Source organism: Streptomyces sp. R-74717, from assembly GCF_047305335.1.
In the GTDB taxonomy this organism is placed as follows: Bacteria; Actinomycetota; Actinomycetes; order Streptomycetales; family Streptomycetaceae; genus Streptomyces; species Streptomyces atratus.
Genome location: NZ_CP102361.1, coordinates 7,194,163 through 7,307,440, shown reverse-complemented (window position 1 = coordinate 7,307,440; position 113,278 = coordinate 7,194,163). Strand labels below are relative to the sequence as shown.

Below are 113,278 nucleotides of genomic sequence, written 5' to 3'. Positions count from 1 at the left end.
CGGCGACGATGCCCCCTCCGCCTCGCAGTCGGCGACCTCGGCCGGCGCCGCGCGCGGAAAGGCCTACATCGAGACCCGGTTGCTCTTCGGCACCGAACGTCCCGACGGCGGACCGGATGTGACCGACCGCCAGTTCCTGGCGTTCATCGACGAGGAGGTCACGCCCCGCTTCCCGAACGGGCTGACCATCCAGGACGGCCGGGGGCAGTGGCGGGATTCCCACGGGGTGATCGAACGGGAGCGCAGTTACGAACTGACCCTGCTCTACCCGGCGTCCGAGGCACGCGTACGCGACGTCCAGATCGAGCGGATCCGGAACGCCTACGAGAAGGCGTACGCCCAGGACTCGGTGGCCCGGATCGAGGAGCACACGACCGCCGACTTCTGACACCGCCCGCCGCCTGGCGCGCCGCTCCCCGATCACGTTGCCGCACGGGCCCCGCGCCCGTGCGGCCGATTGAGCCGGCGCGCCAGCCCGTGCACTCCCGTGACCGCCACCGGGAGGAGCGCCAGCGCCGCTGCCGCTGTGCCGACGCCGCCGCTCTCGATACCGGCCGCCTTCAGCCGCCGCACAGCCCAGAGCGAGTACGGGATGACAACGGCCGGCGCCGTGGCGACACCGGGTGTGTAGCCGCGGTACGCCAGCGACTGCACCATGTGGACGGCGCCGTGCAGCCCGAATCCGACCAGTACGGTCCGGAAGAACGGGCTGCGGCCACCCGTGCGCGCCCCGTCCGCCGACGCTGCCGCCACGACCCCGCCCATGAGGCCGATGGCGACATTGACATCCCGCTGCGAGAGTTCCATCCGCGCCCATACCCGCTCGGGCACTTTCGGGAATCGCTCCTGGAGCCGCGGTCGGGCGGACCGCGCCCAGCCGGCCATGGTGGCCAGCTCCTCCAGATCGTTGGCCGCCCAGGCGGCGAGCAGCCCCCAGGTCACCGCCTTGGAAACCGTTGTCTCCGCCATGCCTGGCCCCCATACGTCGCAGTACGATGACCGCACCATACAGTGCAACGCAACGTTGCGTTGCTTTTCTCTGGAGTGCTCATGCCCGATCCGACCGTGAGCCGCCGCCCGGGCAAGGGCCCTCGTGCCGCCGAAGCAATCTTCGACACCACGCTGCGCCATCTCGCGGAACGCGGCTACACCCGTCTCACCATCGAGGCCGTCGCCCAGGACTCCGGGGTCAACAAGACGACGATCTACCGCTGGTGGCCCTCGAAACCGGCGCTGTTGCGGGCGGCCATGCTCCATGCCCGGGTCCTCGACATCGACATCCCCGATACGGGCAGCCTCCGCGGTGACCTGATCGCCCTCACCGAACAGATCACCGGCCTGCTCACCGACGGGCGTACGGAACCGGTCGCCCGCGCCATGACCTCGGGTACCGGCCTGCCGGACGACGAACTCGCCGCCCTCACCCGCGACTTCTTCGCCGATCGGTTCGCCCGCGAGCAGCCGGTCTTCGCCCGCGCCACCGCCCGTGGTGAACTTCCCGAGAACGCCGACCCGATGCTGCTGCTGGACCTGATCGCGGGAGCGGTCTGGGTGCGGGTGCTGCTCCGCCGCGAACCGGTACCGCCGGACTTCGCCCGCGATGTCGTCGATGCCGTGTTGCCTCGCTGAGGGCGGCCCCGGGACGGTCGGGTACTGTGCCGCGGCCGGGTACCGAGACCAATCACATGCGCGGAACAGGGAGCGCGGCTGATCGTGCTGCCGATCGTCCTCGTGCTGCTGATCGGGCTCTTCGTCTATCTACAGAGTTGAGAGGCTGAGGGTCGGTCCGGGGTCGGCCGGGAGTCAGCCTCCGCTGAGTTCCATGAGCGCGCCCACCGGGTCGGAGTCCGGGGTGGCGCGGGGCCACCAGTCGTCCTCGCCCGGCTCGGATTCGTAGCCGTACCAACGGCCGTCGTGGCCGAAGCGGAGCTGGAGTGTCCCGCTGGGGTGCGTGAGGTGGTTGCGCCAGGGGTGGAAGCGGGGGAAGTCGGCGGCTGCGAGCGCGGGGCGGGCGCGGTCGAAGGGGCCGGCCGGAGGATCCCAGGGCGTTTCGAGGACGGCCAGTCCTTCGGCGCCGCCCTGGCGCCAGGCCGCGACGGCCCGGGCCAGGTCGGTGGGGGTGCGGCCGGTGGCGTACGCCAGTTCGCGGTAGAGGGCGCGGGTGGTTGCGGTGAGTCCGGCGGTGGGGCGGGACGCGGCCAGCCGTACCGCGTCCTGCCAGGAGGTGAGGCCGGCGAGCGGGTCGAGGCCGGTGGTGAGGAGCGTGTGCGCACGGGCCGCCGCATCCGTGGCGAGGTGGTCGAGTGCGAGCGGGTCGCGGGCGCCGGGCAGGCTCGGGTAAGAGGGTGGCTGCCCGGGATGCGGCAGGACCGGGAGCGGGGCAGGGAGCGGCGGGAGGTAGCGGTCGGCGAGGGCTTCTCGGGCCGGTACGGACGGGGTGGCAGGGGCCGTGGGGCGTTCCCGGGCGGAGTGTGCGGCGTTGCGACGGCCCAGCTCTTCGAGGAGTTCGCGCTCACCTCGGCCGCGCAGCAGCAGAAGGACGAACGGGTCGGCGTCCAGGAGACGGGCCATCTGGTAGCAGAGGGCGGCCACATGTTTGCAGGGCCAGCCGTGGTCGGGACAGGAACAGCCGGGGTCGAGATCGCCCGCGGCGGGCAGCAGTCCGACACCGGCCTCGGTCGCCGTGTCGACCAGCGAGTGCGGCATCTCCTTGGTGAGCAGCGCGGCAAGGTGACCGGGGCGGGCGGCGACCGCGTCCAGGAACATGTCCCAGTCGGCGTCGGTGAGCGACCGCAGACGCAGCTCGGCTCGGTAGGGGCGGGGGCGGCTGCCGTGAACGTAGGCGACGACCCGTCCGGGGGTGATGGTGATCGCTGCGACCTTGCCGCTGTCGGCGTACGTGCGGCCGCGGGAGAGCCGTCCCTCGTCCATCGACAGGGACTCCAGGGCGGCCACCCAGGCGCGGCCCCACCAGCTGTCCGCGAAGGGTTCGTCGCCGTCGGACGGGCGGGGCGGCACGGCCTCGAAGGTGCGCCGCAGATCGTCGGGGCCGGGGCGCGAGCGTGCGACAGGACGGGGCTCGGGGCGAGCGTACGCATGGGGCTGGGGACGGGGGCTCATGACGGCCTCCGGAGCGAGACGAGATCGGCCAGGTCACGATCGCTGAGCTCGGTCAGCGCGGTCTCACCGGCACCGAGGACCGCGTCGGCCAGGACCCGCTTGGCCCGCAGCAGCTCGGCGATCCGGTCCTCGACCGTGCCTTCCGCGATCAGCCGGTGGACCTGCACGGGTTGCGTCTGGCCGATGCGGTACGCCCGGTCCGTGGCCTGTTCCTCGACGGCCGGGTTCCACCAGCGGTCGTAGTGGATGACGTGGGCGGCCCTGGTGAGATTCAGTCCGGTGCCCGCCGCCTTGAGGGAGAGCAGGAAGACCGGGACCTCGCCGGACTGGAAGCGGTCCACCATCCGTTCCCGCTCGGCCACCGGCGTACCGCCGTGCAGGAGTTGGGAGGGGACGGCGCGCGAGGCGAGGTGGGCGCAGAGGAGCCGGGCCATCGTCACGTACTGGGTGAAGATGAGGACGGAGCCGTCCTCGGCGAGGATCGTGTCGAGGAGCTCGTCGAGCAGGGCGAGCTTTCCCGAACGGCCGACGAGGCGGGTCGGTTCTTCCTTCAGATACTGCGCGGGGTGGTTGCAGATCTGCTTGAGCGAGGCCAGCAGCTTCATGATCAGACCGCGGCGGGCGATGCCTTCCGAGGCTTCGATGAACGCCATCGTCTCGCGGACCGCCGCCTCGTAGAGCGTGGCCTGCTCACGGGTGAGGAAGACGGGGTGGTCGGTCTCCGTCTTGGGCGGCAGCTCGGGGGCGATGCCCGGGTCCGACTTCTTCCGGCGCAGGAGAAAGGGCCGGACCAGCCGGGAAAGCCGCTCGACCGCTTCGTCGTTGGCGAGCCCGGCAGCCGTCCCGGTGTTCTCGACGATACGGGCGTGCCGGGCCCGGAACGCCTTGAGGGGGCCCAGCAGTCCGGGGGTGGTCCAGTCGAGCAGGGCCCACAGCTCGGAGAGGTTGTTCTCCACGGGGGTGCCGGTGAGGGCGACTCTGGCCGGGGCCGGGATGGTGCGCAGCGCCTTCGCAGTGGAGGAGTACGGGTTCTTCACGTGCTGGGCCTCGTCGGCGACGATCAGTCCCCAGCTGTGGCCGGCGAGTTGCGCCGCGCTCGAACGCATCGTGCCGTATGTGGTCAGGACGAAGCCGCCGTCGGGTTCGGCGAGTGTGCGGTCGGTGCCGTGGAAGCGGCGCACGGGGACGCCGGGGGCGAAGCGGTTGATCTCCCGGTGCCAGTTGCCCAGGAGGGAGGCGGGGCAGATCACCAGGGTGGGTGCGGGGTGGGCACGGTGCAGATGGAGGGCGATGAGGGTGATCGTCTTGCCCAGGCCCATGTCGTCGGCGAGGCAGCCGCCGAGGCCGAGTGAGGTCATCCGGTCCAGCCAGGCGAGGCCGCGCAGTTGGTAGTCGCGGAGCGTGGCGTCCAGGCCGGGCGGCGGGGCGATGGTGGTGTCGTCGGCGGTGATGCGGGTACGGAGTGCGGCCAGCGCTCCGACGGGCACCGCTTCGACCTGTTCGCCGTCGACCTCGGCGCTGCCGGTCAGGGCGACGGCAAGGGCGTCGACCGGATCGAGCAGGCCGAGCTCCCGCTTGCGCGCCTTGCGTACGAGCGCCGGGTCGACGACGACCCACTGGTCCCGCAGGCGCACCACCGGCCGGTGAGCTTCCGCGAGAACGTCCATCTCCGCCTCGGTGAGCTGCTCGTCGCCGAGCGACAACTGCCAGTTGAAGGCGAAGAGCTGTTCGGCGTCGAAGAACGAGGTGCCGTCGGTGGCCGAGCCGGGGGCGGGTCGTACCACGGCGGCGGCCGTGAGGGAACGGACGAGCTCCCTGGGCCAGTGGACGCTCACCCCGGCCGCCGCCAGCCGGGCTCCGGCGTCGCTCAGCAGCTCGTACAGCTCGTCCTCTTCGAGTGCGAGCACATCGGGCACGGGCTGGTCCAGCAACCGCTCCAGCGGTGCCCAGACGCGGGCGGCGCGGCGCAGTGCGAGCACGGCGTCGATCCTGGCCCGCGGGCCGAACGGCTCCCCCACCCCGCCGTGCCACAGTGCGGCGGCGTCGACCACATAGGTCGGGTCGGCCAGGCTGTGCACCTGGGTGATGGCCGCGGCGGCGTGCCGCGCGGCGCCGGGACGGGCATCCGCGGCCGTACCGGAGGCCCCGTTGCAGTCGGGGGCGTCGCTGTCGTCGGGGCTGTCGTACGTATCGGCCGTGTCGAAGAGTTCGTACGCCGACAGGTCGAGACGCAGCGACACCCGTACACCCGCATCGAGACCGGCCGCGACCTCGACGGCCCAGTCACGGGCTCCTGGCAGATGCTGGGCCTCACGGGCTGCAAAGGCCGCACCCATCGCGTACGCCGCGGCGGGTGTACGGGGCAGGGCATCGGCAACCGCATCGAGGAACGCCCCGAGCAGCCACTCCGGGTCGGGGACTTGAAGCGGTGTGCGGTCCGCGAGCGGCACCGCGTGCCCCTCGACCGGCATGGCGGCTGCGATCGCCCGGAGATGGGCGATGTCCTCGGCGTCGCGCGGTCCGGCCCGCCAGGCGTCGTGGTCGTCGCCCGTCAGGCCGGGGAGCAGCCTGCCGCGCGCCACCAGGTTGAGCGCCTGGAGTGCGGCGGCACCCCAGCAGCGGGTGGCGGGGTGGGCGGACTGCTGGTGACGGGCGCGGGCCAGCAGCGGCAGGGCATCGGTCAGGGGCAGCAGGACGGCGGGCACCGTACGCCGACGGACGCCGTCCTGTTGTCCATGCCGACGGACGACGGTGATCTCAGCGGCGGTCGGACCGGGTGTCCGATCTTCAAAGTCCGCGGAGTCAACCGGCTCCGGGAGGGGGCCGCCGTCGGGATCCCAGAAGGCGACGCGCCCGTCCCTCGGCAGCGATGCGGGCAGGAAGACAGCGGCACAGCTCAGGAGGCGGGCCGCGGACGCGTCCAGCTGATGTTGTGCCGTGGTCATCGGTCCCCTCCCGTCCCGCCCTGATCCTCTTGATCGTCTTGATCCTTATGACTCCTGCGAGTCTAGGCGGGGGGTCTGACAACCGGTCGCGCACCTGCATTCCAGCAGGTCAGATGCAATACAGGCCTTGATACGGCCTTGCCGGCAGGCCGACCTGACCGGCCCAGGGCAGGGAACGGCGCGGTTCGGCTCAGTGCCTGGCGAACGGCTTCGGACGAGGGGGCCGCGCGGGCGCCGTGGCCGCAGAAACAGCGGGCGCGGAAGCGGGAGGGGGCGCGGGCGCCACGGACGGCTGCGGCTGTGCCTGTGCAGGGCGCTGTGTCTGTGCAGGGCTCTGTGCCTGTGCAGGGCTCTGTGCCTGTGCAGGGCGCTGTGCCTGTGCGGGCTGCTGCGGCGGCCGCACGGCCTGCTGCGACTGCATCACCTGCTGCTGCGCGGGCTGCTGCGCCCGCTCCAGGAAGCGGAGCAGCTCCACCGGGAACGGGAGCACCAGCGTGGAGTTCTTCTCGGCCGCGACCGCAACCACCGTCTGCAGCAGGCGCAGCTGGAGCGCGGCCGGCTGGGAGGACATCTCCTTCGCCGCCTCGGCGAGTTTCTTCGAGGCCTGAAGCTCGGCGTCCGCGTTGATGACGCGGGCTCGCCGCTCACGGTCGGCCTCGGCCTGACGGGCCATGGAGCGTTTCATCGTCTCCGGCAGCGAAACGTCCTTGATCTCCACCCGGTCGATCTGCACACCCCACCCGACCGCTGGGCTGTCGATCATCAGCTCAAGGCCCTGATTCAGCTTCTCGCGGTTGGACAGCAGATCGTCCAGATCGCTCTTGCCGATGATCGACCGCAGTGAGGTCTGTGCCATCTGCGACACCGCGAACCGGTAGTCCTCCACCTGGATCACGGCACTCGCCGCATCGACCACCTTGAAGTAGATGACCGCGTCCACCCGCACCGTCACGTTGTCCCGGGTGATTCCGTCCTGCGCGGGGACCGGCATCGTCACGATCTGCATATTGACCTTGCGCAGCCGCTCGACGCCGGGGATCACCATGGTGAATCCGGGCCCTCGCACATCGTTACGGAGCCTGCCGAGCCTCAGTACGACGCCCCGCTCGTACTGCTTGACGACCTTGGCCGCCGCCGCCAAGTACAGCGCACCCGCCGAGGCCGCCCCCACTATTGCGATTACGAGCTCCTGGACCATGACGGCCCCCTGAACGCCGGAAACAACTGAAACACGGAAATCAATCGCTGTTACCACGGTATGCCCAATATCAACCGATATGAACATTGGTCGAGGCTCGCCCGGTACGGCTGTCGCCCGGCCGGCCGCGCACCGGATGCCGGGCCACCGGGGAGCAGGCAAGGTGACCAGCGTCAGCACGTTCTCCGTGGCGCATGCGGTGCTGTGGCGTACGCCGTGCTGACGGATGAGCCGGACGAGACAGACGAGGACCCACCCATGCCCGTGATCGATCACCGGCGCCGCCGTCTCGGCATCGCAGCCGGCACCGCGCTCCTGACCCTCACCGTCGCAGGCTGTTCCGGCCTCGGCCGGACAGCGGTCGGGCCGATCATCTACACGACCGAGCGGGACGCCGTGATCATGGTGAACAGCCCTTCGGTGAAAGGCTGCCACCCGCTCGCTCCCGCTGGGGCCAAGGAAGTGAGCAATGGCACCCTGATCGACATCATTCTGTACCGCACACCCAACTGCACCGGTCCGGGTACGACGTACCTCGCGACCACGGTCAGCGACGTCAACGGGGCCGGCGCCCTGCCGTGGCGCAGTTTCAGCACGGTCCACTGACCGGTCACACGCAGAGCGGAAGGCCGCTGAAGGGTGCCCGCCGGCGCTCGCTGCCGAAGTTGATGGAGCCGATCTCGGCGGCCTGGATCACCGGGCCGCCGATGCTGGGCGTCCCGCTGATCGTGCTGTGCACCTCGCCCGCGCGCCCACCATCGCCCGCGGATGCCGCTCGGTGCCGGGCCGCCGACGTGGACGAGAGCCCGCTCCGTGGCCGCTATGCACGCCTGCGGACGAGCGCGACCAGATCCGCCGTACGACCCCGCCGCTCCCGGGCGATCAGGACGAGCAGCACGATGAGCAGCGCCGGCATGATCGCGTTCATCCGGTCGAGCAGCGTCAGTTGGACGATGGAGGCACCGGCCATCAGTCCGCAGAAGGCCATGGCCGCCACTCCTGCCAGGACCGGGATCAACAGGGCAATGGCCCCCGCCATCTCCAGCCCTCCGATGGTGTACATCGCGGCCTGGTTCCAGCCCATCCGGTCGAAGGACTCGATCGCCGTCTCATGGGCGATCAGCTTGGCGAACGCGCTGAACCCGAAGAACAGGGCAAGAACGACGCGTGCGGCGGTCAGTGCGACGGCCCCGCGGCTGCGACCCCCGGCTCGGGTCTCGGAAGAGGTGGCAAGGGCGGCAGTGGGGGTGCTCCGGACCGGTGTGCACTCGGACATCTGGGTCTCCTCGGGAAAACTTCGCGCGGTGTTGCCTACGAAGAGGTAGACCGGTCCGCGGTCCGGAACTCATCGCTTCCCGGACCGCGGATCCCCTTCGCTCCGAGGAGCTACTTCGGCAGGGCCCGCACCCAGATCCCGTCATCCGTGAGATACCGGTCGACGGTCAGACCCGCCGCCTCCAGGTATCCCTCGAACTGCTCCTTCGACAGCTCCCGCGACAGGAATGTCTGGGTCCACCGCGCATCGTCGAAAAGGTACTCGGCATGCACCGAGTCCACCCCGTCCCCCACGGGCTCGGCCGAGACGATCCGTACGGTGTAGCCGCCCGGATCGACCCGTTCCCGCGGCAGGTTGGTGTGGTAGTCGGCGCCCTCGCGCTGGATGAGTACGGCCCCGCCGTCCTTGACGTGGTTCCGGCAGACACGCAGCATCCCGTCACGCACCCGGTGCTCGCTCGTGTGCACCAGGAACGACGCCAGCATCACCACGTCGAACGTCTCGTCACCGAGGTCCAACGACTCGATGGGGCTCTGTACGGTGCGGGCGCCGCGGATGTGCTCCAGCATCTGTGCCGACTCGTCCACGGCGGTGACGTCGAAGCCTCGCTCGATCAGCGGATGGGTCACCCGGCCCGCCCCGCAGCCCAGTTCCAGAATGCTTGCCCCGGCGGGTACGGCCGCCGCGATCACCTCCGGTTCGTCGCCGACGGACAGCCGTCTGTACAGTTCGACCGCACAGCCGTCCGGCGTGATCGCGCCGGGGCCCGTCCCTGAATATCCCTCACGCACCAGTCGTCCGCTCATGTACAGCCGAACGAACGGCCGTTGATGGTCGTTCCTGCCACGCGGTCTTCCCGTCACACCGAGCGACAGGCGACCAGGGAGGCGGTGACGCACCGACAGGTCGTCGGCGCGCAAGGTACGGGTCGACCGTCAGTACACCGGGTAGCGGTCGGCCGGCCACACGACCGCGTGCTCGAACTCCACGCACAGATCGTCGGCCACCTCGGTGATCAGCGCTCGCCCTTCGGTCGCCACCAGCCAGGACGGCGGAAGGTGTACGTCTCCGTGGCGCGTGCCGAGCAGATTGCCGCAGATCGCACCGGTGGAGTCGCTGTCGCCCGAGTGGTTGACCGAGAGCAGCAGCGACTGGGCCACCTGATCGGCGCCCGGCAGCACGAGGGCGCAGTACACGGCGATGGCAAGGGCCTCCTCGGCGACCCAGCCCGCGCCGAGCTTCTCCACCTTCTCGGCGGTCGGCTCGCCCTCGGCGGCCAGGTCGACGGCCGCCCGCAGCGCCGCCGTCGTCTCCTCGTGCCCCGGGTGGCGGCCAAGCAGCTCCATGGCCCGCAGCACCGCACCCGCCATCGAGTCGCCCTCCAGAAGATGGGCGACGATCGCGGCGAACGCCCCGGCCGCGTACGCACCGGTCGGGTGGCCATGGGTGATCTGCGCGCACCAGTAGGCGAGCCGGAAGCCCACCTGGGCGTCCTCCCCCACCAGCCCGAAGGGGGCGGACCGCATCACCGTGCCGCACCCCTTGGACCCGGTGTTGACGGGACCGGGCTCACCGAGCCGCCCCGTCGGTTCGGGGACATGGCCGGTCGCGAGCCCCGTCAGACAGGCGTTGCCGGGGGCCCGGCGCGCGTACAGCCAGGGCTGCTGCCTGAGCCGGCCGGTCCGTACCGGATTGTCGGCTCCACCGGCCGGCGGAGTGGGGTGGTTCTGGGTGTCCAGCCAGCGCAGATAGGCGTTCCGCACGATCCCGACCTCGGCGCCGCCGATACCCTTCGACATCGCCCGGGAATGGGCCCTGATCAGTCCTTCGGCCGTGAACAGGGTCATCTGCGTATCGTCCGTGACACGTCCGACGACCCCCTCCTCGTCCGGGAGAAGGCCTTGCACACCGTGTTCACCGTGCGCGCGGCGGATACCGGCGAGCGAAAGGAACTCCACCGGGTTCCCCAGGGCGTCCCCGATCGCCCCGCCCAGCAGACAGCCCCGGACCCTCGCCCTGCGGCCGGTACGGTCCCCCCACGATGTGCCGTTCACGCACGATCCCCTCAATCCGATCCGACGTCGACATGTCCCAAAACACCGTCGCGGGTCCATCCTGGTAGGAGAGGCGATCGCCATGCGTACCGGTAATGAACCGACGACTGCACGCAGTCCTCTGCGGCTGCGGCTCTGCTTGAGTCTATGGGGGCTGGCCTGGGCCGTCTTCGGCCTGGCTGCGTTCACACTGACAGACCGCCCGGGCTGGGCCGCGGCCTGCGGTCTGCTGCTCCTGCTGGTCCTCGTGGACATCGCGGTGATCGTCCACCACATCCGCCAGGGCCCGCACTACCAGCCGGGCCGCAACATCCCGCCGTACGAACCCGACCACGGCGGACGCGGCAGGTACGGGCACTGACGCGGACACGCCGGGGCCGGGACGAGCAGCCGTGCACGGCGGGGCCCGGCACTGGGCGTCAGCCCTCCGTACGGAGCGGTCAACTCTCCGTACGGAAGCGGGCCGCCTTCAGATACTCCGGGTTCGGGTCGAGTGCGGCGGCCAGCCGGAAGTGGCGGGCGGCCCGGTCGGAGCGGCCGGAGCGCTCGAAGGTGCGGGCGAGCGCGAAGTGCGCGAAGGCGTTGTCCGGTTCGCGCTCCAGGACGAGTTCGAATTCGAGCTCGGCAGGGCGCAGTTGGGCGGCGGCGAAGAAGGCGCGGGCCCGCAGCAGCCGGGCGGCGGTGCTCTCCGGATGGGACGCGATCACCGAGTCCAGGAGCTTGACCGCGCCCCGGGGGTCGTGCGCCGCCAACAGGTGTTCGGCCGCGCGGAAGTCGATGACGTTGGTTTCCGGAGTCCTCTCGGGCACGATCGCATCCTTCCCTTCGCTACCGGGTTCTCAACGTCCGGCCGCTGTCCGGTATTCCGATACGGAAATCAGCCGGCCACGGCCCGCTGGGTCAGCTTCGACCAGACCTTGCGGACCTGCGGCTCCAGTTCCTCCATCGGTCCGTCGTTGTCCACGATCAGATCGGCCACGGCACGCCGCTGCTCCCGGGTCGCCTGCGCGGCCATGCGGGCGCGGGCCTCGGACTCGGTCATGCCGCGCAGCCGTACGAGCCGGTCGAGCTGGGTCTCGGGACTGGCGTCCACGACGACGACCAGGTCGTAGAGCGGGGCGAGGCCGTTCTCCGTGAGGAGGGGGACGTCATGGACGACGACCGAGTCGGGGCCCGCGGCCCGCTCCAGCTCGGCGGAGCGGGCGCCTACCAGCGGGTGGACGATCGCGTTGAGAGTGGCGAGCCGGTCGGCGTCGGAGAAGACGATCGAGCCGAGCTTCGGCCGGTCCAGGGCGCCTTCGGCGGTGAGGATGCCGGCACCGAACGCGTCGACGACGGCCGTGAGACCGGGGGTCCCCGGCTCGACGACCTCCCGGGCGATCCGGTCCGCGTCGATCAGCACCGCTCCGTATCCGACGAGCAGCCGTGACACTTCACTCTTGCCGGCGCCGATCCCACCGGTCAGGCCCACTTTCAGCATGCCGGGCAGCCTAGTACGAGGGGTGACGGGCGCGGCCGGTCAGGCGTCCCCCTCGCGCTCCGCGAGGAATCGCTCGAATTCGAGACCGATCTCGTCGGCGGACGGCAGGTCGACCGGCTCGGCGACCAGGTTGCCCCGGGTCTCGGAGCCCGCGACCGCGTCGTACTGGTGCTCAAGGCCCTCCACGAGCGAGACGAGCTCCTCGTCGCCCTGGCCGATCTGCCGGTCGATCTCCGTCTGGGTGCGGTGGGCCTCCGTGCGCAGCGCATGGGCGACGGTCGGCAGGACCAGGCCGGTCGCGGCCGTGATCGACTCCAGGGCGGTGAGCGCCGCGTCCGGGTAGGCGGAACGGGCGACGTAGTGCGGCACATGGGCGGCGACACCGAGGACGTCGTGTCCGGCCTCCATCAGCCGGTACTCCACCAGCGCCTCGGCGGAGCCGGGCACCTGCGCCTCGTCGAACGGATTGCGATGGCCGGGCATGAGGTCCGTGCGGTTGCCGTGCGCGGTGAGGCCGACGGGACGGGTGTGCGGGACGCCCATCGGGATGCCGTGGAAGTTCACCGCGAGGCGGACACCGAGGCGTTCGACGATCTGCTCGACAGCGGCGGCGAAGCGCTCCCACTCCACGTCCGGCTCGGGCCCGGAAAGCAGCAGGAAGGGTGCTCCGGTGGCGTCCTGGACGACCCGTACGTCAAGCGTCGGGGTCTCGTAGGCCGCCCAGCGGTCGCGCCGGAAGGTCAGCAGCGGGCGCCGTGCGCGGTAGTCGACGAGCCGGTCGTGGTCGAAGCTGGCAACGACCTGGTGCGGCAGCGTTTCGAGCAGGCCGTCGACGATCTGCTCACCGGTCTCACCCGCGTCGATGTATCCGTCGAAGTGATAGAGCATGACCAGGCCGGCCGACTCCTGGGCGAGCGCCATGTCGACGACGGCCAGTCCCTTCGGCTCCCATTCGTACAAACTCTGCGGATCAGGCACGATTACCGCTCCTCCTCGTGTTCCTGGAGAAGAACGCCCGGCGGGGCACGGGCATTCCCGGACCGTGCCCCTTCAGCCGGCGTTTCATGCCAGAACCTATGCGAGAACGTGGGTGTGCAGCGCCGTCACCGCCTTCCGCGCGGACGTGAACGCGCCGTGCTGCCCGGCGTCCGCGTAGCTCAGGTAGTCACCGGCGAAGTAGACGCATCCGGCGGCCCGGTTGAGCGGTGCGAAGGCCGGTGCGTCGGGGCCTCCCGACAGGGAGTGCCAGGAGGCCTCCGGATACGGGGTCTGCCGCCAGTGGTGGGAGAACGACGTGGCGAGCTCCGTCCGGTACTTGTCACCGTGGATCTTCATGCCTTGGGCGATGGCCCGTGCCTCCCTGTCGCGCGGGGTGAGAGCAGCGTGCGCGTCGGCGTTGGAGCCGGTGTTGTAGTGCCCGATGATGGTGCCGCGCTTGCCTTGGTGGCCGTAGGACGGGTACCAGATGTGGGACAGGTCCATGTCCGTCTCCGTGATGCCGCCATAGATCCGGTGGTCGCTCTCCCACCAACGGCTCTTGTACTCCAGCCCGATCTTGCCGGCCGAGGACGGCTTGCATGCCTCCAGGGCGCTCTGGACGGCCGGGCCGAGGTTGTGGGCGGTCTTGGCCAGAATGTTGGGCGGCAGTGCGGCGATGCAGTAGTCCGCTTCGATGCTGCGGGTGCGGCCCGACTGGGTGTAGGTGACGGTGACGCCGTGGGCCGAGTCGGTGATCTCGGTGACGGCCGCGCCGGTGCGGATCCTGCGCTCGCCTATCGCCCGGGTGAGCGCGGCGGGTATCCGGTCCATGCCGCCGACCGGCTGGAACATCAGCATCGCCTGGTCGTACTCGAACTCGAAGGCGAAGTACCGGCCGACGCCGCTCGCGAACACCTCGGAAGCGGAGGGCACGGAGCCGAGCTCCTCACCGGGGTGCCGGCGGCCGCTGGGTCGATGCGGTAGCCGCGCCGGGGACTGCCCGTGTAAGCGAGGGAGTCACCGATGTCACCGAAGTCCTTGAGGAACTCCAGGAGTCACTCCTGGTCCTCCGCGGTGATCTGACGGTCGAGCGCCCCCATGTCATTGGCCTTGGAGAGGAGTTCGGCAACATAGCCGTACACGCCGGCCTTGGCGGTGCGGTAGCGCACCGGGGCCTCCATGCCGACCTTCTCGTTGAAGATATAGGCATGGGCGTTCACGTTGGTGAACGCCTCGATGGGGACGTCGAGTTCGCGACAGTAGTCGAGGGTGACCATCCATTGCGGGATCCGCGCGGGTCCCGCGTTCATGTACCGCCCGTCGCTGAAGTGCGCGGCCTGCTGGTTGCCGTAGGTGTCGATGGCGGAATCGCCGCCGCGCACGGTGAAGTTGCGGCCACCCGTACGACTCCGGGCCTCCAGGATCGTACAGTCGTAGCCCGCCTTGCCCAGTTCGTACGCGGTGGTGGGTCCGGCGATTCCGCCGCCGACGATCACGACCTTGGCCGCAGCCTTCCCCTTCAGCGCGAAGTCACCTTTGCTGGGTGCGTGAAAGGCGGGTTCGCGGCTTGCCGCCTGGACCGTGGGGGCGAGGCCGAGGGCCCCCGTGGTCGCGAACATCGCGCCCGCGCCACCCGTGATCCCTACCTTGCGCAGAAACGTGCGGCGGCTCGTGCCCGGCACCACAGGCGAGTTGTGCGAAGTGTGCGTCATGTCCCGGCTCCCCTTCGGATCTCGAGGTTGCCGGGATCCCGGCAAGGGCGTGTTACAGGCCGTCAGTTACTCGTGTTCCCGCACGCTTCTCTCCGCTCACCCCGCTCGACGCCGCCACGAACAATGGTCCAGACCTTGACATGACCACGCCTCACCCCTACCGTCACTGGGCAGCATGTTCAGAGACTCGCCCCACGTTCATGTACGAGAACTCTCGAACTCCTTCGACGGGAAGACACCCCCATGCGTACCCGCACGCTGCTCCCCGCCCTGCTGGCCACCACGCTCGCCACCGGCGGCCTCGCCCTCACCTCCGCCACCACCGCGGATGCGGCGACGGTCATCGATGTGAGCACCACCGCCCAGCTCAAGTCCGCCCTCACCGCCGCGGCCCCCGGCGACACGATCCACCTGGCCGACGGCACCTACACCGGCAACTTCAAGGCGACCGCCCCCGGCACCGCCTCCGCCCGGATCACCCTCACCGGCTCCGCCAAGGCAGTCCTCACGGCCGGCGGCGGCTACGGACTCCACCTCGACGGCGCCTCCTACTGGACCGTCCAGGGCATCACCGTCACCGGCGGCCAGAAGGGCATCATGGCCGACACCGCCACCGGGGTCGTGATCGATTCGGTGACCGTGCACGATCTGGACATGGAGGGCGTCCACTTCCGCAAGTCCAGCAAGAACGGCGTCATCAAGAACTCGCGGATCTACGACACCGGGCACGACGGCCGCGGCATGGGCGAGGGCGTCTACGTCGGCACGGCGGGCGATCTCTCCGACAGGAGCGACCAGGTCCAGATCCTGAACAACACGATCGGACCGGGGGTCGGCGGCGAGAACGTCGACGTCAAGGAGGGCACCACCGGGGCGCAGATCATCGGCAACACCTTCGACGGCAGCGGGCTGACCGGCGCCAACTACGACGACTCCTGGGTCGATGTGAAGGGCAACGACGTCCTGGTCGAGGGCAACAAGGGCTCCCGCACGACCAACAGCGGCTACGAGACCCACACCCAGCAGAGCGGCTGGGGCTGCGGCACCGTCTTCCGCAACAACGCCTCGGACCTGACCGGCTCCACGGGCGACAGGCAGATCGCGTTCAACGTGACCAACTACAGCGCGAGCTGTCCGACCACCGTCTACAGCAGCAACACGGTGACCGGCGGCAAGGGCCTGACCAACATCACCGTCACTCCGTAACCGCGCCGCGGATACGAGTGAGGCCCGCTCCCCGAAGGGAGCGGGCCTCACTTTCAGCTACTGCAGCCGATCACCGGCCGGAGGGGCAGAGCGTCAGCTCTGGCCGCCCGCCAGCTTCTCGCGCAGGGCAGCCAGGGCCTCGTCCGACGCCAGGGCGCCGGAGTTGTCCGCGGACTCCGAGGAGTACGAGCCGCCACCGCTGCCGCCGGAGGCAGCCGGGGCGCCACCGGCCGGGGCAGCAGCGCCCTCGGCAGCAGCGGCCTCGTCGGCCTCGCGGGACTTGATGACCTGGGCCTGGTGCTGCTCGAAGCGCTGCTGCGCCTCGGCGTACTGCGTCTCCCACGCCTCGCGCTGGGTCTCGTAGCCCTCGAGCCAGTCGTTGGTCTCGGGGTCGAAGCCCTCGGGGTAGATGTAGTTGCCCTGGTCGTCGTAGGACGCGGCCATGCCGTACAGGGTCGGGTCGAACTCGACCGAGGCCGGGTCGGCACCGAAGGACTCGTTGGCCTGCTTCAGCGAGAGGCTGATGCGGCGACGCTCGAGGTCGATGTCGATGACCTTGACGAAGATCTCGTCGTTGACCTGGACGACCTGCTCCGGGATCTCCACGTGGCGCTCGGCCAGCTCGGAGATGTGGACCAGACCCTCGATGCCCTCGTCGACGCGCACGAACGCACCGAACGGAACGAGCTTGGTGACCTTACCGGGAACGACCTGCCCGATCTGGTGCGTACGGGCGAACTGCTGCCACGGGTCTTCCTGCGTCGCCTTGAGCGACAGCGAGACGCGCTCGCGGTCCATGTCGACGTCGAGGACCTCGACGGTGACTTCCTGACCGACCTCGACGACCTCGGAGGGGTGGTCGATGTGCTTCCAGGAGAGCTCGGAGACGTGCACGAGACCATCGACGCCACCGAGGTCCACGAACGCACCGAAGTTGACGATCGAGGAGACGACGCCGGAGCGGACCTGGCCCTTCTGCAGGGTCGTGAGGAAGGTCTGACGGACCTCGCTCTGGGTCTGCTCCAGCCAGGCACGGCGGGACAGGACCACGTTGTTGCGGTTCTTGTCCAGCTCGATGATCTTCGCCTCGAGCTCCTTGCCCACGTAGGGCTGGAGGTCGCGGACACGACGCATCTCGACGAGCGAAGCCGGCAGGAAGCCGCGGAGGCCGATGTCGAGGATGAGACCACCCTTGACGACCTCGATGACGGTACCGGTGACGATGCCGTCTTCTTCCTTGATCTTCTCGATGGTGCCCCAGGCACGCTCGTACTGAGCGCGCTTCTTCGAGAGGATCAGGCGGCCTTCCTTGTCCTCCTTCTGGAGAACCAGGGCCTCGATCTCGTCACCGACCTTGACGACCTCGTTCGGGTCGACGTCGTGCTTGATCGAGAGCTCGCGGCTCGGGATGACACCTTCGGTCTTGTAACCGATGTCGAGGAGAACCTCGTCCCGGTCAACCTTGACGATGACACCGTCAACGATGTCGCCGTCGTTGAAGTACTTGATCGTCTCGTCGATCGCCGCGAGGAACGCGTCCGCGTCGCCGATGTCGTTGACCGCAACCTGCGGGGTGGTGGCGGTGGTCTCGGTGCTGCTCGTCATGTGGGAAAGGGCTCCGGTACGGACAGTGAGTCGTAGGTACTGCTACGCCGGGAGCCCGTATCGCCTCTGCAGAAGCCGGACAGCCCGGGAAGCACCGAACCCGCTGGGCGGGAGGCGCCTCGTGAACCGAGGGGACATACGACAGACGCGAGCGCGGCCTGCTAGGTCTGAGGCGCGCAGGCTCGCAGCGCAACTTGTAGCATACGGGGGCAGCCGGGCACGGTCAATGCGCGAAGGCGCACACCGGGGGCACAGCGACCCATATCCGGCACAATTCGTGTTCCCCGAGGCCACATCGGCCCCGGGAGACAATCCGTGAGTGCGGAGCCGTACTCACGGGTACCCCTGGGTACGTACCGCGTGCGGCGGGGTGAAGGCAAACTACAACGACGGACACGATGAGCCAAGAGATCTACGCGGCCGAACCCGAAGCGACTCGCCGCAGCGCGTCGGAGACCGAGAGCAGCCGGGCAAGTCGCGGCTGGTGGGACCGGAACGCCGACGAGTACCAGAGCGACCACGGCGCCTTCCTCGGCGACGACCGTTTCGTCTGGGGTCCGGAGGGGCTCGACGAGGCCGAGGCCGGTCTGCTCGGCCCCGCCGAGTCGCTGAAGGGCCTCGACATCCTGGAGATCGGTGCGGGCGCGGCGCAGTGCTCGCGCTGGCTGGCCTCCAAGGGCGCCCGCCCGGTGGCCCTGGACCTCTCGCACCGGCAGCTGCAGCACGCGCTGCGGATCGGCGACGGGATCCCCCTGGTGGAGGCGGACGCCGGGGTGCTGCCGTTCCGGGACGGCTCCTTCGACCTGGCGTGCTCCGCCTACGGCGCGGTGCCGTTCGTCGCCGATCCCGTGCAGGTGTTCCGCGAGGTGCACCGGGTGCTGCGCCCCGGGGGCCGCTGGGTCTTCTCGGTGACGCATCCGGTCCGCTGGGCGTTCCCGGACGAGCCGGGTCCCGAGGGGCTCTCCGTCGCGGCCTCGTACTTCGACCGCACCCCCTATGTCGAGCAGGACGAGCAGGGCAATGCCGTGTACGTCGAGCACCACCGGACGCTGGGCGACCGGGTGCGGGACGTGGTGGCCGGCGGATTCCGGCTGGTCGATCTCGTCGAACCGGAGTGGCCCGCCTGGAACAACCAGGAGTGGGGCGGCTGGTCCCCGCTGCGCGGCAGCCTGATCCCAGGAACGGCGATCTTCGTCTGCGTGCGGGACTGATACGGGGGCCCTGGGACCGGTCTCGGGGTACGGGAGCCCCGGTGCCTCGTACGAGACTGGGAGCGTGATCCATACCGACGCCCTGGACCAGTTGCCCGTACGCACCGCTGTGCCCGCCCTGGAGCGGGCCCTCGACGACCGCGGCGTCGCGGTGCTGTGCGCGCCGCCCGGCACCGGCAAGACGACCCTCGTACCGCTGGTCCTGGCCGGTCTGACCGGGGGTGGCCCGGTGCGCAGGGTGGTGGTCGCCGAGCCGCGGCGCATCGCGGCTCGGGCGGCGGCGCGCCGGATGGCGTGGCTCATCGGTGAGCAGGCCGGCGGGCGGGTGGGCTTCACGGTCCGCGGGGAGCGGGTGGTGGGGCCCCACACCGTGGTGGAGGTGGTGACCACCGGGGTGCTGCTCCAGCGGCTGCAGCGCGACCAGGAGCTGGCCGGGGTCGATGCGGTGATCATCGACGAGTGCCATGAGCGGCATCTGGACGCGGACACGGTCGCCGCGTTCCTTCTCGATGTGCGGGAGGCGATCCGGCCCGATCTGCGGCTGGTCGCCGCGTCCGCGACGACGGACGCGGCGGGCTGGGCACGGCTGCTGGGGGACGCTCCGGTGGTGGAGGCGCAGGGTGTTTCGCATCCGGTGGAGGTGGTCTGGGCCCCGCCCGCCGGGCCGGTGCGGCCGCCGCACGGGATGCGGGTCGATCCGGCGCTGCTGACGCATGTCGCCTCGACGGTGCGCCGGGCGCTCGCCGAACGGGAGGGCGATGTGCTTTGTTTCCTGCCCGGTGTCGGCGAGATCGGACGGGTCGCGGCGCAGCTGGCGGGGGTGGCCGCCGAGGTGCTCCAGGTACACGGGCGGGCTCCGGCGGCGGTGCAGGACGCTGTGCTGGCCGGGTCGTCCGACAGTCGGCGGGTGGTGCTGGCGACCTCGGTGGCGGAGTCGTCTCTGACGGTGCCCGGGGTGCGGGTCGTGGTCGACTCGGGTCTGGCCAGGGAGCCGCGTACCGATCACGCGCGGGGGCTGAGCGCGCTGACGACGGTACGGGCGTCGCAGGCGGCGGGGAGGCAGCGGGCGGGCCGGGCCGGGCGTGAGGCGCCGGGGGCGGTGTACCGGTGCTGGGAGCAGGCCGGGGACGGGCGGCTGGCGCGGTTCCCGTCCCCGGAGATCAAGGTCGCGGATCTGGCGGCGTTCGCGTTGCAGGCAGCGTGCTGGGGCGATCCGGACGCGTCGGGGCTGGCGCTGCTCGATCCGCCGCCCGCGGGTGCGATGGGCGCGGCACGCGAGGTGCTGACGGCAGTCGGCGCGGTGGACGCTGACGGGCGGGTGACCGACCGGGGCGTACGGATGGCCCGGCTCGGCCTGCATCCGCGGCTGGCGCGGGCCCTGCTGGACGGCGCTGCCGAAGTGGGCGGCCGCCGGGCGGCCGAGGTGGTGGCGCTGCTGAGCGAGGAGCCGCCGCGAGAATACGGGGATGATCTGGCGGCGGCGCTGCGTAACGCCCGGCGGGGCGGGGACGGCTATGCGGCGCGCTGGCGGCAGGAGGTCCGACGGCTGTCCTTGTCGGTCAAGGACGTGGGTGGGGGTTCCGGTCCGGACGATGGAGCCGTCGGTCTGGTGGCCGCGCTGGCGTTCCCGGAGCGGGTGGCGCGGGCCCGGGGTGAGGGGGCGTTCCTGATGGTGTCGGGCACGGGTGCGGAGCTGCGGGACGGGTCGGGGCTGCGCAGCGCGCCGTGGCTGGCGGTCGCGGTCGCCGACCGGCCCGCGCACGCGGCGTCCGCGCGGGTGCGGCTCGCCGCCGTCATCGACGAGGACACGGCGCGGACGGCCGCCGGGCATCTGCGGTTCTCGGGCGAGGAGGTCCGCTGGTCCGGCGGCGATGTGGTGGCCCGCAGGGTGGAGCGGCTGGGTGCCGTCGAGCTGTCGGTGCGCCCGCTGAAAGATCCGGCGCCCGGGCTGGTGCGCGAGGCGCTGGTCGAGGGTCTGCGGCGCGAAGGCTTCGGGCTGCTGCGCCGGACGCGTGAGACCGAGCAACTGCGGGAGCGGCTCGCCTTTCTGCACCGGACGTTGGGTGCGCCCTGGCCGGACGTGTCGGACGGTGCGCTGCTGGACCGTACCGAGGAGTGGCTGGAGCCCGAGTTGTCACGGGCGCGGCGGCGCTCCGATCTCGCGCGGATCGACGCGGGGCAGGCGTTGCGGCGGCTGCTGCCGTGGGCGACCGGTGAGGCGGCCCGGCTGGACGAGCTGGCGCCGGAGCGGATCGAGGTGCCGAGCGGCTCCCGTATCAGGGTGGAATACGGCGGGGCGCAGCCCGTACTCGCGGTGAAGCTCCAGGAGCTGTTCGGCCTGCAGGAGACCCCGAGGGTGGCCGGGGTGCCGGTGCTGGTCCACCTCCTCTCCCCCGCCGGGCGTCCCGCGGCCGTCACCGCGGATCTGGCGTCGTTCTGGCGGGACGGCTACCGGGCCGTGCGGGCGGAGCTGCGCGGCCGGTATCCGAAGCATCCGTGGCCACAGGACCCCACGACGGTGGAGGCGACCCGGTTCACGAAGAGGGCCCGGCGGTAGGCAGCGCGGGTGAAGGAGCGGGGCTGGGGTGCGTGCATCGCAAGGCGGAGGATTGAATCAGATGGGGTCTCCCCTGCTCGAGCGCAGCCGAGAGCTTGGGGAAGGAGCGTTGGTGATTGACGACAACGCCGCGAGGTGCGTGCCCCAGCCCCGCGACGCCGCGAAGCCTACTGCCGGGCCCTCTGGGGCGCGGCTCAGGCGGGAGTAGGTTCCGGGTCCGGGGCGGGTGCCGGTGCCCCGTCGGGCAGTTCGCCGTCCGGGCGCCGGGAGCGCGCCTCCAGCCACAGGGCGAGCGCGAGCAGGACCGCGCCGAGGGCGAGGGAGCCCCAGGGCAGGTACGAGGTGAGCAGCAGGACCAGCAGGCGCTGGGACTTGACCAGGGCGACGATCGAATCGACGTAGTCCGCGCGCATCTTCACGTGCCCGGCGAACACGGTGAGGGTGTCCTGGGGAAGGCCCATCGCCTTGGCGTTGCGCAGCTCCTCCTTGTGGATCTCCTCGCCGTTGACGGGCGCTCCGGTGACCGGGTCCACCCAGAACATCCGCTTGGTGGTGTACCAGCGGGTCATGCCCGTCTTGGCGATCTGTTCCGGGGTGACGCCCTTGATGGGCATCTTCTTCGGCATCGGGACCTTGGTCCACGGGATGGTCTGCTCGAAGTAGTAGACGTCCATGCCGTGGAAGGTGCGGGTGCCCTTGTAGTGGATGGGCGAGCTGGTGCGGGCCTGCGCGTCGAAGTACTCGTAGTCGCGCTTCTCGGTGAGGAAGGGCCACTTGAACTCGATGCCCTCGCGCCTGACCGGATCGCCGTCGACCGATTCCCCTGTGGCGTGGACGGGGGCCTGGCTGTGGGCGTCGAAGATGTAGCGCTCGGGGATCTCGGAGACCATCTTGCCGTCCGGGCCGGCCACGTAGCTGAGGGCGTCCCAGACGACGACGTCGCGGCCGGCGCTGCGCTCGATCTTCTCGGACTCCTCCACGTTGCCTTTGAGGGTCTGCACGATGGTGACCTTGGGGACCCGCTTGACCTTCATGTTGTCGTTGTAGTCGAGGAGGGTGGCGGGCTTCGCCTCCAGCACCGTCTCCTGGTACTGACTGGGTGGGATCTTCGCGAGCCTGGGGAAGGCGTACCAGCGCAGCAGGGGCGACATGGCGGCGAAGAAGACGGCGAAGGCCAGGAGTACGAGGCTGGCTCGGCGGCGCATGGTGGTGGTGCCCTCCCTCAGCTTCTGTTGCTTCTTCCGGTGGCTAGTTCTTGGGGCCCGGGACGGTGGTCAGCAGGGGTTTGGGCGAGGTCTCTCCGGGCGGGGCGCCGATCGTGGTGATGGTGAAGACGAGCGCGAGGGCTGCGGCCAGCCCGATGGCGGCGGCGACGAGGGCACGCATGCCGGTCCTCCCGGAGAGCACGGATCTGATGGGTCGTCAGGGTTGGGGCACCGTAGCAACGCGGGCGCGAGATGAGAACACGTAGAACAGCCCCTCTGCCGGGTGGTGGCAAAGGGGCTGTCGTGAGTGACGTGCGGCCGGGCGGGTCAGGCTGCGGGGGTCTGCGGGGCCTCGACCTTGAGCTCGATGACGACCGTGGCGCCGCCCTCGGTGGTGAGGCGCAGCTTGTACGTGCCGGCGGTCTCGTCGGCGTAGATCTTCGGGAGCCTCAGGATGCCGTCGGTGTCGGTCCTGAGGTCCGTGAGGGTACGGACCGTCTTGCCGTCCGCGTCCTTGAAGTACGGGCCCTTGTCGTTCTCCACCGGCTCCGCGGCGTCGGTGATCATGGTTGCGGTGACGGCGACACCGGCGACGACCGCGCCCTTGTAGGTGGCCTTGACCTCGACGGTGTCGGCGAACTCGGCGCCGGGCGCGGCGGTCAGTGCCGTGCCGTCGGTCCTGGCGATCGCGTCGGCCCGTCGGGCGGTGACGGTCGCGGTGTAGGTGACGGCGGGCAGCGAGCGGCCGGTGGCGACGGCCCGCACCGTGAACTGCCCCGTCTTCTCGCCCGCCTGCAGCACCGGGGCGGTGACCGTGCCGTCGGCTCCGGTGAGAAGGGTGACCGCGTTCTTCCCGCCGGCGAAGGTGGCGTCCGTGTCACCGGCGATGGTGAAGGTCACGGACGCCTTGGCGAGCGAACTGCCGAGCTTGTTCGTGGCCCGCACCTTGATCCGCTCGGTGAACGCGTCGCCCGCAGTCGCGGTGAGCGTGCCGGTGCCGGCGTTCTCCACACGTGCGACGGTCTGGGACGGCGGGGGCGTGGGTGGGGTGGGCTTCGGACTGGTCGGAGTGGAGCCGCCCGGCTTCGGCGGCTTCGGCTTCGAGCTCGGAGGCGGGGTCGGGGACGGCGAGGCGCCAGGGGTGCCGGGGTGCGGGCTCGGGTCCGTACCGCCGCCGAGGCCGGGCGGGACCGCGCCGGCGCCGTCGGGGATCTCGTGGGTGCCGCGCTTGTAGTAGTCGAACCAGGAGCGGACCGTACGGAGGTAGGCGTCCGAGTGGTTGTAGCTCAGGACCGCCCGGTCGAGATCCGTGGCCATGGACAGATCGCGGGAGCCTGCGCAGAGATAGCGTCCGGCGGCGAGCGCCGCGTCGTAGATGTTGTTGGGGTCCTTGCGGCCGTCTCCGTTGCCGTCCTGGCCCCAGGTCGCCCAGGTGGACGGGATGAACTGCATCGGGCCGACGGCACGGTCGTGCGTCGCGTCCCCGTCGTACGCCCCGTTGTCGGTGTCCTTGATCATGGCGAAGCCCCGGCCGTCGAGGACCGGGCCGAGGATCGGGGAGAACGTGGTGCCGTTCGCGTCGACCCTGCCGCCGCGGGCCTGGCCGGACTCGACCTTGCCGATCGCGGCGAGCAGTTGCCACGGCAGCCGACAGGCGGCGTCGCTGTCGGCGACGGTTTGTTCGGCCTTCTTGTACGCGGCCAGGATCGAAGCCGGTATGCCGGATTCCGCACTGCCGGTGATGGGCAGATCGGTGGCGGTTCCCGGCTTGTTGGGCGTGTTCAGCGGCGGCAGGTCCGTGTAGTACGGCGAGTTGCCGGTGGCCGCGGTGTCGTCGGGCGAAGGTGTCGTTCCGGCGGACTGCTGATCGCCACTCCCGGTGGCCAGTGTTGCGCCAGGGGCTCCTGAGGCGGAGAGCGCCGCCACGGCGACTGCGGCCACAGCGGTCGTGGTCGCCCCCTTGCGAAGTCGGCGACCGAATTGCGCTGCCATACCTCTGGCCCCTCCCCTTCGACGGCTGTCCGCGCTCCCCAGCGCCAGGACTCAGGCGACCCTACGGCAACTTGTGCCGCCGGAACACCGTGCACTGACTGGTTCTTACCTGTTTTTCACGTTCCGGACAGCAAGATGTACGGCGGTCGTCGGGCAGGCGACGGCGGCTCACGCATACTTGCCGCCATGCCGTTCACACTCAGTCATGCCGCGGCAGTGCTGCCGGGGATGCGGCGGGACGGAACGGCGCGCGGGCCGCTCCTCGCCTCTGCCCTCGTCGCGGGTTCGTTCGCCCCCGACATGACGTACTACGCGGACACCGCGATCCCGGGCGCCATGGAATTCGGGCGGGTCACCCACTCGGTGTGGGGCGTGTTGACGGTCGATGTGCTGATCACCGCGGCCGTGGTGGCGCTGTGGCTGCTGCTGCGCGAACCGTCGGTGGCGCTGCTGCCGAGGGCCTGGCAGGGACGGGTGCATACGTTCGTGCGAGGGCAGCGGTGCGGATCCGACCGAGGGGCGTGGGATGTCCGGGACGGTGGGTGGTTCGTACTGTCGGCGGTCATCGGGTCCGCCACTCATGTCGTCTGGGACGCCTTCACCCATCACGACCGGTGGGGTGTGCGGTTGGTGCCGGTGCTCGACCAGAGCATCGGCGGGTTTCCCGTGTTCCAGCTTGTGCAGTACGGCAGTTCGGCGGTGGCACTGACCGTGCTCGCCTGGTTCACGGCTTCGGGGCTGCGGCGGACCGGGGTGCGCCCGGTCCCGCCGTCCGTGCCGGTGCTGGGCCGTCGGGGGCGGTGGTCGGCGGTGGCACTGCTGAGCGTCTGCGTCCTGCTCGGCGTCGTGCACCGGTGCGCGCGCTGGTATGCGTACTTCGGGCACATCGACACCCCGCTGGACATCATCCCGACCGCCTGCTTCGGTGCCGGGGCGGGACTGGCGGTGGGCCTGGTGCTGTACGGGGTGTGGATGCGGCTGCGGCGGTCGCGCGCTTCCGTACCCTCGGCCGCCGGACGGGCCTGACTCCTCCGGGGGGTGTCCGAACAAACCCCGGGGCCCGTCCGGCGCCGCCGCGTCAGTGCGCTGCGGACTCCCAGTCCGTACCGACACCCACCGATACATCCAGCGGGGCGCGCAACTGCACGGCCGTGGACATCTCGTGGCGGAGGATCTCCTCCACCTGTGCCCGCTCGCCCTCAGCGATCTCCAGGACGATTTCGTCGTGGACCTGGAGCAGCATCCGCGACTTCAGCTTCGCCTCGGTCAGCGCCCGGTCGACCTGGAGCATGGCGACCTTGACGATGTCCGCGGCCGTGCCCTGAATCGGTGCGTTGAGCGCCATGCGCTCGGCCATCTCGCGGCGCTGACGGTTGTCGCTGTTGAGGTCGGGGAGGTAGCGGCGACGGCCGAAGACCGTCTCCGTGTAGCCGGTGGCCCTGGCCTCCTCCACCACACGGTGCAGATAGTCACGCACTCCGCCGAACCGCTCGAAGTAGGTGTCCATCAGACCGCGCGCCTCACCCGCCTCGATGTTCAGCTGCTGGGAGAGGCCGAACGCGGAGAGCCCGTACGCGAGTCCGTAACTCATGGCCTTGATCTTGCGGCGCATCTCGGGGTCGACGGCCGACTTGTCGACGCCGAAGACCTGCGAGGCGACCGTCGTGTGCAGGTCCTCGCCGGAGGTGAACGCCTCGATCAGGCCCGCGTCCTCGGAGAGGTGGGCCATCACGCGCAGTTCGATCTGGCTGTAGTCGGCCGTCATCAGCGTTTCGAAGCCCTCGCCGACGACGAAGCCCCGGCGGATGGCCCGGCCCTCGTCCGTACGGACCGGGATGTTCTGCAGGTTGGGGTCGGTGGAGGAGAGCCGGCCGGTCGCCGCCACCGTCTGGTTGAACGTGGTGTGGATACGGCCGTCCGCCGCGATCGTCTTGATCAGGCCCTCGACGGTGACCCGCAGCTTCGCCTGCTCGCGGTGGCGCAGCATGATGACCGGCAGCTCGTGCTCGGTCTGTGCGGCGAGCCAGGCCAGGGCGTCGGCGTCCGTCGTGTACCCGGTCTTCGTCTTCTTCGTCTTCGGCAGGCCCAGCTCGCCGAAGAGGACTTCCTGGAGCTGCTTGGGCGAACCGAGGTTGAACTCGCGGCCGACCGCGGCGTGCGCCTCCTTCACCGCCTGCTGCACCGCACCGGCGAACTGCTGCTCCATGCCTTCCAGATGGGCCCGGTCGGCGGCGATGCCGTGCCGCTCCAGGCGGGCCAGCAGAGCGGACGTCGGCAGCTCCATGCCGTGCAGCAAATCGGTCGCGCCGACCTCTGCCAGCCGGGCGGTGAACGCATCGCCCAGATCCAGGACCGCGCGGGCCTGCGTCATCAGGGCGTCGGCCTCGGCCCGGTCGTCCGCGCCGAAGGCCAGCTGGCCGTCGGACGCCGCCGCGGGGGCCAGCTCCCGGCCCAGATACTCCACCGCCAGCGCGTCCAGCGCGAAGGAGCGGCGACCGGGCTTGACCAGATAGGCGGCCAGCGCGGTGTCCATCGTGACGCCGTCGACCTGCCAGCCGTGCTCGGGGAAGACCCGCATGGCGCTCTTCGCGTTGTGCATGACCTTCGGCCGCCGCGCGTCGGCGATCCACGCGGCGAACGCCTGCTCGTCGCCCTCGTCGAGCTCTGCGGGGTCGAACCAGGCCGCCGCCCCGTCGGCCGCGGCGAGCGCGATCTCGGTGACCGTGCCACTGCCCACCGCCCAGGTGTCGACGGTGGCGACGCCGAGCGGCTGTCCGCCGTGCTCGGCGAGCCAGGGCGCCAGCTCGCCCGCGCCCAGCACCGCGCCGTCCAGTTCAATGCCCGCGGCGGGCGCCGAAGTCTCGTCCTCGGCCGCGCCCGGGTCGACGGCCAGCAGCCGCTCGCGCAGGCTCGGGTTACGGATCTCCAGGACGTCCAGCACGCCCGTCACCGCGGTGCGGTCGTACGGTGCGCGCTCCAGGTCCTGCGGGGTCTTCGGCAGCTCCACGTCGCGGACCATCTCGGTCAGCCTGCGGTTGAGCCGCACCGCGTCCAGGTGGTCCCGGAAATTCTGCCCGGCCTTGCCCTTGACCTCCTCGGCGCGCGCCACCAGCTCATCGAACGAACCGAACTGGTTGATCCACTTCGCGGCGGTCTTCTCACCCACCCCGGGGATGCCCGGAAGGTTGTCCGACGGGTCACCGCGCAGCGCCGCGAAGTCCGGGTACTGCTGCGGCGTGAGCCCGTACTTCTCCTCGACCTTGGCCGGGGTGAAGCGCGTCAGCTCCGAGACGCCCTTCGTCGGGTACAGCACGGTGACGTTGTCCGTGATCAGCTGGAACGAATCCCGGTCACCGGTGACGATCAGCACCTCGAAGCCGGCCGCCTCGGCCTGCGTGGCCAGCGTGGCGATGACGTCGTCCGCCTCGAAGCCGTCGACCGCGAAACGGTCGGCGTGCATCGCGTCGAGCAGCTCGCCGATCAGCTCGACCTGGCCCCTGAACTCGTCCGGGGTCTTCGAGCGGTTCGCCTTGTACTCGGGGAACTCCTCCGAGCGCCACGTCTTGCGGGAGACGTCGAACGCCACCGCGAAATGCGTAGGCGCCTCGTCACGCAGCGTGTTCGCCAGCATCGACGCGAAGCCGTACACCGCGTTCGTCGGCTGCCCCGACCCTGTCGTGAAATTCTCCGCAGGCAGCGCAAAGAACGCCCGGTACGCCAGGGAGTGCCCGTCCATCAGGAGCAGGCGCGGTCGGTTGTCTGCCGTCTTCTTCGATGCCGTCTCAGCCACGCCCCCGATCCTGCCACGGACCACTGACAATCCCGACCGCACATGACTCGCCGGACGCTCTGTCGGTGCCCCGTGACAGGATCGCGGCAGGAACACGTACCGCATCACTGCGTACAGCGCACCGCGCAGGTTCGCAGTTGCTCAAAGGGGAGCACGAAATGGCCACGAAGCCGCCCACAGGTGACCCGGTCCAGGATGCGCCGCGGGTAGAGCCGGCGCAGCACGCCGCCGCCGGACTGCCGGCCGTCGCGCACAGCCTGCTCATCGCCCAGCAGCAGATGGGCGTGCGGCGCACCGCGCAGACCCTCCTCAAGGTCAACCAGAAGAACGGCTTCGACTGCCCCGGCTGCGCCTGGCCCGAGGGCGACAGGCGGCACACGGCGGAGTTCTGCGAGAACGGCGCCAAGGCCGTCGCCGAGGAGGCGACGCTGCGCCGTGTCACCCCCGACTTCTTCGCCGCGCACCCGGTCGCCGATCTCGCCTCGCGCAGCGGGTACTGGCTGGGCCAGCAGGGGCGGATCACCCAGCCGATGTACCTCCCCGAGGGCGCCGAGCGGTACGAGGCGGTGACCTGGGAGCGGGCCTTCGGCATCATCGCCGAGGAACTGGGCGCGCTCGCCTCGCCCGACGAGGCCCTCTTCTACACCTCGGGGCGCACCAGCAACGAGGCGGCGTTCCTGCTCCAGCTGTTCGCCCGCGAGTTCGGCACGAACAACCTCCCCGACTGCTCCAACATGTGCCACGAGTCCTCCGGCTCGGCGCTGACGGAGACCATCGGCATCGGCAAGGGCAGCGTCTCGCTGGAGGACCTCCACCAGGCGGACCTGATCATCGTCGCCGGGCAGAATCCCGGCACGAACCATCCCCGGATGCTCTCCGCCCTGGAGAAGGCCAAGTCCGCGGGCGCGAAGATCATTTCGGTGAATCCGCTGCCCGAGGCCGGACTGAAGCGGTTCAAGAACCCGCAGACCCCGCTCGGCATGATCAAGGGCGCCGCGCTCAACGAGCTCTTCCTGCAGATCCGTATCGGCGGCGACCAGGCCCTCTTCCGGCTCCTCAACAAGATGATCCTGGAGACCGAGGGCGCCGTCGACGAAGCCTTCGTACGGGACCACACCCATGGTTACGAGGAGTTCGTGGCCGCGGCCCGCGAAGCCGACTGGGAACAGACCCTCGTCGCCACCGGCCTCGACCGCAGCGACATCGAAGAGGCCCTCGCGATGGCCCTCGCCTCGAAGCGCACCATCGTGTGCTGGGCCATGGGCCTCACCCAGCACAAGCACTCCGTGCCGACCATCCGCGAAGTCGTCAACTTCCTTCTGCTGCGCGGCAACATCGGCCGCCCGGGCGCCGGAGTCTGTCCCGTCCGCGGCCACTCCAACGTCCAGGGCGACCGCACCATGGGCATCTTCGAACGGCCCGCACCCGAATTCCTCGACGCGCTCGACAAGGAATTCTCGATCACCTCACCGCGCCACCACGGCTACGACGTCGTCCGCTCCATCCAGGCCCTGCGCGACGGCGATGCCAAGGTCTTCTTCGCCATGGGCGGCAACTTCGTCGCGGCCACCCCCGACACGGAGGTCACCGAGGCCGCGATGCGCCGCGCCCGCCTCACCGTCCATGTCTCCACCAAGCTCAACCGCTCGCACGCCGTGACCGGCACCCACGCACTGATCCTGCCGACGCTGGGCCGTACCGACAAGGACGTCCAGGCGAGCGGCAAGCAGTTCGTCACGGTCGAGGACTCCATGAGCATGGTCCACGCCTCGCGCGGCAACCTCACCCCGGCGAGCCCGCATCTGCTGTCCGAGCCCGCCATCGTCGCCCGCCTCGCCCGCGCCGTCCTCGGCCCCGGATCAGCCACCCCCTGGGAGGAGTTCGAGAAGGACTACGCGACGATCCGCGACCGCATCTCCCGCGTCGTCCCCGGCTTCGAGAACTTCAACGCCCGCATCGCACACCCCGGCGGTTTCACCCTCCCGCACGCCCCGCGCGACGAGCGCCGCTTCCCCACCGCGACCGGCAGGGCCAACTTCACCGCCGCACCCGTCGAGTACCCCGAACTCCCCGAAGGCAGGCTGCTGCTGCAGACCCTGCGCTCGCACGACCAGTACAACACCACGATCTACGGCCTCGACGACCGCTACCGCGGCATCAAGGGCGGCCGCCGCATCGTCCTGGTCAACCCCGACGACGCCCGCACCCTCGGCCTGGCCGACGGCGCGTACACCGACCTCGTCAGCGAATGGAAGGACGGCGTGGAGCGCCGCGCCCCCGGCTTCCGCATCGTGCACTACCCGACCGCCCGGGGCTGCGCCGCCGCCTACTACCCGGAGACCAATGTGCTGGTCCCCCTCGGCTCCACCGCCGACACCAGCAACACCCCCGCCAGCAAGTCCGTCGTCGTGCGCTTCGAGAACGTCCAGGGGCGGACCGCCCAGAGGTAATCCGTACCACAACCCACTAAGCGTTCGCTCAGTCGTCTGATAAGAACGATGCACACAGCAATAAAGCTATGAACCACGCAGACGATCGGAGCCGGACCCCATGGGCGAGCACACCGCACCCAAGTTCCCCCAGGAGATCATCGACGAGTACGCCGCACTCGGCGTCGATCTGCCCGCACTCTTCTCCGCCGGCCACCTCGGCGAGCGGATGGGCGTCACCATCGTCGAAGCCTCCGCGGACCGCGTCGTCGGCACCATGCCCGTCGAGGGCAACACCCAGCCGTACGGACTGCTCCACGGCGGCGCCTCCGCCGTCCTCGCCGAGACCCTCGGCTCGGTCGGCTCCATGCTCCACGGCGGCACCACCAAGCTCGCCGTCGGTGTCGACCTGAACTGCACCCATCACCGAGGGGTACGGAGCGGACTCGTCACCGGCGTCGCCACCCCCGTACACCGCGGCCGCTCCACCGCCACGTACGAGATCGTCATCACCGACGAGCACGACAAGCGGGTCTGCACCGCCCGCCTCACCTGCATGCTCCGCGACGCACCGCAGGCCAGCGCCGCCTGACCGACCGAAACACACCGCGCGACACCCCCGACACCACTGCCCGGCCGGACCGCATTCCGGCCGGGCAGTGCCATTCCTGCCCACAACCACCCATGCACAAGGCGTTGTTGAGCAACCGATTCGGCCAACACCCTTGACCGTACGACTGGTTGCATGGCCAACTCAGCACCCCGGCCACACCCGACACACACCCCACGCACACAACACCGCGTCGACCACATCGACCCAGATGTAACACTGCGTAACAAGTGCGCAATGCGCAACGTCTCCGCGCAGCACTCCGAACCCGGCCCCACGGACGCCGGGCGGCTCACCGTGCCCTCATGACGCCCTCTTCGCCCCTCGACACGCGACAGCAGCAAGATCGCTCAAGCCCCTTAGCAGAGCTGCACGTTCTCACGATGCGGTCATTTCACCGACCGGTAAAAAGCCGTACATGTCCGCACAGCCACCTCAAGCCTTGCTCAAGGGCATAACAAGACAGTCACATCCTGCGGCGGACCCATCCCGGACCCCCACACCTGCGCCTAGAGTCACCGCCAGTCACCGCGCCGCCGGGCGCGTCTGCAGCACGGCCCTGTACCAACCAGTACGGCCCGGCGAACGACACGGCACCTCAAGCAGAGGAGGCCGCGCCAGGGAAAGGACCTATCGTGCGACACCGTTCTTTGCTCATCCTCACCACAGTGCTCACCACAGGAGCACTGACACTCACCGCCTGCGGGTCGCGCGACGACAGCAAGAAGAGCAGCAGCGGCGACACCCAGACCGTCGTCATCGGCGTCGACGCGCCCATCACCGGCGACCTGTCCGCCCTCGGCCTCGGCATCAAGAACTCCGCGGACCTCGCCGTCAAGACGGCGAACAAGGACAAGACCGTCCCTGGCATCAAGTTCGAGGTCAAGCCGCTCGACGACCAGGCACAGCCCTCCGTCGGCCAGCAGAACGCCCAGAAGTTCATCGACGACGAAACCGTCGTCGGCGTCGTCGGCCCGCTGAACTCCGGCGTCTCCCAGTCGATGCAGAAGCCGCTCAACGACGCCAGCCTCACCCAGGTCTCCCCCGCCAACACGGGCACCGAACTCACCCAGGGCGAGAACTGGAAGACCGGCGACAAGAAGCGCCCCTACAAGACCTACTTCCGCACCGCCACCACGGACCAGATCCAGGGCGCCTTCGCGGCGAAGTACCTCTTCAACGACGCGAAGATCAAGCAGGTCTACCTCATCGACGACCAGAAGCCGTACGGCGCCGGTCTCGCCGCCTCCTTCAAGGCGACCTTCACCACCCTCGGCGGCAAGATCGTCGGCTCCGACCACGTCAACCCTGACGACCGCGACTTCAACGCCGTCGTCACCAAGGTCAAGAAGTCCGGCGCCAAGGCCGTCTACTACGGCGGCGAGTACCCCGCCGGCGCACCCCTGAGCCAGCAGCTCAAGGACAGCGTCCAGATCCCCCTCATGGGCGGCGACGGCATGTACAGCGCCGACTTCATCAAGCTCAACAAGAAGGCCCAGGGCGACATCGCCACCTCCGTCGGCAAGCCCGTCGAGGAACTCGACTCCGCCAAGAAGTTCATCGCGGACTACAAGACGGCCGGATACAAGGACGCCTACGAGGCATACGGCGGCGGCACCTACGACGCCACCTGGGCAATCATCGAGGCCGTCAAGCTCGCCGTCGCCGAGAACAACGGCAAGCTCCCCGACGACGCCCGCGTCAAGGTCCTCGACGCCATGAGCAAGGTCAAGTTCGACGGCGTCACCGGCCCCGTCTCCTTCGACGAATACGGCGACACCACCAACACCATGATGACCGCCTACCAGGTCGACGGCGGCAAGTGGACCTCCAAGCTCAGCGAGGTCTACAAGCCCTGACCCGTGCCCTCCCGGACACGCACTGACTGACACCAGACCGCGCGGGAGCGCTACCAGCGCCCCCGCGCGGTGCCATATCCGAACCACTCCACGGAGGCCCTGCGGTGAACGAACTGCCGCAACAGCTGGCCAATGGACTCATCCTCGGCGCGATGTACGGTCTCATCGCGATCGGCTACACGATGGTCTACGGAATCATCCAGCTCATCAACTTCGCCCACGGCGAGATCTTCATGATCGGAGGCTTCGGAGCTCTCACCGTGTACCTCTGGATGCCGGCCGGCGTCTCCCTCCTCGCAATCATCCCACTCATGATCATCGGCGGCGTCATATGCTCCGTCGCCGTCAGCACAGCCGCCGAACGCTTCGCCTACCGGCCCCTGCGCAACGCCCCCCGACTGGCCCCGCTGATCACCGCGATCGGACTCTCCCTCGCACTCCAGCAGGCCATCTGGAAGTGGTACCCCGACGCCAAGAAGGACCGCTCCTTCCCCCAGTTCAAGGGCGAAGCGATCGACATCTTCGGCGCCCACATCCAGCGCGGTGACCTCTTCGTCCTCATCACGGCACCCATCTGCATGCTCGCCCTCGGGCTCTTCGTCTCCAAGACCCGCTCCGGCCGCGGCATGCAGGCCACCAGCCAGGACCCCGACACCGCAAAACTCATGGGCATCAACACCGACCGCATCATCGTCATGGCCTTCGCCATCGGTGCCGCGTTCGCCGCCGTCGCCGCCGTCGCCTACGGGCTCAAAAACGGCCAGATCGGCTTCAAAATGGGCTTCATCATGGGCCTCAAGGCCTTCACCGCAGCCGTACTCGGCGGCATCGGCAACATCTACGGCGCCATGCTCGGCGGCGTCGTACTCGGCATCGCCGAATCCCTCGCCACCGGCTACATGAGCAACGTCCCCGGCATGGAACTCTTCGGCGGCGGCGCCTGGAAGGACGTATGGGCCTTCGTCCTCCTCATCATCGTCCTGCTGCTCCGCCCCCAGGGCCTGCTCGGCGAACGCGTCGCGGATCGGGCGTGATACGGATGACCACCAACCACACCACCGCACCCGGGGCCGCCCCCTTCCTCGCAATCCCCACAGCCGCGGCCCGCATCGGCACCCTCACAGGCGCCGCCGTCGCACTCGCCGGCACCTTCCTCGCCTGGACCTGGACCAGCGAATTCCCCGGCGACCTCACCGTCACCGGCTACCCCGGCGGCCTCCAGGTCCTCACCCTCATCAGCGCCGCACTCACCCTGCTCTTCGCGCTGTCCGGATACGGCATCCGAGGCCTCGGCTGGCTCACCCCCGGCGGCACCAACAGCCCCGTCCGCCTCCTGGCGCTCGGCACCTTCGGCACCACCGGCTACACCATCGGCGCCATCGCGTACGACCTCGGCGGCGTCGTCAACCTGGAACCCGGCGCCTGGGTCAGCGGCATCGGCGCACTCATCGCCGCCGTCGCCGCACTCGGACTCCCCGGCGACCAGCCACACCCCAGCACCACAGCGGCCGGCGCCTGGCAGCGCTTCCGCAACAGCCTCGGCGCCCCGTCGGCCCGCCGCGCCAAAGCGCTCCCCGACTGGGCCGAGATCCTCATCATCGTCGTGTCGTTCGGCATCGGCCTCCAGGTCTTCGCCTACGGCATCGACACCGACTACACCGAACTCTTCATCGGCTTCCTCATCACCGTCGGCTTCGCCTTCACCGCACTCCACCGGGCCGGACTCGTCTCCCGCCTCACCGCGCTGACCACGAAGCACCGCAACATCACCCTCGCCGCCGCCCTCGTCGCAGCCGTCTGCTTCCCGTTCACACAGCAGAAAGAGGAATACGCGCTCATCGGCGCCAACATCCTCATCTTCGGCACCGTGGCACTCGGCCTCAACGTCGTCGTCGGCCTCGCCGGCCTCCTCGACCTCGGATACGTCGCCTTCCTCGGCGTCGGCGCCTACGCCGCAGCCCTGGTCTCCGGCTCCACCATGTCGGCCATCGGCGTCGAATTCCCCTTCTGGGCCGCCGTCCTCACCGGCGCCGGCGCCTCGCTCGTCTTCGGCGTCCTCATCGGCGCCCCGACCCTGCGACTACGCGGCGACTACCTGGCCATCGTCACCCTCGGCTTCGGTGAAATCTTCCGCCTCACCGTGAACAACCTCAACGGCAACAGCGGACCCGACCTCACCAACGGCTCCCAGGGCATCCCCAGCATCCCCGACCTCAACTTCTTCGGATTCGACTTCGGACTCAAGCACGACATCCTCGGCTTCACCCTCGGCAGGTCCGCCAACTACTACCTGCTGATGCTCGTCTTCACCGCCGTAGTCGTCCTCGTCTTCCGCCGCTCCGGAGAATCCCGCATCGGCCGCGCCTGGGTCGCCATCCGCGAGGACGAGACCGCAGCCACCGCCATGGGCATCAACGCCTTCCGCCTCAAGCTGCTGGCCTTCGCCCTCGGCGCCACCCTCGCCGGCCTCGCCGGAACCGTCCAGGCACACGTCAACTACACCGTGACACCCGAGCAATACCAGTTCGCCGGCTCCGTACCACCCAACTCCGCATTCCTCCTCGCCGCCGTCATCCTCGGCGGCATGGGAACCCTCAGCGGACCCCTCGTCGGCGCCGCACTGCTCTACCTCATCCCGGCCAAGCTCCAGTTCATGCAGGACTACCAGCTCTTCCTCTTCGGCGTCGCACTCATCCTCCTGATGCGCCTGCGCCCCGAAGGCCTGGTCGCCGACCGCAGGAAGCAGCTCGAATTCCACGAGAGCGACCAGCTCGACGTACCGGAGCCACGGCAGTCCGCAGAGACCGACGCCGGCATCGCCAAGGCGGGGGCGTGACCACCATGACCACCACCACGAAGACCGCCACCACCGTCCTCGACGCGAGCGGCGTCACCATGCGCTTCGGCGGCCTCACCGCCGTACGCAACGTCGACCTCACCGTCAACGCGGGCGAGATCGTCGGCCTCATCGGCCCCAACGGCGCCGGCAAGACCACCTTCTTCAACTGCCTCACCGGCCTCTACGTCCCCACCGAGGGCAAGGTCAGCTACAAAGGCACCGTCCTGCCGCCCAAGCCCCACCTCGTCACCCAGGCAGGCATCGCCCGCACCTTCCAGAACATCCGGCTCTTCGCCAACATGACCGTCCTGGAGAACGTCCTCGTCGGACGCCACACCAGGACCAAGGAAGGCCTCTGGTCCGCCCTCCTGCGGCTCCCCGGCTTCACCAAGGCCGAACACGCCAGCCGCGAACGAGCCATGGAACTCCTGGAGTTCATCGGCCTCCAGGACAAGGCCGACCACCTCGCGCGCAACCTCCCCTACGGAGACCAGCGCAAGCTGGAAATCGCCCGCGCACTGGCCAGCGACCCCGGACTCCTGCTCCTCGACGAGCCCACCGCCGGCATGAACCCGCAGGAAACCCGCGTCACCGAAGAACTCATCTTCGCCATCCGCGACCAGGGCATCGCCGTCCTCGTCATCGAGCACGACATGCGGTTCATCTTCAACCTCTGCGACCGCGTCGCCGTCCTCGTCCAGGGCGAGAAACTCGTCGAAGGCACCTCCGACGTCGTCCAGAGCGACGAACGCGTCGTCGCCGCCTACCTCGGCACCCCCTTCGAAGGCGCCCCCGGCGCCGAAGAAGTCGCCGAGGTCGAAGCCGCCGAAGCAGGCACCACCAAGACAGCCGACAGCACCGGCACCGGCACCGCCGACGCCACCGACACCACCAGCACCGAGGAGGAGGACACCCGATGACCGCACTGCTAGAGGTCGAGGACCTCCGCGTCGCCTACGGCAAGATCGAAGCCGTCAAGGGCATCTCCTTCACCGTCGAAGCCGGCCAGGTCGTCACCCTCATCGGCACCAACGGTGCGGGCAAGACCACCACCCTGCGCACCCTCTCCGGGCTCCTCAAGCCCGTCGGCGGCAACATCCTCTTCGACGGCAAACCGCTCAACGACATCCCGGCCCACAAGATCGTCTCCCTCGGCCTCGCCCACTCCCCCGAGGGACGCCACATCTTCCCCCGGCTGACAATCACCGAGAACCTCCAACTCGGCGCCTACCTCCGCAACGACAAGGCAGGCATCGAAAAGGACATCCAGCGCGCCTACGACCTCTTCCCCATCCTCGGGGAACGCCGCAAACAGGCCGCCGGAACCCTCTCGGGCGGCGAACAGCAGATGCTCGCCATGGGCCGCGCCCTGATGTGCCAGCCCAAGCTCCTGATGCTCGACGAACCCTCCATGGGCCTCTCCCCGATCATGATGCAGAAGATCATGGAGACCATCGTCGAACTCAAGGCACAGGGCACCACCATCCTGCTCGTCGAGCAGAACGCCCAGGCCGCACTCTCCCTCGCCGACCACGGCCACGTCATGGAGGTCGGCAAGATCGTCCTCTCCGGCACCGGCGCGGACCTCCTCCACGACGAGTCCGTCCGCAAGGCCTACCTCGGCGAGGACTGAACCCCGCCCGACCGTACGAGTAAGGCCCGCACCCCGATCGATCCGGGGTGCGGGCCTCTCTCACGTACGCGCGCCTACTGGTCCCCGTCCTTCGCCGCCCTCTTCTTCTCCTCGGCATCCTCGATCAACGCCTCGGCAAGCTGCTGCATCGACAGCCGACGGTCCATCGACGTCTTCTGGATCCAGCGGAACGCGGCAGGCTCCGACAGCCCGTAATCCGTCTGCAGAATGCTCTTCGCCCGATCCACCAGCTTCCGCGTCTCCAGCCGCTGCGCGAGATCGGCGACCTCGCCCTCCAGCGCCTTCAGCTCCGCGAACCGCGACACCGCCATCTCGATGGCCGGCACCACGTCGCTCTTGCTGAACGGCTTCACCAGATACGCCATCGCCCCGGCGTCCCGCGCCCGCTCGACGAGATCGCGCTGCGAGAACGCGGTGAGCATCAGGACCGGCGCGATGGACTCCTCGGCGATCTTCTCCGCGGCGGAGATCCCGTCGAGAATCGGCATCTTCACATCGAGGATGACCAGGTCCGGCCGGTGCTCCCGGGCGAGCTCGACAGCCTTCTGACCGTCCCCTGCCTCACCGACGACCGCGTAGCCCTCTTCCTCCAGCATCTCTTTGAGGTCGAGACGGATGAGCGCCTCGTCCTCGGCGATGACGACGCGGGTCGTCAGCGGCGGAACGTGCGACTTGTCGTCGTCGGCTGCGGGCTGGGGCGACTCGGGGGCGGTCACTGGGGGCTCCTTGTTCAAGACAGGGGTACTGCTGCCAAGAGCCTACCTAGCTGCGGTAAGGTGGACGCTCAGCGGGTCGAGAGAAACCTTCGATTCAGCGAGCCCCGGTAGTCCAATTGGTTAGAGACAATGGATTCAAAACCCATCCAGTGTCGGTTCGAGTCCGACTCGGGGCACTTTTCCTTCGATTCCAAGGCCGCCAAGGAATTGTAGAACTTCACATGAACGTGTGAATGCTGGCCTATTCCACCTGTGGGTCGTCGAGACCAGGACAGGCTCAGCCGTGTGTATGACCTTGATACGCGGAAGCGCGCTCTGGCACTCATCGCCCAAGGCTTCAGCCAGAACTCCGTAAGCAAGCAGACTGGCATTTCACGCGCCGCCATCCGTTCGTGGCAGACACGAATAGAACCCCTCGGCTGGAACGGTGCTGCGGACTGCCCGAGGTGCGGCGACATGCCGAGCGATCCTGAAGACCCCGCTGCTTACGCCTACTTACTGGGCCTCTATCTCGGCGACGGCTGCATCAGCTCCGGCAGAAGGGGAGTGTACTTCCTCCGTATCGCCTGCGCCGATGCCTGGCCCGGCCTCATCGACGCCTGCGCCGAAGCCATGCAGATCGTGCGTCCCGGAAACAAGGTGTCGCGGGTTCAGCGTCAGGGCTGCCAGAACGTGACGTGCCACAGCAAGCACTGGCCCTGCCTCTTCCCCCAGCACGGTCCCGGCAAGAAACACGACCGCCAGATCGCTCTCGAACCCTGGCAGCAGAGGATCGTGGATGCCCACCCATGGGAGTTCATCCGCGGCCTCATCCACTCCGACGGGTGCCGCATCATCAACTGGACCACGAAGCTCATCGGTGGCGAACGGAAGCGCTACGAGTACCCCCGGTACTTCTTCACCAACAAGTCGGACGACATCCGCAAGCTGTTCAGCGACACGCTCACCGTTGTCGGAGTCGAGTGGGCCCACTGCACCCGTGCAGGCACGGGGTACAACATCTCCGTCGCCCGACGGGCGTCCGTCGCGCTCATGGACGCCCACGTCGGGCCGAAGTACTGACGACCGGCCTACTTGGGGCTGTCGTCCTCGCCGATGTGGTGCACCCGGACCAGGTTCGTCGAGCCCGGGACTCCCGGCGGGGAGCCGGCCGTGATGACCACGATGTCGCCCTTCTCGCAGCGGCCGATCTTCAGCAGTTCCTCGTCGACCTGAGCCACCATCGCGTCCGTCGATTCCACGTGCGGGCCGAGGAAGGTCTCGACGCCCCAGGTCAGGTTCAGCTGGGAGCGGGTGGCCGGGTCCGGGGTGAAGGCCAGGAGCGGGATGGGTGAGCGGTAGCGGGAGAGGCGCCTGACCGTGTCGCCGCTCTGGGTGAAGGCGACCAGGAACTTGGCGCCCAGAAAGTCGCCCATCTCGGCCGCCGCGCGGGCCACCGCGCCGCCCTGGGTGCGGGGCTTGTTGCGGTCGGTCAGGGGCGAGAGGCCCTTGGCGAGGATGTCCTCCTCGGCGGCTTCGACGATGCGGGACATCGTGCGGACCGTCTCGATGGGGTACTTGCCCACGCTGGTCTCGCCGGAGAGCATCACCGCGTCCGTGCCGTCGATGACCGCGTTGGCGACGTCGGAGGCTTCGGCGCGGGTGGGGCGGGAGTTGTCGATCATCGAGTCGAGCATCTGGGTGGCGACGATGACCGGCTTGGCGTTGCGCTTGGCGAGTTTGATCGCGCGCTTCTGGACGATCGGCACCTGTTCCAGGGGCATTTCGACACCGAGGTCGCCGCGGGCGACCATGATGCCGTCGAAGGCGGCGACGATGCCGTCGATGTTCTCGACGGCCTGGGGCTTCTCCACCTTGGCGATGACGGGGAGGCGGCGGCCCTCCTCGTCCATGATGCGGTGGACTTCCTCGATGTCGCGTCCGCTGCGTACGAAGGAGAGGGCGATGATGTCGGCGCCGGTGCGCAGGGCCCAGCGGAGGTCTTCGATGTCCTTCTCGGAGAGTGCGGGGACGGAGACGGCGACGCCGGGGAGGTTGAGGCCCTTGTGGTCGGAGACCATGCCGCCCTCGATGACGGTGGTGTGGACGCGGGGGCCGTCGACCTCGGTGACTTCGAGGGTGACGCGGCCGTCGTCGACGAGGATGCGTTCGCCGGTGGTGACGTCGGTGGCGAGGCCGTCGTAGGTGGTGCCGCAGGTGTGGCGGTCGCCTTCCATGGGTTCGACGGTGATGGTGAAGCTGTCGCCGCGTTCGAGGAGTACGGGGCCTTCGCGGAAGCGTCCGAGGCGGATCTTCGGGCCTTGAAGGTCGGCGAGGATCCCGACGCTGTGTCCGCTCTCGTCGGAGGCCTTGCGTACGTGGTGGTATCGCTCTTCGTGTTCGGCGTAGGTGCCGTGGCTGAGGTTGAGGCGGGCGATGTCCATTCCCGCTTCGACCAATGCCTTGATCTGGTCATATGTGTCGGTGGCGGGGCCCAGGGTACAGACGATTTTTGCTCGGCGCATGGTTTGAGCCTAGACCTTACCTACGGGTAGATATTTGGCCCTGCATGACGACCCAACAACCTTTGGGTGAAGGGTTGTTGACAAGTGTTGAATTGTGCGGCGGGGTGCTCGGATGAGCATTCTCTTTACAGTTTTGGCGGTGACATGGTGAAGCGGGCGTTCACCTGGGCGTAGACCGTCTGGCGTTGCGGTTCGAGGTCGAGGGCCGGGGCGGGTTCGGCGGCTGCCCCGCCGTATGCCGCGCGGCTCCGGATGCCGCCGGGTGCGGCGGGCATGGCTATGGCCGGGGCGGCGTTCTCCGCGCCGAGGTCGGCGAGTTCGACCAGGGCGGTGAGGTGGGCGCCGAGGGCGTCGGCGTATTCGCGGGCGCGTTGGACGGCTTCGCGTACGGCTTGGCGGCGGGCGTTCGCGTGGGCGGGTGAGTCGGGGCGCAGGGCCCACCAGGGGCCGTTGACGCGGGTCATGTCGAGGTCGGCGACGCGGGTGGTGAATTCACCCAGTGCGGTGAAGTCGTTGAGGACGGCGGTGACATGGACGCGGCCGTGGTAGGCGCGGATTTTTTCGTCGCGGCCGCGTTGGGTGAGTTCGGGAGTGATGGAGAATGCGCCGGTTTCGAGTTTTTCGACCGCTTGTCCGTAGGACCGTGCGAGTTCGAGGACGTGGTTGTTGCGTCGGGTGAGGTCTTCGAGGGCGGCCCGGCGGTCTTTTCCGCGGGCGCTGACGGTGATGCCGATGTGGGCGGTCTCGGGGTCGACTTCGAGGCGGGCTTCGCCTCGGACGGCGACGCGGGGGTGGTCGGGGGTGCCGTAGGGCGGTGGGGTTTCGGTCATGGGTCCACTCTCGCATCCGGGTACGACAGCGGGTGGTCATCAGATCGAAACCCGCCAGGGGTGTTGCCGGGTGTGGCTCCTGGGTCATTATCTACGCGCGTTGTGCACTGCGAGAACTGAGCTGTACGAGTACTGAGCTGTACGAGAACTGAGATGTGGGAGACGAAATGCCGTTGAACCGTAGGACGTTCCTGGGCACATCGGCGGCCGCCGGTGCCGGTGTGGCGATCGTGGGTGGTTCCGCCGTTCCCGCCGCGGCCCACGGTCATGGCCATGGGCACGGCCACGGGCGTCCGCCGAAGCGGTACTCGTTCACCGTGATGGGCACCACCGATCTGCACGGGAACGTCTTCAACTGGGACTACTTCACCGACAAGGAGTTCGACGACAAGGCCCACAACGATGTCGGTCTGGCGAAGATCTCCACGCTGGTGGACCAGGTGCGCCGGGAGAAGGGCCGTCACAACACCCTGATGATCGATGCGGGTGACACGATCCAGGGCACCCAGTTGTCGTACTACTACGCCAAGGTCGATCCGATCACTGCGAAGCGCGGTCCGGTGCACCCGATGGCGCAGGCGATGAATGCGATCGGCTATGACGCTGCGGCGCTCGGCAATCACGAGTTCAACTACGGTATCCCGGTGCTGCGGAAGTTCGAGGAGCAGTGCGACTTCCCGCTGCTGGGTGCGAACGCGCTGGATGCGAAGACGTTGCGGCCGGCGTTCGCCCCGTACGTGATCAAGAGGATGCGTACTCCGCACGGTCCGGATGTGAAGGTCGCGATCCTGGGTCTGACCAACCCGGGTATCGCCATCTGGGACAAGGCGAATGTCAGCGGGAAGATGGTGTTTCCCGGTCTGGAGGAGCAGGCGGCGAAGTTCGTGCCGCGGCTGCGTTCCATGGGTGCGGATGTCGTGATCGTCTCGGCGCACTCGGGCCACAGTGGTACGTCGTCGTGGGGTGATCAGGTCCCGTATGTCGAGAACGCGGCGGGTCTGGTGGCTGAGCAGGTTCCGGGTATCGACGCGATCCTGGTCGGGCATGCGCATCTGGAGATCCCCGAGTATTTCGTGGAGAACAAGCAGACCGGCAAGAAGGTGGTGCTGTCCGAGCCATTGAAGTGGGGTCAGCGGTTGACGCTGTTCGACTTCGATCTGGTGTGGGAGAAGGGCCGCTGGGTGGTGGAGAGGGCGGGTTCGCGGGTGTTGAACTCCAACACCGTGGCCGAGGACCCGGAGATCACGAAGCTGCTCATGGACGAGCACGAGAAGGTCGTGGCGTACGTCAATCAGGTCATCGGTACGTCCACGGCGGCGATGACGACGGCGGAGGCGGCCTGGAAGGACGAGCCGATCATCGATCTGATCAATGTTGTCCAGGCGGAGACGGTGAAGGCGGCGCTGGCGGGTGGTGAGTACGCGGCGCTTCCCGTTCTCTCTCAGGCGTCCTGTTTCTCGCGTACGGCGCAGATCCCGGCGGGGAATGTGACGATCAAGGATGCGGCGGGTCTGTACCCGTTCGAGAACACCCTTGAGGCGCGGCTGCTGACCGGTGCGCAGATCAGGGATTATCTGGAGTTCTCTGCCCGGTACTACGTGCAGACGGCGGCCGGCGCTCCGGTGGACACGGCGAAGCTGACGAATGCGGACAATACTCCGGACTACAACTATGACTCGGTGTCGGGTCTGACGTATGAGATCGACATTGCGAAGCCGAGTGGTTCGCGGATCGTGAATCTGTCGTTCGAGGGCAAGCCGATCGATCCGGCGGCGCGGTTCGTGCTGGCGGTGAACAACTACCGGGCGAGCGGTGGCGGCAATTTCCCGCATGTGCCGGGTGCCAAGCAGTTGTGGGCGAACTCGGAGGAGATCCGTAACACGATCATTGCCTGGGTGCAGGCGAAGGGTTCGGTGGACGGTGCGCAGTTCGCTTCGGTGGACTGGCGTCTGACGCGGGACGGTACGCCGGTGTTCTAGGCGGTCGCCCCTGGGGGTGTACTGGTGTGGGTCGGCGGCCGTCTTCTCTTTCCGGAGTGGGCGGCCGCCTGCTGTCTGTGTGTGGGGGCGGGTTTCAGTTGCTTTGAGCGAGGGGGATGCGGTCGGGGTTCTGGGTGGGGATGGTTGGGGTGTGGGGGGTGAGGCCGAAGGTGGTGAAGGCGGTGCGTTCCGGGAGGGGGTAGGCGTTGGTGCCGGTGAGGTTGTTGAGGATGGTGGCGCTGCGCCAGGCGGCGAGTCCGAGGTCGGGGGCGCCGACGCCGTGGGTGTGGCGTTCGGCGTTCTGTACGTAGACGTTGCCGGTGACGGTGGGGTCGAGGACGAGGCGGAACCGGTCGTCGATGCGGGGGCGTGCGGAGGTGTCGCGGCGCATGTAGGGGTCGAGGCCGGTGAGGATGCGGTCGAGGGGGCGTTCGCGGTAGCCGGTGGCGAGGACGACGGCGTCGGTGGTGAGGCGGGAGCGGGTGTTCTGTTGGGTGTGTTCGAGGTGGAGTTCGATGCGGGTGTTGGCGACGCGTCCTGCGGTGCGTACGGAGACTCCGGGGGTGAGGGTGGCGTCGGGCCAGCCGCCGTGGAGGGTGCGGCGGTAGAGCTCGTCGTGGATGGCGGCGATGGTGTCGGTGTCGATGCCTTTGTGGAGTTGCCATTGGTGGGGGACGAGTTCGTCGCGTACGGATTCGGGCAGGGCGTGGAAGTAGCGGCTGTAGTCGGGGGTGAAGTGTTCCAGGCCGAGTTTGGAGTACTCCATGGGTGCGAAGGCCTGGGTGCGGGCGAGCCAGTGGAGCTTTTCTCGGCCTGCGGGGCGGGCGCGCAGGAGGTCGAGGAAGATTTCGGCGCCGGACTGTCCTGATCCGATGACGGTGATGTGTTCGGCGTCGAGGAGTGTTTTTCGGTGGTGGAGGTAGTCGGCGGAGTGGATGACGGGGAGTGATTCGGCTTCGGTGAGGGGTTTGAGTGGGTCGGGGATGTGGGGCTCGGTGCCGATTCCGAGGGCGATGTGGCGGGTGTGTGCGCGGCCGAGTGCTTCGGCTTCGCCGTCGGTGTCGAGTTGGGTGAAGTCGACTTCGAAGAGGCTTCGTTCGTTGTTCCAGCGGATGGCGTCGACCTGGTGGCTGAAGTGGAGGCCGGGGAGTTGGTCGGTGACCCAGCGGCAGTAGGCGTCGTATTCGGCGCGCTGGATGTGGAAGCGCTCGGCGAAGTAGAAGGGGAAGAGCCGGTCGCGGCTGCGCAGGTAGTTGAGGAAGGTCCAGGGGCTTGCGGGGTCGGCGAGGGTGACGAGGTCGGCGAGGAAGGGGACTTGGAGGCTGGCTCCGTCGATGAGGAGGCCGGGGTGCCAGTGGAAGGCGGGGCGCTGTTCGTAGAAGGCGGCGGCGAGGGGGTGGGGGTTGCCGGGGATGCCGTGGGCGAGGGCGGCGAGGGAGAGGTTGAAGGGGCCGATGCCGATGCCGACGAGGTCGTGTGGCTGGTCGGTCTCGGGGGTGGGCAGGTCGGTCATCGGGGGGTGCTGCCTTCTGTGAGGTCGTGGGCGAGGTGGTTGACGAGGTCGAGGAGTGTGTGGAGGTCGTCGGGGGTGGTGTGGGGGTTGAGGAGGGTGGCTTTGAGCCAGAGGCGGTTGTCTGTGTGGGCGCGGCCGAGTACGGCGTGGCCTCGGGTGAGGAGGGTGCGGCGGATGGTGGCGACGGTGTTGTCGTCGGCGTCGGTGGGGCGGAAGAGGACGGTGCTGATGGTGGGGCGGTCGTAGAGGTCGAGGGTGGGGGTTTTGGCGATGAGGTCGGCGAGGTGGTGGGCGGCGGCGATGGTGTGGTCGATGAGGTCGGCGAGTCCGGTGCGGCCGAGGGCCTTGAGGGTGACGGCGATCTTGAGGGCGTCGGGGCGGCGGGTGGTGCGCAGGGAGCGGCCGAGGAGGTCGGGGAGGCCGGCTTCGGTGTCGTCGTCGGCGCTGAGGTAGGGGGCGCGGTGGTGGAGTGCGTCGAGGTGGGTGCGGTCGGGGGTGGCGAGGATGCCTGCGGGTGCGGGTTGCCAGCCGAGTTTGTGCAGGTCGAGGGTGACGCTGTGGGCGCGGTCGAGGCCGTGGACCTTGCCTCGGTGGGTGGGGCTGAAGAGGAGGGGTCCGCCGTAGGCGGCGTCGATGTGGAGTTCGGCGCCGTGGGTGGTGCAGAGGTCGGCGATGTCGGCGAGCGGGTCGATCTGGCCGGTGTCGGTGGTGCCTGCGGTGGCGGTGACGAGCAGGGGGCGGTGGAGTTCGGTGAGGGCTTCGTCGAGTGCGGCGAGGTCTATGACGCCTGTGGGGGCGGGGATGACGACGGGTGCGGGGAGGCCGAGGAGCCAGGCGGCGCGGGTGATGCTGTGGTGGGCGTTTGTGGCGCAGATGGTCTGTACGGGGCCGTTGCGTTCGCGGGCGAGGAGCAGGGCGAGTTGGTTGGCTTCGGTGCCGCCGGTGGTGATGAGTGCGTCGGGTGAGGGCTGGTGGGGGTAGATCTCGGTGGCGAGTGCGGCGGTGATGTCGGCTTCGAGGGCGGAGGCTGCGGGGGCCTGGTCCCAGGAGTCCATGGAGGGGTTGAGGGCGCTGGCGGCGAGGTCTGCGGCGGCGGCGAGGGCGAGGGGCGGGGTGTGGAGGTGGGCTGCGCAGAGTGGGTCGGCGGGGTCTGCGGCGCCTTCGGCGAGGGCGCTGACGAGGGTGCGCAGTGCGTCGTGGGGGCCGGTGCCGTGGTCGGGGATGACGGGGTGGGTGGCGGTGCGCATCCGGGGGGTGACGGCGTCGGGTCCGCCTGCGGGGAGGGGGCCGTCGCGGCGGTGGGCGCCGTCGTGCAGTGCGGTGAGGACGGTGTCGATGAGGGGGCGAAGGTCGGTGGGGCCGGTGGTCGAGCCGGCGAGGGGCGGGGTGGGCATGGTGGCGGGGCCCTTCGGGTGCGCATGGGTGGACATGCCAGCTTGTCCGGGTTTTCGGGGGCGCCGCCGCAGAGCTTGGTGATCTGAACTCGAAAGGGGGATGTGGGAGGGGCGGGGGGGCCGTTGTAGGGGGTTCCGGTGGTATGGGTGTGGCGCCGGATATGGGTGTGCCCGGCGCTTCCCTGTGTGGTGGGAGAGTGGCGCCGGGCACGCGGGTGGTGCCGACCCTGAGGGTTGTGAGCTGCTGTCGGTTTACTGAGCCGAAGTGACTGGTGGCGTGTGGGAGTGAGTCCTGGTGGTGGGATGTGGGGTGGGCACGGGGGTTCTGGTGTCGAATGGGTGACCTTGGTGACTGTTGCTCGTTGGGCTGGGTGGCGGGTGTCCGGCATGGGGGCGGGGGTGTTGTGGTGGGTGGTTTGCGGGAGTTGGCGGCGCCGTTTGTGGTGCCCGGGCCTTGCGGGGTGGCGGTCAGGGACCGTCTCAAGCGCCTCACCCCCGAGGACGAGAGGGTGCTGCGTGCGGTCGGGGAGCGTCAGGGTGCGCTGGCTTCCCGTGATCTCAAGGTCCGTTGTGCGGAGGGTCTGGAAGCACGGCGCGGACACCTGGGCGTCGCGCAAGCGGGACCTGACGCCGCTGTCGTCGTCGCGGATCGCGGGGGCAATCACGAAGGCCACGCACGATCAGTGGGCGCTCGCGCGCCGTTGCCAGGCGGCGCATATCCGGAAGCTGGAAGCCGGGATCAGGACGTTGCGGCACCGCCTGTCCCTTCCGCTCGGGTCGAAGGGCACCAAGCGCGCGGCGGGTGGCTACCGCTCCAAGGGCGAGTGGTTCCGTAAGTCCCGCCGTCTCGCGGCGCTGGAAGACCGGCACACTGCTGCTGTCGCCGAGTGGCAGGCCGGACGGGTGCGGGTGGTCCGGGGCGGCAGACGTCTCCTGAACACCCGCCACCACCTCCCCCAGGCCCGGCTCACCGAGGAACAGTGGCGGGAACGGTGGGAGGCGGAACGCTGGTTCATCGCCGCGGACGGCGAGTCGGGGAAGCGGTTCGGGAACGAGACGATCCGCGTCACCCCGGACGGCGAAGTGAGCATCGGGCTGCCTGCCCCGCTCGCGCACCTGGCGAACACCCGGCACGGCCGGTACACCCTCACCTCGACCGTGGCGTTCGCGCACCGGGGTGCGGAGTGGGCCGACCGCATCACCGCGAACCGGGCCGTCGCCTACCGCATCCACCTCGACACATACCGCGGACGCTGGTACCTCACCGCGTCCTGGCAACGCCCCGTCGTGCAGACCATCCCGCTGGAGACCGCCCGCACCCGGGGCATGATCGGGGTCGACACCAACGCCGACCACTTCGCCGCCTACCACCTCGACCGGCACGGCAACCCCATCGGCGGGCCCCGGCGGTTCTTCTACAACCTGTCCGGGTCGGCCGGCCACCGAGACGCCCAGATCCGCCACGCCCTGACCCACCTCATCAACTGGGCCAAGCACGTCGGGGTCGCCGCGATCGGCATCGAGGACCTCGACTTCACCGCAGAGAAGACCCGCGAGAAGCACGGCCGCAAGAAGAGGTTCCGGCAGCTCATCTCCGGTATGCCGACCGGGAAGCTCAAGGCCCGGCTGGTGTCGATGGCAGCCGAACAGGGCCTGAGCATTGTCGCGGTCGACCCCGCCTACACCTCCCTCTGGGGTGCCCAGCACTGGCAGAAACCGCTGGCCACCCCGCACCGCAGAATGTCCCGTCATGATGCCGCCGGCATCGCGATCGGACGACGCACCCTCGGACACCCGATCCGGCGTCGGACGGCACCGCCCCCACACGACCGGAGAGATCGTGCGGGGCATCGGACCGCCCAGGCCGGACCAGGCACCCGAGGACGTGAGGGAACCCGCCCGCCCACAACGGACCGGCTCCCCGGAGGGCCGTCACCGAGCGGGAAGCGAACGCGGCAACCCAGTGCATCCAAAACCGTTCGGGATGCGCCCAGCACGCAACAGTGGGTCCAGGACTCACTTACGCACACTGGTTAGGAACGGTCAGTGGGTGTCGCGTACGGCGAGGGCGCGGCGCAGGTCGTCGATCTGGTCGATGAGCTTGCGGCGCAGGGCCGGGATGAGGTCTGTGTCGTTCAGGGCCTGTTCGCCGAGGTGGAGGCTGTCGGTGTCGACGGCGTACGCAGGGAAGGCGTAGCGGCCGGCGGCTTCGGCGATGGCGGGGCCGCGGCGGGCGGCGAGCCGGGTCGCCTCGGGGTAGTAGCGGGGCACGTAGTCCTGTACGAGGCCGGTCTGTTCGGGCTGCCAGAAGCCCTGGGCGGTGGCGGTGAAGAGGTAGTTGGAGAGGCTGTCGTCGTTGAACAGGGCGTGCCAGGCGGTGGCTTTGGCCTCGGGGGTGGGGAGGGCGGCCCGGCAGCGGGCGGCGCCTTCCTGGCCGGTGGCGCTGGGGTCCTGTTCGAGTTCGGCGGCGATGGCGGTTTCGTCGGTGGCGCCGAGGACGGCGAGGCGGGTGAGGATGCGCCAGCGCAGCTCGGGGTCGAGTTCGGGTCCGCCGGGGACGGTGCCGTTGGTGAGCCAGTCCTGGATGGTGTCGGGCTGGGTGGCGGCGTTGATGAGGTGGCGTACGGCGACGAGGCGCAGGCCTGGGTTGTGGCCGTCCTCGGTGCGGCGGATGAGGTCGCGGCACAGGGCGGTGAGGGTGGCGAGGGCGGCGGGGCGGTCGTCGGGGGCGAGGTAGCGGCCGGCGATCTGGGTGTCGGCGAAGGCGAGTACGCCTTGGGCGAGGGCGAGGTCGGTCTCGTGCGGGAGGTGTGCGCGGGCCGCTTCGAGGTAGGTGGTGGGGGCGAGTTCGCCGTCGCGGACCATGTCGCGGGCGGTGTTCCAGACGACGGCGCGGGTCAGCGGGTCGGGGATGCCGGACAGGTCGCGTACGACGGTGTCCCAGGACTTGGTGTCGAGGCGGATCTTGGCGTAGCTGAGGTCGCCGTCGTTGAGGACGACGAGGGCGGGGCGTCGGCCGGACAGCGCCTTGACGGTGTCGTTCTGGGGGACGTCGATCTCGAACCGGTCGCGCAGGACGAGGCGGTCGGGGCCGGGGTGGGCGTCCGGGGCGTGGTCGTATGCGCCGACGGCGATGCGGTGGGGGCGGGTGCCGTCGTGGTCGACGGTGAGGGACCACGTGCCGTCGGACTCCTCGACCCGGGGGGTGAGGGTGTCGACTCCGGTGGTGCGCAGCCAGGCGTCGGCCCAGGCGTGGACGTCGCGGTCGGTGGCCGATGCGAGGTTGTCGATGAAGTCGGCGAGGGTGGCGTTGGCGAACTTGTGGCGGGCGAAGTGGGTGTTGATGCCGGCCAGGAAGTCCTTTTCGCCGAGCCAGGCGACGAGTTGGCGCAGGGCGGATGCGCCCTTGGCGTAGGAGATGCCGTCGAAGTTGAGCATCGCGGACGCGGTGTCGGGGACGGCTGCCGGGTCGGGGGCGACGGGGTGGGTGGAGGGGCGCTGGTCGGCGTCGTATCCCCAGCCCTTGCGGGCGACGCCGAAGTCGACCCAGGTGTCCGTGAATCGGGTGGCCTCGGCGAGGGTCTGGTAGCCCATGTACTCGGCGAAGGACTCGTTGAGCCAGATGTCGTCCCACCAGGCGAGGGTGACGAGGTCGCCGAACCACATGTGGGCCATCTCGTGGGCGATGACCATGCCGCGGGTCTGGCGCTCGGTGTCGGTGACGGCGGAGCGGTAGATGAACTCGTCGCGGAAGGTGACGAGTCCGGGGTTCTCCATGGCGCCCGCGTTGAACTCGGGGACGAATGCCTGGTCGTAGGAGTCGAAGGGGTAGGGCTCGTCGAACTTCTCGTGGAAGCGGTCGAAGCAGGCGCGGGTGATGTCGAGGATCTCGTCGGCGTCCGAGTCGAGGTACGGGGCCAGCGAGCGGCGGCAGTGGATGCCGAAGGGCAGTCCGGCGTGTTCGGTGGTCACGGAGTGCCAGGGGCCTGCGGCGACGGCGACGAGGTAGGTGGAGATCAGCGGGGTGGCCGCCAGGGTCCACCGGCCGTCGCCGCGGTGCTCGGCGATGCCGTTGCCGAGGACGGTCCAGCCTTCGGGGGCGGTGACGGTGAGCTCGAAGACGGATTTGAGGTCGGGCTGGTCGAACGCGGCGAAGACGCGCTGGACGTCCTCCATGAACAGCTGGGTGTAGACGTATGTTTCGCCGTCGGTCGGGTCGGTGAAGCGGTGCATGCCTTCGCCGGTGCGGGAGTAGCGCATGGCGGCGTCGATGCGGAGTTCGTGTGTGCCGGCGGTGAGTGCGGTGAGCGGGAAGCGGTTCTCGGTGAGGTCGGCGGGGTCGAGGGGCTGTCCGTCGAGGCTGATCGAGCGCAGGGTGGCCGGCTTGAGCTCGACGAACGTGTCTCCGGCCGCGGCTGCGGTGAACTGGATGACGGTGCGGGAGTCGAAGGTCTCCTCCCCTCCGGTCAGATCGAGGTCGATCGTGTACCGGTGTACGTCGAGGAACTGGGCTCGGGTCTGCGCTTCGTCGCGCGTCAGTACGGACATGCACCCATGCTGCCGTACGGCCCGGGCGGGGCGCAGGCGGGTTCTCCCAGGGCTGATCGAAGGCTGGGTGGGAGGGCTGGGCGGGAGGGATCGGTGGGCCTTTCAGGGCTAAGATTCTTACCCATTGTGTTCCTGTACCAAGGAGTGCCCGGAATGGCGAAGAACGCGGCTTCCGCTTCCGCGACGCGGCAGGGCGCGGTGGCGTCGATCGTCGAGGACTGGCGGCGGGAGCGGCCGGATCTGGATACGGCTCCGCTGGAGGTTTTCGGCCGCCTGCACCGGGCTTTCCTGCGGTACAGCGCGGCGATCTCCCGGCCGGTGGAGCGCAAGGGCCTGTCGATGGCCGGGTTCGATGTGCTGACGGCGCTGCGCAGGGCGGGGGCGCCGTTCCGTCGTACGGCGGGTGAGCTGGCCGATTCCGGTTTGATCAGTTCGGCGGGGGTCACGCTGCGGATCGACCGTCTGGAGAAGGACGGGCTGATCCTGCGGGAGCGTGATCCTCAGGACCGTCGGGTGGTGCACTCACGGCTCACGGACGAGGGTCTGTCGACGATCGACGAGTTGTTCGCGGAACACTTGGACAACGAGCGGCGGATGCTGGCGGGGCTGACTCCCGCGGAGTGCCGGCAGTTGGCCCGGCTGCTGGAGAAGCTGGAGCGGTCGGTGCTGGCGGCGGAGGAGGACGCGTAGTCGTCCCTGATCGCCGGACGGGCGGGAAATCGAGCCCGTCCGGCGATGGAGGACATCTGTGCTGCCCGTCCGGCGGTCGAGGACGTCCCGGGTTCAGCCCGTCGCGCCGGCCTGCGCTTCCGCCTCCGTGCGGTACATGCGGCGTACGCGGACCACACCCAGATCGTGCTGGTACAGATTCTCCGCCTGGTCGGCATCGGTACGGAGCTCCTCCAGCATGACGCGGTCCTGTTCGAGAACCTCCCAGTGCCGGTCCTCCAGCACGGTCTTGTACAGGAACCGCCAGGTGTCGCGCTGCCAGTCGGTCACCCGTCGGTAGCGCCAGAAGAAGACGGCGCAGCGCTCCTCGTCGATGGGGGTGGCCATGCCCACGATGCCGAACGGGCCTCCTGGGCCCGCGGTGGGCGGGTACGGGATGGTGAGGTCGACCCAGTCGACGCCGGTGCGGCAGAGCTCGACCCAGTCGAAGTTGACGCCGCTCTGGTCGGTCTTCTCGAAGAAGAAGCCGCGTTCGGTCTCCCGGATGCGGAAGCGGGCGGTGGTCTGCCCCTCGGACATGCTGTGCGAGTCGCGGTGCAGGAACGACCCGTGCATCGGGTCGAGCAGGTTCTCCACGGCGTAGCGCCAGTTGACGTTCCACTCTGCGTAGCAGAGGAACGCCGTGGTGCCGGGGTCGGTGAGCTGCTCGGGCAGTTCGAGCGGCGCCGGTTCGGGGTGCCGGCCGTCGCCGAAGTAGGCGAGGACCGCGCCGCCGGTCTCGATGACGTGGGGTGCGGCGACGAGCTGTTTGCCTTCGAGGTTGCAGCCGGGCAGCCCGGGGACGGCGGTGACGGTGCCGGTGCCGTCGACCTGGACGCCGTGGTACCAGCAGGCGATGCGGTCGCCGAGGTGTTTGCCCAGGGAGAGGCGGGCGCCGCGGTGGGGGCAGCGGTCCTCCAGCATGTGCAGGGTGCCGTCGGCGCGGCGGAAGAGCAGCCATTGTTCGCCGAGGAGGGTGAGCCGCTTCATGCCGCCGGCGGGGACGAAGTCGGAGGGGCAGACGGCGTACCACTGGTTGCGGATGCCGGTGGCGAAGAGCCGGTCGGCGGTGCGGTTGCCGGGGCGGGCGACTTCGGAGGGCCGGGTGGCCTCGTCGGTGAGCGTCACGGTGGTGGTGTCGGTGGTCATGGTTGTCTCACGCTCCCAGTCGTCGCATCTCGCTGCGGAAGGTGTCCTCGGTCCACGGGCTGCCGTCGGGGGCGGGCAGGTCTCGGGCGTTGAGTCCGGCGACGAGGCCGGGCAGGTCGTGGGTGCCGGTGCCGAAGACCTCCTCGATCACTGCGGCGAGCTTCTTCTCGTACGGGGTCGGCTCGGCGCTGCGTGCCTGGTGGGGGTTGAGGTACTGCGGGGTTGTCATGTCGGCTCCCTTCGGGGGTGGTTCACAGATCGAGGACGAGACGCGGGGTGCGGGAGCGGGAGACGCAGAGCATCATCGAGGTGCCCGCCGCCTTCTCGCCCTCGGAGAGCAGGAAGTCCCGGTGGTCGGGGGTGCCTTCGAGGACCTTGGTCTCGCAGGTGCCGCAGATCCCGTCGCGGCAGGAGGACGGCACGGTGATCCCGGCGCCCTCCAGTGCGTCGAGTACGGAGCTGTCGGGGCCGACCTCGACGGTGCGCCCGGTGCGGGAGCAGATGACGTCGAAGCCGGTGTCCTCGCCGTCGCGCGGTGGTGCCGCGGGGGCGGCGAAGCGTTCCGTACGGGCGGCGGGGCAGCGTTCCTCGACGGCGGCGAGCAGGGGTTCGGGTCCGCAGCAGTAGACCTGGGTGCCTGCGGGGACGTCCCCGAGAAGGATGTCGAGGTCGATGTGTCCGTGCTCGTCCTGGGGTACGAACTCGACTGATCCGCCCGGGAGTTCGGCCAGCGCGGCGAGTTCCGCACCGAAGGCCATCGAGGTGCGGCTGCGGCCTCCGTGGACGAGCCGCCAGGGGGTCCGGGTGCGGGTCGCCTCGCGGACCATGGCGAGGATCGGGGTGATGCCGATGCCTCCCGCGATGAAGAGGTACGCCTCGGCGTCGTGGTCGGCGTCCAGCTCGAAGTGGTTGCGGGGGCCCTGGACCTGGAGGATCTGGCCGGGCCGCAGCTGGGTGTGGATGTGGGCGGAGCCGCCGCGGGATGCGGGTTCCCTGAGGATGCCGATGCGCCAGCGGGTGGTGTCGGCCGGGTCGGAGCACAGGGAGTACTGCCTGATGTGCCCGCCGACGTGTACGTCGATGTGGGCGCCGGGCTGCCAGGCAGGCAGCGGGCTGCCGTCCGGGTGGGTGAGTTCGACGCCGAGGACGCCGTCGGCCTCCCATGTCATCCGGTGGACGAGCAGGTCGAGGCGGGTTTCCTGGGTGCTGGTCATTGCGGGGTGCCTCCCTGTCCGGTGGCGGTCGGGGTCGCGGTGGCGGTCGCGGGGAGCTTGACGGGCGGGGTGAACGGGGTGTTCATCGGGCCGAGTGCGGCGAGGTCGATCTCGACGAGGACCGGCCCCTCGGAGGCGGTGGCTCCCTTGATGACGGGGCCCGCGTCGGCTTCGGAGGCGATCCGGGCGTACGGGAGACCGACGGCGGCGGCGAGCTGCTCGAAGTCGGGGGTGGTGAGGTCGACGCCGGAGCGGCGCGGGAAGTGGTTGTCCTGCATGTTGCGCAGGACGCCGTAGCCTCCGTCGTTGAAGACGAGGAGGGTGAGGTCGGGCTTCTCCTGGGCGAGGGTGAGGAGTTCGCCGAGGTGGACGGCGAGGCCGCCGTCGCCCGCGATGACGACGGTGGGAACGTCCGGTCGGCCGAGTGCGGCACCGATGCCCATGGCGAGGCCCTGTCCGATGCCGCCGCCGCGCGGGAAGACGTTGGTGGCCGGGTCGTTGATCTCCAGAAGCCGGTTTCCCCAGGTGGAGGAGGGGATGGTGACGTCGCGGGCGATCACGGACGTTGGCGGGCAGGCGTCGCGGATGGCGTCATTGATGGCGGCCTGCGGTCCGATGGCGTGGCGCTGTGCGCTGCGGGCGTCATTGCGGGCCTTGCGTACGCGGGCCGGCCAGCTCGTCTCCGTGCCACCGCTCGTCACGCGTCCCAGGAGTGCGGCGAGGACGGCCGCCGCGTCGCCGTGCAGGGCGCGGGTGGCCGGGTAGACGCGGCCCGGTGCGGCTGGGTCCAGGTCCAACTGGATGTGAACCGGGGGGAGTTCGAGGGTGTAGTCGGCGGTCTCGTTGGAGCGGAAGTGGGTGCCGATGGAGAGCAGCACGTCGGCTTCGGCGAGCAGCGCGCGGCCCGCGGGGGCGGTGGCGTAGTTGCCGAGGACCCGCTCGTCGGACTCGGGGACCGAGCCGCGGCCGGAGTTGGAGGTGACCAGTCCGGCGTTCAGCGCGTCGAGCAGTGCGGCGAGTTCGGGGCGGGCGCTGTTGGCTCCGCCGCCCGCCCAGACGAGGGGGCGGCGCGCGGCGGACAGCAGCGCGGCGGCCTCGTCGAGGAGTTCCGGGTCGGGCAGGGCGGGCGCAGGTGCGGTCCGCACGGGGGTGCCGGTGAGCTGCTGGGGGGCGAACTGCAGGTCGATGGGCCATTCGACGCTGACCGGGCCGTGCGGGGCGGTCAGCGCGCGGGCGGCCGCGTCGCGCAGGATGTCGCCCGCGCTCGCGGCGTCGGTGACGGTGACCGCATGGGTGGAGACCGCGCGGAGCATGCCGAGCTGGTCCTTGGTCTCGTGGATGAAGCCGCGGCCGGAGCCGAGGTACTCGCTGTCGATCTGTCCGGTGATGTGGAGGACGGGGGTGCCGGAGCTGAGGGATTCGATGAGGGAGCCTGCCGCGTTGCCCGCTCCCGTACCGGTGCTGGTCAGGGCGCAGCCGAGGCCGCCGGTGGCGCGGGCGTAGCCGTCGGCCGCGTTGACGGCGGCGGCTTCGTGGCGGACGGGGACGAAGCGCAGATCGCGGTCGACGGCTTCGACGAGCGGCAGGTTGTGCACGCTGACGATGCCGAACACCGTGTCGACGCCGAGTCCGCGCAGCGTCTCGACGAGCAGGTCGCCGCCGTTGGGTTGGGTCATGTCGTTGCGCTCCTGAGGGGGGTTCGGTGGGTTGGGGTCTGTCCGGCGGATCGAGGTCGGACAGGTCCTAGGCGACGGCCCGGTTGACGCCGCCGCAGACGTCGACGGTGGTGCCGGTGATGTACGAGGCCTTTGGCGAGAGCAACGCCGTTACGGCGTAGGCGACTTCGTCGGCGTTGCCGAGGCGGCCGAGTGCGATGCCTCGGTCGGCGGCGAGTTCGGCCTGCCAGGCGGCGTAGTCGAGGGGGCTGCCGGAGGCCGCGTGCCGGCGTTCCCACTGTCCGGTGTCGACGAGGCCGAGGCAGACGGAGTTGACGCGGATGCCGTCGGGGGCGAGTTCCTTCGACAGGGACGTGGAGAGGTTGAGGATGCCGGCGCGGGCCGCGCTGGTCGTCATCAGCCGGGTCTCGGGCTGCTTGGCGAGGACCGCGTTGATGTTGACGACGGAGGCGCTGCCGGATTTCCGCAGGTGGGGCAGGGCGGCATGGAGGGGGTTGAGGACGCCGAAGAACTTGAGTTCCAGTTCGTCGCGCCAGTCGTCGGCGGTGGTCTCGGCGAAGGGTTTCATCCGGGAGGCACCGGCGTTGTTGACGAGTCCGTCGAGGCCGCCGAATCGTTCGGCTGCGGCTTCGGTGAACGCCCGTACGGCGGCTTCGTCGCGTACGTCGCAGGGTGCGTGGTACAGCCTGTCCGGTCCGGCGAGACCGTCGAGGGCTGCGGTGAGGGCGTCGGCGCGGCGGCCGCAGGTGGCGACGCGGGCGCCTTCGGCGAGCAGCATCCGGACCGTGGCGAGGCCGACGCCGGAGCTGCCACCGGTGACGAGGATGCTGCGACCGGCGAGGCCGAGGTCCATGTCGTACTCCTTGGTTCGAAGAGAGTGTCCCCCGGGCGGGGGCCGCACCGGGGTCGGTCGAGGGGTGTCCGGTGCGGCGTGTCCGTCCGTGCGTGGAGGCTTCAGTGCATCGTGAAGCCGCCGTTGACGGCGAAGGTCTGGCCGGTGATGTAGCCGGACTCGTCGCCGACGAGGAAGGCGATCAGGCCGACCAGGTCCGCCGGCTGCTGCGGCCTGGAGATCGCCCGGCCCAGCCGGTACAGCTCGTGCCGTTCGGCGGGGATGTCCACGGAGGACTCCCCCTCGGTCAGCCCGGGGGCGACCGCGTTGACGGTGATGCCGAGGTCGCCGGTCTCGCGTGCCATGGCCCGGGTCAGGGAGATCACGGCGCCCTTGGAGGCGATGTAGTGGGCGAGTCGGGGCGATCCGTACAGGGCCGCGTCCGAGGCGAGGTTGACGATCCGGCCGCTGCCGCCTGCCACCATGAGCGGCAGGAGGGCTCGGGCGACGAGCCATGGACCACGGGCGTTGACCGTCATGATGCGGTCCCATGCCTCGATGTCGATCTCGTGGAACGGTTTGCCGCCGACCGCGTTGGCCAGACCGGCGTTGTTGACCAGTCCGTACAGCCGGGTGGAGTCGCCCGCGAGGGTCGCGGCGAGGGCGTCGACGGAGTCAGGGTCGGCGACGTCGAGCGGATGGAAGTCCGCGGTGATGCCTTCGGCGCGGAGCTCGTCGGCGGCCTGCCTGCCGGTGGCCTCGTCGAGTTCGGCGATGACGACGCGGTGGCCGTCGCGGCCGATCCGGCGGGCCGCGGCCAGTCCCAGGCCGCGGCCGGCGCCGGTGACGACGACCGTGCGAGAGGCGTCCGCCGTACGGGAGGTGCCCGGCGTACGGGAGGTGTCGTCGGTGGCCATCAGTCGCGGGTGATGCCGTGCATCGGGGAGTGCTCGGGGTAGGTCGGGACCTGCGGCTTCTGCGTACCGATGATCACGCAGAACAGGGCGTCGGTGTCGCCCTCGTTCTTCAGCGAGCGGGCCACTCCGGCGGGCACGACGATCATGTCGCGGTAGCCGAGGGTGCGGTACTCGACCTCGTCCGCGCCGCGGTGGATGCCGACCCTGACCCGGCCCTCCAGGACGAAGAAGGCTTCCTCCACGTCGTGGTGGGTGTGCTCGGGGCCCTCGGCGCCCGGCGGCAGCAGCATGTTGGAGAAGGTGAAGCCGCCGGACGGGAGGATCCGGTTGTCGTTCTCGTGGTTGCCGGTGGCGCCGGAGCCGACGTAGCGGATCTGTGCGCGCTTGTACTGGTCGCCCGCCTTCGCCTGGAAGGAGAGGGTGTTCCAGTCGGGCTCGCGGGAGTCCTTCGTGGCGATCAGCGAGTCGGTGTACTTCGCGAGGTCGCCGTCGGTCTCGTAGGGGGTGTTGTCGATGGGCACGGGATGCTCCTCGGATCGTTGCTGCGGGTGGGGGCGGGCCGTCGTCACGCGGGGATGCGGGCGACGACGTGGAGGTGGGCGCGGACCCAGGCGTTGAATGCCTCGGGCCGTTCCTGGTTGGAGAGGTGACCGGCGCCGGAGAGGGTCACGTAGACGGACCTGGTGAGGGCGCCGGCGATGGCCTGCGACTCCTCGGTTCCGGTGACGGTGTCCTCCTCGCCGCACAGGACGAGGGCCGGTGCGGTGATCGTCGGCAGGTCGTCGGTGAGGTCGGCCTCGGCCATCGCCTCGGCCGCGTACCCGTATCCGGGCGTACGGACGGAGGCGGCCATGGTCGCCACGATTTGTTCGACGAGTGCGGCGGGCGCGTCGCCGGAGACCAGGCGCGGGCCGCGGGCGGCGGCGAAGGCGTCCGGCCCCTCGGCGGCGAGCTGGGCCGAACGGCCGCGCATGGCCTCGGCCTTGTCGGGGTGGGTGCCCGAGCCGCGGCTGGAGTCGGCGATGATCAGCGAGTCGACGAGGCCCGGGTGGCGGGCGGCGAGGCGGAGTGCGATGACGCCGCCCCAGGAGACGCCCAGGACATGGGCTCGGCCGCCGCGTTCGCGGATGAGTGCGGCGGCGGTGTCGGCGTAGCCGTCGAGGCCGGGGGCGCGGTCGGGGTCGGCGGAGGCCGCGTAGCCGGGGGCGTCCCAGGCCACGACCCGTACCCGGTCGGAGAGTGCGGCGAGCTGCGGGGCGAAGGCGGCGGACGAGGAGCCGATGCCGTGCAGGCACAGGAGCAGCGGTGCGTCCGGGTCTCCGGCCTCCACGGTGTGGACGGTCCCGTCGGCCGGGGCGGCGGTCACAGGATCTGTCCCGCCCGGCCGACGACGGCGCCGAGGCTGCGGAGCACGGCGTGCGGCACGACCTGGCTGGTGGCGGGGTTGGCCGCGTCGGGCCGGTGGGCGACCTCGAAGCGGTATGTGCCGTGCGGCCCCGCGGCCTCGATGACATGCCGGGTGAGGGTGGCGGCGGGGTCGGCCACGACGACGACCTGGACGAGATCCGGGTCGCCGGTGGCGAGGGCGACGGACGCGGCGACATTGGTCGACTTGGGGAACTTCACCGGGACGTCGCGGGCCGTGCCGCGCATCACCTCGACCGGCTCGGTGGTGGTCCGCAGCCGCTCGGTCAACTCGTCGTCCATCCACGGCTGGTGGAGAGTGGCGGGCAGCTTGGTGGTGGTCAGGGTGACGGAGGTGAGGGCGCCCAGGCCCCGTACGGCCTGAAGGAGGTCGAGTCCGCCGACGGCGCCGCCGGTGAAGTAGACCCGGCCGGGTCCGGCCGTCCGCAGCCGCTCGACGAGTTCGGCGTCGACGAGCGCGCCGGTGGAGGCGATCAGCAGGTCGGCGCCGCTGTCGAGGACCCGCTCGGCCCACTCGCGCACCACTGCCTGGCCTGCGGCTTCGACGATCAGATCGCAGACGGCGAGGGCGTCCTCGAACGACAGTTGGGGTGCGGGGGCGTCGACGAGGGGCCGGTTGTCGACGATGCAGGCCAACTCGGCGCCGGGGACGCGCCCTTCGGCGAGTGCGGTGCCGACGACCCGGCCGATGGCGCCCCAGCCGACGAGGCCGATGCGGCGTACGGGGCGGGGCGAGAGGGTGGATGTGGCGGTGGTCATGAGGTCACCTGTTCGGGGGTGTCGGTGCGGGACAGCGGCCCGGGGTCGGGTTCGCCGGCCATGTGGCAGCGGATCTGTGACGACGGCGGTCCCGCGGTCCCCCACAGGTCGGAGAGTTCGGGGACCCGCCGCCAGACCTTGGCGATCCAGGCGTCCTCGACGATCTGGGCGACCTCGGAGGTGTATTCGCAGACGAGTCCGGCGGGGTCGGTGAAGTACGAGAAGGTGTTGTTGCCGGGACCGTGCCGGCCGGGCCCCCACTGGGGGTTGATGCCGTGGTGCCGGAGCCGTCCCAGGCCGCGCATGAAGTGGTCGACGGACGTCATCTCGTACGCGACATGGTTGAGGGAGGCCCACTCGGCCTGGTTGAACGCGATGCAGTGGTGGTCGGCGTTGCAGCGCAGGAAGGCCATCTGGTGCTCGGACCAGTCGGAGACCCGCAGCCCGAGGACCGCGGTGTAGAAGGCCACGGCGGCGTCGATGTCGGTGGTGTTGAGGACGGTGTGGGTGACACCGACGGGTACGGCGCTGTCGCGGCCGCGCGGGGCGACGGCGTGGGTCTGGGCGCTGAGCTCGATGAGCCGGCCTTCGGGGTCGGTGAAGCGGAGCCCGTAGCCGCCGCCGACCTGGTCGAGGGGGCCGGGGCCGGCGACGGGGACGATGCCGCGGGCGAGGAGCCGGTGGGCGGCCTCGTCGATCTCGGCAGGGGTGGCGACGGCGAAGGTGATGCGGCCGAGGCCGTTGCGTTCACCGCGGGTGAGGGCGAGGACGTGGTGTTCCTCGCCGGTGCCACGCAGCCAGGTGGCGTCGGTCTCCCGTTCGACGGGTTCCAGTCCCCAGACCTCGCTGTAGAAGTCGGCCGACTCGGTGAAGGCGGGGGTGTGCAGCTCGACGGAGCGCAGGGCGCGCAGCCGGGCGATCGGTCGGTGCTGTACGGCAATCGGTTCACGCTGCCCGGTGGGGCGGGCGCGGAGGTTCTCGTAAGCCATGACGTTTCCCAACTCCTCTCTCTGCGAAATCAGTTGAAGGCCCAGGGCAGCGGTGTGGTGTCGGTGCCCCAGTAGAGGGACTTCTGCCGCTGGTAGCCGCGGATCAGATCGCGGCCCTTCTCGGTGCCGATGCCGCTGTCCTTCAGCCCGCCGAACGGGGTGGAGATGCTGAACTGCTTGTACGTGTTGATCCAGACGGTTCCCGCGTCGATCCGGCGGGCCAGCCGCCAGGCCCTGGCGTGGTCCCGGGTCCAGATGCCGCAGGCGAGTCCGTAGACGCTGTCGTTGGCCTGGGCGACGAGGTCGTCCTCGTCGTCGAAGGGCAGGGCGACGACGACCGGGCCGAAGATCTCCTCCTGGCAGACGCGGGCGGTGTTGGGCAGGCCGTCCAGGACGGTGGGGAGGTAGTAGGCGCCGTCGCGGTAGAGGTCGCCGTCGGGTACCGCTCCCCCGCATCGCACGGTGCCGCCCTCCTCGCGGGCCAGGTCCACGTACGCGGCGACGCTGTCGCGGTGCTTGTGGTGGACGAGCGGGGCGACCTGGGTGTCCGGGTCGGCGCCGGGTCCTATGCGCAACTTCTGGGTACGGGCGACGAGTTCGCCGACGAACTCCTCGTAGCGTGCACGGGCGACGAAGAGCCGTGAACCTGCGATGCAGCTCTGCCCGCTGGACGAGAAGACGCCGTACATGACACCCGCCAGGGCCTGCTCCAGGTCGGCGTCCTCCAGGACGATCGTCGGGGACTTTCCGCCGAGTTCCAGCGACACGGGGATCAGCTTGTCGGCGGCGACGTGCGCGAGGGTTCGCCCGGTGTTCGTACCCCCGGTGAAGGTGATCTTCCCGACGGCCGGGTGGCGGACGATCGCGTCGCCGATGACGCTGCCACGGCCCGGCAGCACGGAGAGCAGCGCGGCCGGCAGACCTGCTTCGGTCAGGGCCCGGTGGACGAGACGGCCCAGGGCGAGGGCTACGAGCGGGGTCCATTCGGCGGGCTTGAGGAGCACTGCGTTGCCCGCGGCGAGTGCGGGGGCGAGCTTCTGGGCGTCGCTGGCGATGGGCGAGTTCCAGGGGGTGATCGCGCCGACGACGCCGATCGGCTCATGGACGCTCATCGTGACGTACGGGCCGCGGGACGGGGTGATCGCGTCCTCGGCGGTCTCCAGCGCGGCGGCGGTGTAGCGGAAGGTGCCGGCCGCGCTGAGCACGAGGGCGCGGGTCTCGGTGCGGCACTTGCCGGTGTCGGCGGTCTGGAGTGCGCAGAGCCGGTCGGCGTCCTGTTCGACGAGGTCGGCGATGCGGTGGAGCAGCCTGGCTCGGAGGTGGGCGGGCAGCTCGCGCCAGGCGGGGTCCTGGGCGGCGTGCGCGGCGGCGGTGGCGGCCTCCTCGACATCGGCGAGGGATGCGGCGTGCACGGTGGCGATGACCTGGCCTGTGGCCGGGTCGACGGTCTCGATGAGGGCACCGCGGCCCTGTCGCCACTGTCCCGCGACCAACGCCTCGTCCAACACCTCGTCGGCAAGCATCAGTTGGCCTCCTGCTGTCGAATCGGTTACCTCAGAGCTAAAAATCTAAGCGCTTAAGTAATCGACCGCAAGACCCCCAGGCAAAATCTCCTTTGCCCTGGAGGTCTTGACGGCGACCACCGGCGAGCCGGTAAAACTTAAGCACTAAGAAACTAGGCACTTACAGAGAACAGTGGCCGGAGAACGGCGACGGAGAACAGTGGGCGAGTTCACAAGCTCACGAGCCCCGCACGGGCGCCCACACCCGTACGCTCGGCTCACCCTCGTACCCCACTGAACTCTTCTACGCCTGGCTCCCCAACGGCTCCGCCCCCACACGGAGCAGGAGGAACCCCGGATGAGCACCGACATCTCGCAGGACGCCTCGCCCGAAGCCGCACGGGCCCGGGCCACCCGCGCGTCCATCGCCGCCCGCTTCGAACGGCTGCCGCTCTCCCGCTGGCATGTCACCGTCCGGCTCATCGTCGGCGTGGTCACCTTCTTCGAGGCCTTCGACCAGCTGCTGATCGCGTACGCCCTGCCGGAGCTCCGCCGGGAGTGGCACCTGACCACCGGTGACGCGACGGCGGTGCTCACGGTCGGCTCGGTCGGCATGCTCATCGGCGCCCTGCTGTCGGGCCGTCTGGCCGACCGGTTCGGCCGGGTCAGGGTGATCACGTACTGCGTGGCCGCCTCGGGCGCGGTCAGCCTGGCCCTCACCGCGTGCACCTCACCGACCCCGTTCCTGGCACTGCGCTTCGTGCAGGGTCTGGCGATCGGCGGCGAGGTGCCGGTGGCGGCGGCATTCATCAGTGAGATCACCCGGAGCTTCAAGCGTGGCCGCTTCGTCCTGCTGTACGAACTGGTCTTCCCGGCCGGTCTGACGATCGGCGCCCTGGCCGCGGCCTGGGTGGTTCCGGCGGCCGGCTGGCGCGCGATGTTCGCGATCGCCGCCGTGCCCGGGCTGCTCGCCTTCCTCGTCCAGCGCAAGGTCCCCGAGTCACCGCGCTGGCTGGCGGACCGGGGCCGGTTGACGGAGGCCGAGACGGTGATGGCCGGAATCGAGGCGAAGGTATCGGCGGCGACGGGCGAACCGTTGCCGCCCCTGGGCACCCCCGAGACCGTTCCGGCCCCCTCGATGTCGACGAATCCCGTCCCTTCAGGCATGCGCGGCCTGTTCACCGGCCGCTACCGCCGCCGCACAATCGTCGTCGGCGCGATCTGGTTCACCGGTTACTTCGTGAATTACGGCATCACGTCGTGGCTGCCCAGCATCTACGAGGACGAGTACGGCCTCACCCTCTCCGACGCCCTGCTGTACTCCACCGTCACCTCGGTCGCGGGCCTGCTCGGCTGCCTCGTGGTTGCCCTCACTGTGGACGTCCTGGGCCGCCGCAAGATCATCGCGATCTTCCTGGGCGGCGCGGCGGCACTCCTGCTCACCCTCGCCGCGCTGGGAGCCCACACGCCCGCCCAGGTCCTGATCTGGACCTCCCTGTCGGCGGTCGGCTTCTTCGGCGCCAACATCTGCCTGTACCTGTACACACCGGAGCTGTACCCGACGAGGATGCGCGCCCTGGGCTGCAGCGTGGGCGGCGCGGTCAACCGCCTGGGCGTGATCCTGGGCCCGATCCTTGTCGGCACGGTGTACGCGGCCGGGGACGGCGTCGCGCCGGTGTTCGTGATGCTGGGGGCGGTGGCACTGGTGGGCGCGGTGGTGGCGGGCGCGTTCGCGGAGGAGACGGCGAACCGCCCGCTGGAGGAGATCTCGCCGTGAGGGACGCTCCCCCCGTCACTCCCGGTCGCCGCGGAGCATCCGGTACTCGCCGTCGGGCGTGACGACATGCGGGTCGAGCTGGATGCAATGGATGACGTGAGTGGCGTTTCCCGTAGTCCCCTTGACAGTTCTGGCAGGATGCACGGCTGATGAGTGAGATTGCGGGCTGTGTCCTGTGCGGCGGAACGGTCGCTCCCGATGGGTACTGCTGGGACTGCGGTGCGGCCCAGCCGTCGTTTCGCTCGCGCGTGGAGATCACGGCCGACGGCGGTGCTGCGGGGATCAGCGACCGCGGCCGGCACCGCGGCATCAATGCGGACGCGATGGCACTGTCCACGGTCGGCAGTTGGACGGTCGGGGTCGTCTGCGACGGCGTGTCCATGTCGCCACGGTCGGAGCGAGCGGCCCAGGTCGCGGCCGAGGTCGGCGTGACGGTTCTGGCGGCGCGGCTGCGGGAAGGTGTTCTGCCGGAGATCGCGCTCGGTGACTCCGCCAGGCGCGCGGCGCGCGCTGTTGCCGGCCTGGCGGCGTCGGTGCATGCCGCACCCGCCTGCACGTATGTCGCCGGTATCGCGGGCCCGGAAGGCATCTGGAGTGCCTGGATCGGCGACAGCCGTGCCTACTGGCTGCCGGACGAAGGGCCAGGGATGGCGCTGACCGAGGACGACACGGGCCGGCACGAGGCACTCTCCGCGTGGCTGGGAGCCGACGCCGGCGAACCAGCACCGCACATCCGGAGCTACCGGCCCTCGGTGCCCGGTCGGCTGTTGCTGTGCACCGATGGGCTGTGGCGTTATCTGCCCGATGTCGCCGCACTGCGGGGCGTGCTCCCTCGTCGCCCGATCGCGCCGTCGGCCGGCAGCGACCTTCTGGAGGACACCCGGTCGCTGGTCCGGTACGCCCTTGACGCAGGCGGGCACGACAACATCACCGCGCTCCTCATCCCGGTCGCACCGGCCGCGCCCACTGCGACCGTGACCGGCCACCAGCGGCAGTCAGCGGCGGTGCTCCCGCCCAGAGGTCCGGTTCCGCTCCCTCGGGACAAGGGTTGACGCCTGCGGCTAATCACATTAGCTTTATGGCTATATTCATTAGCCTCGGAGGGTGGACATGCCCGAGTTCTTGACGATTGGCAGCGGACAGCTCGCGTACGAAGTGACCGGCGAGGGCCCGCTGATCGTGCTGGCCCACGGCATGGGCGACAACAGGGCGGCCTACCGAGATGTGGCTTCCCGGCTGGCGGCGGCCGGATTGCGGGTTGCCGTCATGGACCAGCGCGGCCACGGTGAGTCCAGTACCGACTGGGCGTCCTACACCCGCACCGACGCGGCGGCCGACGTCCTCGCCCTGATCAGGCGCCTGGGCGGCCCCGCCGTCGTCGTGGGCCACTCCTTCGCCGGCGGCGCCGCCACCATCGCCGCGGCCCGGGAGCCCGAACTGGTCAGCGCCATCGTCGAAATCAGCCCGTTCACCCGCGCACAGAAGATCAGCCCGAGTGCTCTGATGTCCCACGCCCGCTACCGCAAGGGCATGAGCCTGCTCATGGGCGCCGGCCTGCTGCGCAGCGTCGGGCTGTGGAAGCGCTACCTCGACCATGCCTACCCGGGAGTCAAGCCCGCCGGTCATGCCGGCCATGTCGCCGCCCTCGACGCCGACCTGCGCAGGCCCGGCCGGATGGCCGTCGTCAGCAAGATGGGCATGTCCGCGCCCACGGACGCCGGTGCCTGTCTCGACGCCATCCAGTGCCCCGCCCTGGTCATCGAGGGCACGCTCGACCCCGACTGGGCCGACCCCAGGGCCGAGGGAGAGGGCATCGTGGCCGACATGCCCGCAGGGCTCGGCCGGCTCGAGATGATCGAGGGAGCCGGTCACTACGCGCACGTCCAGTTCCCGGACGAAGTCGCCACTGCCATCCTGGCCTTCCTCAAGGTCGGCGCGCGTGGCTAGGGCAGCGCTCACCACGGATGCCGTCGTCGATTTCGCTCTGCTGATCATCGACGAGAGCGGCCCCGCCGCCCTGACCTTGTCGGCGGTGGCCGGCCGGGCAGGCGTCGCCACCCCGTCCCTCTACAAGCACGTGCGCAATCTGGCCGAGTTGCGCGACCTCATGTCGGCGCGGATCATGAACGAGATCGCGGACCAGGTCGGCGAGGCCGTGCTGGGCCGCTCCGCCGACGAGGCGATCCGCGCGCTCATGATGGCCTGGCGGCACTACGCACTGCGGCACCCGCACCGCTACTCGGCACTGATCCAGACGCCCGAGCCGCGCACGGTAGAGGCCGGGACGCGACTGATCAACATCATGCTCGCCACTTTCCGCGCGTACGGAATGGCAGACTCCGCAGCGATCCACGCAGCCCGCTGCCTGCGCGCGGCCGTCCACGGCTTCGCGGTCCTGGAGGCCGAGGGCGCGTTCGGGCTCCCGGAGAAGCTGGACGAGAGCTACGACCTGCTGATCCACATGATGATCACAGGCCTGCACGCACCTCGCTGATCAGGCCATGATGAGAGACCTCTGACCAAACGCATGACAGAGCCGCATCATCAACGACAGCCGAGCTCGGCGGGAGTATCGGGGCAGATGGACCATATGGGGCAGGCAGTGGCCGAAGTGGTGCGTGGGGCTACGGGGGCGGACGCGGACGTCGCACGGCGGCGGGCCGTGGGGGTCGTGCCATGGGGAGTGGCGGCGGGTGCGGCTGCCTGGTGTCTCGCGGGGAGCCGGCGCGCCGCGCACATGGAGAACTACGCCTGGAACGTCTGGACTCCGATCGGTTACGGCGCGGTCAAGGGTGTGTTCCTGGGGCTGCTGGCCGGCTGGTGCGCCGTGCTGAGCCTCCGGGCCGGCCGGGCGGCCTGCCGGAGGGAGGACAGCGGGGCAGCGCGTTTCGCGGGGCTGGTCTTCGGCGGCGGGCTGCTGGGCGGGCTGGTGCCCGGGTCGGTCCGGGACTTCATGGGTACGCCACAGCCGCGGACCCTGTACTACTTCGATGGACCGAGGCCCGAATCGGAGTGGTACTGGCGGCCGTTGCTGTCCGAATGGCTGACCTACACGGTGCTGCCGGCACTGGGCTGCGCGGTGCTTCTGACGGTGGGTGCTCTGGTGTCCGCCCGGTCCTCGCGCCGCGAAAGCGCCGGCTGGGCGGTGCCCGCCCTGGTGGGAGCGGGACTGCTGTTCCTCCCCCACTACGCGGCCGCCGGGCTGCCCACGCCACAGGGCAACGGCGACCATGTCAACGAGTCGGCCTCGGCCGGGCTCGTCGTCGTGGCCACGGGACTCGGTCTGCTGGTGAGTGCCTGGGTGGCGTGGTCGAGGCGCAAGCGGTCGGCCGCCCGGTCCGGCCCGTATCCGTCGCACCGGGCGGGCGAACCGCCCTCAGCTCAATGAGAAGAAGTGGAGAGCGATTACCGCCAGTCCCCGACTCCCCCGACCACCGGGAGCGCCCCCGGTGGTCACAGCCTCGGCTGTCGGCCCGCAGGGATCACCCCCCGGCCCCGTTCACGACCCGGCGCCGGTCTCCCCGTTCGTCGCCGACTCCTCCGCGATCCGTTCATGGTGGCGGATGACCTCCGCCACGATGAAGTTCAGCAGCTTCTCCGCGAAGGCCGGATCCAGATGCGCGCTCTCCGCCAGCTGCCTCAGCCGGGCGATCTGCCGGCTCTCGCGGGCCGGGTCGGCCGGGGGGAGCTGATGGGCGGCCTTGAGGTGGCCGACCTGCTGGGTGCACTTGAAGCGCTCGGCGAGCATATGGACAACAGCGGCGTCAATGTTGTCGATGCTCTCGCGCAGCCGGTTCAGTTCCGCGCTCACGGACTCGTCGATGTCCCTCGTGGTCATGGTCAGCGAGCTTAGACGGCCGGGCCCAGGGGGGTGATCCTCGGTGGGTGTTCCGGGTCCGGGACCTGGTCGCTCCAGCCGCCCGGGACGCTGCGACCCTGCTGATCACGGAACCGGACCGGGGCGGTGCCGACCCGGCGGGCGAAGAGGCGGGAGAAGTAGGCCGGGTCGTCGTAGCCGACGCGTCGGGCGACCGCGGCGACCGGCAGGTCGGTGGCGGCGAGGAGTTCCTTGGCGCGGCCGAGCCGGATGCCGAGGAGGTAGTCCTTCGGGCTGCAGCCCGCGCCCCGCCGTACCGCCGTACGCAGTTCGGCGGGTGTCATTCCGTGCCGGGCCGCATGCTCGGCGACGGAGAGCGGCTGGAAGGCGTCACGGGCGAGGGCCTGCAGGACCGGGTCGCCGTCGGGGCTGACATCGGCGCGGGCCCGGCGCAGGGCGACGAGGAGTTCATGCACGGCGGCGCCGGTCTCGACCTCCAGCAACGGGTTGCCGCGCCGTGCCGCGCGCACCATCCGCCCCACCGCGGCGCGGGGGCCCGCCGTGTCGGCGAGCGGGACGAGCGGGCGGTCCGGCTCGATGTAGCCGAGCTCGGTGTACGTGGCGGTGGCGGGGCCGGTGAAGTCGACGAAGCTCTCGTCCCAGCCGGTGCCGGGATCGGCGCCGTAGTGGTGCGGGGTGCCGGGGGTCAGCCAGATCAGGCTGGGTGCGATGACGGGCACCCGGCGGCCGTCGGCTCCGATGAACCAGCCACTGCCGGAGTTGATGACGACGGCCACATGGTGGTCCAGGGTGCGCGGGCCGACCGTCGGCAGGGCGCCGTGCTGCAGCCCCACGCCCAGACAGACGAGGCCCAGCCGGTGGTGGAGCGGGCTGGGAGTGAAGAAGCGCATCCAGGTGTGGTACATCGGCCTTCCTTCCTCCCCCTTCTTCTTTGGCGTGGGTCCGACAGTTTCTTTGGCGTTGGTCCCAACAGTTCACGTCCGAACAATTGTGTCCAAACAGCAGTGATCTTTGTCCATGGACCGGCCGCACGCCAGGGGGCAAAGGTTGGTTGCAACATTCCTCCCGGGTTCGCCCGCTCCGTGGTGCGTGCCGTCGTGCGATCCCTGGGCGGCGCGGCCCCGGGGGACCGCACGCACAGGAGAGTATGAGCACGATGGCTGACTTCACCGTGGGGGACGACCACTTCCGGCTCGACGGGAAGCCCGTACGGCTGCTGTCGGGGGCCCTGCACTATTTCCGGGTCCACGAGGCGCAGTGGGATCACCGGCTGTCGATGCTGCGCGCCATGGGTCTCAACTGTGTCGAGACATATGTGCCGTGGAATCTCCATGAGCCGGAGCCCGGCCGCTTCCGGGACGTGGAGTCGCTGGGCCGGTTCCTGGACGCGGCGCAGCGTGCCGGGCTGTGGGCGATCGTCCGCCCGGGACCGTACATCTGTGCCGAGTGGGAGAACGGTGGTCTGCCGGCCTGGGTGACAGGGCGGTTCGGGCGACGGGTGCGGACCCGTGACGAGGAGTACCTGGGTGCCGTGGAGCGGTGGTTCACGGCGCTGCTGCCGCAGGTGGTGCAGCGGCAGATCGGACGCGGCGGCCCGGTGATCATGGTTCAGGCGGAGAACGAGTACGGGAGCTACGGCACCGATCGGGTCTATCTGCAGCGGGTGGCCGGGATGCTGCGGGAGCGCGGGGTGACCGTGCCGCTGTTCACCTCCGACGGGCCGGAGGACCACATGCTCACCGGCGGCTCCGTGCCGGGGCTGCTCGCCACGGTGAACTTCGGGTCGGGTGCGCGGGAGGCGTTCGAGGTGCTGCGCCGCCATCAGCCGAAGGGGCCGCTGATGTGCATGGAGTTCTGGTGCGGGTGGTTCGAGCACTGGGGTGCTGCGCCGGCGGTACGGGATCCGGCGGAGGCCGCGGAGGCCCTGCGGGAGATTCTGGAGTGCGGGGCGTCGGTGAATGTCTACATGGCGCACGGGGGGACGAATTTTGCGGGCTGGGCGGGGGCGAACCGCTCGGGTCCGGTGCAGGACCAGGATCTTCAGCCGACGGTGACGTCGTACGACTACGATGCGCCGATCGACGAGTACGGGCGGCCGACGGAGAAGTTCTGGCTGTTCCGGAAGGTCCTGGCGGAGTTTGCGGACGGTCCGCTTCCGGAGCTGCCGCCGGAGCCGGTCGGGCCCCCGGCGCCGGTGCGGGCAGAGCTGACCGAGTGGGCGCCCCTGTCGGTGGCCCTGGAGGTTCTGGGCGACCCGGAACAGGCGGAATCCGGTGTTCCGCCGACGTTCGAGGAGCTGGGCGTGGACCGGGGCCTGGTGCGGTACGAGGTCACCGTTCCGGGTTTGCGACGCCCGTACGCGCTGGGTGTGTCCGGGCTCCGGGACCGTGCGGTGGTGTATGTGAACGGCGTCCGGCAAGGTGTGCTGAGCGGCGAGAGCGCCACCCTCGACGAGCCGGTGGCCGGGCCCGCGGAGGTCGAGCTGTGGGTGGAGTCGCTGGGCCGGGTCAATTACGGGCCGCGGCTGGGTGAGCCGAAGGGCATCACGGGCGGCGTCCGGCACGAGCGGCAGTATCTGCACGGGGTACGGGCGCGGGGGCTGCGACTGGCCGCCTTCGAGGAGCCGGGCGCGGTGGACGCGGTGCCTTTCGGAGGAGTCGCCGAGCGGGGCCGTGCCGGGCTGTACCGGGGTTCGTTCGAGTCGGCGGAGTCGGGACTCGCGGGTCTTCCGGATCACGCGGGGCTCGAACTGCCGGGCTGGACACGCGGGTTCGTGTGGGTGAACGGTTTCTGTCTGGGCCGGTACTGGTCGGCGGGTCCGCAGCGGACGCTGTATGTGCCGGGTCCGGTGCTGCGGGAGGGCGTCAACGAGGTGTGGGTTCTGGAGGTGGAGGGCGCCGGGGATCCGTGGGTGGAGCTGGGTCCGGGTGTGCCCGTCCGGACGGGCACACCCGGGGGTGCTCAAAGCTGATGCGGTGGGGCCGGCCGAGGCGTCAGAGTGCGGCCGCCGCGGAGGCGATGTTGGCGGCGAAAGTCGAGACCTCGCTGTACACACCCGGGTAGCCGGGCTCGGCGCAGCCCTGGCCCCAGCTGACGATGCCCACCTGGATCCAGGCTCCGGCGTTGTCCTTGCGGAACATGGGGCCGCCGGAGTCGCCCTGGCAGGTGTCCACGCCGCCCGTGTCGATCAGGCCGGCACAGATCTCGTCGCCGGGGACGAGGTCGCTGCCGTATGCGCCCTGGCAGTCGGCGTCGGAGACGAACGGCACGGTGGCCTTCAGCAGATACCGCTGCTGGCTTCCGCCCTCGGTGGCGGCGCCCCAGCCTGCGATGGTGAAGGTGCCGTTGTTGTACGTGGTGTTGGTGGCGATCTTCAGGGTGGGCAGGTCGATGGGCTTGGCGAGCTTGATCAGCGCCCAGTCCTTGCCCTGGCCGTTGTAGCCGGGGGCCTGGAGGACCTTGGTGGACTTGACCTTGATCGCGCTGGACGACTGGAGGTCGACGACGCCCGCGGTGGCGGTGATGGAGGTGTTGTTGCCCGAACCGTCCACACAGTGCGCGGCGGTGAGGACGATGTCCTTGGCGTAGAGAGCGCCGCCACAGCCCATCGACAGCCGGACCATGAACGGGAATTCACCCTGGGCGGCGCGGGTTCCGCCGACGACCGGGGTGGGGGCCGCGGACGCGCCGGCGGGCTGGAGGCTGACGGCCGCGAGGACCACCGCGGCTATGACGGAGCATCTCTTCACGGCACGCAGAAGCTGCTTCAACGGATTGCCTTCTCTCGTGGGGGGTTGCACATGGGGGTGCGTGCCCTCGCCCGGGGTCCTGGCCACGGGCAGCACAGCCCCGTTGGTCATGCCCCCGACAAAGACATGATTCGGATTATCGGGAAGTGATCACGGCCCCCACAAGGTTTACTTTTCGGCCAAGATCACTCACATCGCTGCGGCTACAGTGGAGGCCGGTCGATCGTCGCGGATGGGGGCGGGGACGTGGCGGACAGCAGCCGGGACAACAGCCAGGACCACGGCCGGGGCGGCAAAAGTCCGGTCGTCCGCGGCTTCCCTCATCTCGACACCGTCCGGTCCGCGATCACGGCGCTGTACCGGAGGCTGTCGTACGACGGTGTCCGCGGCTACGCCACGAGCCTCGCCCCCGCCGACGCCGCCTTCTCCGACCAGGACGATCTGTACCTCGGCGCCCAGCGGGTGGCGCGGGCCATGGTCCAGCATCTGCACCTGCCGGACGCCCGCATGATCGTCGGCTTCCGGGCGATGGAACACGCCGCCGGTGTCGAACTCGCCGCGGGGCCCGAGTACTTCATCGAACTCAACGACCGCTTCCGCACCCATCGCAGGGACATCGGCGCCGCGCTCTCGCACGAGGTCATGCATGTGCTGCTGCACCGCCTCGACCTGGAGTTCCCCGGTACGCGCGACAACGAGATCCTCACCGACACCGCGACGACGTATCTGGGCGCGGGCTGGCTGCTGCTGGACGCCTTCCGTGAGGACGCCGTCTCCAGCCAGAAGCTCGGCTATCTCACCCCGGAGGAGTTCGGATACGTCCTCGCCAAGCGGGCGTTCGCCTTCGATGAGGATCCCTCCCCGTGGTTCACGAGTCCGCAGGCGTACACGGCGTACACGAAGGGGCACGCCCAGGCCCTCCGCGACACCCGGCAGCCACCCCTCGCGGCGGCCGGCTGGGCGGGCCGGCACCGCTACGCCAAGGACCGGCGGTACGCCCAGGACCATCCGGGTGCGGGAGCGGCCCCGGGCCCCGACGCCCCATACACCTTCGAGAACGGCCCGCAAGGACTCCGGGTCTCCTTCGCCTGCCCCACCTGCCACCAGCGCATCCGCGTTCCGGTACGCGGCCGGGTACGGGCCCGGTGCGGGTTGTGCCGGACGGTCCTGGACTGCAGCACCTGAAGCAACCGGGGCTGCGGGAAGGGGCGGGCGGGAGAAAGCCCGCCGCAGGCGCCCGCCCCCGAACCCCCGCGCCTCGAACGCCGGAGAGAATGAAACGCCGGAGAGAATGAACAGTCAGCCTCACCGGCGGCTGGATTTCGCCCCGTACACCGGCTGCGCCGGCTCCGCCTCCGACAGCAGCTTCCGTGCCGCTTCCCCCGCCTCCGCCGGCACCCACCGCGCCCCCCGGTCCGCGGTGGGACCGGGGCGCCAGCCCTCCATGACCGTGATCCGGCCGGCCTCCGCCTCGAAGACCCGCCCGGTGACCCCGTCGCTCGCGGCCGAGCCGAGCCACACCACCAGCGGGGACACATTCTCGGGGGCCATCGCGTCGAACTCCCCCTCCCCCGGCGCCGCCATCGTCTCCGCGAACGTCTGCTCGGTCATCCGGGTCCGTGCCGCCGGGGCAATCGCGTTGACCTGGACCCCGTACCGTCCCATCTCCGCGGCCGCGACGAGCGTCAGGCCCACGATGCCTGCCTTCGCAGCGGAGTAATTGCCCTGTCCGACGCTCCCGAGCAGCCCCGCACCGGAGCTTGTATTGACCACCCGGGCCACCGGCGCGCGGCCCGCCTTCGCCTCGGCCCGCCAGTGCGCGGCGGCATGCTTCAGTGGCAGGAAATGGCCCCTCAGATGGACCCGCATCACCGCGTCCCAGTCGTCCTCGTCCAGATTCACCAGCATCCGGTCGCGCAGGAATCCGGCGTTGTTGACCAGCGTGTCCAGCCGCCCGAAAGTCTCCAGCGCGGCAGTGACCAGCGACGCCGCCCCCTCCGTCGTGGCGATGTCGCCCCCGTGGGCGACCGCTTCGCCGCCCGCCGCCACGATCTCGTCGACCACCTGCCGGGCCGGACCGGCCGAGCCCCCGTCGCCGTCCGGGCCGACACCGAGATCGTTGACCACGACCTTTGCCCCCTCGGCGGCGAAGGCGAGCGCGTGGGCGCGGCCGAGCCCGCGCCCGGCACCCGTCACGATGACGACGCGCCCGTCGCACAGCCCACCGACGCCTCCTCCGTCGTTTCCCCCGACGCCTCCCTCTTCGCTTCCCCTTTCACTTCCCCTGTCCCGTCCGTCGCTGCTTGCGGTCATCACACATCTCCTTGTTGGCGATGCGGGGGCAGGCTGCTACCTTCCACACCTAACAAATGTTTGGTGGAAAGGTAGCTGATTCGCCCATGGGTGTCTCCACCGCAAGTCCCGGCAAGGGCATCTGCCTCGTCACCGTCGACTACCCGCCCGTCAACGCGCTGCCCGTACAGGGCTGGTACGACCTCGCCGACGCCCTCCGTGCCGCGGGCCGCGATCCCGAGGTCCGCTGTGTCGTGCTGGCCGCCGCCGGGCGTGGATTCAACGCGGGCGTCGACATCAAGGAGATGCAGCGCGACACCGGTCACGCCGCCCTGATCGGCGCCAACCGCGGCTGCTACGAGGCGTTTTCGGCCGTGTACGAGTGCGAGGTCCCGGTCGTCGCCGCGGTGAACGGCTTCTGCCTCGGCGGCGGCATCGGCCTCATCGGCAACGCGGACGTGATCGTGGCGAGCGACGATGCGGCATTCGGCCTGCCCGAGCTGGACCGGGGCGCGCTCGGCGCCGCCACCCATCTCGCCCGGCTCGTGCCGCAGCACCTGATGCGCGCGCTGTACTACACCTCACGCACCGCCACCGCCGCAGAACTGCACGCCCACGGCTCGGTCTGGAAAGTCGTACCGCGCGATGAACTCCTGGATACAGCATTGGAGTTGGCGGGCGAGATCGCCCGTAAGGACGGATATCTGATCCGGCTGGCCAAGGCCGCCATCAACGGCATCGACCCGGTGGACGTACGCCGCAGCTACCGCTTCGAGCAGGGCTTCACCTTCGAGGCCAATCTCAGCGGTGTCGCCGACCGTGTCCGCGACACCTTCGGCAAGGAGGCATGACCGTGAGCGGAATCGGTACCGACATGAGGACCGACAAGACCATGACAGCGCAGGACGTCGTCTCCCGGCTCAGCAGCGGGATGACGATCGGCATCGGCGGCTGGGGCTCCCGCCGAAAGCCGATGGCACTGGTCCGGGCGCTGCTCCGCTCCGGGATCACCGATCTGACCGTGGTCTCGTACGGCGGCCCCGACGTCGGCCTGCTCGCCGCGGCCGGCAAGATCCGCAAACTGGTCGCGGCCTTCGCCACACTCGACTCGATCCCGCTCGAACCCCACTTCAGGGCGGCCCGCCAGCGCGGCGCGTTCGAGCTGATGGAGGTCGACGAGGCCATGTTCATGTGGGGGCTGCACGCCGCCGCGAACCGGCTGCCGTTCCTCCCCGTCCGCGCCGGTATCGGTTCGGACGTGATGCGGGTCAACCCGGGCCTGCGTACGGTCACTTCGCCGTACGCGGACGGCGAGGAGTTCGTCGCGATGCCCGCCCTGCGGATGGACGCGGCGCTGGTCCACATGAACCGCGCCGACCGGTTCGGCAACGGTCAGTACCTCGGTCCCGACCCGTACTTCGACGACCTGTTCTGCGAGGCCGCCGACAACGCGTACGTCTCCTGCGAACGCCTGGTGGAAACTGCCGAGTTGACCGAGAAGGCGGCCCCGCAGACCCTTCTCGTCAAGCGGCACTCCGTCACCGGCGTCGTCGAGACCCCGAACGGCGCGCACTTCACCTCCTGCGTCCCCGACCACCCGCGCGACGAGGCGTTCCAGAAGGCGTACGCGACCGCGGCCGCCGACCCCGACGCCTGGGCGGCCTTCAGCGACCGCTTCCTGCCCGCACAGGGCGACGAGAAGAGCTATCAGTCGGCCGTCCAGACCTGGCACGAGGAGCAGAAGTGAGCAACCGGAGCGTGACCCGGGCCGAGTACTGCGTGATCGCCTGCGCCGATGCCTGGCGCGACAACGGGGAGGTGCTCGCCAGCCCGATGGGACTCGTCCCGTCCGTCGGCGCCCGGCTCGCCAAGCGCACCTTCTCGCCCGATCTGCTGCTCACCGACGGCGAGGCGCTGATCGTCGGCCCGGACGGCACGACGGAGGGCTGGCTGCCGTACCGCCAACACCTCACCATGGTCACGGGCGGCAGGCGTCACGTGATGATGGGGGCGAGCCAGATCGACCGGTTCGGCAACCAGAACATCTCCTGCATCGGCGACTGGGAACAGCCCACCCGCCAACTCCTCGGCGTACGCGGCGCCCCGGTCAACACCCTGAACAACCCGGTCAGTTACTGGGTTCCCAAGCACTCCACCCGGGTCTTCGTCGAGCGCGTCGACATGATCTGCGGGGTCGGTCACGACAGTGCCGCGGCGGCCGGTCCGTCGGCGACCCGCTATCACCGCATCCCGCGCGTCGTCACCGATCTCGGCGTCCTCGACTTCGCGACCCCGGACCGTTCGATGCGCCTCGCCTCGCTGCACCCCGGCGTCACCGTCGGCGAGGTCCGCGAGGCCACCGGCTTCGTGCTCACGATCCCGGACGACGTCCCGTACACCCGGGAGCCGACCGCCGAGGAGCTGGGCCTGATCCGCGAGGTCATCGACCCGAAGGGCACCCGGAACCGCGAGGTCGGGGTCTGATGCGGACCGCGCTCACGGATCTCGTCGGCGTCCGCCACCCCGTGGTCCAGACCGGCATGGGCTGGGTCGCGGGCCCCCGCCTGGTCTCCGCCACGGCCCGCGCGGGCGCGCTCGGCATCCTGGCCTCCGCGACGATGACCGTGGAGCAGCTGCGGGCAGCGGTACGGGAGGTCAAGTCCCGTACGGACGAGCCGTTCGGCGTCAATCTGCGCGCCGACGCCGGTGATGCGCGCGAGCGGGTACGGATCATCGTCGACGAGGGCGTGAAGGTGGCGTCCTTCGCGCTGGCCCCTTCGAAGGAGCTCATCGCCGAGCTGAAGGACGCAGGTGTGGTCGTGATCCCGTCGATCGGTGCCCGGCGCCATGCCGAGAAGGTCGCGGCGTGGGGCGCGGACGCGGTGATCGTGCAGGGCGGCGAGGGCGGCGGCCACACCGGTGATGTGGCAACCACCGTGCTGCTGCCCCAGGTCGTCGACGCGGTGGACATCCCGGTGATCGCGGCGGGCGGCTTCCACGACGGCCGGGGCCTGGTCGCTGCGCTGGCGTACGGGGCGGCAGGCATCGCGATGGGTACGCGGTTCCTGCTGACATCGGACTCGACCGTGCCGGACGCGGTGAAGGCCCGCTATTTGACGGCGGGCGTCAAGGACGTAACGGTCACCACGGCGGTGGACGGGCTCCCGCACCGGATGCTGCGTACGGAGATGGTCGCCGCGCTGGAGAACGCGGGCCGGATCCGGGCGTTGGCCCAGGCGGTGCGCCGGGCGGCGGGATTCAAGCGGATCTCCGGAATCGGCTGGTCCCGGATGGTACGAGACGGTCTCGCGATGAAGCACGGCAAGGACCTGTCCTGGAGCCAGGTCCTGCTGGCCGCCAACACCCCGATGCTCCTGAAGGCGTCCATGGTCGACGGCCGCACGGATCTGGGCGTGATGGCATCGGGCCAGGTGGCGGGCCTGATCGAGGATCTGCCCAGCTGTGCGGAGCTGGTGGAGCGGGTGATGGAGGAGGCCTGCGCGGCGCTGGGAGCGGTGTCGGGTGCCATGAGCCCGTCCGGCGATTGAGGAGCCGGGTGCGGCGCAATTCAAGCCCGGGTCCGTCCGATTGCCGTCGTGTCCGCCATCTCACCCATAGCCCGAAGGGCATGGGAGGGACCCGCTCGACGGGCTTGAAAACGCCGGCGATCGAGGACGGGGCGGTGACCGGACGAATCCGGTCACCGCATGTCATCCGTACCGCTACGCGACCCTGCGGCCACGCCCCGCCGCCGCACCACCACGTCCGGCCCCGGACCCGGAACGCCCGGCCCCGGCTCCGCGTGCCTCGCCACGGCCACCAGCGGCACCGGAACCAGCGCCACGAGCCGAGCCGCCCGCACCGCCGCCACGGGCGGAGGACCCCCCCGTACCCCGGCCTTCACCGGCGCCGCCCTGCCCGGCACCACCGCGCCGGCCCCGGCCGCGGCTGCCCGAGCGGAAGCCCGTGCCACCGGCCGCGGCCCCGCCCGACCGCGTGCGCGGCTTCGGCGGGGTCGGCTGGGGGACCTCGATGACGATCGCGATGCCGGACGGCTCACGGGCCCCGGTGATCCGGGTGAGTTCCTCGTCGCTGGACTTGATCCGGGTGGTCCGCGGAGCGATGCCCGCATCGGCCATCAGCCGGGTCATCTCCCGCTTCTCCTCGGGCAGCACCAGGGTGACGACGCTGCCGGACTCCCCGGCACGCGCCGTGCGCCCGCCGCGGTGGAGGTAGTCCTTGTGGTCGGTCGGCGGGTCCACGTTCACGACCAGGTCGAGGTCGTCGACATGGATGCCGCGCGCCGCCACATTCGTCGCGACGAGCGCCGTGACCTGGCCGTTCTTGAACTGGTCCAGCGTCCGGTTGCGCTGCGGCTGTGAACGCCCGCCGTGCAGGGCGGCAGCCCGTACACCGCTGGCGAGCAGCCGCTTGGCGAAGCGGTCGGCGGCGCGCTTGGTGTCCACGAACATGATCACCCGGCCGTCGCGGGCGGCGATCCTGGTGGCGACGGCCTTCTTGTCGGTCTCGTCGGCCACGTGCAGCACGTGGTGCTCCATGGTGGTGACCGCGCCCGCGGACGGGTCGACCGAGTGCACGACCGGGTCGGTCAGGAACATCTTGACCAGCCGGTCGATGTTCTTGTCCAGGGTCGCGGAGAAGAGCATCCGCTGACCGTCCGGCTCGACCTGCTTGAGCAGCGCGACGACCTGCGGCATGAAGCCCATGTCCGCCATCTGGTCGGCCTCGTCGAGGACGGTGATGGCGACCTGGTCGAGGCGGCAGTCGCCGCGCTCGATGAGGTCCTTCAGCCGTCCGGGCGTGGCGACGAGCACCTCGGCGCCGCGGCGCAGCGTGCCGGACTGCTTGCTGATCGACATGCCGCCGACGACGGTGGCCAGGCGCAGGTTCACTGACGTCGCGTACGGCGTCAGCGCGTCGGTGACCTGCTGGGCGAGCTCACGGGTCGGGACGAGGACCAGTGCGAGCGGGGCGCGCGGCTCCGCGCGCCGTCCGCCGGTGCGGGCCAGCAGCGCGAGGCCGAAGGCGAGGGTCTTGCCGGACCCGGTGCGGCCGCGGCCGAGGATGTCCCGGCCGGCGAGCGAGTTCGGCAGGGTGGCGCCCTGGATCGGGAACGGATCGGTGACGCCCTGCGCGGCAAGGGTTTTCAGCAGGGCTGCGGGCATGTCCAGCTCGGCGAACGCCTCGACGGCGGGCAGTGCGGGGGTCATGGTTTCGGGCAGGGCGAATTCGCCCTGCGGCGGCGTGGCCCTGCGACGGGGCGACGCCTTGCCGGATCCCTTGCCGGAACCCTTAGCGGTTGCCTTTGCCGGGGCCGTGCCGCGCCCCCTCGACGGGCGGTTGCGGGCGGGTCGGTCCTGGCGTTCGGAGCGGGTCATACGGAATTGCCCTCCTGGGGGATTCCTGAGGATTCCTAGGGATTCCTGGGAACTGCGTGGGACTGCTGGGGAGCGCTGCGGGACGGCGCGCTTCTTCGCCATGTCCCGGGGACAGCACAAGCCGGGACCCGCACCTTCACGGTGCGGGCCCCGGCTGCGAGGTACGCGTCCGGCAATTAGGCCGGGACGATGTTCTCCGCCTGCGGGCCCTTCTGGCCCTGCGTGACGTCGAAGGAGACCTTCTGGCCCTCCTGGAGCTCACGGAAGCCCGAGGTGGCGATGTTGGAGTAGTGGGCGAAGACGTCGGCGCCGCCGCCGTCCTGCTCGATGAAGCCGAAGCCCTTTTCCGAGTTGAACCACTTCACGGTTCCAGTAGCCATGTCATTCTCCTAAAAGAGGTGCAGTGCCGGAAATCCGCACTTTACGAATTCCAAGTCGCCGCATTGAGCCCCATCCGGAGAAAGCCGGAAAACAATAATGCGCCTGAGGAAGCATTCCCGTCAGGCGCACATAAAGTTCATGGGTACCAAAACTGCAACTCGCCAACCGTAGCACGTTCTGCCGACCGGCGGTGGAACACGCCGCGCCGCCGGCCGGCGGATTTTTTGCCCGGGCCCTTGGGGTAACTGGCCCGGAGCGAGCTCGGCACTCTGCCGAAACTCGTTACCGGAGCCCTGTCGGAACGGTTCGGTGACCTGGTCAGTGGCCGGTCAGGGGCCGGGGCGGGGGTCAGAGCCGCTCGATGATCGTCACGTTCGCCTGGCCGCCGCCCTCGCACATGGTCTGCAGCCCGTAGCGGCCGCCGGTGCGCTCCAGCTCGTGCAGCAGCGTCGTCATCAATTTTGTACCGGTTGCGCCGAGCGGGTGACCCAGGGCGATCGCGCCGCCGTTGACGTTGACCTTGTCCGGGTCGGCTCCGGTTTCTTTCAGCCAGGCCAGGACGACCGGGGCGAAAGCCTCGTTGATCTCGACCAGGTCGATGTCGTCGATGGTCATTCCGGCCTTTTTGAGCGCGTGCGCGGTGGCCGGGATCGGCGCCGAAAGCATGCGGATCGGGTCCTCGCCGCGCACCGACAGGTGGTGGATGCGGGCGCGCGGGGTGAGGCCGTGCTCGGCCACGGCGCGCTCGGAGGCGATGAGCATGGCGGCGGCCCCGTCGGAGACCTGCGAGGAGCAGGCGGCGGTGATCGTGCCGCCCTCCAGGACCGGCTTGAGGCCCGCCATCTTCTCCAGGGTGGTGTCGCGGCGCGGCCCCTCGTCGGTGGTGACGTCGCCGTAGGCGACGGTCTCGCGCGCGAAGCGGCCCTCGTCGATGGCGCGGATCGCACGCCGGTGGGAGCGGAGGGCGAACTCCTCCATGTCCTGGCGGCTGATGCCCCACTTCTCGGCGATCAGCTGGGCGCCGTGGAACTGGTTGACCGGCGCGTCACCGTACCGGGCGCGCCAGCCCTCGCTGCCCGCGTACGGGCCGTCCGCCAGGCCGAGCGGTTCGGCGGCCTGACGGGAGGCGAAGGCGATCGGGATCTGCGTCATGTTCTGGGTGCCGCCCGCGACGACGAGGTCCTGGGTGCCGGAGAGGACACCCTGGGCGGCGAAGTGCACGGCCTGCTGGGAGGAGCCGCACTGGCGGTCGACGGTGACGCCGGGGACCTCCTCGGGCAGTCCGGCCGCCAGCCAGCAGGTGCGGGCGATGTCACCGGCCTGCGGTCCGACGGTGTCGAGGCAGCCGAAGACCACGTCCTCGACGGCCGCCGGGTCGATTCCGGTCCGCTCGACGAGGGCCTTGATGACATGGGCGCCGAGGTCGGCGGGGTGGACCGAGCCGAGTCCTCCCTTGCGCCGGCCGACCGGCGTGCGTACCGCTTCGACGATGTATGCCTCGGCCATGACTTCTGCTCCTCGGTGAGCTCGGGTGGGGTCAGGTGTCGAGGGCGATGCCGTCCAGAACCATCGAGAGGTACTGGCGGGCGATCTCCTCGGGGCTGTGCTGTCCGCCCGGCCGGTACCAGGACGCCGCGACCCAGACGGTGTCGCGGACGAAGCGGTAGGTGAGGCGGATGTCGAGGTCGGCGCGGAAGGTCTTGTCGGCGACGCCGCGTTCCAGCGTGCCGAGCCAGGCCTTCTCGAACTTCTGCTGGGAGTCGACGAGGTACTGGAAGCGCGGCTGGGTGGCCAGGTGCTTGGACTCCTTCTGGTAGATGGCGACGGCGGCGCGGTGCCGGTCGATCTCCCGGAAGGACTCGGTGACGAGTGCCTCGATGGTCTCCCGGGGGCCGAGTCCGGCGGCCAGCACCGCGTCGTACCCGTCCCAGAGTTCGGTGAGGAAGGTCGAGAGGATCTCGTCGATCATCGATTCCTTGGAATCGAAGTGGTAGTAGAGGCTGCCCGCGAGCATCCCGGCCGCGTCCGCGATCTTGCGGACGGTGGTGGCGTTGTATCCCTGCGAGGCGAACACCTCGGCGGCGGTGGCGAGCAGTTCGCGGCGACGCTCGGGCGAGGGGGTCACCTGGGGCTTCTTCTTGGTAGGCACCCGCCCATTCTCCGCCCGGCCGTCGTCCCGTCAGGCATGCCGGTTGCTGACGGAGACGACTTCGCCCGTCATGTATGAGGAGTAGCCGCTGGCGAGGAAGACGATGACGTTGGCGATCTCCCACGGCTCGGCATAGCGGCCGAACGCCTCCTTCTCGGTCAGTTCGTCGAGGAGTTCGGCGGAGGTGACCTTCACCAGGTGCGGGTGCATGGCGAGGCTGGGTGCGACGGCGTTGACGCGTACGCCGTACTCGGCGGCCTCGATCGCGGCGCACCTGGTGAGCGCCATGACGCCCGCCTTGGCGGCGGCGTAGTGGGCCTGGCCGCTCTGGGCGCGCCAGCCGATGACAGAGGCGTTGTTGACGACGATGCCGCCGCGGCCCGCCGCCTTGAGCGAGCGCAGGGCGGCCCGGGTACAGCGGAAGGTGCCGTTCAGGGTGACGTCGAGGACCTTGGTCCACTGTTCGTCGGTCATCTCGGTGAGTGCGGCGGTGCCGCCGAGGCCTGCGTTGTTGACGACGATGTCGAGGCCGCCGTGGGTCTGTTCGGCGAGCGCGAAGAGTGCCTGGACCTGGGTCTCGTCGGTGACGTCGCAGGGCAGTGACGCGACATGGTCCGCGCCGAACTCCTCGGCGAGCGCCTGCTCGGTCTCCTTCAGCCGGCGGGCGTGCGCGTCGCCGATGACGATGCGGGCGCCCTCCTCAAGGAATTTGCGGGCGGTGGCGCCGCCGATTCCGGCGCCCGCGGCTGCGGTGACGACGGCACTGCGGCCGGCCAGCAGGCCGTGTCCGGGTACGTACTGCGGTGCGCTCACGCCCGCGCCTCCTCGGTCTCGGCCCGCGGATCCTCGACGGTCCTCCTGCTCGTACGTTAACCTACCAAACACTTGTTAGGGAAGGATGAGCCGATGCTCGATGCCCACGACACTGCCGGTGACGCCGGTGACCTCCCGTCCGGTCCCGTGCTGTACGAGCGCCGGGGCCCGGTCGCGTACGTGACGCTGAACCGCCCGCGCTACCGCAACGCCCAGAACTCGGCGATGACCTACGCCCTGGACGCCGCGTTCTACCGGGCCGCCGAGGACTCCGGGGTCAAGGTGGTCGTGCTGGCGGGCGCCGGGGAGCACTTCTCGGCGGGCCATGACATCGGCACGCCCGGGCGCGATGCGCATCTGCCCTTCGAGCGCAGGGCCGGCCTGTGGTGGGACCACTCCGACAAGACCGGTGCGGAGAGCCGCTTCGCCCGTGAGTCGGAGGTCTATCTCGGCATGTGCAGGCGCTGGCGCGAGCTGCCGAAGCCGGTCGTCGCCTCCGTCCAGGGCGCGTGTGTGGCCGGCGGGCTGATGCTCGCCTGGATCTGCGATCTGATCGTGGCGAGCGAGGACGCCTTCTTCGCCGATCCGGTGGTGCGGATGGGCATCCCCGGCGTCGAGTACTTCGCACACCCCTGGGTGATGCCGCCCCGGATCGCGAAGGAGTTCCTGTTCACCGGCGACCGGATGAGCGCCCGCCGGGCGTACGAGGTCGGCATGGTGAACAAGGTGGTGGAGCGCGACGAACTCGCCGGACACACCCACGAATTGGCATTGCGGATCGCCAAGATGCCGCGTCTGGGGCTGGCCCTCACCAAGCGTGCGGTCAACCAGGCCGAGGACCTTCAGGGGCTGCACACCGGCATGGACTCGGTCTTCGGGCTGCACCATCTCGCCCATGCGCACAACGCGGAGACGGCGGCGGACCCGCTCGGCGGCATGGACATCGCCTCGATGAAGAAGGCGGGTGTGTGATGGATCTGTCGTACACGGCCGAGGAGGAGGCGTTCCGGGCCGAGGCGCGACAGTGGCTGCGGGCCAACGTACCCGCCGAGCCGCTGCCGTCCCTGGAGACCGCCGAGGGCTTCGCCGCGCACCGGGAGTGGGAGGCGCGGCTGTACGCGGACCACTGGTCGGTCGTCTCCTGGCCGGCCGAGTACGGCGGCCGGGGCGTCGACATCTTCCGGTGGCTGGCATTCGAGGAGGAGTACTACGCGGCGGGCGGCCCCGGCCGGGTCTCGCAGAACGGCATCAGCCTGCTCGCCCCGACGCTCTTCGACCACGCCACGGACGAGCAGCGGGCCCGGGTCCTGCCGTCGATGGCGAGCGGAGAGGTGATCTGGGCGCAGGCCTGGTCCGAGCCGGAGTCGGGCTCGGACCTGGCGTCACTGCGTTCGCGGGCGGTGCGCGCGGACGGCGGCTGGCTGCTCTCGGGGCAGAAGACCTGGTCCTCGCGGGCCGCGTTCGCGGACCGGGCGTTCGGCATCTTCCGCACGGATCCCGAGGCCGCGAAGCCGCACCACGGGCTGACGTATCTGATGTTCGACCTGTCGGCGCCCGGGGTTTCGGTCCGGCCGATCGGGCGGCTCGACGGCAAGCCCGCCTTCGCCGAGCTGTTCCTGGACGAGGTGTTCGTACCGGACGAGGACATCATCGGGGAGCCCGGACAGGGCTGGCGTATCGCCATGTCGACAACGGGCAACGAGCGCGGACTGACGCTCCGCTCCCCCGGCCGCTTCCTGGCCGCCGCGGACCGGCTGGCCGGGCTGTGGCGCACTCACGGCGACCCGTCCGACACGGCGCTGCGGGACCGGGTGGCGGACGCGGTGATCGGGGCGCGCGCGTACCGGCTCTTCACCTGCACCAACGCCTCACGCTTCGCGGCGGGGGCGGACATCGGCGCGGAGTCCAGCCTGAACAAGGTGTTCTGGTCCGAGTACGACATCGCTCTGCACGAGACGGCGCTCGATCTGCTGGGCCCGGACGCGGAGCTGGCGGAGTCCGAGTGGGCCGAGGGGTACGTCTTCTCCCTCGCGGGCCCCATCTACGCCGGTACGAACGAGATCCAGCGCGACATCATCGCCGAGCGGCTGCTCGGCCTGCCGAAGGGACGGCGCTGATGCGTTTCCTCCTCGACGACGAGCAGCGGGAGTTCGCCCGCTCGCTGGACGCGATGCTGACCGCCTCGGACACCCCTGCGGTGGTACGCGCCTGGGCTGCCGGGAACCACGGACCGGGCAGGGACCTGTGGGCACGGCTGGCACAGGCGGGGGTGTTCGCCCTGGCGATATCGGAGGCGTACGAGGGCGTCGGACCACTGCCGGTCGAACTCGCGGTCGCCTTCACCGAGTTGGGGCGGCACGCGGTGCCGGGGCCGGTTGTGGAGACGGTTGCGGCCGGGGTGCTGCTGGGGGGTTTGGGCGGCGCGGCGGCCAAGGAGTGGCTGCCGCGGCTGGCGTCCGGTGCGGCATCGGCGACGCTCCGGATGGACGGGTACGGGCCGTATGCGCTGGACGCGGATGCCGTGGACGCCGTGTTCACTGTGACCGGCGACGAGCTTCGGCTCGCACCCGGGCCCGGCACTCTCAGCGTGTCGTCCGACCCGGCCCGGCGGCTGTGGCGCCCCGGGCCGGGCGGGGAGCTGCTCGCATCCGGGCCCCGGGTGGCGCGGGCCGCGGGGCGGGCCGCTCGGTGGGCGGCGTTCGCCACGGCCGCGCAGTCGCTCGGCACGGGCGAGGCGCTGCTGCGGGCCACGGTCACGTATGTGAAGCAGCGCACCCAGTTCGGTACGGCGATCGGCTCCTTCCAGGCGGTCAAGCACCGGCTCGCGGACACGTTGATCGGGCTGGAGTTCGCCCGCCCGCTGCTGTACGGGGCGGCGCTCGCGCTCGCCGGGGAGACGCCGGACGCCGGTGCGGAGGTGGCGGCGGCCAAGGTGACGGCGGGCGAGGCGGGGTACGCGTCGGCGCGGGCGGCACTGCAGTTGCACGGTGCGGTGGGGTACACGCAGGAGCTGGATCTGTCGCTGTGGCTGCGGAAGGCGCGACCGCTGCGGGACGCGTGGGGGACGCCGGGGGCTTGCCGGGCGCGGGTGCTGGCCGACGGGCCGGCCGCGTCCGCCGCCCGGCCCCCTGTGTCAGGAGATCTCGCTCAGTGAGCCGTCGTCGTTGCCCCTTCGGAAGGTGCGCAGCGGGTGACCGGGGCGCCATACCTGGATGACCAGGGTGTCGCCGCCTTCGAGACCGGTGCGTACCACCTCGGTCAGCTCCACCCGGAAGAGGTGGAAGGGTTCCGGCGGCTTCACCTCCTCGATGAAGCGGGCCAGCACGGCGGGGTCGGTCACCTCCACCGCGCGGCCGGAGAGCCGGACGTCCCCGTCGGCCATCTCGGCGTCCGGTCCGGGGTTGGCCTGCACCGCGAACCGCGGATCGCGCAGCAGGTCCAGCGCCTTGCGTGAGTTCGGCATCATGCCGAGGAACGGCTCACCCAGCCGGAAATCCACTTCGAGGCCGGTCACGCGCGGCGATCCGTCCTTGCGCAGGGTCGCCAGGACGTGGTGCTTGTACTGCTGGAAGCGGGTCCGGACGGTGTCGGCGAAGGCCGGCTCCGCCGACTGGAACTCTTCCCAGGAACTCGATGTCATGCGTCCATGGAACCCTGGAATCCCGACATCTCCTGTCTGCTTTTCCCGGCCGCACCCGATCAGTCGCACAACGTCCGGGCTCCCTCCATCCGCCGGGTGCCCGTCATCCGTCCGACAGGGTGACCACCAGCGCCCACCCCTGCGTACGCAGCACCCCCGGTGATTCGCCCTGCGCCAACAACGCGTCGTAGCGGTCGAGTTCGATGTCCTGGCCGTCGACCACCGCACCGTCCTCCAGCGCGACGGCCAGAACCGTCCCGCCCTGAGGCACCGAAAGCCGGACGGTGCCGCGTACCACCGCGACCTCCGCGCTCGTACGCTCCCTGCGGTACATCACATTGAAGTTCACGACCGGGCCACCGAGCAGCCGGCCCTCCGTCTCCAGGTCACCGGGGAAGTCGTGCGGCCAGTACTGCTCGTCGACGATGTGGTGCTCGCCGCCCACCATGAGGTCCATCCCGGCGCCCTCGACCACGGTCAGTGTGCGGTCGACCCCGGGGAACGAGGAGAACGGCCCGTCCCGGGACACATCGGCGAGGCTGACCCGCCAGTCGAAGGCGTCCAGCGGCGCGCCCACGGGGGACGCCGCGATCTCGCGGGTGACTCCCCCGCCGTTCTTCCAGGGCGTGGCCGTGCGGTCGGCCGCCCGCAGCACCCGGGCCGTCACTTGACGATCCCCTGTGCCCGGGCCGCGGCCAGCCACCGCGGGAATTCGGCGACCAGCCGGTCGTACAGTTCGGCGTCCGGGACCTTGCGCGGGTCCAGTCCGGCGTGGAAGAAGCCGGCGTTGTCTATGGGGCGCTTGGCGGGTACGGCCAGTTCGTCGAGCTTGTGCAGGAAGTCGAACTGCGTACTGCGTTTGTTGCCGAAGCCGATGAACTGCCAGAACAGCGGCAGTTTCGCCGCCTTGCACAGATAGCGTTCCGCCGCGTGCTTGCTGATCGGGCCGCCGTCCGTCTGGAAGACGACGAGCGCGGGGGAGGTGGAGCCGCTGTCGATGTAGTGGTCGATGACGGCGTCCATGGCCAGGTGGTAGCTGGTCTTCCCCATGTGCCCCAGGCCCGCCACGATCGCGTCGACCCGGCCCTGGTGGGTGTCCAGGGTCATGTCGGTGACGGCGTCGACATCGGTGGAGAAGAAGACGACCGGTACGCGGCCGTCGTCGTCCAGATGTGCGGAAAGACCCAGCACCCGGTCCGCCAGGGCCTGGACGCTGCCGTCCTTGTAGTACTCCTTCATGGAGCCGGAGTAGTCGAGCACCAGATATACCGCTGCGCGCTCCCCGCCCAAGCCGTGCTTCGTCAGCGGGACGGAAGCACTCTTGTAGAGGCTGACCAGCGCGGGTGCGGTCTCCTCGATCTTGCGGAGGCTGATGGCCGGACCTGTTGCGGTGGACGAGCCGACCATGCGGATTCTCCGATCCTCGACGTGTCAGAGCCCTGAGCGTAAGGCACCCGGATATGCCCGGGGCGGCGGTGTTCGCTATCTTGATCGCCGCCGTCCCCACCGGCCGCTCGTGTCCGCCCACCCGTGAAGGAGCCTGCCGTGGAGGCCGCGGTCACCACTTGTTATCGCCATCCGTCGTACGAGACGTATGTGAGCTGCACCCGCTGTGAACGGTTCATCTGCCCCGACTGCATGCGTGAGGCCGCTGTCGGTCACCACTGCGTGGAGTGCGTGAAGGAGGGACAGCGTTCGGTCCGGCAGGCGCGCACGGTGTTCGGCGGTGCCGTGTCGAGGACCGCGGTGCCGCTCGTCACATACGTGCTGATGGGCCTGAACATCCTGGCGTATCTGGGCGAGCTGGTCCGTCCGGGGATCGTCGACCGGTTCGCGATGCTCGGTGCGGGGCTGAACGGCCCGGACGGAGGCCGGTACGTCTACGAGGCCGGGGGCTTCCCCGGCTTCGATGTGATCGGTGTGGTGGACGGCGAGTGGTACCGGCTGCTGACCGGGGCCTTCCTGCATCTCCCGCCGGACGGGTCGTCCTTCGGCTCGCTGCCGTTCGGGGTGCTGCACATCCTCTTCAACATGTACGCGCTGTGGAATCTGGGCCGGGTCGTCGAGGAGCAGCTGGGCCGGGCCCGCTACCTCGCGCTGTATCTGCTGTCCGCGCTGGGCAGTTCGGTCCTGGTGTATCTGATCGCGCCGTTCGACGACACGGTGGGTGCCTCGGGTGCGATCTTCGGTCTCGGCGCGGCGTTCTACGTCATCAACCGGCGCCTCGGACGCGACATGCAGGCGGTGAACCGGTTCATGGCCGGGTTCCTGCTCTGGATGCTGATCTCGGCCGGATTCACCTCGTGGCAGGGCCACTTGGGCGGGCTGCTGACGGGTGGCATCGTCACGGTCGCGTACGCGTACGCCCCGGCGAAGCGGCGTACGACGATCCAGGCCGCCGCGTGTGTGGTACTGCTCGCCGTGCTGGTGCTGCTGGTGGTGCTCAAGACGTCCGCGCTGACGGGCTGAGAGCCCGTCCCCGGAACGCGCCACGGCGCCTGCCGAGATCGTCCGGTCGGGGACGGGCAGGCGCCGCGTTCAGTTCCGTACGCCTTTGTACGGGACGTCTTTGTGTGCCGTGATCAGACCATCAGGGAACGGTCCGTCGGACGGATCGGGGCCGGCAGTGCGCTGGCTCCGGTCAGGAAGCGGTCCACACCGCGTGCCGCGGAGCGGCCCTCGGCGATGGCCCACACGATGAGGGACTGGCCGCGGCCGGCGTCACCGGCGACGAAGACTCCGTCGACGTTGGTGGCGAAGTCCGCGTCGCGCGCGACATTGCCGCGCTCGTCGAGCTCCAGGCCGAACTGCTGGACCAGACCGTTGGCCTGGTCGGTGCCGGTGAAGCCCATGGCGAGGGTGACCAGCTGCGCGGGGATCCGCCGCTCGGTGCCGGGCTTCTGCGCCGGCTTGCCGTCCTTGAACTCCACCTCGACGAGGTGCAGCGCCTGGACGTTGCCGTCCTCGTCGCCCTCGAAATGGGTGGTGGAGACGGAGTAGACCCGCTCGCCGCCCTCCTCGTGCGCGGAGGTGACCTTGTAGAGCATCGGGAAGGTCGGCCAGGGCTGGTTGGCGTTCCGGTCCTCGCCCGGCCGGGGCATGATCTCCAGCTGGGTGACGGAGAGCGCGCCCTGGCGGTGGGCGGTGCCGACGCAGTCGGCGCCGGTGTCGCCGCCGCCGATCACGACGACGTGCTTGCCCTCGGCGGTGATCGGGGAGACCGTCAGGTCGCCCTCCTGCACCTTGTTGGCCAGCGGCAGGTACTCCATGGCGAAGTGCACGCCGTTCAGCTCACGGCCCGGGACGGGCAGGTCGCGCGAGACGGTGGCACCGGCGGCGATGACGACCGCGTCGTACCGGCGGCGGAGCTTGGCGGCGTCGATGTCCCGGCCGACCTCCGTCTCGGTGCGGAACTTGGTGCCTTCCGCGCGCATCTGCTCGATACGGCGGTTGATGTGCGACTTCTCCATCTTGAACTCGGGGATGCCGTAACGGAGAAGTCCTCCGATGCGGTCCGCGCGCTCGTAGACGGCGACGGTGTGGCCGGCCCGGGTCAGCTGCTGGGCTGCGGCGAGTCCCGCCGGGCCCGAGCCGATGACCGCGACGGTCTTGCCCGAGAGCCGCTCGGGCGGCTGCGGGGTGACGTCGCCGCTGTCCCACGCCTTGTCGATGATGGAGACCTCGACGTTCTTGATGGTGACGGCCGGCTGGTTGATGCCGAGCACACACGCCGACTCGCACGGGGCCGGGCAGAGCCGCCCGGTGAACTCCGGGAAGTTGTTCGTGGCGTGCAGGCGCTCGGAGGCCGCAGTCCAGTCCTCGCGGTAGGCGTAGTCGTTCCACTCGGGGATGAGGTTTCCGAGCGGGCAGCCGTTGTGGCAGAACGGGATGCCGCAGTCCATGCAGCGGCCGGCCTGCTTGCTGATGATCGGGAGCAGCGAGCCCGGAACGTAGACCTCGTTCCAGTCCTTGACGCGCTCGCCCACGGGGCGGGTCTCGGCGACCTCGCGCCCGGTGGTCAGGAAGCCCTTGGGGTCAGCCATTGGTCGCCGCCTCCATCATCTTCTCGGTGGTCTCCTGTTCGGAGAGACCGGCGAGCTCAGCGGCGTCCTTGGCGGCGAGCACTGCCTTGTAGGTGGACGGGATGATCTTGCTGAAGCGGGTCACCGCGGTGTCCCACTCGGCAAGCAGCTTCTCGGCGACCGTGGATCCGGTCTCCTCCTGGTGGCGGCGCACCACGTCGTGCAGCCACTGCTTGTCGGTTTCGGAGGGGACCTCGATGGCCCCGAGGTTGCCGACGTTGACGTTGTCGCGGTTCAGGTCGATGACGTAGGCGACACCGCCCGACATGCCCGCGGCGAAGTTGCGTCCGGTCTCGCCGAGGACGACGGCGTGGCCGCCGGTCATGTACTCGCAGCCGTGGTCGCCCACGCCCTCCGAGACGACGGTGGCGCCGGAGTTGCGGACGCAGAACCGCTCGCCGGTGCGGCCTCGCAGGAACAGTTCGCCGCCGGTGGCGCCGTAGGCGATGGTGTTGCCCGCGATGGTGGAGTACTCGGCGAGGTGGTCGGCGCCGCGGTCGGGGCGGACGACGATCCGGCCGCCGGAGAGGCCCTTGCCGACGTAGTCGTTGGCGTCGCCCTCCAGGCGCAGCGTGACCCCGCTCGGTACGAACGCGCCGAAGGACTGGCCCGCGGAGCCGGTGAAGGTGATGTCGATGGTGTCCTGCGGCAGACCGGCGCCGCCGAACTTCTTCGTCACCTCGTGGCCGAGCATGGTGCCGACGGTCCGGTTGATGTTGCGGATCGCGATCTGGGCCCGGACCGGCTGGGCGGTCTCGGCGCTGTCCGCGTTCAGGGCGTCGGCGGCGAGCCTGATCAGCTCGTTGTCGAGCGCCTTGGCGAGGCCGTGGTCCTGCTCGATCCGCGCGTGGCGGACCGCGCCCTCGGGCAGCTCGGGGACGTGGAACAGCGGCTTCAGGTCGAGGCCCTGCGCCTTCCAGTGCGTGATCGCACGGTCGGTGTCGAGCAGCTCGGCGTGGCCGACGGCCTCCTCGATCGTACGGAAGCCGAGCTCGGCGAGGATCTCGCGGACTTCCTGGGCGATGAACTCGAAGAAGTTGACGACGTACTCGGCCTTGCCGGAGAACCGCTCGCGCAGGACGGGGTTCTGGGTGGCAATGCCGACCGGGCAGGTGTCCAGGTGGCAGACGCGCATCATGACGCAGCCGGAGACGACGAGCGGCGCGGTCGCGAAACCGAACTCCTCGGCGCCGAGCAGTGCGGCGATGACGACGTCGCGGCCGGTCTTCAGCTGACCGTCGGTCTGCACGACGATGCGGTCGCGCAGGCCGTTGAGCAGCAGGGTCTGCTGGGTCTCGGCGAGGCCGAGCTCCCAGGGGCCGCCCGCGTGCTTCAGGGAGGTGAGCGGGGAGGCGCCCGTTCCGCCGTCGTGGCCGGAGATCAGGACGACGTCCGCGTGCGCCTTGGAGACACCGGCGGCGACCGTGCCGACGCCGACCTCGGAGACCAGCTTCACGTGGATGCGGGCAGCCGGGTTGGCGTTCTTCAGGTCGTGGATCAGCTGGGCCAGGTCCTCGATGGAGTAGATGTCGTGGTGCGGCGGCGGGGAGATCAGACCGACACCCGGGGTGGAGTGCCGGGTCTTGGCGACCCACGGGTAGACCTTGTGGCCGGGCAGCTGGCCGCCCTCGCCGGGCTTGGCACCCTGCGCCATCTTGATCTGGATGTCGTCCGCGTTGACCAGGTACTCGCTGGTCACACCGAAGCGGCCGGAGGCGACCTGCTTGATCGACGAGCGGCGCGCCGGGTCGTACAGCCGGTCGGCGTCCTCGCCGCCCTCACCGGTGTTGGACTTGCCGCCCAGCTGGTTCATGGCGATGGCGAGGGTCTCGTGCGCCTCGCGGGAGATCGAGCCGTACGACATGGCGCCGGTGGAGAAGCGCTTGACGATGTCGGAGACGGACTCGACCTCGTCGACGGAGATCGCCTCGCGGTCCGACTTGAAGCCGAACAGACCACGCAGCGTCATCAGGCGCTCGGACTGCTCGTTCACCCGGTCCGTGTACTTCTTGAAGATGTCGTACCGCTTGTTGCGGGTGGCGTGCTGGAGGCGGAAGACCGTCTCCGGGTCGAACAGGTGCGGCTCGCCCTCGCGGCGCCACTGGTACTCGCCGCCGATCTCCAGCGCGCGGTGCGAGGCGGAGATGCCGGAGGCGGGGTAGCCCTTGGCGTGCCGGGCGGCGACCTCCTTGGCGACGACGTCGAGTCCGGCGCCGCCGATCTTGGTCGCGGTGCCGTTGAAGTACTTCGCGACGAAGTCCTCGTCCAGGCCGACGGCCTCGAAGACCTGGGCACCGCGGTAGGAGGCGACGGTCGAGATGCCCATCTTGGACATGACCTTCAGGACGCCCTTGCCGAGCGCGTAGATCAGGTTCCGGATGGCCTTCTCGGGCTCGATGCCCTCGATGAACGTGCCGGCGCGGACCAGGTCCTCGACGGACTCCATCGCCAGGTACGGGTTGACCGCGGCGGCGCCGTAGCCGATCAGCAGCGCGACGTGGTGGACCTCGCGGACGTCTCCGGCCTCGACCAGCAGACCCACCTGGGTGCGCTGCTTGGTGCGGATGAGGTGGTGGTGGACGGCCGAGGTGAGCAGCAGCGACGGGATCGGCGCGTGCTCGGCGTCGGAGTGCCGGTCGGACAGGACGACCAGACGGGCGCCGTCCTCTATGGCGGCGTCGACCTCGGTACAGATCTGCTCGATCCGCGCCGCGAGGGCATCGCCGCCACCGCCGACCCGGTAGAGACCGGAGAGCGTGGCGGCCTTCATGCCCGGCATGTCGCCGTCGGCATTGATGTGTATCAGCTTGGCCAGCTCGTCGTTGTCGATCACCGGGAACGGCAGCGTGACGCTGCGGCACGACGCGGCAGTCGGCTCCAGCAGGTTGCCCTGCGGGCCGAGCGAGGAGCGCAGCGAGGTGACGAGCTCCTCACGGATGGCGTCCAGCGGCGGGTTGGTGACCTGCGCGAACAGCTGGGTGAAGTAGTCGAAGAGCAGCCGCGGACGCTCGGAGAGGGCGGCGATCGGCGAGTCCGTACCCATGGAGCCGAGCGGCTCGCCGGCGGTGCGGGCCATCGGCGCGAGAATGACGCGGAGCTCTTCCTCGGTGTAGCCGAAGGTCTGCTGGCGGCGGGTGACGGAGGCGTGCGTGTGCACGATGTGCTCCCGCTCGGGAAGGTCCTCCAGCTCGATCTCGCCGGCCTCCAGCCACTCCTGGTACGGCTGCTCGGCGGCGAGGCCCGCCTTGATCTCGTCGTCCTCGATGATGCGGCCCTCGGCCGTGTCGACGAGGAACATCCTGCCGGGCTGGAGGCGGCCCTTGCGGACGACCTTCGCGGGGGCGATGTCCAGGACACCGACCTCGGAGGAGAGCACGACGAGGCCGTCGTCGGTGACCCAGTAGCGGCCGGGGCGCAGACCGTTTCGGTCGAGGACCGCGCCGACCTGGGTGCCGTCGGTGAAGGTGACGCAGGCCGGGCCGTCCCAGGGCTCCATCATCGTGGAGTGGTACTGGTAGAAGGCGCGCCGGGCTGTGTCCATCGCGTTCATCGATTCGGGGCTCTCCCACGCCTCGGGGACCATCATCAGCACCGAGTGCGGCAGCGAACGGCCGCCGAGGTGGAGCAGCTCCAGGACCTCGTCGAAGGAGGCGGAGTCGGAGGCGTCCGGGGTGCAGACGGGGAAGATCCGGTCCAGCTGCTCCGTACCGCCGTGTGCATTGTCGGCGGAGCCGAACGCGCTCGACGCGAGCTGGGACTCGCGGGCCTTCATCCAGTTGCGGTTGCCCTTGACCGTGTTGATCTCGCCGTTGTGCGCGACGAAGCGGTACGGGTGGGCGAGCGGCCAGCTCGGGAAGGTGTTCGTGGAGAAGCGCGAGTGAACCAGTGCGACGGCGGTGGCGAAGCGGCGGTCGGAGAGGTCCGGGAAGAACGGCTCCAGCTGCCCCGTGGTGAGCATGCCCTTGTAGACGATCGTGCGGGCGGACAGCGAGGGGAAGTACACCCCGGCCTCCCGCTCGGCGCGCTTGCGCAGTACGAAGGCCTTGCGGTCGAGCGCGATGCCGGTGCTCTCGCCGTCCGCGACGAAGAGCTGGCGGAACTCGGGCATGGTGGCGCGGGCGCCGTTGCCGAGAATGTCCGGGGTGACCGGGACCTCGCGCCAGCCGAGGACCTTGAGGCCCTCCTCGGCGGAGATCTTCTCCAGCTTCCGCACGGCCTCGGTGGAGTCGTCCGCGGGCAGGAAGGCGATTCCGACGGCGTAGGCACCGGCCTCGGGGAGGTCGAAGGCGACCTCGTCGCGGAGGAAGGCGTCCGGGACCTGGAGGAGGATTCCGGCGCCGTCGCCGGAGTCGGGCTCGGATCCGGTGGCACCGCGGTGTTCGAGGTTGCGCAGTACGGTCAGCGCCTGCTCGACCAGCTCATGGCTGGCCACACCGGTCAGAGTGGCCACGAACCCGACGCCACAGGCGTCGTGCTCGTTACGGGGGTCGTACATCCCCTGCTGGGCGGGGCGACCGTCCATGGGCGACCAGGCGTCGGTACGCATCGGCTCTCCCGTCGTCGTCGTGGCATATGCAGTGCCGAGGGACGACGTTGGCCCTCTGCGAAATTTCGTGCAGGTTACATGATGGGGCGCTTCTCAAGAAGCGGATAGTCCGTTCCAACATGCGGACACCGCGTGAGGCGGTGAGGGTGGGTCGCAGTCGGAGGATCGGCGCCCTGGGGGGACCGCAGAGAGCAGGCGTCGTTGCCTGCGGTGTCTACGGCTCATGCCCAGCGGCAAAGGAAACGAAACCGCCAGGTAACGGCTAATTATGCGCAGCCTTGTATAGAGACTCATTTTACGCCGGGTGAAGCCGTCCGCCCAGGGGCGGACGCCAAGACGTACGTCACACGGATGGCGGACGCGTTACGGAAATAGGACCGACCGGCACCTGGAGGACAAAGCCTTCAGCCGGACGGGCCCGATGTCACGCTCTTGCCGAGGAGCCCTAGCTTCCGACGGCCACACCGAACAGCGTGCCCAGACCGTAGGTGATCGCCGCCGCGGCCCCGCCCAGCACCAGCTGACGCAGCCCGCTGTACAGCCAGCTGCGCGCCGTCACCCTGGCCACCACCGCACCGCAGGCGAACAGCCCGATCAGCGCGAGCAGCACGGCCGGCCACAGCGCACTCGCACCGAGCAGATACGGCAGCACGGGCAGCAGGGCCCCCAGCGCGAACGCGCCGAACGACGACACGGCGGCGACGAGTGGCGAGGGCAGATCGCCCGGGTCGATGCCGAGCTCCTCCCGGGCGTGGATCTCCAGGGCCTGCTCCGGGTCGCGCGACAGCTGCCGTGCGACCTCGCGGGCAAGCCCGGGCTCGACGCCACGGGACTCGTAGAGCTCGGCGAGCTCCCGCTCCTCGTCCTTGGGATGCTTGCGCAACTCGCGTCGCTCGACTTCGAGTTCGGCCTCGACGAGCTCGCGCTGCGAGGCGACGGAGGTGTATTCGCCGGCCGCCATGGAGAACGCACCGGCGGCCAGGCCCGCCAGACCGGTGATCACAATCGTCTGCTGAGAGACGGCACCGCCCGCGACGCCGGTCATCAGCGCGAGGTTGGAGACCAGCCCGTCCATGGCACCGAACACCGCCGGGCGCAGCCAGCCGCCGTTCACATCGCGGTGGCTGTGGTTGTCGCGGTGCGCCTCGTGCAGTACGGCGTCGGTCTCGATGATGGACACAGCTCTCCCCTTCTCCGGCAGCGGGTTTCACGCGCTCCGCCCCCGCTCAACACCATCGAAAGTACGCACGAAAAAGGCCCCCCGCCAGCAAGGCAGGCCGTACTTACCTGCCCCTGTGACGAGGTAAGTACGGCCTGACTTACCGCCTCCGAGCTGTCATCCGACTGGCCCTTTTGTTGCGATTGTCGGCCTCTGTCGGGGCTCCGCGTGGCACAGATCGAGCAGGTACGAGAACTGGCTCGGTGTGAGCGAAGGGTCGACGCGATGGAGTTGATTGCAGGAAATCCGGCAGAGCCGCGGACGGGCGGTACGGAGGCGGCGGGACGGGGCGGCACGGACCGGGGCGAGGTGTCGCGGGGAGACCTGGGCGACCGGGCCCGGGGCTCCCTGCTCGGTCTCGCGGTCGGTGACGCGCTGGGCGCACCGGCGGAGAATCTGCGGCCGTCCGAGATCCGTCGCCGCTGGGGCCGGATCGAGGGCTTCGTGAGCGACGACCCCGCGGGTACGGACGACACGGAGTACGCGATCTTCTCCGGGCTGCTGCTCGCCCGGCACGGTTCGGCGCTGACCGTCACCCATGTGGAACGGGCCTGGCATCTGTGGATCGCCGACCTGGACGAGGGGCCGTTCCGCGGCGCCGGGTTCAGTGAGCGGGGCACGCTGGAGAATCTGCGCCGGGGCCTCGCCGCCCCGATCTCCGCCCAGCACCGGCACGCCTGGAGCGACGGCCTGGCGATGCGGGCGGCGCCGTTCGGCGTCTTCGCTGCGGGCCGGCCGGACGAAGCGGCGCGGCTGGTCGCGGTGGACGGGCGGGTCAGTCATGACGGGGAGGGCATCTACGGCGGCCAGGCGGTGGCGGCCGGGGTGGCCGCTGCGATGGGGGGTGCCGGGGTCGCGTCGGTGATCGCCGCCGCGCTGTCCGTCGTTCCCATGGACTCCTGGACAGCGCGCTCGCTGCGGCGCGCGGTGGCGGCCGCACAGCGCACGTACCCCGACCGGCTCACTGGGGAACGCGCGGTGCGCTCCGCGGTCGTCGTCGGCGGCTATCCGTGGACGGACCTGGCGCCCGAGGCGGTCGGTCTGGCCTTCGGCGCGTTCGCGGCGGCGCGCGGCGACTTCCGTACGGCGGTGCTGACCGCGGTCAACATGGGCCGCGACGCGGACACGACGGCCGCGGTGGCGGGGGCCCTGGCCGGCGCCCTGCACGGGGCGTCCGCGATTCCGCGGCACTGGGGGGAGGCGATCGGCCCGGTCCGGGGCAGCTGCCTGCCGTCGATGCGGGGCTACCACGTCCTGGACATCGCGGAGTTGCTCACCCCGGACGACGCGGACGAGGTGTACAGGGGCGCGCGGGACGACGCCGGTACGCCGGACTGCGACCCGGCACGGGACACCGGCACCGAGTACGCGCCGCCCGGCACCCCGTCCGCCGCCTCCCCCACCACGGGCGCAACGGTGGTGGAGTGATGACCACCGCGCGCGGCACTCAGGAGGACCCCCACCGGGACGCCCCGCACGACGCCTCCCGCATCCGTACCCGTCCCGCCCCCGGGCACAGGGCCCGGATCGAGGGGCTGTTGCTCGGGCTCGCCTCCGGGGACGCCGCCGGGTGGCCGGCCGCGCGGCACCGGGCGGCCCGGATGCCCGAGTGGACCCGGCGCCTCACCCGGGAGCTCGACACCTTCGCCGAGCAGAACGCCACGACCACGCTGCCCGTACCCATCGCGCTCAACCAGCCGCCCGAACCCCTGCGCCTCGGACCCTCCGACGACGCCGAATGGGCGGCGTTCGCCGCCGGGACCGTGCTCACCTCGGCGGCCGGTCCGCTGCACGGGCTGTCCCCCGAACGCCGGATGCGGGCCGCCGTCGACGTCGCCTGGAACGCTCTGGCGGCCGAGGTCGCCGCGGCTGCCGCCCGTGCCCCCGAGGTCGAGTCCGCGGTGCTCCCCCTGCGCGCCCGGATCTCGGTGCGGGCCGGGCTCGGCAATCTCGCCGCCGGGTTGCGCCCGCCCGCCACCGGGCACGACAATCCGCACTACTTCGACGACGCGGCCTGCGTACGGGCCGCCGTGCTCGCCGTCGTCCACCCCGCGGACCCCGCCGCAGCCGCCGACCTCGCCGAGTTCGACGCCCGCTACACCCAGGACGGCGACGGTGTGCACGGTGCCCGCGCGATGGCGGCCGCGATCGCCGAGGCCCTGGGTGGTGCGGATGTGGACACCGCGGTGAACGCCGCGCTCGCCCAGCTCCCCGACGGCACGGAGATCGCCCGCAACGCCGCCCACGCCGTACGGATCGCCCGCGACTTCGTCGGCGAGGCGGCCGGCGCGTTCGCCCTCGTACCGGTGCTGGAGCATCAGATCGTGGACCACGTCTACAGCTACGGGATCGCCGCCGCAGAGACCGTCCCGGTCGCCCTCGCCCTGGCCACCGCGGCCCGCGGCCAGATCGCCCAGGCCATTCCCGCGGCGGCGTGCCTGTCGCGTGTGGCCGACTCGGCGCCCGCGCTGGCCGGCGCTCTGACCGGCGCGCTCGGCGGCATCGGCGCCCTCCCGGACGGCTGGCGCGAGGCCTGCCGCACCCTGGCGGGGTGCGCGCTGCCCCGACTCGCGGGGACCGATCTCGTCGAACTCGCCGGGCTGCTGGCAGACACGGAACCGAAGCCCACGGGTGGACAATTCGGACATGACATCCACGACGCCCATGCGGTCCGAGGCGAAGACCACGGCACTCACACTTGATGAACGGATCACGGGAGCGCTCGTCGGCGCCGCGGTCGGCGACGCGCTCGGCGGTCCGGTCGAGGGCCGGCCCCCCGAGCAGATCGTGGCACGCCACGGCGGGCGGATCAGCGGCATCGTCGGCCCGTGGGACGGCGACGACTGGCGTACCGCCCGCCCCATCGCTCCGTACCACAAGGGCGACGGACACGTCACCGACGACACCTTGATGACCCATGCGCTGGTACGGGTGTACGGCGCCGTGCGCGACCATCTCGACGCGTACGCGGTCGCCGACCATCTCGTGCCGGAGCTGATCTCCACCCCCCGCTGGATCCCGGAGCTGGAGGCCGACGCGCTGCCGCTCCAGCGGATCTTCCTCGCCGAGAAGTGGATCGTCGCGCGGCTGCACTACGGGCATGTCGATCCGCGCGAGGCGGGCTCCGGAAACATCGTCAACTGCGGTGCGGCGATGTACATGGCACCGGTCGGGCTGGTCAACGCCGCCCACCCGCAGGCCGCGTACGCCGAGGCGCTGGATGTCGCCGGTGCCCATCAGTCCTCGTACGGCAGGGAGGCGGCCGGAGTCTTCGCGGCGGCCGTCGCCGCTGCCTGCGCCCCGGACGCGACGCCCGCCACCGTCGTCGACACCTGTCTGTCGCTCGCCAAGGACGGGACGCGTGCCGCCATCGAGGCGGTGTGCGAAGTGGCCGTACGGCACCGCGACTTCGAGTCGGCGCTGACCCCGCTGCGTACCGCCGTCGCACCCTTCGACACCGTCGGCCCCGACTACCGCACCCCGTCCCTCGGCGCCCGCCGGCCGTCCCGGCTGCACTCCATCGAGGAGCTCCCGATCGCGCTCGGGATGCTGCTGGTCGCCGACGGCGACTACCGGCACGCCGTCCTCGGCTCGGTCAACTACGGCCGGGACTGCGACTCGATCGCCACGATGAGCGGTGCGATCGCGGGCGCGCTCCACGGGGAGCGGGCGATCCCCGCCACCTGGGTGACAACGGTCGCCGAGGCCAGCCGACTCGATCTGCACGCCCCCGCGCGGACCCTGGCCGACGTCTCCCGCGACGTGTTCGTACGGGACACGGCCCGGCGCCGCGCGCACGAGTCGGCGTTCGCCGTGCTGGTGGGTACGCCATGAAGGTACGGGTGACGTGGGTGCAGCCCGAGGACCTGGTCGGGCACGAGCTGCGCCAGGCGGCCGAGGACGGACGGGACGCGAGGGCCATCGCGCGCCGGTGGTACGAGGCGGGCGGCGCCCCCGCCCCGGAGCGCGCGGGCGCCTCGACCCCTGCGGCACCCGAGCTGCGCGCGCTCGCCGAACGGCTGCTCGACGAATTGGCCCTGCTGGAATCACCGTTGGAGGCCGAAGAGCCGACGGAGCTGACCGCGATCCGAGCCGCCTGCCCGGACTGGCCGGTCCCCCGCACGGACCCGCCGCCGGTGAGCCAGGACCGCCTGCACGCCGCCTGGCTGGGCCGGGCCGCCGGCTGTCTGCTCGGCAAACCCGTCGAGAAACTGCCACTCGCCGGCATCCGCGCACTGGCGCGCGCCACCGGCAACTGGCCCCTGGCCACCTGGTTCACCGCCAAGGGACTGCCCGCCGAACTGGCCGCCACCTACCCCTGGAACCGACGCTCCGCACACACCTCCCTGGCCGAGAACATCGACGGCATGCCGGAGGATGACGACCTCAACCACCCTCTCCTCACTGTCCTGTTGCTCCAGCGGTACGGCCCGACCTTCACCACCTGCGATCTCGCCCGGCTCTGGCTCGACGAACTCCCGGCCGGCCGGACATTCACCGCCGAGCGGGTCGCGTACCGCAACCTGCTCGACGGGATCGAGCCCCCGCACACCGCCAGGTACCACAACCCGTTCCGGGAGTGGATCGGTGCCCAGATCCGGGCCGATGTGCACGGCTGGACGCATCCGGGCGACCCGTCGGCCGCGGCGGAGCAGGCACACCGGGATGCCGTCCTCACCCACACCGCCAACGGGGTGTACGGGGCGATGTTCACCGCCGCGGCGCTCGCCGAGGCGGCCGGCGGTGAGAGTGATGTGCACGGCGCTCTGGCCGCCGGGCTGCGTGTGGTCCCGCCGCGTTCACGGTTCGCGCACGCGGTGCGCTTCGGCGTCGGGGCGGCCCGTGGCGAGAGCGGCTTCGACGCGGTGGCCGACCGGCTGCACGCCGAGTACGGCGGCTACCACTGGGTCCATGTGCTGCCCAACGCCGCACTGCTCGCCGCCGCCCTCACGCACGCCGACGGCGACTTCTCCGACTCCATCTGCCGTGCCGTGTCGGGTGGTTGGGATACCGACTCGAACGGCGCGACTGCCGGTTCGCTCGCCGGTCTGCTGGCCGGGAGCCCCGACGCGCTGCCAGACCGCTGGACCACCCCGCTGAAGAACCGCCTCGCCACATCCGTCCCGGGTTTCGACGCCATCGGCTTCGACACCCTCGCCGATCTGACCTACCAGGAGGTACTGCGCCCATGACCGGCATCGCGGTGCTGCTCGGCAGCACCAATGTGACTCCTCCCCTCCCCAGAGGAAGCGGCTTCTCACTTGCGTCCGAAGACCCTCATGACGGCCAAGCCCTGACCGCTGCCGAAGCGGGTGCGCGGCGTACTACGCCGCTTCGCGGCTCCACAACCGGCGGTGCGGTGGGCGCCGACGAGCATTGCGCCCTGCTCGGGGCGAATCTGGAGAGCGCGGGCGTCGACACCGATCTGCTGCACATCGCGAAAGGCCCCAGCGGCACCGCGCACATCGTCGTCGACGACATGGGCTCCAACTCCATCGTGGTGATCCCCGGCGCCGACGGCACCGTCACCGCTCTCGGCCCCGGTGAATCGGCCGCCGTCGCCGGAGCCGATCTGCTGCTCCTCCAGTGGGAACTGCTGCTGCCCGCCGTGATGGAGGGCGCGCGGGTGGCCCACGCCCAGGGCGTACGGACCATCCTCACCCCGACCCCCGTACAGCCCCCGCCTTCCGAACTCCTCGACTGCATCGATCTGCTGATCCCCAACGAGCACGAGGCGGCCGAGCTCACCGGCTCCGCGGACCCCCGTGCGGCAGCACAGATCCTGCTCAGCCAGGTCCCGGCGGTCGTCGTCACACTCGGCTCGAAGGGCTGCCTCTACGCGGCCCGGGGCAGCGAACCCGTCCTCTTCCCCGCCCCCGAGGTCACCGCCGTCGACACCACCGGGGCCGGGGACACCTTCGTCGGCACGCTCGGCGTGGCGCTCGGCGAGCGACGGCCAGTACCGGAGTCCGTGGCCTGGGCGTCGTCCGCCGCCGCGCTCTGCGTACAGAGGCCGGGCGCCTCGACCTCCATGCCGTACCGCAGCGAGATCGACGCCGCATGAACGCGACTGCGCAGGCACCTCTGACCGGACTGCGGGTCATCGACCTCGCCACGCTCTTCGCAGGCCCCCTCTCCGCCACCATGCTCGGCGACTTCGGCGCCGAGGTGATCAAGGTCGAGCATCCGCGCAAGCCCGATCCGTCGCGCGGGCACGGCCCCACGAAGGACGGCGTCGGCCTGTGGTGGAAGCTGCTCGGCCGCAACAAGCGCAATCTGACACTTGATCTGTCCAGGCCCGGGGGGCGCGACATCCTGCTCCGGCTGGCCGCCGGGACCGATGTGATCATCGAGAACTTCCGGCCCGGGACGCTGGAGCGCTGGGGCCTCGGCTGGGCGGAGCTGCACGCCGTCAACCCGCGGCTGGTGCTGGCCAGGGTCACCGGCTTCGGCCAGTTCGGCCCGTACGCGCACCGCCCCGGTTTCGGCACACTGGCCGAGGCGATGAGCGGATTCGCCGCGATCACCGGGGAACCGGACGGGCCGCCCACGCTGCCGCCGTTCGGGCTCGCCGACTCGATCGCGGCGCTGGCCACCGCATACGCCGTGATGGCCGCACTCGCCGGACGCGACAGGAGCGGGGAGGGGCAGATCGTCGACATGGCGATCATCGAGCCGATCCTGACGGTGCTCGGCCCGCAGCCGGTCTGGTACGACCAGCTCGGCTACGTACAACCGCGCACCGGCAACCGCTCCCGGAACAACGCCCCGCGCAATACGTACCGCACATCGGACGGCCACTGGGTGGCCGTCTCCACCTCCGCGCAGTCGATCGCCGAACGCGTCATGCATCTGGTCGGCCGGGCCGAGCTGATCGACGAACCCTGGTTCGGCTCCGGCACCACCCGCGCCGAGCACTCCGACGAGCTCGACGAGGCGGTCGGCAACTGGATCGCCCGGCACACCCGTGATGACGCGGTCTCCGCGTTCGAGAAGGCGGAGGCGGCGATCGCGCCCATCCACGACATCCGGGACGTGATGGAGGACCCGCAGTACCGGGCCCTGGACTCCATCACCGAGGTCGACGACCCGGAGCTGGGGCCGCTGCGGATGCAGAACGTCCTGTTCCGTCTCTCGGGGACACCGGGCGCGATCCGCTGGGCGGGCCGGCCGCACGGTGCGGACACCGACGAGATTCTCACCGGGCTGGGTCTGTCGGGCCCGGAGATCGCCGCGCTGCGGGCGGAGCACGTCCTGTGACGGCGACGGTCCCCCTCACTTTGCTGTACGTCCCCGGGGACCGGCCCGAGGTGGTGCGCAAAGCGCGCGACTCGGGAGCGGACGCGGTGATCGTCGATCTGGAGGACGCGGTCGCGCCGGACCGCAAGGGGTACGCACGGTCCGCCACCGCCGAGCTCCTGTCCGAGGCGGTCGAGGAGACGGCAGTGCCGATCCATGTCCGGGTCCACACCGAAGCGGACGTCCTCGCCCTGGCCGGGCTGCCGGGCCTCGCCGAACTCCGGCTGCCGAAGATCACGCATGCGGCGTCCGTCCATCACATCGCGGCTGTGGCACCGGGGGTCGCGCTCTGTCCGCTGCTGGAATCGGCGCTCGGCATCGAGCACGCGTACACGGTCGCCGCCTCCCATCCCCAGGTCCGCTCCATCGCCCTGGGCGAGGCGGACCTCCGGGCCGATCTGGGGCTACCGGAGGACGCCGGGCTCGACTGGTCGCGCAGCCGGGTCGTGGTCGCCGCCCGGGCGGCCGGGCTCGCGCCGCCCACCCAGTCGGTGTTCCCGGACGTTCGGGACCTGGACGGCCTCCGGGCGTCCTGCGCGCATGGCCGGGCGCTGGGTTTCCTGGGCCGGGCGGCGATCCATCCCCGCCAGCTCCCGGTCATCGAGCGGGCGTTCCGCCCGACGGCGCAGGAGGTCGAGGCGGCAAAGGAGATCGTGGCGGCGGCCGTGACGGACGAGGGCGCGCTGGCTCTCCCCGACGGCCGGTTCGTCGACGCGGCGGTGGTGGCATCGGCCCGCCGCACGCTGGCGCTGGCACGGAGGCGGGGTAACAGGTGAGGTGCTGGACGGGTTCCGGCGCGGGCCCACCCGCCTGACAAGTCCGTCCTCGATCGCTGGACGGGCTCGATTTTGCCCACCTCGCGTTCGAGTACGGGCGCGGGTCTGATCCATCCGCCCTGCGACCGCGAACACCGACGGCGCCAGGCCGAAATCAAGCCCGTCGGGGCCCCGCCCATGCCCTTGAGGCCATGGGGAGATCGAGGACGCGCTCTCGGCCGCAGGCCGACGTAAAGCATGGGGCCCCGAACCAGACGGTTCAGGGCCCCACCTGCAAGCGCACACGGCTCAGCCGTTCTTCGCCGCCTCTGCGGTGCCGTTCTTCGCCGGCGCCTCCGCGGCACTGTCCTCGGCGTGCCCGGCGTCACCGTCAGCATCCGCGTCCGCGTCCGCGTCCGGGGCAGCGTTGGACACGGCGTCGCGGTCCGCGTCCGCGTCACCCGCGACGTCACCGCCCTCCGCGCCCTCGGCGTCCACCGCGTTCGGTTCCACGATCTCCTCGCGCCCCGGCCGTACCTTCGCCGAGATCACGATGTACGCCACCGCCAGCACGAACACGATTCCCGCGGTCCACACATTGAGCCGTACGCCCAGGATGTGGTGGGCCTCGTCGACCCGCATGTACTCGATCCAGCTCCGCCCCGCGCAGTACGCGGCGACGTACAGCGCGAACGCCCGGCCGTGTCCGAGCCTGAAGCGCCGGTCCGCCCAGATCACCAGCAGGGCGACGCCGATGCACCACAGCGACTCGTACAGGAACGTCGGGTGGTACGTACCGGCGACCCGGTTGGGGCCCTCGCTGATCTTCAGCGCCCACGGCACATCGGTCGGCTTGCCGTAGAGCTCCTGGTTGAACCAGTTGCCCCAGCGGCCGCATGCCTGGGCCAGGGCGATACCGGGGGCGAGCGCGTCGGCATAGGCCGGCAGCGGAATCCCGCGGCGGCGGCAGCCGATCCAGGCGCCGACGGCGCCGAGCGCGATCGCACCCCAGATGCCGAGGCCGCCCTGCCAGATCTTGAAGGCGTCGACCCAGTTCTCACCCTCGCCGAAGTACAGCTGGTAGTCGGTGATGACGTGGTAGAGCCGGCCGCCGACAAGGCCGAAGGGCACGGCCCAGACGGCGATGTCGGCAACGGTGCCGGCTCTGCCGCCCCGGGCGATCCAGCGCTTGTTGCTGAACCAGACGGCGACGAAGACACCGATGATGATGCAGAACGCGTAGCCGCGGAGCGGGATCGGGCCGAGCTCGATCACGCCGGTCGACGGGCTGGGAATGTAGGCAAGGTCCATGGCAGGGTCGACGCTACCTTGCCGGGTGGGGCGTACGGCAACCCACCCGACAACTTCTGGGTAACGGGCAGGTCATCTGTTCCCCCTGTCGGACACCGCTCAGGATCCCGACGGTGCCGGGGTGACCGTGCCCGGCTTCTTGCCCTTGTTGACCTTGTTGGCCTCGGCGACCCACTTCTTCAGGTTGGCCGCGGTGATCGGTTCGTTCCCCTTCTTCGGGAAGATCGACTCGCCGTTGAGCAGCGCGGTCGGCGTGCCCTCGAATCCGGCCTTCAGGAACGTCGTGTTGGACTTCTGGACCCAGCTGTCGTGCTTGCCGTCCTCCACACAGCTGCGGAAGGCGGCGGTGTCGAGTCCTGGGACCTTCCCGGAGAGCTTGATCAGCTCGGCGTTGTCGGCGAAGGCGTCGACGGACTCCTGCGGCTGGTTGCGGTAGAGGACGTCGTGGTACGCGGAGAACTTGCCGACGTCCTGTGCGCAGGCCGCGGCGTTGGCCGCCCGCAGCGAGCCGCTGCCGCCGAGATTGCCGTCGATGATCGTGGCGAGGCGGTACTCGACCTTGATCTGCCCGGCGCTCTCCAACTGGTGGATGGTGTCCCGGAACGCGTTCTCGAACTGGGCGCAGACCGGGCAGCGGAAGTCTTCCCAGATGGTGAGTGCGGACGGGGCGTCGTCCGCGCCGACCTGGATGACCAGGCTGTCCTTGCCGGTCGCATCGGACGGCGCGACGGCGGGGCCCGCCGTCTTGCTCTTGCTGCTGTTGTCGCCCGTGTTCGCGGCGATCACGCCGACGACGGCGGCCAGCGCCAGCACACCCACCAGGCCGGCGCCGACGATCAGCATGCGCCTGCGGCGCTCGCGCGCCTTCTGGCGCTCCCGCTGCTGGACGAGCCGGTCTCGCGCGGCCCTTTTTCCCTGTTCGTTCTTCTCGCTCACACCCGCGCAACGACCCGGGGAGGCACGTGCGTGCCTCCCCGGGTCCAGGTCCACCCATTTGGATTACACCTGTTTCAGCGCTTTCGAACGCCTTCGGCGAGTTCGCCCGCCAGGGAGCGGACCGCGGCCAGGCCCGCCTCCTCGTCGGGGGCGTCGAGCATGCCCTTGACGAAGGCCGAGCCGACGATCACCCCGTCGGCGAAGCCCGCGACCTCGGCGGCCTGTCGGGCGTTGGAGACGCCGAGTCCGACGCAGACCGGGAGGGACGTGGTGGCGCGGGTGCGCGCGACCAGGTCCTGGGCCTGCTCGCCGACGGACTCGCGGGTGCCCGTGACACCCATCAGCGAGGCCGCGTACACGAAGCCGGAGCCGACCGCGGTGATGGTGGCGAGGCGCTCGTCCTTGCTGCTCGGCGCGACGACGAAGACGGTCGCCAGACCGTGCTTGTCAGCGTGTTCGCGCCACAGTTCGGACTCCTGGACCGGCAGGTCGGGCAGGATGCACCCGGCGCCGCCCGCCTCGGCGAGCTCGGCCGTGAAGCGCTCGACGCCGTACCGGTCGATCGGATTCCAGTACGTCATGACGAGGATCGGGACACCGGTCGCCTCGTACGCCTCGCGGACCGTGCGCATCACGTCGGCGATCTTCACACCGCCGCGCAGGGCGATGTCGTCGGCGGTCTGGATGACCGGGCCGTCGAGCACCGGGTCGCTGTGCGGCAGCCCCACCTCGACAATGTCCGCCCCGCCCGCCACGACCGCCTTCACGGCGGCGATCGCACCGTCGACGGTCGGGAAGCCGGCCGGGAGGTACGCGATGAGTGCGGCCCTGCTCTCCGCCTTCGCCTGTGCGAGGGACGAACTCAGCAACTCCACATTGCCGCTCACTTGGTGACCTCCTCTTCCCCGTCGGCCACGTCGGCCTCGACGACCCCGTCGGTCGCGTTGTACAGCCCGAAGTAGCGGGCTGCCGTGTCCATGTCCTTGTCGCCGCGGCCGGACAGATTGACCACGAGAAGTCCGTCCTTGCCGAGCTCCTTCCCGACCTCCAGGGCTCCGGCCAGCGCGTGGGCGCTCTCGATGGCCGGAATGATCCCTTCGGTACGGGAGAGGAGGCGCAGCGACTGCATGGCGGCGTCGTCGGTGACCGCGCGGTACTCGCCGCGGCCGATGTCCTTGAGGTACGCGTGCTCCGGGCCGATGCCCGGGTAGTCGAGGCCGGCCGAGATGGAGTACGGCTCGGTGATCTGGCCCTCGTCGTCCTGGAGGACGTAACTGCGCGAGCCGTGCAGGATGCCGGGCTCGCCCGCGGTCAGGGTCGCCGCGTGCTCGCCGGTCTCCACACCGTGTCCGGCGGGCTCGCAGCCGATCAGCCGGACGTGCGCGTCCGGGATGAAGGCATGGAAGAGCCCGATGGCGTTGGAGCCGCCGCCGACACAGGCGATGGCGGCGTCCGGCAGCCGGCCGGTCCGCTCCAGGATCTGGCGGCGGGCCTCGACGCCGATGACGCGGTGGAAGTCGCGGACCATGACGGGGAAGGGGTGCGGTCCGGCGACGGTGCCGAAGAGGTAATGCGTGTGGTCCACATTGGCGACCCAGTCGCGGAACGCCTCGTTGATGGCGTCCTTCAGGGTTCTGGAGCCGGACCTCACGGCGATGACCTCGGCGCCGAGCATCCGCATCCGCGCCACGTTCAGCGCCTGCCGCTCGGTGTCGATCTCACCCATGTAGATGGTGCAGTCGAGGCCGAAGAGCGCGCAGGCGGTCGCGGTGGCGACGCCGTGCTGGCCGGCGCCGGTCTCGGCGATGACGCGGGTCTTGCCCATGCGCTTGGTGAGCAGCGCCTGACCCAGCACGTTGTTGATCTTGTGCGAGCCGGTGTGGTTCAGGTCCTCGCGTTTGAGGAAGATCCGGGCGCCGCCCGCGTGCTCGGCGAAGCGCGGGACCTCGGTCAGCGCGCTGGGGCGGCCGGTGTAGTTGACCATGAGCTCGTTGAGCTCGGCGGCGAAGGCCGGGTCGGCCTTCGCCTTGTCGTACTCGACGGCGACCTCGTCCACGGCGGCGACGAGCGCCTCCGGGATGAACTTGCCGCCGAACGCACCGAAGTACCCCTCGGCGCTGGGGACCAGACCCTCCGGGTCCGGAATGAAGAAGTCAGATGACATCCGACGTGCTCCTCGACATTGCAATGGGTGGGTTCACCGTATGCGCCGTGAGCGGAGCGCCGCCGCGACCGGGAGCGGTCGGGCGTGCGGTCGTACGTACGACAGGAGTGGTGCGGGTACGTCGGCCGGGGCTCGCTACAGCGCGGACCCCGTGCGCCATCGCATGCCGTTGACCTGGCCGGGCTCGTCGCCGATCACGTACCGCACGCGCCTGCCGTGCACGCGCCGGGCGGGGGCGCGGCAGCCGCGGGGGCGGCAGCCGCGCGCCAGCGGCGCGTGCGGTACCCGGGCCGTCATTCCGGCGGGGCGCACGCCCGGCCGGATACGGGGCCCGGGACGGTCGGCGGACATGGTTGCGGTCAGCTCCGTCCGTGCCGGAGCGCCGGGTGGGCGCCGGCGGCGACCAGGTCGGCGACGGCGGCCCGCGGGTCGCGGCCGGTGACCAGGGATTCGCCCACGAGCACCGCGTCGGCGCCCGCGTTGGCGTACGCGATCAGGTCGTGCGGGCCGCGGACGCCGGACTCGGCGACCTTGACGATGTGGTTCGGGATCTCGGGGGCGACGCGCTCGAAGGTGGAGCGGTCGACCTTGAGGTCCTTCAGGTTGCGCGCGTTGACACCGATGATCTTCGCTCCGGCGTCCACGGCTCGTTCCGCCTCCTCCTCGTCGTGCGCCTCGACCAGCGGCGTCAGGCCGATGGACTCGGCGCGCTCGATCAGGGAGACGAGGGCCTCCTGGTCGAGGGCGGCGACGATCAGCAGGGCGAGGTCGGCGCCGTAGGCGCGGGCCTCCCAGAGCTGGTACGAGGTGACGATGAAGTCCTTGCGCAGGATCGGGATGTCGACCTTGGCGCGAACGGCCTCCAGGTCGGCGAGCGAACCGCCGAAGCGGCGCTCCTCGGTGAGGACCGAGATGACGGACGCGCCGCCCGCCTCGTAGTCCGCGGCGAGCGCGGCCGGGTCGGCGATCGCGGCAAGTGCCCCCTTGGAGGGGCTTGAGCGCTTGACCTCGCAGATGACGGTGACGCCCTCGCCGCGCAGGGCGGCGATTCCGTCCTTGGCCGCAGGAGCGCGCGCCGCACGTTCCTTCAGCTCGTCGAGGCTGACACGCGCCTGCCGCTCTGCGAGGTCGGCGCGTACGCCATCGATGATCTCGTCGAGCACACTCACGCGAGCGGCCCCCTTCCGGGACGGTGATGAGGGAACAGGATCAGCCATGTCAATGCTATCCGCAGGAGGCCGAAGGGCCCGAATCCAGTCGCCGAATGTCCCACTACCTGGGCATTCAGGGCGCCAGCGCCGATCCGAACGGCAGATTCCGGACGATCGAGAAGATCAGCAGCACGGCCCCGGTCCCCCACCAGACGACGGGCTTCACGGCGACGCTCATGGGCCTGCCCCGCCAGGCGCGGGCCATCCAGACCACCCAGAGGACGGCGAAGATCCCGTAGCCGACGACGGCGAGCGCATTGGAGCCGAGGGCAGCGGCGATGTCGCCGTGCGCGACGGCGTGGGCACTGCGCAGCCCGCCGCAGCCCGGGCAGTACAGGCCGGTGAACCGCAGCAGTGGACAGACCGGGTAGTGGCCCGGCTGGTTGGGGTCGACGGCACCGACGTAGCCGAACGCCCCGATGACGGCGGCCATGACTCCCACCGGGGTGGCGAGCCGCCAAAAACGCGAGACGGGGACGGGGGCCGGAGGGAAGACCTGCGGGGACGGCTGCGGGTCGGACATCAGCGGATGTCCGGACATCGGCGGGTGGCAGGGGGCGGGCCGGGAGCCCGGCGACGACGGTGCGGCGGCTGGAGTAGGCGATGCGTCCACTCGGTGATTGTCCCCGCTGATGCGGAAAGGCGCAGCCCGGGCCGGGCTGCGCCTCGCATTCGTACGGGTGGTGCGTGCGTCAGGAGATCTGAGCCTGTCCGGCCCGCGCCCTGGCCGCGGCCATCTCGGCGGACTCCTTCGGCATGCCGAGGCCGGCGGCCTTCATCGCGAGGCCGACGATCCCGCCGAGGAAGATGACGGCGATACTGGCCCAGAAGCCGATCGGGTTGGCCGCGACCATGAAGACACCTCCGGCGCAGAAGCCGAAGAAGGAGATGATGACACCGGTCCAGGCGGCCGGGGTGTGTCCGTGGCTGCTGCCCGCCATGAGTTGCTCCTTGTTGGTGATGCGCTGTTGGTATCGCTGTACGCAAAGTTGGTGCCGCTGTTGGTGCCGCTGTGCAGAAAGCTCGACCTCATTGTCCCGTACGTGCGGGTAGGACGTGAGGTGGGGGGGTCATGCCTCGCGCGTCGGGTCCTCGCCGCGGTCCAGGGCCTTCCACAGGTCCTCGGGCCGGTCCGGGTCCGGGACGGTGCGGGCGGCTTTGCGGGGGCGGGGGGTGCCGTCCCGTTCGTACCGTCCCGACATGGTGGGCCAGAGCTTCCCGTACCGCAGGGCGAGCAGCCCGGCGAGCAGGATCAGCAGGCCGCCGGCTGCGGTGACGTAGGGCCACGCGGTGTGGCTGAGCGCCTCGATGGTCGCCGAGGCGTCGCCGGTGGTCTGCGCGGCCTTCTCGTCGAGCGCCGAGCTGTCAAAGGCGCCCAGGTAGGCGCTCAGTCCGGCACCGAGGCCGCTGAGGGCGAGGAGCCCGGCGACGATCAGCCGTGCGCCGCTGCGGACGGCGAAGACGGCGACGAGGGCGGCCAGGCCGACTACGGCGAGGGCCGCCGGGAGACCGGTGACGTCCTGGCCGTCGGCGGTCAGTGGCAGGGTGCCGCCACCGACGGCCGCCCGGCCCTCGGCCCACGTCTGGCCGGAGGCGAGCAGGACGACGGTGGCGCCGGCCGCCCCGAGGAGCAGACCGACGGCCAGGCTGCGGCGGCTTCCCGCGGCGTCGGACGCGGTGGCGGCTCGGGCACGGGGCTGGGGTACGGGGACAGCACTCACGTCCTCCACTATCCCTTACCGCCTCATGCTCCGTGGAGCCGGTTGGCCGTATGCACCGCGCGGAGCACCGCGGCGGCCTTGTTGCGGCACTCGGTGTCCTCGGCGACCGGGTCGGAGTCGGCGACGACACCTGCTCCGGCCTGGACATACGCCGTGCCGTCGCGGAGCAGGGCGGTCCGGATCGCGATGGCGGTGTCGGAGTCCCCGGCGAAGTCGAGGTAGCCGACGCAGCCTCCGTACAGTCCGCGGCGGGTCGGTTCGAGCTCCTCGATGATCTGCATCGCGCGGGGCTTGGGAGCGCCGGAGAGGGTGCCCGCGGGGAAGCACGCGGTGAGGACGTCGAAGGCGGTGCGGCCCTCGGCGACGCGGCCGGTGACGGTGGAGACGATGTGCATCACGTGCGAGTACCGCTCGATCGACATGAAGTCGACGACCTCGACGCTGCCGGGTTCGCAGACCCGCCCCAGGTCGTTGCGGCCGAGGTCGACGAGCATCAGATGCTCGGCGCGTTCCTTCGGGTCGGCGAGGAGTTCGTCGGCGAGCGCCTGGTCCTCCTGCGGGGTGGCGCCGCGGTGCCTGGTGCCGGCGATCGGGTGGACCATGGCGCGTCCGTCCTCGACCTTGACGAGGGCTTCCGGGCTGGAGCCCGCGACGTCGAAGCCGTCGAAGCGGAAGAGGTACATGTACGGCGACGGGTTGGTGGCGCGCAGCACCCGGTAGACGTCCAACGCGCTTGCCGTGCACGGGGTTTCGAAGCGCTGGGAGGGGACGACCTGGAAGGCCTCGCCGGCCCTGATGCGTTCCTTCACGTCCTCGACGGCGTCCTGGTACGCCTTGCCGCCCCACAGAGCGGTGTACGGGGGGAGCTCGGACGGCGGGAGAGCCGCGGGGGCGTTCTCGACGGGGCGCGAGAGGTCCCGCTCCATGGCGTCGAGACGGGCGACGGCGTCCGCGTACGCCTCGTCGACGCCGGTCGCGAGGTCGTTGTGGTTGATCGCGTTGGCGATCAGCAGGACGCTGCCGTCCCAGTGGTCGAGTACGGCCAGGTCCGAGGTGAGCAGCATGGTCAGCTCGGGAACGTGGAGGTCGTCCTCGACGCTGTCGCCGATCTTCTCCAGGCGGCGCACGATGTCGTAACCCAGGTAGCCGACCATGCCGCCGGTGAACGGGGGCAGCCCGTCGTCGACGACCAGGTCATGGGGGGTGTGCAGGGTCTCGATGGTGGCGCGCAGGGCCAGCAGCGGGTCCCCGTCGACGGGGACGCCGACGGGCGGGGTGCCCAGCCAGAGGGCCTGTCCGTCGCGTGCGGTGAGGGTGGCGGCGCTGCGTACCCCGATGAAGGAGTAGCGCGACCAGGTGCGGCCGTTCTCCGCGGATTCGAGGAGGAAGGTGCCGGTGCGCTCGCCCGCGAGTTTGCGGTAGAGCCCGACCGGGGTGTCGCCGTCTGCGAGGAGCCGGCGGCTGACGGGGATGACGCGCCGGTCGACGGCCAGCTTGCGGAAGGTATCGAGATCCATGACGGCTGACCCTACTGAGCGAGCGGGAGGACGTCTGCGTCGAAGCAGGTGCGGTCGCCGGTGTGGCAGGCGGCACCCGTCTGGTCGACCTTGACCAGGACGGT

99 protein-coding genes, 1 tRNA gene and 2 pseudogenes (2 of these 102 running past the window's edge) are annotated in these 113,278 nt (G+C 70.2%); 42 read left to right on the top strand and 60 right to left on the bottom strand.

Annotated elements, in window-relative coordinates; genetic code table 11:
* Positions 1-388, top strand: the 3' portion of a protein-coding gene (locus NRF20_RS33455) for a DUF3574 domain-containing protein (protein WP_398629530.1). The gene continues 128 nt to the left of window position 1, outside the view; only the last 388 of its 516 coding nucleotides appear in the window; the start codon falls outside the window, past its left edge; the stop codon is at positions 386-388.
* Positions 389-420: 32 nt separating this feature from the next.
* Here the strand turns inward: NRF20_RS33455 and NRF20_RS33450 are convergent, their stop codons facing one another.
* Complete coding sequence (locus tag NRF20_RS33450; protein WP_266362203.1) at positions 421-969, bottom strand: HXXEE domain-containing protein; 549 nt, start codon at positions 967-969, stop codon at positions 421-423.
* Between the two features lie 81 nt (positions 970-1,050).
* Between NRF20_RS33450 and NRF20_RS33445 the strand changes: the two genes are divergently transcribed.
* Positions 1,051-1,629, top strand: a complete 579-nt coding sequence (locus tag NRF20_RS33445) for a TetR/AcrR family transcriptional regulator (protein ID WP_266362201.1) — start codon at positions 1,051-1,053, stop codon at positions 1,627-1,629.
* A 174-nt stretch (positions 1,630-1,803) separates the two neighbouring features.
* Here NRF20_RS33445 and NRF20_RS33440 read toward each other — a convergent pair whose 3' ends face one another.
* The 3 genes from NRF20_RS33440 to NRF20_RS33430 form a co-directional block, all read right to left on the bottom strand.
* The gene (locus NRF20_RS33440) at positions 1,804-3,120 is read right to left on the bottom strand and encodes an SWIM zinc finger family protein (RefSeq protein WP_413753830.1); all 1,317 of its coding nucleotides are present in this window, start codon (positions 3,118-3,120) and stop codon (positions 1,804-1,806) included.
* The gene (locus NRF20_RS33435) at positions 3,117-6,065 is read right to left on the bottom strand and encodes a DEAD/DEAH box helicase (RefSeq protein WP_413753829.1); all 2,949 of its coding nucleotides are present in this window, start codon (positions 6,063-6,065) and stop codon (positions 3,117-3,119) included. Before NRF20_RS33435 ends, NRF20_RS33440 begins: the two co-directional genes overlap by 4 nt.
* Before the next feature lie 190 nt (positions 6,066-6,255).
* Positions 6,256-7,263, bottom strand: a complete 1,008-nt coding sequence (locus NRF20_RS33430) for a slipin family protein (RefSeq protein WP_413753828.1) — start codon at positions 7,261-7,263, stop codon at positions 6,256-6,258.
* Positions 7,264-7,521: 258 nt separating this feature from the next.
* Between NRF20_RS33430 and NRF20_RS33425 the strand changes: the two genes are divergently transcribed.
* Entirely contained in the window at positions 7,522-7,869 is a 348-nt protein-coding gene (locus tag NRF20_RS33425; RefSeq protein ID WP_398629534.1) for a hypothetical protein, read from the top strand.
* 4 nt (positions 7,870-7,873) lie between these two features.
* Here NRF20_RS33425 and NRF20_RS33420 read toward each other — a convergent pair whose 3' ends face one another.
* From NRF20_RS33420 to NRF20_RS33405, 4 genes are all read right to left on the bottom strand, one after another.
* On the bottom strand, positions 7,874-8,002 hold the full coding sequence (locus NRF20_RS33420; protein ID WP_398629535.1) for a hypothetical protein: 129 nt from the start codon (positions 8,000-8,002) through the stop codon (positions 7,874-7,876).
* Positions 8,003-8,083: 81 nt separating this feature from the next.
* A complete protein-coding gene (locus NRF20_RS33415) occupies positions 8,084-8,539 on the bottom strand; it encodes a DoxX family protein (RefSeq protein ID WP_266362189.1) in 456 nt (151 codons plus the stop codon).
* Between the two features lie 110 nt (positions 8,540-8,649).
* On the bottom strand, positions 8,650-9,345 hold the full coding sequence (locus NRF20_RS33410) for a class I SAM-dependent methyltransferase (RefSeq protein ID WP_329838810.1): 696 nt from the start codon (positions 9,343-9,345) through the stop codon (positions 8,650-8,652).
* Positions 9,346-9,474: 129 nt separating this feature from the next.
* A complete protein-coding gene (locus NRF20_RS33405; protein ID WP_413753827.1) occupies positions 9,475-10,593 on the bottom strand; it encodes an ADP-ribosylglycohydrolase family protein in 1,119 nt (372 codons plus the stop codon).
* Positions 10,594-10,732: 139 nt separating this feature from the next.
* On the opposite strand from NRF20_RS33405, the gene NRF20_RS33400 reads away from it, so the two are divergent.
* Positions 10,733-10,954, top strand: coding sequence for a DUF6343 family protein (locus tag NRF20_RS33400; protein WP_413753826.1), 222 nt, complete (start codon positions 10,733-10,735; stop codon positions 10,952-10,954).
* A 79-nt stretch (positions 10,955-11,033) separates the two neighbouring features.
* Here the strand turns inward: NRF20_RS33400 and NRF20_RS33395 are convergent, their stop codons facing one another.
* The 4 genes and pseudogenes from NRF20_RS33395 to NRF20_RS33380 all read right to left on the bottom strand — a co-directional run bounded on the left by NRF20_RS33395 (position 11,034) and on the right by NRF20_RS33380 (position 14,670).
* Positions 11,034-11,402, bottom strand: coding sequence for a tetratricopeptide repeat protein (locus tag NRF20_RS33395; protein WP_114243968.1), 369 nt, complete (start codon positions 11,400-11,402; stop codon positions 11,034-11,036).
* A 68-nt stretch (positions 11,403-11,470) separates the two neighbouring features.
* Entirely contained in the window at positions 11,471-12,073 is a 603-nt protein-coding gene (coaE, locus tag NRF20_RS33390; RefSeq protein ID WP_413753825.1) for a dephospho-CoA kinase, read from the bottom strand.
* A 39-nt stretch (positions 12,074-12,112) separates the two neighbouring features.
* Positions 12,113-13,051 (bottom strand): PAC2 family protein, encoded by a 939-nt coding sequence (locus tag NRF20_RS33385; protein WP_266362178.1) that lies wholly within the window; start codon positions 13,049-13,051, stop codon positions 12,113-12,115.
* Between the two features lie 96 nt (positions 13,052-13,147).
* Positions 13,148-14,670: pseudogene (locus NRF20_RS33380) on the bottom strand (flavin monoamine oxidase family protein).
* A 336-nt stretch (positions 14,671-15,006) separates the two neighbouring features.
* On the opposite strand from NRF20_RS33380, the gene NRF20_RS33375 reads away from it, so the two are divergent.
* Complete coding sequence (locus NRF20_RS33375; RefSeq protein ID WP_413753824.1) at positions 15,007-15,969, top strand: right-handed parallel beta-helix repeat-containing protein; 963 nt, start codon at positions 15,007-15,009, stop codon at positions 15,967-15,969.
* Positions 15,970-16,062: 93 nt separating this feature from the next.
* Here the strand turns inward: NRF20_RS33375 and rpsA are convergent, their stop codons facing one another.
* Positions 16,063-17,574 carry a 30S ribosomal protein S1 gene (gene rpsA / locus NRF20_RS33370; protein ID WP_266362176.1) on the bottom strand — a complete coding sequence of 504 codons (1,512 nt, stop codon included), beginning with the start codon at positions 17,572-17,574 and terminating at the stop codon, positions 16,063-16,065.
* 398 nt (positions 17,575-17,972) lie between these two features.
* Here rpsA and NRF20_RS33365 point away from each other — a divergent pair, with 398 nt between their 5' ends.
* The gene (locus NRF20_RS33365) at positions 17,973-18,785 is read left to right on the top strand and encodes a class I SAM-dependent methyltransferase (RefSeq protein WP_398629539.1); all 813 of its coding nucleotides are present in this window, start codon (positions 17,973-17,975) and stop codon (positions 18,783-18,785) included.
* 64 nt (positions 18,786-18,849) lie between these two features.
* Positions 18,850-21,342, top strand: a complete 2,493-nt coding sequence (gene hrpB, locus NRF20_RS33360; protein WP_398629540.1) for an ATP-dependent helicase HrpB — start codon at positions 18,850-18,852, stop codon at positions 21,340-21,342.
* A gap of 194 nt (positions 21,343-21,536) precedes the next feature.
* Here the strand turns inward: hrpB and NRF20_RS33355 are convergent, their stop codons facing one another.
* The 3 genes from NRF20_RS33355 to NRF20_RS33345 form a co-directional block, all read right to left on the bottom strand.
* Positions 21,537-22,547 (bottom strand): DUF3068 domain-containing protein, encoded by a 1,011-nt coding sequence (locus NRF20_RS33355; RefSeq protein WP_398629541.1) that lies wholly within the window; start codon positions 22,545-22,547, stop codon positions 21,537-21,539.
* A gap of 43 nt (positions 22,548-22,590) precedes the next feature.
* Positions 22,591-22,728, bottom strand: a complete 138-nt coding sequence (locus NRF20_RS33350) for an SPW_0924 family protein (protein WP_107451335.1) — start codon at positions 22,726-22,728, stop codon at positions 22,591-22,593.
* A gap of 146 nt (positions 22,729-22,874) precedes the next feature.
* A complete protein-coding gene (locus NRF20_RS33345) occupies positions 22,875-24,539 on the bottom strand; it encodes a lytic transglycosylase domain-containing protein (RefSeq protein ID WP_413753823.1) in 1,665 nt (554 codons plus the stop codon).
* Between the two features lie 186 nt (positions 24,540-24,725).
* On the opposite strand from NRF20_RS33345, the gene NRF20_RS33340 reads away from it, so the two are divergent.
* Positions 24,726-25,565, top strand: coding sequence for a DUF4184 family protein (locus NRF20_RS33340; RefSeq protein ID WP_413753822.1), 840 nt, complete (start codon positions 24,726-24,728; stop codon positions 25,563-25,565).
* Between the two features lie 52 nt (positions 25,566-25,617).
* On the opposite strand, the gene polA is transcribed toward NRF20_RS33340, so the two are convergent.
* On the bottom strand, positions 25,618-28,329 hold the full coding sequence (gene polA, locus NRF20_RS33335) for a DNA polymerase I (RefSeq protein ID WP_413753821.1): 2,712 nt from the start codon (positions 28,327-28,329) through the stop codon (positions 25,618-25,620).
* 158 nt (positions 28,330-28,487) lie between these two features.
* Here polA and NRF20_RS33330 point away from each other — a divergent pair, with 158 nt between their 5' ends.
* The 7 genes from NRF20_RS33330 (at position 28,488) to NRF20_RS33300 (ending at position 37,699) form a co-directional block, all read left to right on the top strand.
* A complete protein-coding gene (locus NRF20_RS33330; RefSeq protein ID WP_398629545.1) occupies positions 28,488-30,779 on the top strand; it encodes an FdhF/YdeP family oxidoreductase in 2,292 nt (763 codons plus the stop codon).
* A gap of 100 nt (positions 30,780-30,879) precedes the next feature.
* Entirely contained in the window at positions 30,880-31,350 is a 471-nt protein-coding gene (locus NRF20_RS33325; RefSeq protein WP_266362159.1) for a PaaI family thioesterase, read from the top strand.
* Positions 31,351-32,018: 668 nt separating this feature from the next.
* Entirely contained in the window at positions 32,019-33,227 is a 1,209-nt protein-coding gene (locus NRF20_RS33320) for a branched-chain amino acid ABC transporter substrate-binding protein (RefSeq protein WP_398629738.1), read from the top strand.
* Positions 33,228-33,331: 104 nt separating this feature from the next.
* A complete protein-coding gene (locus NRF20_RS33315; RefSeq protein WP_383979180.1) occupies positions 33,332-34,261 on the top strand; it encodes a branched-chain amino acid ABC transporter permease in 930 nt (309 codons plus the stop codon).
* 5 nt (positions 34,262-34,266) lie between these two features.
* Complete coding sequence (locus NRF20_RS33310; RefSeq protein ID WP_413753820.1) at positions 34,267-36,063, top strand: branched-chain amino acid ABC transporter permease; 1,797 nt, start codon at positions 34,267-34,269, stop codon at positions 36,061-36,063.
* A gap of 5 nt (positions 36,064-36,068) precedes the next feature.
* On the top strand, positions 36,069-36,986 hold the full coding sequence (locus tag NRF20_RS33305) for an ABC transporter ATP-binding protein (protein WP_398629739.1): 918 nt from the start codon (positions 36,069-36,071) through the stop codon (positions 36,984-36,986).
* Entirely contained in the window at positions 36,983-37,699 is a 717-nt protein-coding gene (locus NRF20_RS33300) for an ABC transporter ATP-binding protein (RefSeq protein WP_398629548.1), read from the top strand. The genes NRF20_RS33305 and NRF20_RS33300 overlap by 4 nt, the downstream gene beginning before the upstream one ends.
* A gap of 74 nt (positions 37,700-37,773) precedes the next feature.
* Here NRF20_RS33300 and NRF20_RS33295 read toward each other — a convergent pair whose 3' ends face one another.
* Positions 37,774-38,436, bottom strand: a complete 663-nt coding sequence (locus NRF20_RS33295; RefSeq protein ID WP_405688715.1) for an ANTAR domain-containing response regulator — start codon at positions 38,434-38,436, stop codon at positions 37,774-37,776.
* A gap of 101 nt (positions 38,437-38,537) precedes the next feature.
* Here NRF20_RS33295 and NRF20_RS33290 point away from each other — a divergent pair.
* Together NRF20_RS33290 and NRF20_RS33285 are read left to right on the top strand one after the other, a co-directional pair.
* Positions 38,538-38,612, top strand: a tRNA-Leu gene (locus NRF20_RS33290).
* 109 nt (positions 38,613-38,721) lie between these two features.
* The gene (locus tag NRF20_RS33285) at positions 38,722-39,498 is read left to right on the top strand and encodes a transcriptional regulator (RefSeq protein WP_413753819.1); all 777 of its coding nucleotides are present in this window, start codon (positions 38,722-38,724) and stop codon (positions 39,496-39,498) included.
* A gap of 8 nt (positions 39,499-39,506) precedes the next feature.
* Here the strand turns inward: NRF20_RS33285 and pyk are convergent, their stop codons facing one another.
* Positions 39,507-40,940 carry a pyruvate kinase gene (gene pyk, locus NRF20_RS33280; protein WP_413753818.1) on the bottom strand — a complete coding sequence of 478 codons (1,434 nt, stop codon included), beginning with the start codon at positions 40,938-40,940 and terminating at the stop codon, positions 39,507-39,509.
* A gap of 125 nt (positions 40,941-41,065) precedes the next feature.
* Positions 41,066-41,770, bottom strand: a complete 705-nt coding sequence (locus NRF20_RS33275; protein WP_413753817.1) for an SIMPL domain-containing protein — start codon at positions 41,768-41,770, stop codon at positions 41,066-41,068.
* Positions 41,771-41,937: 167 nt separating this feature from the next.
* On the opposite strand from NRF20_RS33275, the gene NRF20_RS33270 reads away from it, so the two are divergent.
* The gene (locus NRF20_RS33270; RefSeq protein ID WP_413753816.1) at positions 41,938-43,749 is read left to right on the top strand and encodes a bifunctional metallophosphatase/5'-nucleotidase; all 1,812 of its coding nucleotides are present in this window, start codon (positions 41,938-41,940) and stop codon (positions 43,747-43,749) included.
* Between the two features lie 94 nt (positions 43,750-43,843).
* Here the strand turns inward: NRF20_RS33270 and NRF20_RS33265 are convergent, their stop codons facing one another.
* Positions 43,844-45,262, bottom strand: coding sequence for a lysine N(6)-hydroxylase/L-ornithine N(5)-oxygenase family protein (locus NRF20_RS33265; RefSeq protein WP_413753815.1), 1,419 nt, complete (start codon positions 45,260-45,262; stop codon positions 43,844-43,846).
* The gene (locus NRF20_RS33260; protein ID WP_398629740.1) at positions 45,259-46,656 is read right to left on the bottom strand and encodes a pyridoxal phosphate-dependent decarboxylase family protein; all 1,398 of its coding nucleotides are present in this window, start codon (positions 46,654-46,656) and stop codon (positions 45,259-45,261) included. Before NRF20_RS33260 ends, NRF20_RS33265 begins: the two co-directional genes overlap by 4 nt.
* 407 nt (positions 46,657-47,063) lie before the next feature.
* Here NRF20_RS33260 and NRF20_RS33255 point away from each other — a divergent pair.
* Positions 47,064-48,693, top strand: a pseudogene (locus NRF20_RS33255) (IS200/IS605 family accessory protein TnpB-related protein).
* Between the two features lie 6 nt (positions 48,694-48,699).
* Here the strand turns inward: NRF20_RS33255 and pepN are convergent.
* Positions 48,700-51,204 carry an aminopeptidase N gene (pepN, locus tag NRF20_RS33250; protein ID WP_413753814.1) on the bottom strand — a complete coding sequence of 835 codons (2,505 nt, stop codon included), beginning with the start codon at positions 51,202-51,204 and terminating at the stop codon, positions 48,700-48,702.
* A gap of 153 nt (positions 51,205-51,357) precedes the next feature.
* Here pepN and NRF20_RS33245 point away from each other — a divergent pair, with 153 nt between their 5' ends.
* Positions 51,358-51,894, top strand: a complete 537-nt coding sequence (locus NRF20_RS33245) for a MarR family winged helix-turn-helix transcriptional regulator (protein WP_398629555.1) — start codon at positions 51,358-51,360, stop codon at positions 51,892-51,894.
* A gap of 93 nt (positions 51,895-51,987) precedes the next feature.
* Here NRF20_RS33245 and NRF20_RS33240 read toward each other — a convergent pair whose 3' ends face one another.
* The 11 genes from NRF20_RS33240 to NRF20_RS33190 all read right to left on the bottom strand — a co-directional run bounded on the left by NRF20_RS33240 (position 51,988) and on the right by NRF20_RS33190 (position 62,396).
* Positions 51,988-53,061, bottom strand: coding sequence for an aromatic ring-hydroxylating oxygenase subunit alpha (locus NRF20_RS33240; protein WP_266362135.1), 1,074 nt, complete (start codon positions 53,059-53,061; stop codon positions 51,988-51,990).
* Between the two features lie 7 nt (positions 53,062-53,068).
* Complete coding sequence (locus tag NRF20_RS33235; RefSeq protein ID WP_266362133.1) at positions 53,069-53,290, bottom strand: recombinase-like helix-turn-helix domain-containing protein; 222 nt, start codon at positions 53,288-53,290, stop codon at positions 53,069-53,071.
* A 22-nt stretch (positions 53,291-53,312) separates the two neighbouring features.
* Positions 53,313-54,275, bottom strand: coding sequence for a PDR/VanB family oxidoreductase (locus NRF20_RS33230; RefSeq protein ID WP_413753813.1), 963 nt, complete (start codon positions 54,273-54,275; stop codon positions 53,313-53,315).
* Positions 54,272-55,951, bottom strand: coding sequence for a thiamine pyrophosphate-binding protein (locus tag NRF20_RS33225; protein WP_398629557.1), 1,680 nt, complete (start codon positions 55,949-55,951; stop codon positions 54,272-54,274). Before NRF20_RS33225 ends, NRF20_RS33230 begins: the two co-directional genes overlap by 4 nt.
* Positions 55,952-56,018: 67 nt before the next feature.
* Positions 56,019-56,804, bottom strand: a complete 786-nt coding sequence (locus NRF20_RS33220; RefSeq protein WP_398629558.1) for an SDR family oxidoreductase — start codon at positions 56,802-56,804, stop codon at positions 56,019-56,021.
* A 101-nt stretch (positions 56,805-56,905) separates the two neighbouring features.
* On the bottom strand, positions 56,906-57,700 hold the full coding sequence (locus NRF20_RS33215; protein WP_398629559.1) for an SDR family oxidoreductase: 795 nt from the start codon (positions 57,698-57,700) through the stop codon (positions 56,906-56,908).
* Positions 57,700-58,221: a cupin domain-containing protein gene (locus tag NRF20_RS33210; protein ID WP_398629560.1), complete on the bottom strand. Its 522-nt coding sequence runs from the start codon at positions 58,219-58,221 to the stop codon at positions 57,700-57,702. The genes NRF20_RS33215 and NRF20_RS33210 overlap by 1 nt, the downstream gene beginning before the upstream one ends.
* Before the next feature lie 44 nt (positions 58,222-58,265).
* Positions 58,266-59,066 carry an alpha/beta fold hydrolase gene (locus NRF20_RS33205; protein WP_398629561.1) on the bottom strand — a complete coding sequence of 267 codons (801 nt, stop codon included), beginning with the start codon at positions 59,064-59,066 and terminating at the stop codon, positions 58,266-58,268.
* On the bottom strand, positions 59,063-59,884 hold the full coding sequence (locus NRF20_RS33200; RefSeq protein ID WP_413753812.1) for an aspartate dehydrogenase domain-containing protein: 822 nt from the start codon (positions 59,882-59,884) through the stop codon (positions 59,063-59,065). The genes NRF20_RS33205 and NRF20_RS33200 overlap by 4 nt, the downstream gene beginning before the upstream one ends.
* Entirely contained in the window at positions 59,881-60,873 is a 993-nt protein-coding gene (locus NRF20_RS33195) for a VOC family protein (protein ID WP_413753811.1), read from the bottom strand. Before NRF20_RS33195 ends, NRF20_RS33200 begins: the two co-directional genes overlap by 4 nt.
* 29 nt (positions 60,874-60,902) lie before the next feature.
* On the bottom strand, positions 60,903-62,396 hold the full coding sequence (locus tag NRF20_RS33190; RefSeq protein ID WP_398629564.1) for an aldehyde dehydrogenase: 1,494 nt from the start codon (positions 62,394-62,396) through the stop codon (positions 60,903-60,905).
* Between the two features lie 337 nt (positions 62,397-62,733).
* On the opposite strand from NRF20_RS33190, the gene NRF20_RS33185 reads away from it, so the two are divergent.
* The 5 genes from NRF20_RS33185 (at position 62,734) to NRF20_RS33165 (ending at position 67,540) form a co-directional block, all read left to right on the top strand.
* The gene (locus NRF20_RS33185; RefSeq protein ID WP_413753810.1) at positions 62,734-64,152 is read left to right on the top strand and encodes an MFS transporter; all 1,419 of its coding nucleotides are present in this window, start codon (positions 62,734-62,736) and stop codon (positions 64,150-64,152) included.
* A 149-nt stretch (positions 64,153-64,301) separates the two neighbouring features.
* A complete protein-coding gene (locus NRF20_RS33180) occupies positions 64,302-65,204 on the top strand; it encodes a PP2C family protein-serine/threonine phosphatase (RefSeq protein ID WP_413753809.1) in 903 nt (300 codons plus the stop codon).
* Between the two features lie 58 nt (positions 65,205-65,262).
* A complete protein-coding gene (locus NRF20_RS33175) occupies positions 65,263-66,099 on the top strand; it encodes an alpha/beta fold hydrolase (RefSeq protein WP_413753808.1) in 837 nt (278 codons plus the stop codon).
* Positions 66,092-66,646 (top strand): TetR/AcrR family transcriptional regulator, encoded by a 555-nt coding sequence (locus NRF20_RS33170; RefSeq protein ID WP_398629568.1) that lies wholly within the window; start codon positions 66,092-66,094, stop codon positions 66,644-66,646. The genes NRF20_RS33175 and NRF20_RS33170 overlap by 8 nt, the downstream gene beginning before the upstream one ends.
* 87 nt (positions 66,647-66,733) lie before the next feature.
* Positions 66,734-67,540, top strand: coding sequence for a hypothetical protein (locus NRF20_RS33165; RefSeq protein WP_413753807.1), 807 nt, complete (start codon positions 66,734-66,736; stop codon positions 67,538-67,540).
* A gap of 111 nt (positions 67,541-67,651) precedes the next feature.
* On the opposite strand, the gene NRF20_RS33160 is transcribed toward NRF20_RS33165, so the two are convergent.
* Positions 67,652-67,990, bottom strand: coding sequence for a chorismate mutase (locus NRF20_RS33160; protein ID WP_114243997.1), 339 nt, complete (start codon positions 67,988-67,990; stop codon positions 67,652-67,654).
* A gap of 11 nt (positions 67,991-68,001) precedes the next feature.
* Positions 68,002-68,895: a helix-turn-helix domain-containing protein gene (locus NRF20_RS33155; RefSeq protein WP_266362107.1), complete on the bottom strand. Its 894-nt coding sequence runs from the start codon at positions 68,893-68,895 to the stop codon at positions 68,002-68,004.
* 251 nt (positions 68,896-69,146) lie between these two features.
* On the opposite strand from NRF20_RS33155, the gene NRF20_RS33150 reads away from it, so the two are divergent.
* The gene (locus NRF20_RS33150) at positions 69,147-70,961 is read left to right on the top strand and encodes a glycoside hydrolase family 35 protein (RefSeq protein WP_413754635.1); all 1,815 of its coding nucleotides are present in this window, start codon (positions 69,147-69,149) and stop codon (positions 70,959-70,961) included.
* Positions 70,962-70,983: 22 nt separating this feature from the next.
* Here the strand turns inward: NRF20_RS33150 and NRF20_RS33145 are convergent, their stop codons facing one another.
* Positions 70,984-71,760 carry a S1 family peptidase gene (locus tag NRF20_RS33145; RefSeq protein WP_398629571.1) on the bottom strand — a complete coding sequence of 259 codons (777 nt, stop codon included), beginning with the start codon at positions 71,758-71,760 and terminating at the stop codon, positions 70,984-70,986.
* A gap of 225 nt (positions 71,761-71,985) precedes the next feature.
* Here NRF20_RS33145 and NRF20_RS33140 point away from each other — a divergent pair, with 225 nt between their 5' ends.
* Complete coding sequence (locus NRF20_RS33140; protein ID WP_398629572.1) at positions 71,986-72,924, top strand: hypothetical protein; 939 nt, start codon at positions 71,986-71,988, stop codon at positions 72,922-72,924.
* 120 nt (positions 72,925-73,044) lie between these two features.
* Here the strand turns inward: NRF20_RS33140 and NRF20_RS33135 are convergent, their stop codons facing one another.
* On the bottom strand, positions 73,045-74,052 hold the full coding sequence (locus NRF20_RS33135) for an SDR family oxidoreductase (protein WP_398629573.1): 1,008 nt from the start codon (positions 74,050-74,052) through the stop codon (positions 73,045-73,047).
* An 86-nt stretch (positions 74,053-74,138) separates the two neighbouring features.
* Between NRF20_RS33135 and NRF20_RS33130 the strand changes: the two genes are divergently transcribed.
* Genes NRF20_RS33130 through NRF20_RS33115 form a run of 4 tightly spaced genes read left to right on the top strand, consistent with a single transcriptional unit; the run spans position 74,139 to position 77,579 of the window.
* A complete protein-coding gene (locus NRF20_RS33130; RefSeq protein ID WP_398629574.1) occupies positions 74,139-74,882 on the top strand; it encodes an enoyl-CoA hydratase family protein in 744 nt (247 codons plus the stop codon).
* Positions 74,883-74,905: 23 nt separating this feature from the next.
* Entirely contained in the window at positions 74,906-75,778 is an 873-nt protein-coding gene (locus NRF20_RS33125; RefSeq protein WP_114248930.1) for a CoA transferase subunit A, read from the top strand.
* On the top strand, positions 75,775-76,515 hold the full coding sequence (locus NRF20_RS33120; RefSeq protein ID WP_398629575.1) for a CoA-transferase subunit beta: 741 nt from the start codon (positions 75,775-75,777) through the stop codon (positions 76,513-76,515). The genes NRF20_RS33125 and NRF20_RS33120 overlap by 4 nt, the downstream gene beginning before the upstream one ends.
* On the top strand, positions 76,515-77,579 hold the full coding sequence (locus NRF20_RS33115; RefSeq protein WP_398629576.1) for an NAD(P)H-dependent flavin oxidoreductase: 1,065 nt from the start codon (positions 76,515-76,517) through the stop codon (positions 77,577-77,579). Before NRF20_RS33120 ends, NRF20_RS33115 begins: the two co-directional genes overlap by 1 nt.
* 174 nt (positions 77,580-77,753) lie before the next feature.
* Here the strand turns inward: NRF20_RS33115 and NRF20_RS33110 are convergent, their stop codons facing one another.
* The 5 genes from NRF20_RS33110 to NRF20_RS33090 all read right to left on the bottom strand — a co-directional run bounded on the left by NRF20_RS33110 (position 77,754) and on the right by NRF20_RS33090 (position 82,773).
* The gene (locus NRF20_RS33110) at positions 77,754-79,430 is read right to left on the bottom strand and encodes a DEAD/DEAH box helicase (protein WP_398629577.1); all 1,677 of its coding nucleotides are present in this window, start codon (positions 79,428-79,430) and stop codon (positions 77,754-77,756) included.
* A gap of 176 nt (positions 79,431-79,606) precedes the next feature.
* A complete protein-coding gene (locus NRF20_RS33105; RefSeq protein WP_003969786.1) occupies positions 79,607-79,810 on the bottom strand; it encodes a cold-shock protein in 204 nt (67 codons plus the stop codon).
* Between the two features lie 349 nt (positions 79,811-80,159).
* Entirely contained in the window at positions 80,160-81,317 is a 1,158-nt protein-coding gene (locus tag NRF20_RS33100) for an acetyl-CoA C-acetyltransferase (protein ID WP_398629578.1), read from the bottom strand.
* A 31-nt stretch (positions 81,318-81,348) separates the two neighbouring features.
* A complete protein-coding gene (locus tag NRF20_RS33095) occupies positions 81,349-81,960 on the bottom strand; it encodes a TetR/AcrR family transcriptional regulator (RefSeq protein WP_398629579.1) in 612 nt (203 codons plus the stop codon).
* Between the two features lie 30 nt (positions 81,961-81,990).
* Positions 81,991-82,773, bottom strand: a complete 783-nt coding sequence (locus tag NRF20_RS33090) for an SDR family oxidoreductase (protein ID WP_413753806.1) — start codon at positions 82,771-82,773, stop codon at positions 81,991-81,993.
* 93 nt (positions 82,774-82,866) lie between these two features.
* Between NRF20_RS33090 and NRF20_RS33085 the strand changes: the two genes are divergently transcribed.
* From NRF20_RS33085 to NRF20_RS33075, 3 genes are read left to right on the top strand one after another with little or no spacing between them, the layout of a single operon-like run.
* Positions 82,867-83,745 (top strand): enoyl-CoA hydratase, encoded by an 879-nt coding sequence (locus tag NRF20_RS33085; RefSeq protein WP_398629581.1) that lies wholly within the window; start codon positions 82,867-82,869, stop codon positions 83,743-83,745.
* Positions 83,745-84,890, top strand: a complete 1,146-nt coding sequence (locus NRF20_RS33080) for an acyl-CoA dehydrogenase family protein (protein WP_398629582.1) — start codon at positions 83,745-83,747, stop codon at positions 84,888-84,890. Before NRF20_RS33085 ends, NRF20_RS33080 begins: the two co-directional genes overlap by 1 nt.
* Positions 84,890-85,927 carry an acyl-CoA dehydrogenase family protein gene (locus NRF20_RS33075; protein WP_413753805.1) on the top strand — a complete coding sequence of 346 codons (1,038 nt, stop codon included), beginning with the start codon at positions 84,890-84,892 and terminating at the stop codon, positions 85,925-85,927. Before NRF20_RS33080 ends, NRF20_RS33075 begins: the two co-directional genes overlap by 1 nt.
* Here the strand turns inward: NRF20_RS33075 and NRF20_RS33070 are convergent.
* The 3 genes from NRF20_RS33070 to NRF20_RS33060 all read right to left on the bottom strand — a co-directional run bounded on the left by NRF20_RS33070 (position 85,907) and on the right by NRF20_RS33060 (position 87,820).
* Positions 85,907-86,413, bottom strand: coding sequence for a pyridoxamine 5'-phosphate oxidase family protein (locus tag NRF20_RS33070; protein ID WP_413753804.1), 507 nt, complete (start codon positions 86,411-86,413; stop codon positions 85,907-85,909). The genes NRF20_RS33075 and NRF20_RS33070 overlap by 21 nt on opposite strands.
* A 103-nt stretch (positions 86,414-86,516) precedes the next feature.
* The gene (locus NRF20_RS33065) at positions 86,517-87,080 is read right to left on the bottom strand and encodes a HutD family protein (RefSeq protein ID WP_398629585.1); all 564 of its coding nucleotides are present in this window, start codon (positions 87,078-87,080) and stop codon (positions 86,517-86,519) included.
* Entirely contained in the window at positions 87,077-87,820 is a 744-nt protein-coding gene (locus NRF20_RS33060; RefSeq protein ID WP_398629586.1) for a vWA domain-containing protein, read from the bottom strand. Before NRF20_RS33060 ends, NRF20_RS33065 begins: the two co-directional genes overlap by 4 nt.
* A gap of 138 nt (positions 87,821-87,958) precedes the next feature.
* Here NRF20_RS33060 and NRF20_RS33055 point away from each other — a divergent pair, with 138 nt between their 5' ends.
* Positions 87,959-88,882: a rhomboid family intramembrane serine protease gene (locus NRF20_RS33055; protein WP_398629587.1), complete on the top strand. Its 924-nt coding sequence runs from the start codon at positions 87,959-87,961 to the stop codon at positions 88,880-88,882.
* Between the two features lie 113 nt (positions 88,883-88,995).
* On the opposite strand, the gene NRF20_RS33050 is transcribed toward NRF20_RS33055, so the two are convergent.
* The 3 genes from NRF20_RS33050 to NRF20_RS33040 form a co-directional block, all read right to left on the bottom strand.
* Positions 88,996-90,456 carry a glutamate synthase subunit beta gene (locus NRF20_RS33050; protein WP_398629588.1) on the bottom strand — a complete coding sequence of 487 codons (1,461 nt, stop codon included), beginning with the start codon at positions 90,454-90,456 and terminating at the stop codon, positions 88,996-88,998.
* Complete coding sequence (gltB, locus tag NRF20_RS33045; RefSeq protein ID WP_398629589.1) at positions 90,449-95,041, bottom strand: glutamate synthase large subunit; 4,593 nt, start codon at positions 95,039-95,041, stop codon at positions 90,449-90,451. Before gltB ends, NRF20_RS33050 begins: the two co-directional genes overlap by 8 nt.
* A gap of 445 nt (positions 95,042-95,486) precedes the next feature.
* The gene (locus tag NRF20_RS33040) at positions 95,487-96,221 is read right to left on the bottom strand and encodes a VIT1/CCC1 transporter family protein (RefSeq protein ID WP_398629590.1); all 735 of its coding nucleotides are present in this window, start codon (positions 96,219-96,221) and stop codon (positions 95,487-95,489) included.
* 264 nt (positions 96,222-96,485) lie between these two features.
* On the opposite strand from NRF20_RS33040, the gene NRF20_RS33035 reads away from it, so the two are divergent.
* From NRF20_RS33035 to NRF20_RS33005, 7 genes are read left to right on the top strand one after another with little or no spacing between them, the layout of a single operon-like run.
* Positions 96,486-97,688, top strand: coding sequence for an ADP-ribosylglycohydrolase family protein (locus NRF20_RS33035; protein ID WP_398629591.1), 1,203 nt, complete (start codon positions 96,486-96,488; stop codon positions 97,686-97,688).
* Positions 97,688-98,962 (top strand): ADP-ribosylglycohydrolase family protein, encoded by a 1,275-nt coding sequence (locus tag NRF20_RS33030; protein WP_398629592.1) that lies wholly within the window; start codon positions 97,688-97,690, stop codon positions 98,960-98,962. The genes NRF20_RS33035 and NRF20_RS33030 overlap by 1 nt, the downstream gene beginning before the upstream one ends.
* Positions 98,907-100,094, top strand: coding sequence for an ADP-ribosylglycohydrolase family protein (locus NRF20_RS33025; RefSeq protein ID WP_398629593.1), 1,188 nt, complete (start codon positions 98,907-98,909; stop codon positions 100,092-100,094). Before NRF20_RS33030 ends, NRF20_RS33025 begins: the two co-directional genes overlap by 56 nt.
* Entirely contained in the window at positions 100,091-101,452 is a 1,362-nt protein-coding gene (locus NRF20_RS33020; RefSeq protein WP_398629594.1) for an ADP-ribosylglycohydrolase family protein, read from the top strand. Before NRF20_RS33025 ends, NRF20_RS33020 begins: the two co-directional genes overlap by 4 nt.
* Positions 101,449-102,324 (top strand): PfkB family carbohydrate kinase, encoded by an 876-nt coding sequence (locus tag NRF20_RS33015; RefSeq protein WP_413753803.1) that lies wholly within the window; start codon positions 101,449-101,451, stop codon positions 102,322-102,324. The genes NRF20_RS33020 and NRF20_RS33015 overlap by 4 nt, the downstream gene beginning before the upstream one ends.
* Entirely contained in the window at positions 102,321-103,520 is a 1,200-nt protein-coding gene (locus NRF20_RS33010) for a CaiB/BaiF CoA transferase family protein (RefSeq protein ID WP_398629596.1), read from the top strand. The genes NRF20_RS33015 and NRF20_RS33010 overlap by 4 nt, the downstream gene beginning before the upstream one ends.
* Positions 103,517-104,335 carry an HpcH/HpaI aldolase/citrate lyase family protein gene (locus tag NRF20_RS33005; RefSeq protein ID WP_398629597.1) on the top strand — a complete coding sequence of 273 codons (819 nt, stop codon included), beginning with the start codon at positions 103,517-103,519 and terminating at the stop codon, positions 104,333-104,335. The genes NRF20_RS33010 and NRF20_RS33005 overlap by 4 nt, the downstream gene beginning before the upstream one ends.
* A gap of 288 nt (positions 104,336-104,623) precedes the next feature.
* Here the strand turns inward: NRF20_RS33005 and lgt are convergent, their stop codons facing one another.
* The 11 genes from lgt to hisI all read right to left on the bottom strand — a co-directional run.
* Positions 104,624-105,625, bottom strand: coding sequence for a prolipoprotein diacylglyceryl transferase (gene lgt / locus NRF20_RS33000; protein ID WP_413753802.1), 1,002 nt, complete (start codon positions 105,623-105,625; stop codon positions 104,624-104,626).
* Between the two features lie 99 nt (positions 105,626-105,724).
* Complete coding sequence (locus tag NRF20_RS32995) at positions 105,725-106,561, bottom strand: DsbA family protein (protein ID WP_398629599.1); 837 nt, start codon at positions 106,559-106,561, stop codon at positions 105,725-105,727.
* 74 nt (positions 106,562-106,635) lie between these two features.
* Positions 106,636-107,448: a tryptophan synthase subunit alpha gene (trpA, locus tag NRF20_RS32990; RefSeq protein ID WP_398629600.1), complete on the bottom strand. Its 813-nt coding sequence runs from the start codon at positions 107,446-107,448 to the stop codon at positions 106,636-106,638.
* Positions 107,445-108,725 (bottom strand): tryptophan synthase subunit beta, encoded by a 1,281-nt coding sequence (gene trpB, locus NRF20_RS32985; RefSeq protein ID WP_398629601.1) that lies wholly within the window; start codon positions 108,723-108,725, stop codon positions 107,445-107,447. The genes trpA and trpB overlap by 4 nt, the downstream gene beginning before the upstream one ends.
* A 135-nt stretch (positions 108,726-108,860) precedes the next feature.
* Positions 108,861-109,076, bottom strand: a complete 216-nt coding sequence (trpM, locus tag NRF20_RS32980) for a tryptophan biosynthesis modulator TrpM (RefSeq protein ID WP_398629602.1) — start codon at positions 109,074-109,076, stop codon at positions 108,861-108,863.
* Positions 109,077-109,084: 8 nt separating this feature from the next.
* Positions 109,085-109,894 carry an indole-3-glycerol phosphate synthase TrpC gene (trpC, locus tag NRF20_RS32975; RefSeq protein WP_266362044.1) on the bottom strand — a complete coding sequence of 270 codons (810 nt, stop codon included), beginning with the start codon at positions 109,892-109,894 and terminating at the stop codon, positions 109,085-109,087.
* 115 nt (positions 109,895-110,009) lie between these two features.
* Complete coding sequence (locus NRF20_RS32970; RefSeq protein WP_398629603.1) at positions 110,010-110,549, bottom strand: DUF2752 domain-containing protein; 540 nt, start codon at positions 110,547-110,549, stop codon at positions 110,010-110,012.
* 79 nt (positions 110,550-110,628) lie between these two features.
* On the bottom strand, positions 110,629-110,877 hold the full coding sequence (locus NRF20_RS32965) for an HGxxPAAW family protein (protein WP_398629604.1): 249 nt from the start codon (positions 110,875-110,877) through the stop codon (positions 110,629-110,631).
* A 129-nt stretch (positions 110,878-111,006) separates the two neighbouring features.
* On the bottom strand, positions 111,007-111,666 hold the full coding sequence (locus tag NRF20_RS32960) for a TIGR02234 family membrane protein (RefSeq protein WP_398629605.1): 660 nt from the start codon (positions 111,664-111,666) through the stop codon (positions 111,007-111,009).
* Between the two features lie 14 nt (positions 111,667-111,680).
* Positions 111,681-113,174, bottom strand: coding sequence for an anthranilate synthase component I (locus NRF20_RS32955; protein ID WP_398629606.1), 1,494 nt, complete (start codon positions 113,172-113,174; stop codon positions 111,681-111,683).
* 11 nt (positions 113,175-113,185) lie between these two features.
* Positions 113,186-113,278 carry the end of a phosphoribosyl-AMP cyclohydrolase gene (gene hisI / locus NRF20_RS32950; protein WP_398629607.1) on the bottom strand. Its footprint extends 291 nt past the window's final position, so 93 of the gene's 384 nt are visible here — the last part of the coding sequence; the start codon falls outside the window, past its right edge; its stop codon occupies positions 113,186-113,188.

Excerpts from the sequence above, each read along its gene's own strand:
- NRF20_RS33445 (WP_266362201.1), top strand. The coding sequence starts at position 1,051 with ATGCCCGATCCGACCGTGAGCCGCCGCCCGGGCAAGGGCCCTCGTGCC.
- NRF20_RS33330 (WP_398629545.1), top strand. The coding sequence starts at position 28,488 with ATGGCCACGAAGCCGCCCACAGGTGACCCGGTCCAGGATGCGCCGCGG.
- NRF20_RS33305 (WP_398629739.1), top strand. The coding sequence starts at position 36,069 with ATGACCACCACCACGAAGACCGCCACCACCGTCCTCGACGCGAGCGGC.
- NRF20_RS33195 (WP_413753811.1), bottom strand. The coding sequence starts at position 60,873 with ATGGCTTACGAGAACCTCCGCGCCCGCCCCACCGGGCAGCGTGAACCG.
- NRF20_RS33365 (WP_398629539.1), top strand. The coding sequence starts at position 17,973 with ATGAGCCAAGAGATCTACGCGGCCGAACCCGAAGCGACTCGCCGCAGC.
- NRF20_RS33260 (WP_398629740.1), bottom strand. The coding sequence starts at position 46,656 with ATGCCCACCCCGCCCCTCGCCGGCTCGACCACCGGCCCCACCGACCTT.
- NRF20_RS33430 (WP_413753828.1), bottom strand. The coding sequence starts at position 7,263 with ATGGTCCAGGAGCTCGTAATCGCAATAGTGGGGGCGGCCTCGGCGGGT.
- rpsA (WP_266362176.1), bottom strand. The coding sequence starts at position 17,574 with ATGACGAGCAGCACCGAGACCACCGCCACCACCCCGCAGGTTGCGGTC.
- NRF20_RS33345 (WP_413753823.1), bottom strand. The coding sequence starts at position 24,539 with ATGGCAGCGCAATTCGGTCGCCGACTTCGCAAGGGGGCGACCACGACC.
- NRF20_RS33410 (WP_329838810.1), bottom strand. The coding sequence starts at position 9,345 with ATGAGCGGACGACTGGTGCGTGAGGGATATTCAGGGACGGGCCCCGGC.
- NRF20_RS33105 (WP_003969786.1), bottom strand. The coding sequence starts at position 79,810 with ATGGCTACTGGAACCGTGAAGTGGTTCAACTCGGAAAAGGGCTTCGGC.
- NRF20_RS33300 (WP_398629548.1), top strand. The coding sequence starts at position 36,983 with ATGACCGCACTGCTAGAGGTCGAGGACCTCCGCGTCGCCTACGGCAAG.
- NRF20_RS33035 (WP_398629591.1), top strand. The coding sequence starts at position 96,486 with ATGGAGTTGATTGCAGGAAATCCGGCAGAGCCGCGGACGGGCGGTACG.
- NRF20_RS33425 (WP_398629534.1), top strand. The coding sequence starts at position 7,522 with ATGCCCGTGATCGATCACCGGCGCCGCCGTCTCGGCATCGCAGCCGGC.
- NRF20_RS33125 (WP_114248930.1), top strand. The coding sequence starts at position 74,906 with ATGAGGACCGACAAGACCATGACAGCGCAGGACGTCGTCTCCCGGCTC.
- NRF20_RS33130 (WP_398629574.1), top strand. The coding sequence starts at position 74,139 with ATGGGTGTCTCCACCGCAAGTCCCGGCAAGGGCATCTGCCTCGTCACC.
- NRF20_RS33060 (WP_398629586.1), bottom strand. The coding sequence starts at position 87,820 with ATGGTCGGCTCGTCCACCGCAACAGGTCCGGCCATCAGCCTCCGCAAG.
- NRF20_RS32965 (WP_398629604.1), bottom strand. The coding sequence starts at position 110,877 with ATGGCGGGCAGCAGCCACGGACACACCCCGGCCGCCTGGACCGGTGTC.
- NRF20_RS33435 (WP_413753829.1), bottom strand. The coding sequence starts at position 6,065 with ATGACCACGGCACAACATCAGCTGGACGCGTCCGCGGCCCGCCTCCTG.
- NRF20_RS33030 (WP_398629592.1), top strand. The coding sequence starts at position 97,688 with ATGACCACCGCGCGCGGCACTCAGGAGGACCCCCACCGGGACGCCCCG.
- NRF20_RS33240 (WP_266362135.1), bottom strand. The coding sequence starts at position 53,061 with ATGACCACCGACACCACCACCGTGACGCTCACCGACGAGGCCACCCGG.
- trpB (WP_398629601.1), bottom strand. The coding sequence starts at position 108,725 with ATGTCATCTGACTTCTTCATTCCGGACCCGGAGGGTCTGGTCCCCAGC.
- NRF20_RS33165 (WP_413753807.1), top strand. The coding sequence starts at position 66,734 with ATGGACCATATGGGGCAGGCAGTGGCCGAAGTGGTGCGTGGGGCTACG.
- NRF20_RS33215 (WP_398629559.1), bottom strand. The coding sequence starts at position 57,700 with ATGGCCACCGACGACACCTCCCGTACGCCGGGCACCTCCCGTACGGCG.
- NRF20_RS33185 (WP_413753810.1), top strand. The coding sequence starts at position 62,734 with ATGAGCACCGACATCTCGCAGGACGCCTCGCCCGAAGCCGCACGGGCC.
- NRF20_RS32955 (WP_398629606.1), bottom strand. The coding sequence starts at position 113,174 with ATGGATCTCGATACCTTCCGCAAGCTGGCCGTCGACCGGCGCGTCATC.
- NRF20_RS33275 (WP_413753817.1), bottom strand. The coding sequence starts at position 41,770 with ATGACCGAAACCCCACCGCCCTACGGCACCCCCGACCACCCCCGCGTC.
- NRF20_RS33440 (WP_413753830.1), bottom strand. The coding sequence starts at position 3,120 with ATGAGCCCCCGTCCCCAGCCCCATGCGTACGCTCGCCCCGAGCCCCGT.
- NRF20_RS33270 (WP_413753816.1), top strand. The coding sequence starts at position 41,938 with ATGCCGTTGAACCGTAGGACGTTCCTGGGCACATCGGCGGCCGCCGGT.
- NRF20_RS33100 (WP_398629578.1), bottom strand. The coding sequence starts at position 81,317 with ATGGCCGAGGCATACATCGTCGAAGCGGTACGCACGCCGGTCGGCCGG.
- NRF20_RS33010 (WP_398629596.1), top strand. The coding sequence starts at position 102,321 with ATGAACGCGACTGCGCAGGCACCTCTGACCGGACTGCGGGTCATCGAC.
- NRF20_RS33085 (WP_398629581.1), top strand. The coding sequence starts at position 82,867 with ATGCTCGATGCCCACGACACTGCCGGTGACGCCGGTGACCTCCCGTCC.
- NRF20_RS33160 (WP_114243997.1), bottom strand. The coding sequence starts at position 67,990 with ATGACCACGAGGGACATCGACGAGTCCGTGAGCGCGGAACTGAACCGG.
- trpM (WP_398629602.1), bottom strand. The coding sequence starts at position 109,076 with ATGTCCGCCGACCGTCCCGGGCCCCGTATCCGGCCGGGCGTGCGCCCC.
- NRF20_RS33355 (WP_398629541.1), bottom strand. The coding sequence starts at position 22,547 with ATGCGCCGCCGAGCCAGCCTCGTACTCCTGGCCTTCGCCGTCTTCTTC.
- NRF20_RS33115 (WP_398629576.1), top strand. The coding sequence starts at position 76,515 with ATGCGGACCGCGCTCACGGATCTCGTCGGCGTCCGCCACCCCGTGGTC.
- NRF20_RS33015 (WP_413753803.1), top strand. The coding sequence starts at position 101,449 with ATGACCGGCATCGCGGTGCTGCTCGGCAGCACCAATGTGACTCCTCCC.
- NRF20_RS33025 (WP_398629593.1), top strand. The coding sequence starts at position 98,907 with ATGACATCCACGACGCCCATGCGGTCCGAGGCGAAGACCACGGCACTC.
- NRF20_RS33350 (WP_107451335.1), bottom strand. The coding sequence starts at position 22,728 with ATGCGTGCCCTCGTCGCCGCCGCCATCGGGCTGGCCGCAGCCCTCGCG.
- NRF20_RS33075 (WP_413753805.1), top strand. The coding sequence starts at position 84,890 with ATGCGTTTCCTCCTCGACGACGAGCAGCGGGAGTTCGCCCGCTCGCTG.
- NRF20_RS33175 (WP_413753808.1), top strand. The coding sequence starts at position 65,263 with ATGCCCGAGTTCTTGACGATTGGCAGCGGACAGCTCGCGTACGAAGTG.
- NRF20_RS33050 (WP_398629588.1), bottom strand. The coding sequence starts at position 90,456 with ATGGCTGACCCCAAGGGCTTCCTGACCACCGGGCGCGAGGTCGCCGAG.
- NRF20_RS33190 (WP_398629564.1), bottom strand. The coding sequence starts at position 62,396 with ATGCTTGCCGACGAGGTGTTGGACGAGGCGTTGGTCGCGGGACAGTGG.
- NRF20_RS33225 (WP_398629557.1), bottom strand. The coding sequence starts at position 55,951 with ATGACCCAACCCAACGGCGGCGACCTGCTCGTCGAGACGCTGCGCGGA.
- NRF20_RS33310 (WP_413753820.1), top strand. The coding sequence starts at position 34,267 with ATGACCACCAACCACACCACCGCACCCGGGGCCGCCCCCTTCCTCGCA.
- NRF20_RS33325 (WP_266362159.1), top strand. The coding sequence starts at position 30,880 with ATGGGCGAGCACACCGCACCCAAGTTCCCCCAGGAGATCATCGACGAG.
- NRF20_RS33375 (WP_413753824.1), top strand. The coding sequence starts at position 15,007 with ATGCGTACCCGCACGCTGCTCCCCGCCCTGCTGGCCACCACGCTCGCC.
- NRF20_RS33150 (WP_413754635.1), top strand. The coding sequence starts at position 69,147 with ATGGCTGACTTCACCGTGGGGGACGACCACTTCCGGCTCGACGGGAAG.
- NRF20_RS33450 (WP_266362203.1), bottom strand. The coding sequence starts at position 969 with ATGGCGGAGACAACGGTTTCCAAGGCGGTGACCTGGGGGCTGCTCGCC.
- pepN (WP_413753814.1), bottom strand. The coding sequence starts at position 51,204 with ATGTCCGTACTGACGCGCGACGAAGCGCAGACCCGAGCCCAGTTCCTC.
- NRF20_RS33200 (WP_413753812.1), bottom strand. The coding sequence starts at position 59,884 with ATGACCACCGCCACATCCACCCTCTCGCCCCGCCCCGTACGCCGCATC.
- NRF20_RS33245 (WP_398629555.1), top strand. The coding sequence starts at position 51,358 with ATGGCGAAGAACGCGGCTTCCGCTTCCGCGACGCGGCAGGGCGCGGTG.
- pyk (WP_413753818.1), bottom strand. The coding sequence starts at position 40,940 with ATGCGCCGAGCAAAAATCGTCTGTACCCTGGGCCCCGCCACCGACACA.
- NRF20_RS33220 (WP_398629558.1), bottom strand. The coding sequence starts at position 56,804 with ATGGACCTCGGCCTCGCCGGTCGCAGCATCCTCGTCACCGGTGGCAGC.
- NRF20_RS33340 (WP_413753822.1), top strand. The coding sequence starts at position 24,726 with ATGCCGTTCACACTCAGTCATGCCGCGGCAGTGCTGCCGGGGATGCGG.
- gltB (WP_398629589.1), bottom strand. The coding sequence starts at position 95,041 with ATGCGTACCGACGCCTGGTCGCCCATGGACGGTCGCCCCGCCCAGCAG.
- NRF20_RS33265 (WP_413753815.1), bottom strand. The coding sequence starts at position 45,262 with ATGACCGACCTGCCCACCCCCGAGACCGACCAGCCACACGACCTCGTC.
- NRF20_RS33235 (WP_266362133.1), bottom strand. The coding sequence starts at position 53,290 with ATGACAACCCCGCAGTACCTCAACCCCCACCAGGCACGCAGCGCCGAG.
- NRF20_RS33415 (WP_266362189.1), bottom strand. The coding sequence starts at position 8,539 with ATGTCCGAGTGCACACCGGTCCGGAGCACCCCCACTGCCGCCCTTGCC.
- coaE (WP_413753825.1), bottom strand. The coding sequence starts at position 12,073 with ATGCTGAAAGTGGGCCTGACCGGTGGGATCGGCGCCGGCAAGAGTGAA.
- NRF20_RS33230 (WP_413753813.1), bottom strand. The coding sequence starts at position 54,275 with ATGACCAGCACCCAGGAAACCCGCCTCGACCTGCTCGTCCACCGGATG.
- NRF20_RS33070 (WP_413753804.1), bottom strand. The coding sequence starts at position 86,413 with ATGACATCGAGTTCCTGGGAAGAGTTCCAGTCGGCGGAGCCGGCCTTC.
- lgt (WP_413753802.1), bottom strand. The coding sequence starts at position 105,625 with ATGGACCTTGCCTACATTCCCAGCCCGTCGACCGGCGTGATCGAGCTC.
- NRF20_RS33135 (WP_398629573.1), bottom strand. The coding sequence starts at position 74,052 with ATGACCGCAAGCAGCGACGGACGGGACAGGGGAAGTGAAAGGGGAAGC.
- NRF20_RS33080 (WP_398629582.1), top strand. The coding sequence starts at position 83,745 with ATGGATCTGTCGTACACGGCCGAGGAGGAGGCGTTCCGGGCCGAGGCG.
- NRF20_RS33020 (WP_398629594.1), top strand. The coding sequence starts at position 100,091 with ATGAAGGTACGGGTGACGTGGGTGCAGCCCGAGGACCTGGTCGGGCAC.
- NRF20_RS33155 (WP_266362107.1), bottom strand. The coding sequence starts at position 68,895 with ATGTACCACACCTGGATGCGCTTCTTCACTCCCAGCCCGCTCCACCAC.
- NRF20_RS33180 (WP_413753809.1), top strand. The coding sequence starts at position 64,302 with ATGAGTGAGATTGCGGGCTGTGTCCTGTGCGGCGGAACGGTCGCTCCC.
- NRF20_RS33110 (WP_398629577.1), bottom strand. The coding sequence starts at position 79,430 with ATGACCCGCTCCGAACGCCAGGACCGACCCGCCCGCAACCGCCCGTCG.